Raw genomic sequence first — 90,860 nt, 5'->3', positions numbered from 1 at the left:
GCGGCGCCCCCGCGGGTGCCGGCGGTCCGCGTCCCGGCGGCGGCGGTGGCGGCGGTCGTCCCGGCGGCGGCGGTGGCTTCGGCGGCCGTCCCGGCGGCGGTGGCCGCGGTCGCGGCGGCGGCACGGCCGGTGCGTTCGGCCGTCCGGGCGGTCGTCCCGGGCGTGCCCGCAAGTCCAAGAAGCAGCGGCGCCAGGAGTTCAACGACCTCCAGGCCCCGTCGTTCGGCGGCGTCAAGATCCCGAGCGGCAACGACCAGGTCATCCGCCTGTCCCGCGGCGCTTCGCTGTCCGACTTCGGCGACAAGATCGACGTCAACCCGGCGTCGCTGGTCCAGGTGCTGATGCACCTGGGCGAGATGGTCACCGCGACCCAGTCCCTGCCGGACGAGACCCTGGTGCTGCTGGGCGAGGAGCTCAAGTACCGCATCGAGGTCGTCAGCCCGGAGGACGAGGACCGCGAGCTGCTGGAGTCCTTCTCCATCGAGTTCGGCGAGGACGACGGCACCGAAGAGGACCTGCGTCCCCGTCCGCCCGTGGTCACCGTCATGGGCCACGTCGACCACGGTAAGACCCGACTGCTGGACACCATCCGCAAGACCAACGTCGTGAGCGGCGAGGCCGGCGGTATCACCCAGCACATCGGTGCCTACCAGGTCGCCACCGAGGTGGACGGCGAAGAGCGCAAGATCACCTTCATCGACACCCCCGGTCACGAGGCGTTCACCGCCATGCGTGCCCGCGGTGCGAAGGTCACCGACATCGCGGTCCTGGTGGTCGCGGCCGACGACGGCGTCAAGCCGCAGACGGCCGAGGCCATCGACCACGCCAAGGCGGCCGAGGTGCCGATCGTGGTGGCGGTCAACAAGATCGACGTCGAGGGCGCCGACCCCCAGCGGGTCCGCGCGCAGCTCACCGAGTACGGCCTGGTGGCCGAGGAGTACGGCGGCGACGTCCAGTTCGTGGACATCTCCGCTCTCCGCGGCACCAACATCGACGCCCTGCTCGAGTCGATCGTGCTGACGTCCGACGCGGCCCTGGACCTCCAGGCCAACCCGGACATGGACGCGCAGGGTCTGGCCATCGAGGCCTACCTGGACCGCGGCCGCGGCTCCACGGCCACGGTGCTGGTCCAGCGCGGCACGCTCAACGTCGGCGACTCGATCGTCTGCGGCGACGCCTACGGCCGCGTCCGCGCCATGCTCGACGAGCACGGCCAGAACGTGCAGAGCGCCGAGCCGTCCCGTCCGGTGCAGGTGCTGGGTCTGACCAACGTTCCCAGCGCCGGCGACAGCTTCCTGGTCGTCAAGGACGACCGGGTGGCCCGCCAGATCGCGCAGCAGCGCGAGGCGCGCGAGCGCTTCGCCCAGCAGGCGCGGTCGGCCCGCCGTGTCACCTTCGAGACCTGGCAGGACCACCTCAAGGAGGGCGAGCGCTCCGAGCTGCTCCTGCTCATCAAGGGTGACATGTCCGGTTCGGTCGAGGCGCTCGAGGAGTCGCTGCTCAAGATCGACGCGGGTGGCGAAGAGGTCAACATCCGGGTCATCGGGCGCGGTGTCGGTGCGATCACGCAGAACGACATCAACCTGGCGGCCTCCGCCGACGCCATCATCATCGGCTTCAACGTTCGGCCCGAGGGCAAGAACAGCGAGCTCGCCGACCGCATGGGCGTCGACATCCGCTACTACTCGGTCATCTACCAGGCCATCGACGAGGTCGAAGCCGCCGTCAAGGGTCTCCTCAAGCCCATCTACGAGGAGGTCAAGCTCGGTTCGGCCGAGATCCGCGAGGTCTTCAAGGTGCCCCGGATCGGCAACATCGCCGGTTCGATCGTCCGCGACGGCATCATCCGCCGCAACTCCAAGGCGCGGCTCATCCGCGACGGGGTCGTCATCTCCGAGAACCTCACGGTGGACTCGCTCCGCCGGTTCAAGGACGACGCGACCGAGGTCCGCGAGGGCTTCGAGTGCGGTATCGGTGTCGGCTACAACGACATCCGCATCGAGGACGTCATCGAGACGTACGAGATGCAGGAGAAGCCCCGCGACTAGGAGTCGCGAGGCCTGATCCACCGGGGCCCCGGACACGAGCTGTCCGGGGCCCCGCCTTTGACGGTTCACAACACCACAGGTGATCACTTGTACGTTGGGGCGCTGACCCTGGACGTCCTTCTGGGCGACGTCCACTCGCTCAAACAGAAGCGTTCGGTGGTGCGGCCGGTCATCGCCGAGCTGCGCCGCAAGTTCTCGGTGTCGGTCTCCGAGGTGGGAGAGCACGACCTGTACCGTCGCGCCAAGATCGGCGTCGCGGTGGTCGCCCCCACGGCGGCCCACGCCCGGGAGCAGATGGACACCTGCGAGCGCTTCGTCGCGGGCCGTCCCGAACTGGAGCTGCTGTCCGCCAGGCAGCGGCTCTTCAACGAAGAGGAAGACTGACCATGGTTGACGCCGCACGCGCGCGCAAGATCGCCGACCGCATCCAGCGCATCGTCGCCGAGATGCTGGACCGACGGATCAAGGACCCGCGCCTGGGATTCGTCACCGTGACCGACGCGCGCATCACCGCCGACCTGCGGGACGCCACGGTGTACTACACGGTGTTCGGCAGCGCCGAGGACCGGGCCGCCTCCGCCGCGGCGCTGGAGAGCGCCAAGGGCCTCATCCGCAGCGAGGTGGGCAGGCAGACCGGCATCCGGCACACGCCGAGCCTGACCTTCGTCATCGATGAGGTGCAGGAGAACGCCCAGCACATCGAGGAGCTGCTGGTCAAGGCGCGGCAGTCGGACGCCGAGGTGGCCCAGCGGGCCACCGGCGCCAGCCCGGCGGGCGAGGCCGACCCCTACAAGGCGCCGCGTGAGGCCGAGGACGACGACGAGGACGAGGAGTAGCCCTCCCGTCCCGTGCCGCGGGGAGACCGCGGCCGGAGACGCCGGCCGGGGACCCTCCGGTCCCCGCCGCACGGGCGGCGGCGCTGCGCCGCCGCCCGTTCCCCTTTCCCGACCCCTTCCCGAGGAGACCGATGGCCGAGAGCGGCGTCGTGGTGATCGACAAACCCGCCGACTGGACCTCGCACGACGTGGTCGCCAAGACCCGCGGGCTGGCCCGGACGCGCCGGGTCGGACACGCGGGCACCCTGGACCCGATGGCCACCGGTGTCCTGGTGCTGGGGATCGAGAAGGGCACCAAGCTCCTGGGCCACCTCACCCTGACGGAGAAGGCGTACGACGCCACCCTCCGGCTGGGGCTCACCACCAACACCGACGACGCCGAGGGCGAGCCGGGGGAGCGGGTGGACGCCTCGGGGGTGGCCGACGAGGCCGTCCACGAGGCGGTGCGGGCGCTCACCGGGGAGATCATGCAGGTCCCGCCGCAGGTCAGCGCGATCAAGGTGGACGGCGTGCGGGCCTACAAGTCGGCGCGGAAGGGTCAGGAGGTCGAGCTGAAGGCCCGCCCGGTCACCGTCTCCGCGTTCGAGGTCACCGGCATCCGCCGGGTGTCCGACGAGGCGGGGACGTTCGTGGACGTGGACGCCTCCGTCGTCTGCTCCAGCGGCACCTACATCCGGTCCCTGGCCCGCGACGCGGGCGCCGCCCTGGGCGTCGGCGGCCACCTGACGGCGCTGCGCCGCACCCGGGTGGGCCCCTACGACCTGGCGCAGGCGCGCACCCTGGACCAGCTTGCGGAGGAGTTCACCCAGGTCCCGCTGGCGGAGGCGGTCGCCGCGGCCTTCCCGTCGCGCGCGCTCACCGAGGAGGAGACCCGGCGGGTGCGGCACGGCAACCGGATCGACCCCACCGACCAGGGGCGGGGGCCCATCGGCCTGTTCGCCCCCGACGGCCGGGTGATCGCGCTGGCGGAGAACCGCCGCGACCACATGAAGCCCCTGGTGGTCTTCGAACCCGCCTAGTCCGTGTTCCTTTGAACCTCCGCTGCGCTTCGGCCCGCCCGTCGCCCGCCACCGCCCTCAACGGACGGCCTACGGCCGCGGGCTTTCCTCGAGGACCGCTCCTCCGGCGCCTCCCACCGGGGGCCTCGCGAACCCCCGGCGGCACAGGAGAGCGTTCAAAGAACAGGCATCAGACGGCGGGGACCTCGGCGAGGAAGCCGGCCAGGGCGGCGGTGAGTTCGGCGGGGCGCTCCACCGAGGGCACGTGCCCGGTGTCGGGCAGCTCCAGCAGCCGGGCGCCGGGGATCCCGGCGTGGTAGAGGTCGGCGACCTCCTGGATCTCGCGCACGTCGGACAGGCCCTTGACGACCAGGGCGGGCACGCCGACCTCGGCGAGCCGTCCGTTGGCCGGCGGGTCGATCCACTGCGGCGTGTTGGCCGGGGAGGACCACAGGCGGGCGAACAGCTCGCGCAGCATCAGCAGGCTCAGGTCCCAGGACTCCGGGGGGAGGTCCTCGGGGGAGCGGCCGGGGCCGGCCACCATGAACCGGGCCTGCGCCTGCGCCATCGCGGCCACGTCCGCGGGGTCGGGTTCGGCGTTCCCGGCCCGGTAGCGGGCCAGCCGCTCGGGCGGGACGGCGGGGCCGACGGCGGCGGCCGCCGCGTCCGTGAACGACTGCGGCCACCGGTGGCCGGACATCCCCGGGCAGACCAGGGCCAGGGCGCCGACCCGGTCGGGCGCGGCCAGCGCGGCGTCCACGGCGTGCGCGCCTCCGTACGACGCGCCCACCAGGGCGGCCCGGTCGATGTCCAGGGCGTCCATGAGGTCGAGCAGGTCGCGGTGGTGCTCCACCGGCCCCCCGTGGTCGGCGGAGCCGCCGACCCCGCGCCGGTCGTAGCGCACCACCCGGTGGTCCGCGGCCAGCGCGGCGAACTGGTGGTCCCACATGCGCCGGTCGGCCAAGCCCGCGTGCAGCAGCACCACGGCCGGTCCGTCGCCGGCCTCGTCGTAGGCGAGTCGGGTCGAGCCCGTGTCGATCATCGGCATCCGGGCAGGCTAACGACCCCTTCCGCTCCCTGTCGACCCCCTTCTCCCCACCGCAGAACCCCGGCGCCCCCGCCGCACGGCCCGTCCGGGCACGGGCGCCGCGGGGGGCTCGTGTCGGCGGGCGGGCGGCGGACGTGGCAGGCTTGGGGCGAGGGGGCCGCAGGGCCCTCCGCCTGGCCTCGTGACGAAGGGGAGTCGGACGTGCGGCGATGGGACGGGCCGGAGGGCGTGCCCTCCGGATGGGGGCGGTCCGTGGTGGCCGTCGGTGTCTTCGACGGTGTGCACCGGGGACACCGGGCCCTCCTGGCGACCGCGGTCGAACGGGGCCGGGAGCTGGACCTGCCGGTGGTCGTGGTGACCTTCGACCCGCACCCGGAGGCGGTGCTGCGCGGTGTGACCCCGCCGGTGCTCACGCCGGTGGAGCGGCGGATCGAGCTGCTCGGCGGGTACGGGGCGGACGCCGTGTGCGTCATGCCGTTCACCAAGGACCTTTCGGCGCGCACCCCCGAGGAGTTCGTGCGCGGCCTCCTGGTCGACCGGCTGCACGCCGCGGCCGTGGTGGTGGGCGAGGACTTCCGGTTCGGGCACCGGGCCGCCGGAGACGTGGCCGAGCTGGCCCGCCTGGGCGGGGAGTTCGGCTTCACGGCGGACGGGGTCGCGCTGGTCGCCGACGGGGAGGCCATCACCTCCACCCGGGTGCGCGGCCTGCTGGCCGGCGGCGACGTCGCCGGGGCCGCCGCGCTGCTGGGGCGCCCGCACCGGGTCGAGGGCGAGGTCGTGCACGGCGCCGCGCGCGGCCGCGAGCTGCTGGGCTTCCCCACCGCCAACATGGACCTGCCCCCCCACACCGCCGTCCCGGGCGACGGCGTGTACGCGGGCTGGCTGAGCCGGGTCGAGCCGGTCCCGGGCCGCGAGTCGCGCTGGCCCGCCGCGATCTCGGTGGGCACCAACCCCACCTTCGACGGCGCCGAGCGGACCGTGGAGTCCTACGCCCTGGACCGCGACGACCTGGAGCTGTACGGGGTGCGGATGACCGTGGACTTCACCGAGCGCATCCGCGGCCAGGAGCGGTTCGACCGGCTGGACGACCTCATCGTCGCGATGCGGCGCGACGTCGAGCGCTGCCGCGCCGTCCTGGGGGTCTCCTGAACCGGGGAGACCGCCCCCACGCTGCGTGCACGCCCGCGCCCTCCGTGTTTGCGGTAGGGTGGAGTCGTCCACGTGTGCCCCGCACGAGGTCACGGTAGCGTGACCCGAGGGGGAGCGCGATGTCCTCCCGCCGTCGGCGGGAGCCGCGCGGCACACCCGACGGTGACTGTTCGTACGCGTGGTCACCGCGTCTGACCCCGGTCCCTTCCGGCCGGGTTCGCCCTGCGTACCGAATCATTGAGAAAAGGAACGACGTGTCGATCGACGCCGCCACCAAAGAGAAGATCATCGCCGAGTACGCCACCGGCGAGGGCGACACCGGCTCCCCCGAGGTCCAGGTCGCGCTGCTCACGCACCGCATCACCGAGCTCACCGAGCACCTCAAGGACCACAAGCACGACCACCACAGCCGTCGCGGCCTGCTCCTGATGGTCGGCCGTCGCCGCCGTCTCCTCAAGTACATCGCCAAGCAGGACATCACCCGCTACCGCTCGCTGATCGAGCGCCTGGGCCTGCGCCGCTAGGACGTCGGAGGGAGCGGCTTCGGCCGCTCCCCCTTTCTTAGTAGGGTGTACGTGTCGGCGGTCACCGCCGCACCCGCACGCCAACTGAACAGAGACCACCCGCGCCCATCACTCCCTCGGCCGCAGAGTCGAGGCCGGTCCTCGGTAGTGGCCTCCGGAAGGTCCCGTCACGGGACCCCGTGGGCTTCGATCGATGACCGGCCGTCATCAACTCCGGGGCACGGACGCGGGGAACGAACACACGCGCCGGACCAGCGGGTCCGGTGCATCCCAACGCGAACACGTGTAGTAGGAGGTCGCCCATGGAGGGCGTTTACTCTGCCGAAGCCGTCATCGACAACGGCAAGTTCGGCACCCGTACCATCCGCTTCGAGACCGGTCGCCTGGCCCGCCAGGCCGCCGGTTCGGCGACGGTGTACCTGGACGACGAGACCGTCGTGCTGTCCGCCACCACCGCCTCGAAGCGCCCCAAGGACAACCTCGACTTCTTCCCGCTGACGGTGGACGTCGAGGAGCGCATGTACGCGGCCGGCCGCATCCCCGGCTCGTTCTTCCGGCGCGAGGGCCGTCCCTCCGAGGACGCCATCCTCACCTGCCGCCTGATCGACCGGCCGCTGCGCCCGTCGTTCAAGAAGGGCCTGCGCAACGAGATCCAGATCGTCGAGACGATCCTGGCCCTGCACCCGGACCACCTGTACGACGTCGTGGCCATCAACGCCGCCTCGATGTCCACCCAGATCGCCGGGCTGCCCTTCTCGGGTCCGATCGGCGGCGTGCGCGTCGCCCTGATCGACGGCCAGTGGGTCGGCTTCCCGACGCACTCGGAGCTGGACAACGCCACCTTCGACATGGTGGTCGCCGGCCGCGTCCTGGAGGACGGCGACGTCGCGATCATGATGGTCGAGGCCGAGTCCACGGTCCACACCCTCAAGCTGGTCGCCGAGGGCGCCGTCGGCCCCAACGAGCAGACGGTGGCCGAGGGCCTGGAGGCCGCCAAGCCCTTCATCAAGGTGCTGTGCCGCGCCCAGCAGGCCGTCGCGGACCAGACCAGCCGCGAGGAGGGCGAGTTCCCGATCTTCCTCGACTACGAGGACGACGTGTACTCCGCCGTCGACTCCGCCGTGCGCGAGGACCTGTCCAAGGCGCTGACCATCGCGGACAAGCAGGACCGCGAGGCCGAGCTGGACAAGGTCAAGGCCGCCGCGGCCGAGAAGCTCGCCGAGGACTTCGAGGGCCGCGAGAAGGAGGTCTCGGCCGCCTTCCGCTCGCTCACCAAGAACCTGATGCGCGAGCGCGTCCTGCGCGACAAGGTCCGCATCGACGGCCGCGGCCCCAAGGACATCCGCCCGCTGTCCGCCGAGGTCGGCGTGCTGCCGCGCGTCCACGGCTCGGCGCTCTTCGAGCGCGGTGAGACCCAGATCCTGGGCGTCACCACCCTGAACATGCTGCGCATGGAGCAGACGGTCGACACTCTCAACCCCGAGAAGACCAAGCGCTACATGCACAACTACAACTTCCCGCCCTACTCCACCGGTGAGACCGGCCGGGTGGGCTCGCCCAAGCGGCGCGAGATCGGGCACGGCGCCCTCGCCGAGCGCGCCCTGATCCCGGTCCTGCCCTCGCGCGAGGAGTTCCCGTACGCCATCCGCCAGGTCTCCGAGGCGCTGGGCTCCAACGGCTCCACCTCGATGGGCTCGGTCTGCGCCTCCACCATGGCCCTGCTGTCGGCCGGCGTGCCGCTCAAGGAGATGGTGTCCGGCATCGCCATGGGCCTGATCAGCGAGGGCGACGAGTTCGTCACCCTCACCGACATCCTCGGCGCCGAGGACGCGTTCGGCGACATGGACTTCAAGGTCGCCGGCACCCGTGAGCTCATCACGGCCCTGCAGCTCGACACCAAGCTCGACGGCATCCCCGCCGAGCAGCTGGCGCTCGCGCTCCAGCAGGCCCGCGGCGCGCGCCTGGCGATCCTCGACGTCATGCAGGAGGCCATCGAGCGTCCGGCCGAGATGAGCCCGAACGCTCCGCGCATCCTGACCGTCAAGGTCCCCGTCGACAAGATCGGCGAGGTCATCGGCCCCAAGGGCAAGATGATCAACTCGATCCAGGACGAGACCGGCGCCGAGATCACGATCGAGGACGACGGCACCATCTACATCGGTGCCACCGACGGCCCCTCGGCCGAGGCCGCCCGCGACACGATCAACCAGATCGCCAACCCGACGATGCCCGAGGTCGGCGACCGCTACCTGGGCACCGTCGTCAAGACCACGACGTTCGGCGCGTTCGTGTCGCTGCTGCCCGGCAAGGACGGCCTGCTGCACATCTCGCAGATCCGCAAGCTGCACGGCGGCAAGCGGATCGAGAACCTCGACGACGTGATCAGCATCGGCGAGAAGATCCAGGTCGAGATCCGCGAGATCGACGACCGCGGCAAGCTGTCGCTGGTCCCGGTCGAGGTCGTCGAGGCGGAGGCCGCCCAGGCGGCTCCGGCCGCTCCGGCCGAGGGCGACGCCCCGGCCGAGGCCGAGGACAAGGACGGCGACAACGGCGAGGGCGCCCCGCGCCGGCGCCGCCGCCGCTCGAGCAGCCGCTCCGAGAACACCTGATCCGCTCTGAACACGTGAGGGGGCGGTCGCACCGTGGGTGCGGCCGCCCCCACCGCGTATCCTCGGGCGGTAGGTCCCACGCACACGACGCGAAGAAGAAGGATTCATGAGTTCTGTCCCCATCGCCGCCGAGCAGGAGCCGGGCACGACCGTGACGCTGCTGGAAGCGGACGGCGGCTCCGGCCTGGTGCGCCGGACCGTGCTGCCCGGCGGACTGCGCGTGGTCACCGAGCACATCCCGGGCGGGCGCTCCGCCGCGTTCGGGATCTCGGCGACCACGGGCTCGCGCGACGAGGACGCCGCGCACGCCGGTTCGGCGCACTTCCTGGAGCACCTGCTGTTCAAGGGGACCCGGACCCGGTCGGCGCTGGAGATCTCCGCGCTGCTGGACGGGGTGGGCGCCGACCACAACGCCTACACCACCAAGGAGCACACCTGCTACTACGCGAAGGTGCTCGACCGCGACCTGCCGCTGGCCATCGACGTGGTCGGTGACATGGTCGCCAACTCGGTGCTGGACGAGGGCGAGGTGGAGACCGAGCGCGGCGTGATCCTGGAGGAGATCGCCATGTACGAGGACGAGCCCGCCGACCTGGTGGACGACGTCTACGCGGCGCACTTCTTCGGGGACACCCCGCTGGGGCGGCCGATCCTGGGCACCATCGACACCATCAAGGCGCTGCCCCGGGAGCGGATCGCCGAGCAGTACCGGGACGCCTACGTCCCCTCGGAGCTGATCGTCACGGCGGCCGGGAGCCTGGACCACGACCTGGTGGTGGAGCAGGTCCGGGAGATGTTCGCCGAGCGGCTGGCCGCCGCGGGCGACGCCCGCCCGGCGGGGCCGCGCATCGGCGGCGGCCCGGTCCCCACCTTCGGCGGCCAGGTGGTGCAGTCGCGCGACACCGAGCAGGCGCACATCATCCTGGGGTCGGAGGGCATCATGCGCACCGACCCGCGCTGGCACGCGCTGCGGCTGCTCAGCGCCGCCCTGGGCGGCGGCATGTCCTCGCGCCTGTTCCAGGAGGTGCGCGAGAAGCGCGGCCTGGCCTACGCGGTGCACGCCTACCACACCGGCTACGCCGACACCGGGACCTTCCAGATCTACGCGGGCTGCCTGCCGGAGAAGGCCGACGAGGTCATCGGGGTGTGCCGGGACGAGCTGGCCAAGGTGGCGGCGTCGGGGATCACCGACGAGGAGCTGCGCCGGGCCAAGGGGCAGATCCAGGGCTCCCTGGTGCTGGGCAGCGAGGGCACCAACGCCCGGATGGGCCGCCTGCTGGGGCACGAGCTGAACCACCCGCGCCACTTCTCCATCGACGAGGACCTGGCCCGGTTCGACGCCGTCACCGGCGCCGAGGTCGCAGAGGTCGCCGCCGAGCTGCTGTCGCGCCCGCGGGCGCTCGCGGTCATCGGCCCCTACGACGAGGGCCGCACCTTCTGACCTACCGGCCGGCCGTACGGGCCCGCACCCCGCACCGGGCGGGGCGCGGGCCCGCGGCGCGCCCGGTCAGCCTTCGAGCAGGGTGTCCCCGACGTAGCCGCCCTCGGCACAGCCCGGGGGGACGGCGAACACGGCCGAGCCGACGGCGGTGACCCACTCGTTGAGCAGGTCCAGCTCGTCCAGCCGGCGCTGGATGGGGACGAACTGGCGGACCGGGTCGGCCTGGTAGGAGGCGAACAGCAGCCCCGCCTCCGGGGTCCCGTGGTCGCGCAGGTCGTAGTTGTAGCCGCGCCGGAAGATCCGCTCCTCGGGGTCGTCGGTGCGGGAGCGGCGCACGTGGGCGAAGTCCGCGATCACGGTCAGCCCGGTGGCGTCGGTGGCCGCGAGGTCCACCTCGGCGTGCTCGCCGCCGCCGGTCAGCGGCGCCCCGTCGGCCAGGCGGCGGCCGATGACCGCCTCCCGGGCGGGCCGGTCCAGCTCGTCCCAGGTGTCCAGGTGGGTCTCGATGCGCCGCAGCACCAGCCCGGTGCCCCCGGAGAGCCAGGCCGGTCCGGTCTCCCGCCACACCAGGTGGTCGAAGTCGGCGGTCCCCGGGCGCGGGTTGACCGTCCCGTCCACCTGGCCCATGAGGTTGCGCATGGTGGTGCCGTCGGCCTCGGAGCCGTGGGCGCGCCGGAACCCGCTCTGGGTCCACCGGGGCTCGGTGAAGGCGCGCGCGTCCTTGCCGAGCATCCGCACCGCGTGCGCCACCGTCACCGGGTCGTCGGCGCACACCTGGACGAGCAGGTCGGCCTGGCCCCAGCGCGGGTCCAGGTCGTCGTGGTCGAACTCCGGGAGCGGCCGCAGCCAGTCGGGCACGGCGTCCGGGTCCACCCGCTCCACCAGGCCCGGGCCGAACCCGAACGTGACGGTCAGGCCCGCCGGGACGGTCGCCAGCTCGGGTTCGGTGTCGGCCAGGGCCGGCTCGCCCCGGGTCAGGCGGGCGGCGTCGTCGCTGAGCAGCCGCATCAGCCGGCGCACCCCCTCGGCGTCCACGTCCCGGCCCAGGTCGAAGGCGGTGAACGCGGCGTGCGCCTGCGGCGGGGTCTCCACCCCGGCCTGGCGGGGCCCGTGGAAGGGCACGGTCCGCTCCCCGTTGAGGGGGAGCGCGGCGGCCTGCGGCGCGGTCGGCGCGCCGGCCGCCCAGCGGTGGGCCAGCGCTCCGCCGACCGCTCCCGCGCCGGCCGCCGCGCCGCCCAGGAGCAGGCCGCGTCTGCTGACGGTCCGGTCCATCAGTGGTCCCCGCCGTCCCCGTGGTCCCCTCCGCCGTGGCCGCCGCCCTCGTACTCCTCGTTGGCCCCCGCGTACTCCTTCACCGGGGCGGTGAACTCCGCCGTCGACCCGTCGGCGAACTCCACCGTGACGGTGGCCTCCGTGCCCGCTTCCAGGTCCTCCGTGAGGCCCATCAGCATGATGTGGTCGCCGCCGGGCGCCAGGGTGCGGGTGCCCCGGGGCTCCACGGGGAACCCGCCGTCGATCTCGCGCATGGTGGCTTCGGCGCCCTCGGTGACGACCTCGTGCAGTTCGACCGTCTCCGCCGCCGGGTGCTCGGCCGCCACGATGACGATCTCCGCGTCGGAGCCGTTGGCCACCTCGCCGAACACGGCGGTCATCCCCTCCTCGGCGGTGACGGCCTTGACCCAGGGGTCGGTGATCGAGAAGGCCTCCGCCTGCTCCGCCGCAGGAGAGGGCGGGGCGGACTCCGCGGCCGCGTCCCGGGGCGTGTCGGCCGGGGTCCCCGTGCCGCAGGCGGTGAGGGCGAGGCCGAGCACGGCCGCGATCGGCAGGGCGCGGGCGGTGCGGGTGTACTGCATCGTTCCTCCGATTCGGGGCCGTACCGGAGACGGCCCTTCCGTAATCGGAGTCGTCGTGCGGGGGCGGGCGGTTCCCGCCGGTTCCGGGCGGCGGCGCCCGGGAGGCGCCGCCGCCCGGCTCAGGAGCCCCGTTTGCGCCTGCGGACGGAGATCGTCTTGGGCGCGGCGGCGTTGGCCGCGCCGCGCACCACCACCTCCAGCAGGCCCTCCCCGTAGGAGGCCTCCACGTCGCGTTCGCTGACCCCCTCGGGCAGGGTGATCTCGCGGCGGAAGGTGCCCATGAACCGCTCCGACGAGTAGTAGACGACCGTCCCCTCCTCGTCGCGCCTGCGCTCCCCGCTGATGGTGAGGACCCCGTGGTTGAAGCTGACGGCGACGTCCTCCTCGTACACCCCGGGCACCTCGCAGCGGACGACCAGGTCCTCGCCGCGGGCGAGGATGTCGGTGGGCGGGCTCCAGGCGTCGGCGTAGCCGCGTTCGCGCAGGCCCGTCTGGCTGGTCTCGATCGACGCCATGGCGTCGGAGACACGGTTCATCTCGGTGATCATGTCCACGACCCCGTGGAAGGGGTTGGTGAACTTCTTCGGTGCCATCGCGGGCCCCTTCTGCTAGCGGCCGCCGGGCGGGCGGTAGGACGGCATCTGGTCCTCGGGTTCGTACACGATCTTGGGCCCGTGCCTGCGGGGCTCGTCCTTGAGCGCCTTGGCCAGCCCCCAGCACATGAACAGCAGGATCACCGCGAACGGGAGCCCGGTGACCACCGCCGCCGCCTGGAGCGCGGAGAGGGCGTCGGCCCCGCCCAGGACCAGCAGGACCAGGGTCACGGCGCCCTCGCTGATGGCCCAGAACGCGCGCTGGGCCTTGAGGGGGTTGGGGTCGCCCCCGTTGGTGAGCGTGTCCACGACGAGGGAGCCGGAGTCGGAGGAGGTGATGAAGAAGACCGCCACCACGATGATCAGCAGGACCGAGATGATCACGCCCGCGACCTGGCCCAGGGGCAGCAGCTCGATGAGCCGGAACGCCCGGTCCTCCTCCGCCAGGGCGTTGAGCCCGCCGCCCTCGAACAGGTCGTAGTACAGGCCGGAGCCGCCGAACACCCCGAACCACAGGACCGAGACGATGACCGGTGCGAACAGCGCGCCGATGACGAACTCCCGGATGGTCCGCCCGTAGGAGACGCGGGCCAGGAAGATGCCGACGAACGGCGCCCAGGAGATCCACCAGCCCCAGTAGAAGATGCTCCACGTGGTGGTCCAGCTCGCGGCCTGCTCGTCCATCAGAGAGCTGGGGAAGGACAGGCTCCACGGGACGAGGTTGTCCAGGTACTCGCCCAGGCCCGTGGTGGTGATGCTGATGATCCACAGCTTGGGCCCGAACAGGAAGACGATCAGCATCAGCGCGATCGCCAGCCACAGGTTGATCACCGACAGGCGGCGGATGCCCTTGTCGATCCCGGCCAGGACGCTGAGCAGGGCGATGCCGGTGATGACGATGATGAGCACGGAGTGGACGAGCGAGTTCGACTCGATGCCGAAGACGTGCTGGATGCCGCCGCCGATCTGGAGGGTGCCCAGGCCCAGCGACGTGGCCAGGCCGAAGATCGTGCCGAAGACCGCGAGGATGTCCACGAGGTTGCCGGGCCAGCCGAACGCACGGTCGCCCAGGAGCGGGTAGAGCGCGGAGGCGGGGCGCAGCGGCAGCCCCTTGCGGAACGTGAAGTAGCCGAGCGAGACGCCCAGGGCGATGTAGATCGCCCAGGGGTGGAAGCTCCAGTGGAAGAAGCTCAGGGCCATGGCCTCGCCGGCGGCCTCGACGTGCGGGGCGCCGTCCTCGCCGGGCAGGAACGCGGCCGTCCGGGGCCAGTGCAGGTGGTGGATGGGCTCGGAGACGCCCCAGAACACCAGGCCGATGCCCATGCCCGTCGTGAAGAGCATGGCGAACCAGGCGACGGTCCCGAACTCGGGCCGGGAGTCGTCCGGGCCCAGCCGGATGTTGCCGTACCTGCTGAACATCAGGAACAGGGCCAGGCCGAGGAAGAACGTGGTGGCGAGCACGTACAGCCACCCCAGCCTGGTCCCGATCCAGTCCCGGGTCGCCGTCGCAGCGTCCAGGAGGGGGTCGGTGAACACGATGCCCAGGACCACGAAGGCGAGGATGACGATCCCGGACACCGCGAAGACCGCGGGGTTGGTGTGCTCTCGGATGTAGGTGCGCAGGGTCGAGATGACGACTCCTCCCCAACCTCGGCGGGGGTCCCCGGGTGGAGTGTCGGCCGGGTGCGAAGCCGGATACGGACTGGTCTGTCGGCATCGTAAGAGCGGTTCCGGGGCGGGGCGGTGAGCCGCGCGGGTGCGGAGGGTCGGTGACGGATCACCGCAGAGGTGGACGGATCAGGAGGAAAGGGGTGCTCAGGGCGCTTCGGCGAGCCCGTCCAGGGTGCGGCCGACCCGGCCCAGCCAGTCGACGATGACGGCCAGTTCGTCGTTGGTGTAGCCCTCGTGCAGCGCGGTCATGGCGGCGCGCATCCCGGGGGCGGTCTCGGGCGCCCGGAGTTCGGCGCTCTCGGTGAGGCGCACGGCGACCTTGCGCCGGTCCTCGGGGTGCCGGGTGCGCTCGACCAGGCCGTGGGCCTCCATCCGGTCGATCACGCCGGTGACCGAGCCGGTGGACAGGCACAGACTGGAGGCGATCTCTCCGGGTGTCATCGTGCCCGCGACCCGCAGCAGCGTGTAGCACTGGAAGTCGGTGGGGTTCATCCCGGAGCGGTCGGCCATCCGGTGCAGGAGCTTGATGAGCCGGACGGCGAGCATCTGCCCGTCGTTCTGGAGGGACCGGTAGTGGCCGAACCTCACCGAGGCCTCGTCGGGCCCGGTGGGGGAGGTGGTCGACACGGTGTCCACGGTTCCTCTCTCCCCGGTGTTCGGACTTCGGTCACTCCGAGTCTACGGCCAACGGAACCCCCGGTTCTTCCACGCGGGGGCCGGGGGAACGAAGGCAATAGCTCGGTTGCCGAGATTCATGTTTTCCGAGATAATTGTCCATGACATGACCCGTCCAGGGGAGGCAGACATCGAACCGGTTCTGAACGGTCCCGGCGCACTCCGAATCCACCACGTCCACGGCGACCCGCGGCCGGCACTCGACCAGGTGCTCCGCGACCACCTGCACCGCCGCCTGCTCGGGGCCGAACGGACCGACCCCGAGTTCGCCGCCGGGGCCGCCGCGCAGACCGCGGCCTTCACGCTGGAGGGCGGCAAGCGGCTGCGCTCCTCGCTGGCCTGGTGGGGCTGGCGCGCCGGCGGCGGCCCGGTGTCCGGCCCCGTCGCCCACCACGCCCTGGTCGCCTGCGCGTCCCTGGAACTGCTCCAGACCTGCGCCCTGGTCCACGACGACGTCATGGACGGTTCCGCGACCCGGCGCGGCGCGCCCTGCGTCCACCGGCGGCACGAGGACGAGCACCGCGAGAACGCCTGGTCGGGGGAGGCGAGGCGCTACGGCGAGTCCCTCGCCGTCCTGGTCGGCGACCTCGCCCTGGCCTGGGCCGACGACATGCTCGCCGAGGCCCTGCCCGGGGTGCCCCGCCCGGAGGCGGGCCGCGCGGTCTGGCGGGAGATCCGCACCGAGATGATCGCCGGACAGTTCCTGGACGTGCGCGGACAGGCGAGGGGGTCCCGTTCGGAGTCCCTCGCGCTGCGCATCGACCGGCTCAAGACCGCCTCCTACACCGTGGAGCGCCCGCTGCACCTGGGGGCCGCCATGGCCGGAGCGCCCCCGGCCGTGGCCGAGGCGCTGCGCTCCTACGGGCGGGACGTCGGCGTCGCCTTCCAGCTCGCCGACGACCTGGCCGGCGCCTACGGCGACAGCGGGTCCACGGGCAAACCCGTCGGCGACGACCTCCTGGAGGGCAAGACCACCCTGCTGCTGGCGCTCGGCACCCGCCTGGCGCGAGAGAGCGGCGACACGGCGGGCCTGGACGTGCTGGAGCGGGTCGGGGCGGGGGCCGACCCGGCGGAGGCCGCCGCCGTGCTGGAGAGCCTGGGCGCCCGGGAGCTGGTCGCCGAGCACTGCCGGGGCCTGGCCGCCCGCGGCGTCTCCCACCTGGACGGGATCGACCTGCCCGAACCGGTGCGCGACGTCCTCGCCGGCCTGGCCGCCCGACTGGGGGAGGCCGCGTGAGCCGCCGCACCGCACCCGGCCGGGGCCGGGTCGTCATCGTCGGCGCGGGGCTGTCCGGCCTGGCCTGCGCCCTGCACCTGCTGGGGGCCGGGCGGGAGGTCACGGTCCTGGAGCGCGACACCCATCCGGGGGGCCGGGCGGGCCGCCTGGACCTGGACGGCTTCCGGATGGACACCGGGCCCACCGTGCTGACCATGCCCGAACTCCTGGACGAGGCCCTGGGGGCGGTCGGCGAGACCACCGCCGACCGCCTCGACCTGGTCCCACTGCACCCCGCCTACCGCGCCGGCTTCGCCGACGGCTCCACCATCGACGTCCACACCGACGCCGACGCCATGGCGGCCGAGGTGGCACGGGCGGCCGGCGAGCGCGAGGCCGACGGCTACCTCCGGCTCCGCGACTGGCTCACCCGCCTCTACCGGGCCGAGATGGGCACCTTCATCGACGCGCAGTTCGACTCGCTGCTGGACCTCGCCCGGCCGGACCTGGTGCGGCTGGCCGCCCTGGGCGGGTTCGGGCGGCTCTCCCGGGCGGTGGGGCGGCACGTGCGCGACGAGCGCCTGCGGCGGATCTTCTCCTTCCAGGCCCTGTACGCGGGCGTGGCGCCGGGGCGGGCCCTGGCCGCCTACGCCGTCATCGCCTACATGGACACCGTGGCGGGCGTGTACTTCCCGCGCGGGGGCATGCGCGCCCTCGGCGACGCCCTGGCGGGCGCGGCGGCCAAGGCCGGGGGAGTGCTCCGCTACGGCGACGCCGTGGCCTCCCTGGAACGCTCCGGCGACCGGGTCACCGCCGCCGTCACGGAGTCGGGTGAGCGCTTCCCCTGCGACCAGGTGGTGGTCACCGCCGACCTGCCCGCGGCGTACCGGCTGCTGGGCGGCGCCCCCCGGCGCCGTATCCCGCTCCGCTACTCGCCGTCCGCCGTGGTCCTGCACCTGGGGGTGGACCGCACCTGGGAACGGCTGGGGCACCACACGATCTCCTTCGGCGGCGCCTGGGAGCGCACCTTCGACGAGATCATCCGCGAGGGGCGGGTGATGGGGGACCCGTCCCTGCTGGTCACCCGGCCCACGCACACCGATCCGTCCCTGGCCCCCGCCGGGCACGAGTCCCTGTACGTGCTGGCGCCCGCGCCCAACCTGGCGGCCGGCGGCATCGACTGGGACGCCGAGGGGCCGCGCTACCGCGACCACCTGGTGTCCACCCTGGAGGAGCGCGGCCTCACCGGCCTGGACGCGGCGGTCCGGACCGAGCACCTGGTCACCCCTGCGGACTGGGCCCGGCGGGGGCTGGCGCACGGCACGCCCTTCTCGCTGTCGCACACCTTCGCCCAGACGGGGCCGTTCCGGCCCCGCAACACCGTCCCCGGCCTGGCCAACGTCGCCCTGGCCGGGTGCGGGACCACGCCCGGGGTCGGCCTGCCGACCGTGCTGATCTCGGGGAAGCTCGCCGCCGCCCGCGTGGTGGAGCGAACGGGGGGACGATGAGGACCGCCACCGCAGAACTCGACGCCGCCGGGATCGCCCCGGAGGACCTGCGCCGCGCCTACCTGCGCTGCCGTGAGCTGCACGCCCGCCACGGGCGCACCTACTTCACCGCCACCCGGGTCCTGCCGCCGGACCGGCGGCCCGGGGTGCACGCCCTGTACGGGTTCGCCCGCTGGGTGGACGACATGGTGGACGAGCCCGGGCCCGGTGCCACGCCCGCCGGGCAGGCGGCCCGGCTGGACGCGGTCGACGCCGACCTGGGCCGGGCGCTGGGCGGCGGCGAGCCCGGCGACCCCGTGCTGCGTGCCCTGGCGCACACCGTGCGGAGGTACCGCCTCCCGGCCGCGCACTTCACCGCGTTCATGCGCTCCATGCGCATGGACCTCACCGTGACGGACTACCGCGACCTCGACCACCTGCGCGAGTACATGTACGGGTCGGCGGCGGTCATCGGCCTCCAGGTTCTGCCCGTGCTGGGCACCGTGGTGCCGCGGGAGGAGGCCGAGCGGCCCGCGGCCGCACTGGGCGAGGCCTTCCAGCTCACCAACTTCCTCCGCGACACCGCGGAGGACTTCGACCGGGGGCGCGTGTACCTGCCGGCCGACGTGCTGGCCGACCACGGGGTGGACCGCGACCTGCTGGCGCACTGCGCCCGCACCCGTCGGCCCGACCCGCGCGCCCGCCGGGCGGTCGCCGCCCTGGTCGAGGTCAACCAGGGGTTCTACCGGGAGGCCGAGCCCGGCATCGCCATGCTCGATCCGGTGGCCCGTCCGTGTGTCGCCACGGCGTTCCGGCTCTACCGCGCCATCCTGGACGAGATCGCCGCCGCCGGCCACGACGTGTGGAGCACCCGCCACCGGGTCTCCGAGGCCCGCAAGATCGCTGCGGCGGTGCCCGCCCTGGCCCGGTCGATGCTCGCCCGGACGGTCCCCCGTCCCCGTCCGGTACCCGAAAGGTAGGCCCGACGTGACCCTGCCCGATCCGACCCCCCGCCGCGTCCCGCTGCGGCGCATGCCCGCCACCGCCTGGACCGCGCAGGACCCGACCTGGCGCGAGGGGTCGCCCGGCGTCATCGCCGCCGCCCTCAAACGGGCGCTGGCACGGCCCTCGGGCAACTGGTACGTGCTGGCCGCCTCCCGCGAGGTCCGCGCCGACCGGCCCTTCGGGCGGGTCGTCGGAGGCGTCGAGCTCGTCGCCTGGCGCACCCCCGACGGCACCGCGCACGTCGCCCCGGGGGCCTGCCCGCACCTGGGCGCCCCCCTGTGCCGCGGGGCCGTCGACGACGGGCGCCTCGTGTGCCGCTGGCACGGGCTGTCCCTGGGCGCGGACGGCTTCCCCGGCTGGAGTCCGTACCCGGCCCACGACGACGGGGTGCTGGTGTGGGTGCGCCTGGACCGCGTGGGCGGCGAGGCGCCGCTGGACGCGCCGGTCGTCCCCGAGCGCCCCCCGCTGGAGAAGGCGGTCAGCGCGGTGGAGAGCCTGGCGGGCCGGTGCGAGCCGGAGGACGTGGTGGCCAACCGGCTCGACCCCTGGCACGGGTCGTGGTTCCACCCCTACAGCTTCGTCGGCCTGCGCGTCACCGAGGTGCCCGAGGGGCCCGACCCCGACCCGGACCGGATGGTCGTCGAGGTGGGGTTCAAGGTGGCGGGCCGCTGGGGGGTGCCGGTGCGGGCGGAGTTCCACTGCCCGGAGCCGCGCACCGTGGTCATGCGCATCATCGAGGGCGAGGGCCTGGGCAGCGTGGTCGAGACGCACGCGACGCCGCTGGGCACGGACGCCCGCGGCGTGCCGCGGACCGCGGTCGTCGAGGCGACCGTGGCCGCCTCGGACCGGCCGGGCTTCCTGCTGGCCCGCCGCCTGTCCGCCGTGGTCCGCCCGGCCGTGCGGGCCGCCGCCCGCCGCCTGTGGCGCGACGACCTCGCCTACGCCGAGCGCCGCTACCTCCTCCGCTCCACCGGCCGCTTCCCCGGCTGACCGGGCGAGGCCCCCCGGGAGAGGCGGGCGAGGGCGCGGGCGGGGGCCAGGCGGCCGCGGCGGGGCACGGTCCACAGGGTGTGGCCGGGCAGGCCCCAGCGGGACAGCAGCGCATTGGCGGCGAGCAGGCCGCCGGCGGCCGCGCGCTCCATGAGCGCGACCGGCAGGCCGGTGCGGACGTGGTCGCCCGCCATCACCAGGAACGGGTCCGGGGTGGCCGTCCCCGGCCGGTCGCGGTACGAGCCCGGCGTGAACAGCGGACAGTCCGCGCGCAGCTCGTGCCGGGCGTCCACCACGCCGGCGGAGGCCAGCTCCGGGTACACCGCGACCGCCTGCTCCCACAGGCGTTCGCGCTCGCGGTCGGGGTCGCAGCCCTCGGGCAGGGCGTAGGCGTGCAGCTCCACCACCGAGCCGCCGGTGCGGTCGGCCCACTCCCGTTCCCCGTCCCGGTACCGCTCCAGGACGCTGATGTTGTCCAGCGTCGGGTACCCGGCCGTGCCCAGGAAGGCGGGCCGGTGCGGCCGCACCGGCCGGTCCAGCCAGTACCGCGACACCAGGAACGGCGGTGCCGACTCCAGCCGGGCGATCCGGGACCGCCAGGCGGCGTCCCCCAGGCCGGGCGACGCGGCGACCAGGGAGCGCGTCCCCGGCACGTCCGCGGCCAGCACCACGGCGTCGAACTCCCCGTGCCCGGGCAGCGCGAAGCGCCGCTGCGAGCCCGGCCCGACGCGCTCGACCGGCACGCCCGTGCGCACCTTGGCGTCCAGCCCGGCCAGGTACCGGACCAGCGGCTCCCACAGCGACTCCGGGAACGGCCCGCGCGGCACGTCGAACACCAGGCCCTCGGCCGAGCCCAGGAAGTACAGGTGGAACATCACCGCCAGCTCCGCCGCGGAGAGGCGGTCGGTCGAGGCGAAGAAGCTGCGCGTGAACACCTCGAACGCCAGGTGCCGCGCCGTCGGCGGGAACCGGATCGCCTCCAGCAGGTCCCGCGCGCTCATGTGGTCGAGCCGCTCGTACACCCCCGGAACGTCCACGTCGAGCAGCTGCAGCGCGGCCGGGACGTTGACCCGGGCCAGGTCGAGCGGCGGGAAGCTCGGGCTGGTGGCGGCCAGCACCAGCGCGTTCCACGGCGGGGTCGCGGGCAGGCCGGAGAAGCGGTCGCGCGGCCCGTCGCGGTGGACCAGCGGGTAGTCGGCCAGGGGGACGAGCGCGTCCAGCGCCGGGTCGGCCCGGCGCAGCAGCCCGCGCAGGTTGTAGTACTGGCGGAAGAAGGCGTGGAAACCGCGGTCCATCGCCGCCCGGGAGCCGTCCGCCAGGGTGGTCTCCCAGCCGCGCAGCCGCCCGCCCGGGGACTCCTCGCGCTCGAACACCGTTACCCGCACGCCGCGCTCGGCCAGCCCGCAGGCCGCCGCCAGCCCGGCGATCCCGCCGCCGACCACCGCGGCCTCGGGCGCCTCCGCGGTGCGCGGGCCGGCCGGCGGCGCGGGCGGGACCTCCTCGGCGAGCCGGTCGCGGACGTCCACCGGGCGGCTCACCGGCCCCCCTCCCGCCGCATGCCCGCGAACGTGTGCGTGATGCCGTACTCCCAGCCCGGCATCGGGGCGGAGGCCACCGACACCAGCCCCGCGCGGCGCATCCGCTCCAGCAGCGCCCGGCGGCCGTCGAAATCCAGGACGCTGCGCCACAGGTACCGGAACAGGGTCCCGTCACCCGAGAGCACCCGTCCGGCGGGGATGATCACGCCCCGGCACACGGCCGTCCACACGGCCCGCGCCACCGCCGAGTCGGCCACGGAGTACTCGTGCAGCACCAGCCGGCCGCCCGGGCGCAGCAGGTCCCGCATCACCTCCAGCGCCCGGTCGGGGTCGGGGCAGTTGCGGATCAGGTACGCCCCGAACACCGCGTCCGCCGGCCCGCCCAGGCGGTCGGCCGCCCACTGCGGTGTCAGCTCCTCGACCCGCGCGTGGTGGAACGACACCGTGTCGGGCCAGTCCTTGGCCCGGGCGGCCGCCAGCATCCCCTCCGAGGCGTCCACGCCGACGATCCGGGCCGTGGGCACGGTGTCGAGCAGGGCCGCCGTGGAGGCCCCGGTCCCGCAGCCCAGGTCCAGGATCCGCGGCTCGGGGGAGAGGGCCCCGGGGTCCAGCCTCCGGGCGGAGAGCCGCAGGTGGGCGTGGTAGCCGGGGCTGCCCGCCACGAGTCTGTCGTAGGCGGCCGAGGCGAGGTCGAACCCCTCCGTGACCGCTCCGTCCTGTTTAGCTCGGGTGGTGTCCACACGTCCTCCGGGTGCGCGCTGGCCTGTGTGCGGCATCCCCGGCAGAGTGGGGGCCATGAACGATCATGACGTGGTGATCGTGGGCGGGGGAGCCGCAGGCCTCACCCTGGCCCACCGCCTGTCGGGCGTCAATCACCCCGACGGGGCCCCCGTGCGTGTCGCCCTGGCGGAGCCCCCGCGCGGGCCGCACACCCCGCCCCCGCGCACCTGGTGCTTCTGGGAGCCCGACGGCGGCGAGTGGGACGGCCTGCTGGCCGCCCGGTGGCGGAACCTGACCGTCGTGGGGCCGGACGGCGACGCCCGCACCGCGCCCGCCGACCCCTTCGTGTACAAGATGCTGCGCTCCGCCGACCTGGAGGCCCGGGTGCGGTCCGGCTTCGGGGACCGGGTGGCGGAGGTGCCCCTGCTGGTGGACGCGGTCCGGGACGGGGCCGACCGCGCCGTGGTGGAGGGGGTGATGCCCGACGGCTCCCCGGCCAGGCTGACCGCCCGGTGGGTGTTCGACTCCCGGCCGCCCCGCCCCCTGCCGACGGGCCGCACCCTGCTGCTCCAGCACTTCCGGGGCTGGTTCGTGCGCACCCCCGCCGACGCCTTCGACCCGGAGGCGGCGGTGCTGATGGACTTCACCCCGCCCCAGCCGGAGAACGCGGTGGCCTTCGCCTACGTGCTCCCGCTGTCGGCGCGCGAAGCGCTGGTGGAGTACACCGAGTTCGGGCCCGCGCCGCTCACCGCCGCCGAGTACGACCGCCGCCTGGCAGACCACTGCGCCCGCATGGGCCTGGCGGGGTTCGAGGTCACCGCCGCCGAGCAGGGCGTCATCCCGATGACCGACGCGCCCTTCCGCACCCGGGCCGGGCGGCGGGTCTTCCGGATCGGCGGGGCGGGCGGGGCCACCCGGCCCTCCACCGGCTACACCTTCAGCGGGGTGCTGCGCCAGACCGCCGCCGTGGCCGCGGCCCTGGAACGCGGGGCCGTGCCGGTCCCCCCGGTCCCGCACCGGCGCCGCCACCTGGCCATGGACGCGGTCCTGCTGCGCGCGCTGGCCACCGGTCGCGTGCGCGGCGCGGACTTCTTCACCCGCCTGCTCGCCCCGGACCGGCTCGGCGACGTGCTGGCCTTCCTCGACGGCGGTACCCGGCTGTCCCGCGAACTGGCGCTGGGCCTGCGCACCCCGGTCGTCCCGATGTCCCTGACCGTGCTGGACCAGCTGGGCCACGCGGTGCGCACCGCGCTCAGCCCGGGTCGAGCGCCAGCACCGCCTCCGGCAGGGAGTTCAGATGGCCGCCCCCGGACCGCGCGGTGAGGGAGCGCCAGCCGCCCCCGGCCGTGTACACCCGGACCGCCTGGGGCGACTCGGACGCGGCCAGCACCGTCGCGCGCAGCGCCGCCAGGTCGGACCGCCCGCCCACATGGGACCAGAGCACCACGGCCCGGGGCGCGGTCCGCCGCACGGTCCGCGCCGCGGCGTCCGCCGGCGTGCAGGCGCCCAGGACCCGGTGCGTCAGGCCGCGTTCGCGCAGGGCGGCGGCCAGCGCCTCGACCGGGAGGCTGTGCGTCTCCTCGGGCCCGCAGGCCAGGACCACCGGCCTCTGCCCCGTCCGCGGCGGGCCGCCGGGCGGGGGGACCCGGCGCAGCGCCGAGGACACGCACCACGACAGCAGGTGCTCCACCTCCACGTAGCGGCGGGTGTCCTCCCACTTGCGGCCCATCCCGTACAGCAGCGGCATGACCAGCCCCTCCCAGGCGGCCACCACGCCCTCGGCGCGCAGCGCGCGCTCGACCAGCGCCTCCACGAGCTCGGAGTCCATGCGCACCGCCGCCCGGGCCACCCCCTGGAGGCGGGACGCCCCGCCCGCCGCGAGCGCGTCCCCACGCGCCCCGGAGTCCCGTCCGTCGCGCGGCGCGGGCACGGACCCGGGCCGGGCGGTGACACCGCCCCCGGCCAGCACGCGTTCGGCCGCGACCGCCGGGGCCAGCCCCTCGCCCACCAGCCGGCACAGTTCCCGCAGCCGGTCCACGTCCTCGGGTGTGTAGCGGCGGTGCCCGCCGGGGCTCCGTTCGCGCGGCCCGATCCCGTACCGGTGGTCCCAGCTGCGCAGGGTGGACGGAGCGACCCCCAGCATCCGGGCGGTCGCACCGGGGGTCAGGGTCTCCGCCATGGCATCCCAACCGTTGCGAAAGCGGCGCGACTTGTCGCACCCGTCCTCGCCACCGACTCTAGCTGCAAAGACGTGGAACGGAGGGGACCCATGGACCTGGACACCTCGCACAACGCCGACCGGCGCCTGGCCGCCGTCCACCGGTTCGGAACGGCGTTCATCGGACTCGTTCTGGTGGGATTCGGCGTGACGAGCCTGTTCGTGCGCCTGCCGCTGTTCGACACCCGGGGGGAGGTCGTGGCCGGCCTGTCCACCAACGGGGCGCTGGGCTTCGTCTCGGTGGCGGTCGGATCGCTGCTCGTGGGCGCGGCCGTGGTGGGCGGCACCTACTCGTCGACGGTCTCCACCCTGGTCGGCGCCGGTTTCGTCGCCAGCGGCCTGGTCAACCTGTACCTCATGAGCACCGACTACAACGTCCTCGCGTTCTCCATGCCGAACGTGATCTTCAGCTTCGTGGTCGGCATCCTGATGCTGACCGTGGGCATGTACGGGCGCTTCACCGGCGGCCTGCCCGAGGACAACCCGTACCGGCGCCACCGGGAGCGGCGGCGGAGCCTGCGCCGTGGCACGGCCCCCGCGGGGGCGGCCCGGTGAGCGGGCGCCGGGCACTGGTCACCGGGGCCACCGGGTACATCGGGGGGCGGCTGGTCCCGCAGCTCCTGGACGCCGGGTTCGAGGTGCGCTGCCTGGCCCGCGACCCCGGCAAGCTGCGCGACCACCCCTGGCGGGACCGGGTGGAGGCGGCCCGCGGCGACGTGGTCTCCGGGGAGGGGCTGACCGAAGCGCTGGAGGGGGCCGACGTCGCCTACTACCTGGTCCACTCCATGTCGGGGAGCCGCGACTTCTCCGGCGACGACGCCCGGGGCGCGCGGAACTTCGCCGAGGCGGCGGCCGGGGCCGGCGTCGGGCGCGTCGTCTACCTGGGCGGCCTGGCGCCGGAGGGGGAGGACCTCTCCGCGCACATGGCCTCCCGGGCCGAGGTCGGCCGCATCCTGCTGGACGGCCCGGTGCCGGCCGCGGTGCTGCGGGCCGCCGTGATCATCGGGTCGGGGTCGGCGTCCTTCGAGATGCTGCGGTACCTCACCGAGCGGCTCCCCGTGATGACCACGCCCCGCTGGGTGCGCAGCCGGGTGCAGCCCATCGCGGTGCGCGACGTGCTGCGTCTGCTGGTGGAGGCCGCCGACCTGCCGCCGGAGCAGGACCGCACCTTCGACGTGGGCGGACCCGACGTCCTCACCTACGCGGAGATGATCCAGCGGTTCGCTCGGGCGGCGGGGCTGCGCCCCCGCCTGATTCTGCCGGTCCCGGTGCTCTCGCCGGGGCTGTCGAGCCTGTGGGTCGGGCTGGTCACGCCGGTGCCGCCCGCCATCGCCCGGCCGCTGGTGGAGTCGCTGCGCCATGACGCGGTGTGCGGCGAGGACGACCTGTCCGGCCTGCTCGGCGACCACGTCCGCATCGGGTTCGACCGCGCGGTGGAGCTGGCGATCCGCCGCACCTCCCAGTCCCGCGTGGACACCCGGTGGACGTCGGCCTCCTGGGCGGGGGCCCCGTCCGACCCGCTGCCCACCGACCCCGACTGGGCGGGGGGCAGCCTGTACACCGACGAGCGGGTGCGGGAGGTGGACGCCCCGCCGGAGGCGGTGTGGCGCGTGGTCGAGGGGATCGGCGGCGAACGGGGCTGGTACTCCTGGCCGCTGGCCTGGGCGGCGCGCGGCTGGATCGACCTCGCCGTGGGCGGGGTGGGCCCGCGCCGGGGCCGCCGCGACCCGGGGCGCCTGCGGGTGGGCGACTCGCTGGACTTCTGGCGGGTGGAGGAGATCGTGCCGGGGGAGCTGCTGCGGCTGCGCGCGGAGATGCGCCTGCCCGGTCCGGCGTGGCTGGAGTTCACCGTCGAGCCCGGCCGGGGGCGCACGGTGCTGCGCCAGCGCGCGCTGTTCCGGCCGCGCGGCCTGTTGGGCCACCTGTACTGGGCCGCGGTGACGCCCTTCCACGGGGTGGTGTTCGGCTCGATGTCGCGGAACATGGCGTGTACGGCCCGCAGCGAGGCGCGCGAGCCCGCGGCCGTGTGACCGCCGGGCCCGCCGCCCGCCCCGCACCGTGCCCGGTGCGGGGCGGGCGTGTGTGGAGGGTGCGGGAACGGCCTGTCCGGCGAGGGTGTAGAGTCGCGTCCAAGAAAGGCTCGAAAAGCGAGATACTTGTTTTCCGTGACTTTTGTCGCGGTGGAGGGGAACACCGGTGAACGAGGAGAGGCGACCGCTACGCCGGTCGCGGTGGTGGGTCGGAGCGGCGCTGCTCGTCGTCCTGCTGTGGACCCTGGGCGGCGGGCCGCTGGGCGCCTTCCTGGGCAGGCTCGGCGAGGTGCAGACCAACGACCGGTCCGCCTTCCTGCCGGTGGGGGCGGAGTCCACCGAGGTCGCCCGGATCGCCGAGGACTTCGACCGCGAGGACGCGGTGCCCGCCATCGCCCTGTGGTCCGGGGACGGTGACGTCACCGCAGCGGAGTTGGCGGACATCGCCGCAGTCGGGGAGGAGTTGGCCGAACGGCCGTGGGTCTCCGGCGAGGTGGTCGGCCCCTTCCCCGGAACCGAGGACCCCTCCGTCGCCCAGCTGATCGTGCCGATCGACTCCGGCGAGAAGACCTCCGACGCAGTCGAGGAGCTGCGCGCCGTCCTGGCCGACCACCCCGTCGGCGACCTCACCCCCCAGGTCACCGGTCCGGCGGGCTACGCCGCCGACCTCGCCGCGGCCTTCGGCGGGATCGACTCCACCCTGCTGCTCGTCGCGGTCGCGGCCGTGCTGGTCATCCTCGTCGCCGTCTACCGCTCCCCGCTGCTCCCGGTCCTGGTGATCCTGGCGTCCCTGCTCGCCCTGGGCCTGTCGGGGGCCCTCGTGTACCTGGCCGCCGACGCCGGCCTGGTCAGCCTCAACGGGCAGAGCCAGGGCATCCTGTTCATCCTCGTCGTGGGCGCCTGCACCGACTACGCCCTGCTGCTCGTCGCCCGCTACCGCGAGGAGCTGGCCCTGCACGAACGGGTCCCGACCGCCGTCATGGCCGCCCTGCGCGGCGTCACCGGACCGGTGCTCGCCTCCGCGGGCACCGTCGTCCTGGGCCTGCTCTGCCTGCTCGCCGCCGACCTGGCCTCCACCCGCAGCCTCGGCCCGGTCGTCGCCATCGGCGTCGGCGCGGCCGTCCTCTCGGCGATGACCTTCCTGCCCGCCGCGCTGGCGCTGGCCGGCCGGGCCGCGTTCTGGCCGACCGCGCCGCACCGGCCCACCGCCGAGACCGGCGGCGACACCGACCGCGTCATGGCCGCCCACCCGTTCTGGGGCCGGGTCGCCCGGGCCGTGGCCCGCCGGCCGCGCACGCTGTGGGCGGCCACCACGGTGCTGCTGGCCGCGGCCGCGGTGTTCGCTCCCGCGTTCAGCGCCGAGGGCACCGGCCAGGCAGAGGTGTTCCGCACCGAGGTGGAGGCGGTCACCGCCCAGGAGGTGCTGGACCGGGGCTTCGGCACCGACGCCGCGGCGGCCCCCGCGCTGGTCGTCACGGACGCCGACCATGTGGCCGACGTCGTCGCGGCAGCCGAGGGCTCGCCGTCCGTGGAGTCCGCCGCGCCGGTCACCGAGCCCGGTCCCCCCGGGGCCGGGGCGCCGCCCCTGGAGGAGGACGGGCGCGCCCTGGTCGAGGTGGTCCTCACCGTGGGACCGGAGTCGCCCGAGGCGGTGGACGCCGTGCGCGACCTGCGCGAACACCTGGCCGCGGACGCCCCGGGGGCCGACGCCCTGGTCGGCGGCGTCACCGCCACCGACCTGGACACCCTGGAGACCGCCCAGCGCGACTTCCTCGTGGTGGTGCCGCTGGTCCTGGCCGTGGTCCTGCTCGTGCTGGTCGTCCTGCTGCGCGCGCTGGTCGCCCCGCTGCTGCTCATGGCCGCCAACGTCCTGTCGTTCGCCGCCGCCCTGGGCGTGGGGACCCTGGTCTTCGACCACGTGCTGAAACTGCCGGGAGCCGACCCGGTGGTGCCGCTGTTCGCGTTCGTCTTCCTGGTGGCGCTGGGCATCGACTACAGCATCTTCCTGATGTCGCGGGCCCGGGAGGAGACCCTGGCCCACGGCCACCGCGACGGCGTGCTGCGGGCGCTCACCGTCACCGGCGGGGTCATCACCTCCGCCGGCGTGGTGCTGGCCGCCACCTTCGCGGCGCTGGCCGTCATCCCGCTGCTGTTCCTGCTCCAGCTGGCCTTCCTGGTGGCGTTCGGGGTGCTGGTGGACGCGCTGCTGGTGCGCACCGTGCTGGTGCCCGCCCTGGCACTGGACGTGGGGCCGCGCACCTGGTGGCCGGGGCGGGCCCGCCGCGCCGGGGCCTGAGCCGGCGGGTCACAGGGGGTCGCCCGGCAGGTCCCGGTAGGTGGCGGCCAGCTTGTTGGTGAGCGCGGCCAGCGGCAGCCGCTCCCCGTCGACGGAGGCCACCGGGCGCACCCCCGTGACCGCGTTGGTCACGAACGCCCCGGACATCCGGGCCGCGTCCGCCGCCGACAGCGGCCGGGTGGAGACGGGCACGCCCATGTCCTCGGCGAGCCCGCTCACCAGCCGCGCGGTCACCCCCGGCAGCGCCGGGCCCTGCGGCCACACCAGGCCCTCGCCGTCCAGGAAGCAGATGTTCCAGGTGGGCCCCTCCGACAGCAGCCCGTCCGCCCCGTGGAACAGGGCGTCGTCGTGCCCGTCCAGCTGGGCCGCCCGCCGCTGGCGGATCGGGCCGAACAGGCCGGTGCCCTTCACCTCCGGGGTGTCCCGGGTGTACAGCCGGGTGCCCAGCCGCAGCGGGGGCGGCAGCCGGTCGGGGACGGGGGCGGGGCGGGTGGTGACGAGGATCTGGGGAAAGGTGCGCCCGGCGGGTCTGCCCAGGTCCAGCGCGGGGTCGAAGACGGTCACCCGGATGACGGCGGGGGAGGGGTGCGCGCGGGCGCTGCGCCGCGCGAGCTCGCGCACCCGGGGGATGTCCGGTTCGGTGCCGAACAGCGCCCGGCAGTCCCCGCGCAGCCGGTCCATGTGCAGTTCCAGGCCGCGTACGCGCAGGTCGGCGACGAGCATGGTGGTGAAGTGGCCGTAGCCGTGGAGAGCGAGGGAGCCGAGCTCCCCGGTGGTGGCAGGGCGTCCGTTCAGTTCCATTGCGCGCCCATCATGGCATTTCGGGACCTGTGTCACGTGGCTTTTCCTCCGCCTCGCCCGAAGCGGTGGCGAACCCCCAGGTCAGCGCGATGCCGATCGCCCCGTCAGTCGTCTCCGCCGGCCTCGCGGGCGAGGAACGCGGTGGTCAGCTGCTCCTCCGAGGTGTCCAGGTAGGCCTCCAGTTCGGCGGCGGCGGCCGTGTGGTCGCCGCCGGCGAGCAGGGTGTGGATGCGCCGGTTCCAGTCCAGGTAGGGCGCGTGGAACTCGCGGGGGGCGTCCATCACGTGGAAGACCAGCCGGGTCTCGGCCAGGACCCGGCTCATGAACTCGTCGACCCGTGTACTGCCCGCCAGCCCGGCCAGCGCCTGGTGGAAGTGCATGTTGGCGGTCCCCACCCCCCACCAGTCGCCCGCGTCGCGGGCCGCCTCACCCTCGTCGACGGCCCGTCCCACCGCCGCCACTGCCTCGGGGTCGGGGTCGGCGGCGCGCTGCACGGCGGTCAGCTCCAGGGAGCGCCGCGCTCTGAACAGGTCGCGGACGTCCTCCGTGGTGGGCAGCGTGACGAACACGCCGCGGTGCATCTGGTGCACCACCAGCCGTTCGCGGACCAGCAGCCGGAACGCCTCGCGCAGGGTGTTGCGGGAGACGCCGAGCTCCTCGCACAGCCGCTCCTCGGACAGGCGCCGGCCGGGCGGGTGGTCGCCGTCGATGACGGCCTCGCGCAGCAGCTCGGCGACCCGCTCGGCCTGGCTGGGCAGCGGCAGCAGCCGTCGGGTCGGCCTGCCGACGCGGTCGTCCGTGGCCGTCACAGGAGCTCCTCGCTGGGAAGGGAACGGTGCCCTCCCATTGTCGCCGATGCCGCGGGGTTCCGGTCGGTGCGTTCTCATGTGAACGCTTCATTGGATGATCCTATGAATAATCGGTCGACGAGAGCAGAACGTTACATCCCTGACCAGCGGTCTTTGCGGCAAGGCTCTTTACTGGCCTTGTTGGATTGAAGTATTGTTCAACAATCCAACGGCGTGGAGTGGTCCGCGTCACGTCGTATCTCCAGACCGCATCCCCAGGAGAGACCATGGGCGACACGCCCCCCGCACCCGCCAAGGTGCGTCCCCGCCCCGGACGGATCGCGCTGAGCAGCACCCTGCTCGGCGCGATGTTCCTGATGGCCACCAGCGCCATCGGCCCCGGCTTCATCACCCAGACCACTCAGTTCACGGCGCAGCTCGGCGCCACGTTCGCCTTCGCGATCCTCGTCTCGATCCTCGTGGACATCGCCGTCCAGCTGAACATCTGGCGGGTCGTCGGCGTCGCGAACACGCGCGCCCAGGACCTGGCCAACAAGGTCGTCCCCGGCGCCGGCTACCTGCTGGCCGCCCTCATCGTCTTCGGCGGCCTGGTCTTCAACGTCGGCAACCTCGCCGGCACCGGGCTGGGCCTGAACGCCCTGGCCGGGGTCGACCCCCGGATCGGAGCGGTCATCTCCGCGGTCCTGGCCGTCGTCATCCTGGGCGCCAAGAGGCTGGGCGCTGCCCTGGACCGCGTCCTGGTCGTCCTCGGCGTCGCGATGATCGGCCTCACCCTGTACGTCGCGGTCATCTCCCGGCCCCCGGTCGGCGAGGCCCTGCGCCAGGCCGTCCTGCCCGAGCAGCTGGGCACGGACGTCTTCCTGGCCACGGTCACCATCATCGGCGGCACCGTCGGCGGCTACATCACCTACGCCGGGGTCCACCGCCTCATCGAGGCCGGCCAGGGCGGCCCTGAGAACATCGCCGCCATCTCCCGCACCTCCGTGCTGGGCATCATCGTCACCGGCGTGATGCGGGTGCTGCTCTTCCTCGCCATCCTCGGCGTGGTCTCCGGCGGGGTCGAGATCCTCAACTCCGACAACCCGTCGGCCGAGGCCTTCCTCCAGGCCGCCGGAGAGGCGGGCATGCGCCTGTTCGGCGTGATCATGTGGGCGGCCGCGGTCAGCTCCGTGCTCGGCGCCTCCTACACCTCGATCTCCTTCGTCTCCACCTTCCACCCGGTGCTGGAGAAGCGGCGCGGCCTCCTCGTCACCGCCTTCATCGGGGTCTCGCTGGCCGTCCTGCTGGTCTCCGGCCAGGCCCCGACCACGCTCCTGGTCCTGGCCGGCGCGCTCAACGGCGTCATCCTGCCGGTCGGCCTGGGCATCATGCTCTGGGTCGCCGCGCGCCGCTCCCGGGACCTGCTCGGCGGCTACAGGTACCCCGTGTGGCTCATCGTCATCGGCGCCCTGGCCTGGGCGCTCACCGCCTACATGGCGGTCAACTCCCTCGGCGGCATCGCCGCCCTCTGGCAGTAGAGAGGAGCACCCGTGTCCCGCATCGACCTCAACTCCGACCTCGGCGAGGGCTTCGGCCGCTGGGAGCTCGGCGACGACCGGGCCCTGCTGTCCATCGTCACCAGCGCCAACGTCGCCTGCGGCTTCCACGCCGGCGACCCCTCGGTGCTGCGCCGCACCACCGCGGACGCCGCCGCCGAGAACGTGGCGGTCGGCGCCCACGTCGGCTACCGCGACCTGGCCGGGTTCGGCCGCCGCTTCATCGACGTCCCGCCCGCCGACCTGACCGCCGACGTCCTGTACCAGATGGGCGCGCTGTCGGCCTTCACCCGCCTGGCCGGCGACCGCATCCGCTACGTCAAGCCGCACGGGGCCCTGTACAACACGATCGTCCACCACGAGCAGCAGGCCGCCGCCGTGGTCGAGGCCGTCCGCGCCTTCGACCCCGGCCTGCCCGTGCTCGGCCTGCCCGGATCGCGGTTCCTGGAGCTGGCGGAGAAGGCCGGACTGCCCACCTACCGGGAGGCGTTCGCCGACCGCGCCTACACCCCCGAGGGCACCCTGGTCTCCCGCCGCGAACCCGGCGCCGTCCTGCACGACCCCGAGGAGATCGCCGAGCGCTGCCTGCGCATCGCCCGGCGGGAACCGGTCACCGCGGTCGACGGGAGTGAGATCCTCATCGAGGCCGACTCCCTGTGCGTCCACGGCGACAGCCCCGGGGCGGTCGCCATCGCCCGTGCCGTCGCCGACCGGCTGCGCGCCGAAGGCGTCACCACGGCGCCGTTCGCCCGCTGACCGACCGGGGACCCGACCCCGGCCCGAAGGAGAATCCGTGCGCGTACTGACCTGCGCCGACAGCGGTGTGCTGGTGGAGGTCGCCGACCTGTCCGAGGTGATCGCCCTGGGGGCGGCCCTGGAGGCCGCCCCCGTCCCGGGCGTCGCCGACGTCGTCCCGGCGGCGCGGACCGTGCTGCTGCGGCTCGCCCCCGGGGCCGACCCCGGGGCGGTGGCAGCGGCGGTGCGCCGGGTCCCGCTCGCCCCGGCCGGGGAGCGCGCCGAGGGGGAGACCGTGGTCCTGCCGGTGGTCTACGACGGCGAGGACCTCGCCGACGTCGCCCGGCTGACCGGCCTCACCCCGCGCGGAGTGGTCGAGGCGCACACCGCTGCCACCTGGACCGTGGCGTTCTGCGGCTTCGCCCCCGGGTTCGGCTACCTGGTCTGCGACGACGAGCGCCTGCGCGTCCCGCGCCGCGCCGAGTCCCGCACCCGGGTCCCCGCCGGGTCGGTCGCCCTGGCCGGGGAGTTCACCGGCGTGTACCCGCGCAGCTCCCCGGGCGGCTGGCAGCTGCTCGGCCGCACCGGGGAGAAGATCTGGGACCTGCACCGCGACCCGCCCGGCCTGCTGCGCCCGGGCGTGCGCGTCCGCTTCGAGGAGGTGCGGTGAGCGCTCTGGAGATCGTGGCGACCGGGCCGCTGACCACGGTCCAGGACACCGGGCGGTCCGGCCACGCCGCCCTGGGCGTGGGCCGTTCCGGCGCCGCCGACGCCGCCTCCTACGCCCTGGCCAACCGCATGCTCGCCAACCCGGCCGGGGCCGCCGCCCTGGAGGCCACCCTGGGCGGGCTGCGGGTGCGCGCCCGAGGCCCCGTGACGGTCGCCGTCACCGGGGCCGGGGTGCCGCTGCGGGTGGACGGCCGCGGTGCCGCCATGAACACCGTCCTGCGTCTGGCCGACGGCGCCGAACTCGTGATGGGCGCCCCGGCGCGGGGCCTGCGCACCTACCTGGCCGTCCGCGGCGGCGTGGACGTGCCGCCGGTCCTGGGCTCGCGCAGCACCGACGTGCTGGCCGGGCTCGGCCCCGACCTGCCCGCCCCCGGCGACCTGCTGCCGGTCGGCCCGCCGCCCGCCGGGTTCCCCAACGTCGACCTGGCCCCGGTCCCGCCGGTCGGCGGACCGGAGACGACCCTGCGCGTGGTCCCGGGCCCGCGCGACGACTGGTTCACCGGCGACGCCCTCAAGACCCTGCTCACCTGCTCCTACGAGGTCACCTCGCGCAGCGACCGGGTGGGCGCCCGCCTGTCCGGGCCGGCCCTGGAGCGGTCCCGCGACGGCGAACTGCCCAGCGAGGGCATGGTGCCGGGGTCGCTCCAGGTGCCGCCCACCGGCGAGCCCGTGCTGTTCCTGGCCGACCACCCGGTGACCGGCGGGTATCCGGTGATCGCGGTGGTCCGCGCCGCCGACCTGCCCCTGGCGGCACAGGCCCGGCCCGGGACCGCGATCCGTTTCACGCTCTAGAAGGAGAGACCGCCGATGGACCCGGCCCAGCTGTCCCCGAAGCAGGCCCGCGAGCTGTTCCGCTCCGGGCTGCGCACGCCCACCTCCGGGTTCAGCCCCGGGTACGCGCAGGCCAACCTCATCGCCCTGCCGCGCGAGGCGGCCTTCGACTTCCTGCTGTTCGCCCAGCGCAACCCCAAACCGTGCCCGGTCCTGGACGTGACCGAGCCGGGGCAGGTGTCGGCGTCGGTGTTCGACGGCGACCTGCGCACCGACCTGCCCGCCTACCGCGTGTACCGGCACGGCGAGCTGGTGGAGGAGCGCGCCGACGTCACCGACCTGTGGCGGGACGACCTGGTGGCCTTCCTCATCGGGTGCAGCTTCACGTTCGAGACGCCGCTGCTGGAGGCCGGGATCCCGGTGCGCCACATCGAGGCCGGGACCAACGTCGCGATGTACCGGACGAACCGGGAGTGCCGTCCGGCCGGGCGGTTCCGGGGCCCACTGGTGGTCTCCCTGCGGCCGATCCCCGCGGACCGGGTGGCCGACGCCGTGCGCATCACCTCCCGCTACCCGGCCGTGCACGGTGCGCCGGTGCACGTGGGCGACCCGGCGGCGCTGGGCATCGCCGACCTGTCCCGGCCCGACTACGGCGACCCGGTGGAGGTCCGGGAGGGGGAGGTCCCGGTGTTCTGGGCCTGCGGGGTGACCCCGCAGGCGGCGGTGGCGGCCTCGGCCCCGGAGTTCGCGATCGGGCACGCTCCGGGGCACATGGCCGTCACCGACGTGAGGGACTCCTACTACCAGGTGCCGTGACGCGGCCGGTCAGGAACGCTCCGCCCCGTCCCGGCCGTCGTCCTCGCCGGGGGAGTCCGGGGAGGAGAGCCGGCGGTCGGGGTCCTGGCCGCCGAGCCGCCGGATCCACCCGCCGAGCCGTCCCGGCCCGGACGGCTCCTGCGGCGGAGCCGGGGACGGCGCCTGCGGGGGAGGCGTCTGCGGGGTCCCGGGCCCCTGGGCCTGGGCCTGCCGGTAGCGGCCGCGCTTGCGGGTGTACCCGGACTGGCTGGCGTAGGCGGTCTTGGCGGCCCGCGAGAGGTCGTCCTCCCGGGCCATCCGCGCCATGTCCCGCAGCTCCACGGCCTGCGCGGCCGCGGGGGCGGGGGCCGCGCCGTACGCCCCGCCCGGGGCGGCCGGACCGCCGAGGAAGTCGGGCGCGTCCAGGTCGTCCAGGTCCCGCCCGGCCTGGTCCAGGAGCCGGGCGGCCTCGGCCCGGTCGCCCCGCCGCAGCGCCTCGCTCGCCCGCTTCTTGGCGGTCTGCGCCTTCTGCAGCGCCTCCTCGGTGCGCACCTCCGGGCGCGGGACCCGGTCCGCGGCCTCGTCGCCCGGCACCACGTTCACGCTGACCGGCAGTGTCGCGTTGTAGGTCGTCAGGGTCTCCGGGTCCACGTAGGTGGCCTCCAGCGTGGTCAGGGTGACCGTCCCCAGCGACGACATCCCCGGCACCTCCAGCCGCAGCAGCAGCCGGCGCTCCTCACCGGAGTGGAAGTCGCCCAGCTCCACCATGACCGACCCGTCCGGCAGGCGGTGCGAGGGCATCTCGCCGACCACGTCCACCGCGCGCACGTGCTCGCCCGCGGGGATCCGCAGCGACACCGCCTGCGCGCTCTTGGCCAGCAGGTACTCCGCCTCCTGGGCGATCAGCCCGCCCGCGGTGTCGGGGTCCTCGGCGAACAGGGCGCTGCCGGTGCCGCCCTCGGCCACCGCGCCCAGCAGGGCCTCGTCGTAGCCCAGCCCGTAGCCGAGCGTGGCCACCGTGACCCCGTGCCCGTAGGCGTCGGCGGCCACCTGGCGCAGCAGGTCGTGGTCGGTGACGCCGTTGTTGGCGTGCCCGTCGGAGACGAGCAGCAGGGTCGCCCCCCGCTCCCCGCCCGCCCGGCGGGCCTCCTGGATGCCGCGCAGCAGGCCGCTGGACAGGTCGGTGCCCCCGCCCGCGCGCAGCGCCCCGACCGCTCTCCGGACGGAGGGCTTGTCGGCCAGGGGGCCGCAGGGCACGACCACACGGGCCTGGGTGTCGAACACGACCAGCCCGAAGTCGTCGGAGGGGTCGAGCCGGTCGATCAGCCCCAGGAGCGCCTGCACCGCCCCGTCGAGGCGGCCGCCGTGCATGGAGCCGCTGGTGTCCAGGACGATCTGGAGGGTGGCCCGGGGGCGCTGGGCGTTCTGTTCGCGTTCGGGCGCGACGATGTCGAGCAGGACGGCCACGGCGTCCTCGGTGTCCAGGGGGACGGCGTCGAAGTCGAGCAGGGCGGACAGGTGCATGTGCGGCTCCCGGGGTCGGCTCCCTCCAGGCTAGGCAGCGGCACCGACATCCGCCCCGCTCCCCGTGGCCGGATCGGGCCACCCCGGGACCCGGTCCCGGGGGCCGGGGCTCACCTTGCCCTCAGCCCCATGCGGCGCAGCTCCAGGGCTGCCAGCCGGTCCAGGGCCGCGGTGTCCCCGGAGCGCCAGGCCCCGGCCGGGTCGGGGTGGACCGCGGCCAGCCGGGCCGGGGCCACGGAGGTCAGGGCGCGCAGCGCCAGCAGGCGGGAGCGGGCCTCCGGGGACAGCTTCCCGGTCCGGCGCACCGAGGTGGCCCGGGCGATCCACCGGGCCCGGGCGGGCAGCCAGGTGGTGGCGACCAGCAGGACCGGCACCGCCGCCACCAGCAGGGGCAGCGTGGTGGCCAGCGAGGCGACCGTCTCGCGGAAGGAGTCGCCGGCGGAGGTCAGGGAGGCGCCGGTCTCGCTCATGTTCGTGAAGGGGACGGCCAGGGTCTCCCCGGCCAGCGGCACCTTGGCGGCCTGCTCGGCGGCGCTGTCCATGTGCTCGCTGAACCCCCGGCCGGTGGCGGCCATGAGCTCGCCGGGCCGGTCCAGCGCGCCGATCATGTCGCGCAGTTCGAGCGCGGCCCGGACCCACAGGTAGACCCACGCGACGGCCAGGGCGTCGGAGGCGAGCTGGAACAGGGCGCGGACCGGGCGGTCGGCGTAGAGCTTCACGGGGTCTCCCAGGGGGTCGGGGGAGCCGGACCTCGTGTCCGGACGCTCATCCGTTACCCGCTCCGACGCACCCGCATGCCGCCGGTTCCCGTGCCGGAGGGGGAATCCGGGGCCGCCGTGACCGAAGGGGCCCGATGCGCCCCGCTTCTCCCGCCGCCGACCGCTCCCGCCGCCGCCCCGAGGGCCGGCCCGCAGCCGGGCGGTCACCCGCGCACGGGCGCCCGCCGGTCCAGGAACCCGCGGACGGCCCCGCCCCACTCCCGCGGGGCCTCCGCGGCGATCAGGTGGCCGGAGTCGATCTCCACCGACTCCGCGCCGGGGATGCCCGCGGCCAGCGCGCGGGACAGCTCCGGGGAGACCAGCCGGTCCAGCGCGGTGGTCACGACCAGCGTCGGCACCGCGATGCCGGGGAGGTCGGCGCGCGTGTCCGCCCGGGCCACCAGGTCCACGTGCTCGGGAGTGCCCGCGGGCACGGAACCGGCCGCGGCGCGCACGGCCTCCTCCAGCTCCCCGAGGGAGAGCGCCTCCAGCGCGGGCGCGCCGAAGGCCACGGAGAGGTTGAAGCGGGCCAGTGTGTCCCGGTCCCCGTCCAGCAGGGACCGCCACACGTCGACGTTCAGCCGCGTCCGGTTGTCGATCCGGGCGAACCCGGCCGTCAGGACCAGTCCGGTCACCCGCCCGGGGTGGCGGGCGGCGGCGCGGACCGCGATCGCGGTGCCCAGGGAGTAGCCCAGGATGGTGAACTCCTCGACCCCCTCCTCCACGGCGGCGGCCACCAGCGAGTCGGCCACCGCGTCCAGGTCCAGGGGGCCGGCTGAGCGCGGGGTTCCCCCCGTCCCCGGCAGGTCCGGGGCGACCACGGTGTGCGTGCGGGTCAGGTCCGCCATCAGGGGGCCGAAGTTCGGTTCGATCCCGCCCCCGCCGCCGTGCGCGAGCAGCAGACCCGGACCGGAACCCTTGACGGTGCGTGCGTAGTGTTCGATCATGCGGCGACGGTAGGCCGTGACACCGGTGTGAACGTCAAGTGAGGAGGGTCACCTCGTGCTGATCGGGGAGCTGTCGGAGCGGACCGGAGTGAGCCGTCGGCTGCTGCGCTACTACGAGGAGCAGGGGCTGCTGGACTCCGCGCGCGCGGCCAACGGGTACCGGACCTACGATCCGGACGCGGTGCGCACGGTGCGCGCCGTCCGCGCCCTGCTCGCCATGGGGCTGAGCACGGAGACCATCGCCTCGGTGCTGCCGTGCGTGCGCGACCCCGAGGCCGACCCCGTCGAGCTGGAGCTGTGCCCCGACCTGGTGGCCACCATCCGGGCGGAGGTCGCCGCCCTGGACGCCCGCATCGAGGAGCTGTCCGGGCGGCGCGGCGCCCTCAGCGCCCAGCTGGCCGGCTGCTGAGGGCCGACCGGCGAACGTGCGCCGCCCCGCACCGGGCCTCGTGAGGCCGGTACGGGGCGGGCGGGGAGCCGGTGCGGCACCGGGGTTCCGGGAGGAGTGCGCGCACCGGGCGCGGTCCGTGGGCCGGGAGTGAGCCGGACCGCGCGGGGTCGGTCGGTCAGCCGCGGGTCCCCACCGGGGCGCGGTCCCCGTCCGCGCCCCCGTCGGAGGGCCGGGTGCCGGAGTCGGCGGCCTCCGCGGTCTCGGCGGCCTCGGCGGTGTCCTCGGCCCTTCCAGCCTCGGACTCCTCGCCGGACCGGTCCTCCTTCTTGTCGGAGGATCCGTCGTCGAAGCTCATGAGGGCGTCCATGTCGATGGAGTTCGGGTTGTCGAGCACGTGCTTCAACCGGTCGCGGTCCAGGCCGCCGGTCCAGCGGGCGATGACCAGGGTGCCCACCGCGTTGCCGGTGAGGTTGGTCAGGGCGCGGGCCTCGGACATGAACCGGTCGATGCCGACGATGAGCGCGATCCCGGCCAGCGGGATGACGTCGCCGAACGCGGCCAGCGAGGCGGCCAGGGTCACCAGTCCGGCGCCGCTGACGCCCGCCGCGCCCTTGCTGGACAGCAGCATGAAGAGCAGCAGGCCGATCTGGGTCCACACGGACACGTCCGAGCCGGTGGCCTGGGCGATGAAGATCGCGCCCATGGTCATGTAGATCGCAGTGCCGTCCAGGTTGAACGAGTACCCGGTCGGGATGGTCAGGCCCACCACGGACTTCTTGACGCCCGCGGCCTCCAGCTTGGTCATCATGCGCGGCAGCACGGACTCGCTGGAGGAGGTGCCCAGGACGATCAGGAGCTCGTCGCGGATCAGGCGCAGCAGCTTGAACAGGCCGAACCCGGCCAGGCGGCTGATGATGCCCAGGACCACGATGACGAACAGCACGCAGGTGACGTAGAAGCTGAGCATGAAGTAGGCGAGGCTGGTCAGCACCTGGCCGCCGTACTCGCCGATGGTGAAGGCCATGCCGCCGAAGGCGCCGATGGGGGCGGCGTACATGACGATCTTGATGACGCCGAACATGATGTGCGACATCGTGTCCAGGGCGCGCACGGCGGCCTCGCCGCGCTTGCCGAGCATGGTCAGCGCGCAGGCGACCAGGATGGCCAGGACCAGCACCTGGATGAGCTGGCCGTCGACGAACGCCGAGAAGAACGAATCGGGGATGGTGTGGAGGACGAAGCCGGAGAAGCCCTCGCCGCTCTCCTCCGCCTTGGCGATGGTGTCGGCCGCGTCGGCCTCGTCGAACGACACGTTCAGGCCCACGCCGGGCCGCATGATGTTCACGGTGACCAGGCCGATGGCCAGGGCGAGAATGGTCGTCGCCGTGAAGTAGACCAGGGTCCGCAGGGCCAGTCCGCCCGCCTTGGCGAGGTTGCCCAGGCCGGCGATGCCGACGACGACGGTACAGAAGATGGTCGGGGCGATGACGACCTTGACGAGCTTGATGAACAGGTCGGCGAGCCACCGCATGTCGGCGGCCCAGGTCGGGAAGAGCAGGCCGACGGCGATGCCGAGCGCGATACCGACGAGCACCCAGAAGTACAGCTGGCGGTAGATGGGCTTCTTGCGCGGGGCGGACGCCCGGTCGGCGTCCTTCCCCGCGGTGGCGGCGCGTCCGAAGCTCGGCATGGCCCCCTCCTCCGAAAGTTCTTGTGCGGCTGGTCACAGGAACTTTCACCGAGAGGCGGGCGGCAGTCGAACTTCAAACGGAAACTTAAGATTTACCTGACATTTGTTCACACACCGTGCCCGCTTACGCCGCTCTTATCCACGCATCGTGACCAAGGGTCGAGATCCGTCACGGACCGTGAGTCCGGCTGCGGGCGCCGCGCCGCCACGGGCCGCTGACCAGGGCCGGAACGGCGGTGGTCGCCCGCCGCCCCGGCCCCCTGCTCCGCCGTGCCGGGCTACCGCCAGGCGTCCGCCGCCTTGCGGGCGTAGTCGGCGAACGGTGTGGCGGGGCGGCCCAGGGCGCGCTCCACCCCGTCGGCGGGTTCGGCGTTGCGGCCGTCCAGGATCTCCTCCAGCAGCCCCACCAGTCCGTGCGCCAGCTCCTCGGGGGCGCCCGCCGCCGCCATCGCCGCGACGAACTCCTTCGGCGGCACCTCCAGGAAGCGGACGTCCCTCCCGGAGACCTCGCCCACCACGCGCACCGCCTCGGCGAACGTGACCGCCTCCGGGCCGGTCAGCTCGTAGGTCGCACCCCCGTGCCCGTCCCCGGTCAGGGAGCGTGCGGCGACCAGCGCGACGTCGTCCAGGTCCACGAACGGCTCGGGGACGTCGGGCACCGGCAGCGGGAGGGCGCCCTCCAGCAGCGGGGGCAGGAAGAAGCTCTCCGAGAAGTCCTGGGCGAACACCGAGCAGCGCAGCACGGTCGTGCCGGGGAACGCCGCGCGGACCATGTCCTCGGCTTCCCGCGCCCCCTTCTCGCCCCGCCCGGACAGCAGCGCCATCCGGCGGACCCCGGCCCGTGCGGCGCGTTCGGCGAAGGCCGCCACCGTTCCGGCGGCGCCGGGGAACGCCAGGTCGGGGTGGTAGCAGAGGTAGACGCCGGTGACCCCGTCCAGAGCGGCGTCCCAGGTGGAGGTGTCGTGCCAGTCGAAGCGCGGCTCCCCGGACCGGGAGGCGACCCGGGTCCGGACCCCGGCCTCGGAGAGGAGGGCGTGGACGCGGCGCCCGGTCATTCCGGTGCCGCCGGTGAGGAGGATGTGCTCGGTGCTCGTGTTCTCGTTCATGGTCCGAGTCCACCAGTCCGGAGCCGGACGGAACATGGTCCGGATACCGGAAGGCATAAGAGAACGTCTGGCATAGGCTCGGGTCATGGATCCGCTCTCCCACCTCCTGGACGGACCCCGGGCCCGGGGCGCCTTCACCCTGCGCGTCGTCATGCGCCCCCCGTGGGGCATCCGGCTGCTGGACCGCTCCGCCCTCACCCTGGCCGTGGTCACCTCCGGGGACGTGTGGGTGGACGTCGGCGACGGCGGCGCCCGGGCCACGGCCGGGGACGTGCTCCTCGTGCGCGGGCCCGAGCCCTACACGCTCTCCGACCGGGGCGGGCGCGCCCCCACGATCACCGTCCACCCCGGACAGCGCTGCGTGGCGGCCGACGGCCAGGAGGTGCACCTGAGCATGCTCCACGGCGTCGGGACGTGGGGGAACGACCCCGACGGGCCCGACACCCTGATCGTCGGCGCCTACGAGGACGACAGCGAGGTCGGCCGGCTGGCCCTGTCCGCGCTGCCCCGCCTGGCGGTGCTGCCGGGCGAGCGCGTCGACCCGGCCCTGGTGTCCCTGCTGTCCCGGGAGATCACCAGCGACCGCGTCGCCCAGTCCGGGCTCAACGACCGGCTGCTGGACTGCCTGCTGGTGATGGCCGTCCGCGCCTGGATCGAGGACGCGCCCGACCACGCCCCGAGCTGGCTCAACGCCCGCCACGACCCGGTGGTGGCCCGTGCCCTGGACCTCGTCCACGAACGCCCGGCGGACCCGTGGACCCTCGCGGGCCTGGCCCGCGCCTGCGCCGTCTCGCGCTCCACCCTGGCCGACCGCTTCCAGCGCGCCGTGGGCACCCCGCCCATGACCTACCTGCGCACGTGGCGCCTCACCCTCGCCGGCGACCTCCTCACGGCCCGCCCCGACCTCGGCCTGGAGGCCGTCGCCGCCCGTGTCGGCTACGGCAGCGCCTTCGCCTTCAGCGCCGCCTTCAAGCACCACACCGGACGCAGCCCCTCCCACTACCGCGCCCCGGCCCCCGCCCCCTGACCCGGCCCGGCCCCGGCCGGGCGCGCGGCGGGCCCGCCGGGCTAGGTTGGTGTCCGGGCCCGCCGACCGGGCGGGTCGCACGACCCCATGGGGAGGCGCCTCCGTTGACCGACAGGACCCAGGCCTTCGACCGGCTCACCGACGACTACCGGCGCTTCCGCCCCGGCTATCCCGCGGACATCACCGAACGCCTCCGCGAGCACGTCCTGGCGGGAGGCGGTGAGCCCCGGCTCCTGCTCGACGTCGGCTCCGGAACCGGGATCTCCACCCGGACCCTGCGCCACCTGTTCGGCCCCGGGCCCCGCGTGGTCGGCGTCGAACCCGGGCGGGCCATGCGCGGTGCCGCCGCCGACGAGGCCGACGGCCTGGAGTACGCGGACGGCCGCGCCGAGGCGCTCCCCTTCCCGGACGGGTCGGCCTCCCTGGTCCTGGCGGCCCAGGCCGTGCACTGGTTCGACCGGCCCGCGTTCTACGCCGAGGCCGTTCGCGTCCTGGGCCCCGGCGGCACCGCGGCCGTCCTGCACAACGACCGCGACTGGGAGTCCAGCGACTTCGTCGACGCCTACGAGGGCCTGCTGGAGAAGTACGGCGACGACTACCGGCGCGACTACCGGGTGTTCGACACGGTGGGGGAGATGAACGCCGCGGACGGGCTGGCCGACGCGGTCGGGCACTCCACCGCCTGGATCCGGGAGCTCGACCTGGAGAAGCTGCTGGGCAACGCGCTGTCCTCCAGCAAGGTCGCCTCGGTCGTCCGCGCCCTGGGCGAGGACGCCACCCGCGCGGCCATCACGGCCCTGGCCCGCGAGCACTTCCCGGACGGGCGGATCCGCATCCCCTACGTCACCCGCCTCTTCCTCGCCCGCCGCACCTGAGCCCCCGCCCGGCCCCGTCTTTGCCCCGGCCTGGCATTGGCGGGGGCCGCCTCCGGGAAGGGTTCCGCCGATCGGGCCCGACACCCGGGCCCGGCGACGACGGGAGAACGCACACCCATGTCACAGCTCATCGTCCTCGGCGTGGCCGACCGTGAAACCGCCGAGCGCGCCCTGGACATCGCCGCCGACCTCAACAAGCAGCAGCTGCTCCGGCTGGAGGACGCCGCCTACGCCTACAAGGACGACAAGGGGCGCCCCCGCATCCAGCAGACCGTGAGCACCACCGGTATGGGCGCGGCCGGCGGCGCCCTGTGGGGCACCCTCATCGGCCTGATCTTCCTCAACCCGCTGCTCGGCCTGGCCGTCGGCGCGGCCACCGGCGCCGTGGCGGGCAAGCTCACCGACATCGGCATCGACGACGACATGATCAAGCAGATCGGCACCCACCTGGAGGACGGCCGCGCCGCCGTCTTCCTGCTCGCCGACATCACCACCGCCGACCGCGTCATCGACGCGTTCAAGCCGCTCCGGCCCACGGTCATCCAGACCAACCTGTCCAAGGACGACGAGCACGAGCTCGTCGAGGCCCTGCGCGCCTGATCCGCGGCCTCCGGGGACCCGCCGCCCAGCGGCGGGTCCCCGTGTGTTCCGGGGCCACCGGGGGTGCTCCGGCGCGGGTCAGGAGGGGCGCGAGCGCAGGCGGCGCAGCATCCGGGCGTCGCCGAACCCGACGGCGCGCGCCGCGGCCTCCACGGTCTCGCCCGCGCCGATCAGGTGCTCGGCGTGCTCCAGGCGCAGCCCCTGCTGGTAGCGCAGCGGCGTGAGCCCGGTCGCCGCCGTGAACAGCCGGGTCAGCGTCCGCTCGCTCACCCGCGCCGTCGTCGCCAGCTCCGCCAGCGGCAGCGGTTCGCGGAACCGGGCGTCGATGACGTCCTGCACCCGGTGCACCGCGTCCACCAGGTGCCCCCGGTGCCTCAGCATCACCCCTGCCTGCGGTTCGTCCCCGTTGCGGCGGGCGTAGACCACCATCTCCCGGGCGACCGCCGCGGCCGCCGACGGCCCGTGCCGCACGGTGACCAGGTGCAGGGCCAGGTCGATGCCGCTGGCGATGCCCGCCGAGGTGAGCACGCCGCCGTCGGGCACGTACAGCACGTCGGGCACCACCCGGGCGCGCGGGAACCGGCGGGCCAGCAGGTCCTGGAGGCCGTGGTGGGTGGTGCAGCGCCGCCCGTCCAGCAGCCCGGCCTCGCCCAGGGCGAAGGCGCCCGAGCACACGCTCGCCACCGTCCCGCCCGCGGCGCGGTGGGCGGACAGCGCGTCGGCCTGCCCGTCGGTCAGCACCCGGTGCGGGACCCGGCCGCCCGCCCGCCACCCCGGGACCACCACCAGGCCGTCGGGGGAGGGCGGCGGGACGTCGGTGCCCACCCGCAGGGCCGGGCCCTGCGCGGTGGCCACCTCCTCGTGCGCCGCGCTGTAGCGCACCTCGTACCCCAGGCCCAGGTCGGCCGCGGTGGAGAACACCTGCGCCGGACCGGCCAGGTCCAACAGGTGCACGCCGGGGACGAGGAGAAAGCTGACGAGGGTCACGATCCGGTCAGTCTACGCCGGTCACCTCGGCGACCGTGGCGATCCGCGCGAACCTTCCCGACAGCGCGTACACGGTGCGGGTGACGACGTCCCCGGTGTCCAGCGTCGCCGGGTCGGCGAGGACCTCCGCCAGCGGCCGCCCCGGCCGCGACCCGGGGGCCGGGATCGGCTCGGTGGCGGTGGCGTCCACCACGAAGGTGACGCCGTACCCCAGGTCGGAGGCGGCCCGGGCGGTGGTCTCGCAGCACTGCTCGGTGCGGATGCCGCAGACCGCCACCTCCGTCACCCCCCGATCGTCGAGGATGCCCTGGAGGCCGGTGCCGCCGAACGCGCTGTGCACGGTCTTGTACAGCACCGGCTCGCCCTCCCGGGGGTCGAGCCCGTCCATGGGCTCGACGAACCCGAGCGCGGGGTCGAAGGGGGTGCCGGTCCCCGGCTCGGTGTGCAGGACCCACACCACCAGGTCGCCGCGCCCCCGGGCGTGCGCCACGAGCCGGGCGGCGTCGTCGGCGACGTCGGGGTTGGAGGAGGCCCGCCAGGTCTCCCGCTGTAGGAAGGACTTCTGGGCGTCGACCACAAGGAGTGCTCTCGTCATGGGCCGATCCTCCCGCGCCGCCACCGCGTCCGGACAGGCACGATCGGGGCCGCCACCGGAACGATCCGGTCAGCCGAGGGGCTTCTTGAACCCCAGGTGCGAGGGCGCGTAGCCGAGGCGCTCGTAGAACCGGTGGGCGTCCTCGCGGGCCCGGTCCGAGGTGAGCTGCACCAGTGCCGCGCCCCGGCCGCGGGCCACCCGCTCCACCCACTCCATGAACGCGGTCCCCAGGCCGGTGCCGCGTTCGCCGCCGTGCACCCGGACCGCCTCCACCTGGACCCGCAGCGCGCCCCGCCGGGACAGCCCGGGGACGAACGTCAGCTGGAGGGTGCCCACCACCCGGTCGCCCCGGCGCAGCACCGCCAGGAACTGGTTCGGGTCGGCGTCGATGTCCTCGAACGCCCGCCGGTACACCTCCGGGTCGTCCAAAGCCTCCCGGGAGGCGCCCAGCCGGTCGTCGGCGAGCAGCCGGACGATCGCCGGGACGTCCTCGAACCGGGCGCGGTCCACGGACACCCCCGGCACCAGCTCCTCCGTCGCGATGTCGCGTCCCATATGCACTCCTTCGTCCGGTTTATCGAAGCGTCCCCACCCTGTCACAGGCCCGATGCCGGCCCCGGGCCCGGACCCCGGCGGACGGGCCGCGCCCGGCCGGGCGGCCGGAAGCGGCGCGGCCCGCACGGTGCGGTCGCCGCGGGCCTCGTTTACAGTCGATCCATGGACGCCGAGCGGTTGGCCGACCTGGCCCGTGCCACCGAGAACACCGATCCGCTGGTCGGGCTGGACGCCACCGTGCGCATGCGCCAGGAGATGGAACGGCTCGAAGCGGTCCTGGTGCGCCGGGCCCGCAACCAGGGGGCCACCTGGGAGCGGATCGCCGACGCCCTGGGGGTGTCCAAGCAGGCGGTCCACAAGAAGTACCGGGGCGGTCTCTTCGGCTGACGGCGGCCGGGCCCGTCAGGCCGGCCGCAGGACCGCCGCGGCGAACCTCTCCATCCGTTCGCCGAACCCCTCCCAGTCCCCGAACCACACCGCCACGGCGTCCGCGCCCTCCCGCTCCAGAGCCCGGTACAGGTCCACGGCCCCGTCGAACCCGGCCTCCCCGCCGTCCCACGCGATCCGGGTCTGCGCCCGCACCGGGCGTTCGGTGAGCTCCCGTAGGCGGTCGCGGCGGCGCGCGAACCCGGCGGCGTCCAGGCCCACCCCCTGCCAGGCGTCGCCCAGGGCCGCGGCCCGCGCCAGGGCGGGCTCGGAGGCGCCGCCCACCGTCACCGGCAGGGGCGACGCCGGGCGGGGCTCGAACACCCCCCGGTCGTAGGAGTGGAACCGGCCCCGGAAGGGGCCCGAGCCCTCGAACAGGTGCCGCAGCAGCCGCAGCGTCTCGTCGGTGCGGGCGCCGCGCGTGGCGAAGTCCGCGCCCACCGCGGCGAACTCCTCCCGGGACCAGCCGACCCCCACCCCCAGCACGAACCGCCCGCCGGACAGGGCGTGCAGCGTCGCCGCCTGCTTGGCCAGGGTGAACGGGTCGCGCATCGCCGCCACCAGCACCGACGTGCCCAGCCGCACCCGCTCGGTGCGGGCGGCCAGGTGGGCCAGCGTCACCAGGGGCTCGTACACGCCGCCGAAGGTGGTCCCGTAGGGGGCGGGCGGGAGCAGGTGGTCCGGCAGCCAGAGGGCGTCCGCACCCAGCTCCTCGGCCCGCCGCGCGAGGTCGGCGAGGACCCGCGGCGGCATGTCCGGGGACTCGTCGGGCAGCACCACCTGGAAGCGGGTCGCGGATGTCGTGCCGGGGGCCTGTTCGCTCATGCGCCGACCGTAGACCGTGCCACCGGTGTGAAGGTCAATCCCGGCCGCGGCGTGCCGTCAGCGGCCGCCGGGAAGGGTCACGGTGACGACCACGGCCCGGTGGTCGCTGCCGGTCACCTCCACCACCTCCAGGTCGGCCACCCCCATGCCCGGGTCCACCAGCACGTGGTCGATGGTCACCGGGGGCAGCGTCCGCCCCAGGACCGGCCAGGTCGGGCGGGTGCCCTCGCCCAGCTCGGCCGCCGCGTCCAGGTAGCCCGAGTCCAGGACCTCGCGCAGGGCCGCGTGGTCCAGGGTGGCGTTGAAGTCCCCGGCCAGGATCCGCCGCACGCCCTCCGGCGGGGGAGCGGTCAGCGCCGCCAGCTCCGTCTCCCAGGCCGCGACGTACTCCGCGTTCAGCGGGGGAGGCGTGTGCACCGACACCACCTCCACCGCCCCGCCGTACCGCGCGCCCGGGACCTCCATGGCGGCGACGGGCATGGCGAACCCGTCCGGCCCGTTCAGCGCGCCCGCGTCGGTGAGCGGCAGCGCCGCGTGCACGGTGCTCCCCTCCACCCCGGCACCGGAGTGGTCGACGGTGTACGGCAGCAGGTCGTCGAGCCCGGCGGCGGACAGGTCGGCCAGCACCTCCGGGGTGACCTCCTGGAGGGCCAGCACGTCCACCCCGTGCTCGCGGACCAGGCCGACGATCCCGTCGATCCGGGCCCCGCCGCCCAGGACGTTGAAGGTCGCCACCCGCAGTTCGGGCCCGCCCATGTCGGTCACCGCGAAGAACACGGCCGCGCGCGGCACGACCGCCGCCACGAGCACCGCGGCCGCCACGGACAGGACCGCCAGGGACACCCACCGGCGCAGCACCCCCGCCAGGGCGACGGCCAGGACGGCGGCCCCCGCGGCGTAGGGCGTGTAGGCCATGAGCGGCACCAGCGGGAACCCGCGTTCCAGGCCCAGCCCGCGCATCAGCGCGAAGGCCGCGAACCCCGCCGCCACCAGACCGACCAGCACGGTCACGGGCCGCGACCCGCGCCGCACGCCCACCGGTGTCCGTTCCGCCATGCGTCCTCCTCCGCTCCGCCGTTGCCGGGGGGGGGATCCCCGTACAGGGGGGACGGTTGCGACCGGATGCGAACGCGGGGTTCACCAGGAGCGCCCCGCCGCGGACAGCAGCGACAGCACCCCCTCCAGACAGGAGTTCTCCGGTATCCCCGGCCGCCGCACCAGGAACGCCGTGTTGATCGGCGGGTCCTCCGGCTCCAGCAGCGTCACCAGCCGCCCCGCGTCCAGCTCCCCCTGGCACAGGTAGCGCGGCAGCACGCTGACCCCGGCGCCGCCCGCCACCGTGGCCATCACCGCCCGCAGGTCCGGCACGACCACCGCCGCCTTGCAGGTGAGCCGCACTCCGAACACGTGCCGCCAGTACCGGCGCAGGATCGGCAGGCTCTCGTCGTAGGCCACCAGGGGGACCTCGCACAGGGCCGGCGCCCCCTGCCGGGCGATCCGTTCCGGGCCGATGCGATCCGCCCACAGCGGCGCCCCCACCAGCACGAACTCCTCGTCCGCCAAGGGCTCGGCCACCAGCGAGCGCCCGCGCGGCCGTACCGTGGACACCACCAGGTCGTGCCGTCCCGCTCGCAGCTCCTCCAGCAGGTCGTCGGAGAGGCCGTGGCGCACCCGCAGCCGCAGCCCCTCCGACTCCACCAGCGGGGCTAGGGCGGGCAGCACCAGCACCTGGAGCGCCTCCGCCGGCCCGGCCAGCCGCAGCGGCCGGTGCGGGACCGCCGGACCGCCCCCGGCCACCAGCTCCAGCGCGTCCAGGGGCTCGGCGACCCGCGCCGCCAGTTCGTTGGCCTCCGCGGTCGGCGCGACACCCCGCGGCAGCCGCTCGAACAGGGAGTGCCCCAGCCGGCGCTCCAGGGCCCGTATCTGAGTGGTCACGGTCGGCTGTGACAGGCGCAACGCCTGCGCGGCCGCGGTGAAGGACCCCGACCGGTGCACGGCCAGGAACGTCCGCAGCTGCTGGAGATCCAGCGGGGCGGGACCGGTCTCGACGCGGGCGTCCCCGAGGACCGCCGCGGATCCATTGGAATACCTATGGCTCACTTCGGCGATTTTATTGGTCGATCAATACGTGGAGGTACTAGCGTCGGCCACCGGGCCCACCGCCCATCGCGCGGGGCCCGTACCCGTTCCCGCGGCAGTCCGTTCGAGAGGTGCCACCGTGTCCGTCACCAGCAGGGAAGTCCACCTGGTCGCCCGCCCGGTCGGGGAGCCCGTCCCCGGCGACTTCGCGCTCGTCGAGACCACCCTGCCCGACCCCGGCCCCGGGCAGGTCCTGATCCGCAACGAGTGGATCTCCGTCGACCCGTACATGCGCGGCCGGATGAACGACACCAAGTCCTACGTCGCCCCCTACCGCCTCGGCGAGGCCATGGAGGGCGGCGCGGTCGGCACGGTCATCGCCTCCGGGGACGACTCGGTCCCGGTCGGCACCACCGTGCTGCACTCGCTGGGCTGGCGCGACCACGCGCTGGCGCCCGCCGGGGCGGTCCGGGCCGTGGACGCAGGGGCCGCGCCCGCCCAGGCCTACCTCAACGCGCTGGGCATGATCGGCTTCACCGCCTACGTCGGCCTCACCGAGATCGCCCCCGTCCGCGAGGGGGACGTGGTGTTCGTCTCCGGCGCCGCCGGGGCGGTCGGCTCCCTCGCCGGGCAGATCGCCCGCCGCCTGGGCGCCGCCAAGGTCATCGGCTCGGCCGGGGGCCCGGAGAAGAAGCGCCGCCTGGTCGAGGAGTTCGGCTACGACGCCGCCATCGACTACCGCGAGGGCCGGCTGGAGGAGCAGCTCGCCGAGGCCGCCCCCGACGGGATCGACGTCTACTTCGACAACGTCGGCGGCGACCACCTGCGGGCGGCCATCGCCGCCGCGCGCGACCACGCCCGCTTCGCCCTGTGCGGGGCGATCTCCCAGTACAACGCCACCGAGCCGGTGCCCGGGCCGGACAACCTGTTCCTCGCCGTGGGCAAGCGGCTCACCCTGCGCGGCTTCATCGTCGGCGACCACGCCCGCCTCATGGGCGAGTACGCCCGCCGCGCCGCCGGGTGGCTGGCCGACGGCGACCTTCGCGCGGAGGAGACCGTGGTGGACGGCATCGAGAACGCCGTCACCGCCTTCCTGGACATGATGCGCGGCGCCAACACCGGCAAGATGCTGGTCCGGCTGGCCCCTTAGGGCGTGTTCGGGGGATCATTCCGGGGCGCGGCCGCCGGGCCGCCTCTCGCCGCGCCGCCCGTGCTCGGACGGCCTACCCGGGCCCACCTCGCCAGGCGGCTTGTGAGGGATCGCCCGACGACCGCTCCCGGCACCCGGCGCAAGCGCCGGGCCGCACGAAAGCGTCCACCGAACACGCCCTACTCTGCTCCCGCCCCCCGCGCCACACCTTCCTCATCCTCGTGACCCCGGAAAGGGACCCATGCAGTACGTCACCCTCAACAACGGCCTCCGCATGCCGCAGCTCGGCTTCGGTGTCTGGCAGGTCCCCGACGACCAGGCCCAGGCCTCCGTCGAGACCGCCCTGGAAGTCGGCTACCGCAGCATCGACACCGCCCGCATCTACGACAACGAAGCGGGCACCGGCCGGGCCCTGGCCGCCTCCGGGCTGCCCCGCGAGGAGCTGTTCGTCACCACCAAGCTGTGGAACGACGACCAGGGCGCGGACAAGGCCCTCAAGGCGTTCGACGCCAGCCTGGAGCGGCTGGGGCTGGACTACGTCGACCTGTACCTGATCCACTGGCCGGTCCCGGCCCAGGACGCCTACGTCGACACCTGGAAGGTGCTGGAGCGCATCGCCGCCGAGGGCCGCGCCAAGGCGGTCGGCGTGTCCAACTTCACCGAGAAGACCCTGGCCCGCCTGCTGGAGAACACCGACCTGGTGCCCGCGGTCAACCAGATCGAGCTGCACCCGTACTTCTCGCAGGAGGCCATGCGCGGGCTCAACGCCTCCCACGGCATCCTCACCGAGGCCTGGAGCCCGCTCGGCCAGGGCAAGGGCCTGCTGGAGGAGCCCGTGCTGGCGGAGATCGGGGCGAAGCACGGCAAGACCGCCGCCCAGGTCGTGCTGCGCTGGCACCTGCAGACCGGCAACATCGTGATCCCCAAGTCGGTGACCCCGTCCCGCATCGCGGAGAACTTCGACGTGTTCGATTTCGCACTGGAGGGCGACGACCTGGACAGGATCGGCGCCCTGGACCGCGACGGCCGCATCGGGCCGGACCCGGACGGGTTCAACGCCGTCTGACCCCGGCGTGCGGAGGGCGCTCCCGGCGGGCGGGGGCGCCCTCCGGCGTTCCCCGCGGCGGTGGCCGGTGCCGGTCACCCCCGGGCCGCGCCCTCCCCGCCACCGCCCGTTCTTCGGGGAGGAACGGGTCGAAAGCGCTCGGGAACGGACACATTCCGCGCATCGGAGAAGATCGCGGAACGCCTTCCCGCGGCGGCTCCCGCCCCCGAGGTGGCACGGGGCCGACGGGAGGCGTACAGTCCTCTCTTGGCGCGCCGGGCAGCAGACCGGCGAACAGCACTCTCCCTACGCGAAATCCCAGATCCATGACCGTCGTTCCTTCGCGCACCGCGCGTGTCTACCGCTCCGAGAGCGCCGAGCGTTCGGTACACGCCTGGTGCCACAAAGCCCTCAGCCGCTGGCCCGAACTCGGCCCCCTGCCCCCCGTGGACACCCGCATGGGCAGCACCCAGGCGTTCCGGTCCACCGGCGGCCCCGGGACCCCGGTCCTGATCCTGTCCGGCACCAACTTCAACGCCGCCACCACGGTGCCCGCGGCCCGCGCCCTGTCCGCGGACCGCCCCGTGTACCTGGTGGACCTGCCCGGGCAGCCCGGCCTCAGCTGCGGCGAGCGCGTCGGCAAACCGGGGATCGAGGCGTACGGGGCCTGGTTCGACGAGCTCCTGCCGCAGATCACCGACCGGCCGGTCCTCGTGCTCGGCCACTCCCGGGGCGCCGCCATCGCGCTGGCCTCCACTCCGTCGCCGCTGGTCGCCGGGCTGCTGCTGCTCAACCCGGCCGGGCTGACCGCACCCGGGATGACCTCCGAGTCGATGCGGGCCACCCTGCCGTGGATGCTCCGCCCCACCGAGCAGAACAGCGGCCGCCTCGTCGAGTTCCTCAGCGGGCCGCAGACGCCCTGCGAGGAGCACCGCGAGGAGGCCGAGTGGCTCACCCTGCTCGCGCGCAGCTGCCGCACCGGGTCCACGCCCAGCCCGCTGTACGCGGAGCAGATCCGCGCCTGGTCCGACACGCCCGTCGCGGTCGCCACCGGGTCGCACGACCCCTTCTTCTCGCCGGCGCGCCTGCACGGGCCCGCCCGGCGCTTCCTGGACGCCGAGGTCCACACCATCGAGGGCGCCGGCCACCTGTCCCTGTACGAGAACCCCGAGCAGGTCTGCGGGCTGCTGCGCTCGCTCGACGGCGCCTGACGGCCCCGCGCCGACCGCGGGCGGTCCCCGGGAACGACCCCGGAACCGTCCGCGGCCGTGTCCCGGCCCGCATCGGAGGGCCGGAGCGGCAAGACTCTCCGTGAGGAAACCATCACGGGGAGGCGTATATGCTCGACAGGGCGGCGAAAGCCCTCGGTCTCAGGACCGATCCGGTCATCTTCTTCGGCGCGGTCGCGGCGACGGTCCTATTCGTGGTGTGCGCCATCGCCTTCACCGACACGGTGGACGCGGCCTTCGGCGCCGTGTCCGACTGGATCCTCACCCACCTGGGATGGTTCTACATCCTGGGGGTGACCACCTTCCTGGGCTTCCTCGTCTGGATCGCCCTGAGCAGGTACGGCCGCGTCCGGCTCGGCGGCGACGACAGCCGGCCCGACTACAGCGACCCCGTCTGGTTCTGCATGCTCTTCGCCGCCGGTATCGGCAGCATCCTCATGTTCTGGGGAGTGGCGGAGCCCATCAGCCACTTCGCCGCGCCGCCGCTGCGCGACGTGGAACCGGAGTCGGTGCAGGCGGCGAGCGAGGCCATGGGGTTCACCCTCTACCACTTCGGCCTGCACACCTGGACGATCTTCTGCCTTCCGGGGCTCGCCTTCGCCTACTTCGCGTACCGCAAGGGGCTGCCGTTCCGGGTGAGCTCGATCCTGTACCCGTTCCTGGGAAGGCGCACCTTCGGGCCCCTCGGACGCTTCATCGACGCCTTCGCCGTCCTGGGCACGCTCTTCGGGGTCGCCGTCACCATCGGCCTGGGCACCATGCAGATCAACAGCGGGCTGCACACGCTCTTCGGGGTCCCGGAGAACAGGGCCGTCCAGCTCGTCCTGATCGCCTCCGTGACGACCCTCGCGGTGATCTCCGTGGCCACCGGCCTGGACGTCGGCATCAAGTGGCTGTCCACCGCGAACATCGTGATGGCCGTGGGGCTGCTCGTCTTCGTCTTCCTCGCCGGGGCCAGCCTGTACCTCGTCAAGGGGGTCATCGAGACCACCGGCGTGTACCTGTCGTGGCTGGTCCCGCTCTCCTTCTGGAACGACACCTTCGGCGACACGGGGTGGCAGGGGACGTGGACGGTCTTCTACTGGGCGTGGACGATCACCTGGTCGCCGTTCGTGGGGATCTTCGTCGCCCGCATCTCCCGGGGCCGGACCATCCGGGAGTTCGTCCTGGGGGTCCTGGCCGTGCCCACCGCCTTCAGCATCATCTGGTTCGGAGTCTTCGGCCTGTCCGCGTTCGACATCGAGATGAACCAGGGCGGGGAGCTGGTCCGCAACGTCGTGGTGGAGGAGGACATCCCCGGCGCGCTGTTCGCCTTCCTCGCCCACTACCCCCTGCCGACCCTCGTCTCCGCGGTGAGCATCCTCATCGTGGTCGTCTTCTTCACCACCTCCTCGGACTCCGCCTCGCTCGTGGTCGACATGCTGTGCGCGGGCGGGCCCGGGTCGCCCGTCCGCCAGCGGGTGTTCTGGGGTATCACGGAGGGGGTGGTGGCCGCCACCGTGCTCACCGCGAGCGGGGTGGGCGGGCTGGAGGCCCTGCAGCAGACGATCATCGTCTTCGGGCTGCCGTTCTTCGTCCTCACGTTCTTCATGATGGTCGGCCTGGTGCGCAGCCTGCGCCGGGAGCCGGAGAGCGCCTTCCGCAGGCGCCCGCCGCGCGGCGGGGAGCCCGGGGAGGAGAAGAAGGAGGCCGGAACGGACGGGCCCTAGCCGTACGGGCGGGACGCCGCCGGCTCACTCCGGCCAGAAGAAGTCGTCCAGGACCCGGTACAGCTCCAGCAGCCCCGGGTCGACCAGGTCGCGGCCGTAGGCGTCCAGGAAGGCCTCCGCGTCGCGCGGCCCGAACGACGGGTTGAGGTCGCTCAGCATGCTGCCCGTCATGTCCGCCAGGTCCAGGTGGCGGTCGCCCACGCCCACCCGGCCCAGGTCGATGAGGGACCACCCGCCCTCCCCGTCCACCAGGACGTTGGGCAGGCAGTAGTCGCCGTGCAGCAGGACCGGCCCGGACACCGGGATCCGCTCCAGGCGGTCGGCCAGCCCGGTCAGCACCGCCGCCGCCCCCGACGTGCGCCGCCCGCCGCTCCCGGGGACCCGCGGGGTGTGGCCCTGTGCCCGCCAGCCGCGGTCCACGGCGCCCGACGCCACCCGCTCGCGCGCCTGCTCCAGCAACACGTCCGGGCCCATCGGGAGCGGTAGCCCCGCCACCGGGACGGCGTGCAGGTCGCGCAGAGCCCGGGCCAGCAGGGCGATCAGCTCCGCGCGGTCGTGCCCCGGCTCGTGGGCGCCCCGGCCGGGGAGGTGCTCCATGGTCAGCCAGTACGAGCCCCGCCACCGCCCGGAGTCCAGCAGCCGGGGGACCGGCAGCCGCGTGCCGGCCAGCAGGCGCAGCCGCCGCTCGGTGCCGACCAGCTCGGCCACCAGGTCACGGCGGCCCGCGTCCGCCGACTTGAACACCGCCGTCGGCCGCCCCGCGACGTACAAACGGGCGACCCGGGCCCCGGACAGGCCCACGTCGATCTCCTCGACCCGGTCGGCGGCGACACCCGGCGGCAGTGACATGCCCGGCAGCCTAGCCGGGCGCCCGGCGCCGCCCCACCGGTTTTCCCGCCCGCCGGCCCCGCCTCGCGGCGTCTTACCGCGAATGCGGTCCGCGGGTGTCCGCTCCGCCCGGTGCGGCCCCGGTGGGGGCGGCCCGGCCGGGTGGCCGATGCCGCGTTGTGGCGGGCCGCCGTTGACTCCACGTCCGACCCGGCCGAGCGGCCTGTGGCATTCCCGCCGGTTCTCCTCGACCGCCGGGTCCGTGCAGCGGTGTCCGCTGTGGCCGCCGTCCGCGGGAGCCGCTCCGCGCGGCGCGGTTCCCGACGGGGGTGACGTTGCTCGGGTGCCCCGGCCGGGCGGCCGGTGGCGATTCCGCCGGTTCTCCGCTTTCGCCGGGCGGTGCGGCTAGGGTGTGCGGCCCGGGCGGGGGTCCGCGCCGACGGCGGGCAGGATCACCTCGTCGACGACCCGGGCGAGGTGGTCGCGGTCGGGCGCCCGGCCGTGGTCGATCGAGTACTTGAGGACCATCGCCTCCCCGATGTCGGTGGTCACGTCGGTGACCCGGGCCGGGTCGATCCGGCCCTGCTCGGCGTAGTGCATCAGGACGGTGCGGGTGAACCGCCCGCCCCGGGGGCCGAACACCTCGTGGTCGAACCGCTCGTGCAGCACCGGGTCGCGCAGGGACTCGGCGATCACCGCGAACATCGCCTGCCCCAGGGGGGACGAGCTCAGCTCGGTCAGCATCGCCAGCGAGTCGATGAGGTCCCCGCGCAGGTCGTCGGCGCCCGGGGCGGGCCGCTCCTGCGGGAAGTGGCTGTACATCGCGTCCAGCAGGATGTCCGTGGGCAGGGACCAGCGCCGGTACAGGGAGGTCTTGGCGGTGCCCGCCCGGCGGGCGATCCCCTCCATGGACAGCCCGCCCACGCCGTTGTCCGCCGCCTCCAGGATCGCGGCCTCGTGGATGGCGCCGACGAGCTGTTCGCCGCGCCTGCGTGTACGCCGCGGGGAGGACTCCCCGTCCGATGGCGCGGCCGAATCCTCGTTCCGGTTGTCCACAGGGCTTCCCAACTAAGAAACGATGCCGTATCTTAAAAGCGCGTACTGGCTACGTACCCGTATCTTAGCGTCCGACCTTCCCGGAGTGATCCCTATGCCCCCTCCTCGTACCTACGGCGTCCCGCTGACGGGACGGGCCGTGGCCCCCGACCTCGCCCGCGGCGTGATGCTGCTGATCATCGCCGTCGTGCACGCCCACATCCTGTGGCAGATGACCGCCGGGGACCACTCCGCGGGAGTGGCCGACACCGTGACGACGATGGCGCTGATGCTGTTCGCCGAGGCGCGCGGCTACCCGATGTTCGCCGCCCTGTTCGGATACGGGCTGGCCTGGATCCACCTGCGGCGGACGGCCGAAGGCCGGCCCTGGCCACGCGTGCGCTCCCTGGTGCGCAGACGCGGCCGCTGGATGCTGCTCATCGGGGTGCTGCACACCGCGCTGCTCTTCTTCGGCGACATCATCGCCGTCTACGGCCTCATCGCGCTGTGCTTCGCGGGCCTGCTGCACGTCACCGACCGGAGGCTGCTCTCCCACGCGTTCGGCTGGATGGCGGGCGGCTCCCTGATCTACGCGCTGGGCACCACCCTGCCCGAGGCCACCTCCGCCGACGCCGGCGCGTTCGGCCAGGACTACCTGGCGGACGTGGGGATGCGGCTGATGACCTGGCCGGTGATGACCCCGCTGCTGCTGTTGACCTCGGTGTTCCCGTTCGCGATCGGGGTGTGGGCCGCCAGGCGCCGGGTCATGGAGCGGCCGCAGGAGCACCTGGCGCTGCTGCGCCGGACCGCCGGGATCGGCATCCCGCTCGCCGTTCTGGGCGGGCTTCCCCAGGCGCTGGTGTCCGCCGGCCTGTGGGCGCCGCCGTCGACGGCGGTGGAGGGCCTGGGGGCGTGGCTGCACGTGCTCACGGGATACGCGGGCGGGTTCGGCTACGCGGCGCTCATCGCCCTGGTGGCGGTGCGGTTCGGCGAGCGGCAGGGGCCGGTGGTCCGCGCCCTGGTCGCCACCGGGCAGCGGTCGATGACCTGCTACCTGCTGCAGTCGGTGGCCTGGATGACGCTGTTCATGCCGTACACGCTGAACCTGGGCGCCGAGATGTCCGCCACCGCCTCGGTCCTGGTGGGCGTCGCCGTCTGGGCGACGACCGTGGTCCTGGCGGACCTGATGCGGCGCGCCGGGGTGCGGGGGCCGGCCGAGCGGTTCCTGCGGTGGCGGACCTACGGCCCGGAGCGCGAGCAGCCGACCGGCGACCTCGGGGGTCACGGCGACCGACCATCCGCACAGCCGTCGGTGCGCTGAACCGCCACCGCCTCCCGCATCCGGGGTGAAGGCCGTGTCACCCTCCCGGAGCCCGGGCTCCGGGAGGGTGGGAGCATGGCGGGATGGGACGTTCTGACGACATCTTCCTCAAGGACACGGCGGCGCGGCTGGGCGGGCTGACCGGGGTGCGGGCGGTGGCCCTGGGCGGGTCGCGTGCGCAGGGGACGCACCGGGACGACAGCGACTGGGACCTGGCGGTCTACTACCGCGGGGGGTTCGATCCGCGGGAGCTGCGGGACCTCGGCTGGCCCGGTGAGGTATCGGAGGTCGGCGGCTGGGGAGGGGGTGTGTTCAACGGCGGCGCGTGGCTGCGCATCGACGGCCGCCCGGTGGACGTGCACTACCGGGACCTGGACGTGGTGGAGCGGGAGGTCGAGCGGGCGCAGGCCGGCGACTTCGACGTGGAGCCCCTGCTGTTCCACCTGGCGGGCATTCCCACCTACCTGGTGGTCGCCGAGCTCGCCCTGGGCCGGACCCTCCTGGGCGAACTGCCCCGGCCGGACTACCCGCAGGCCCTGCGCCGGAACGCGCCGCCCCGCTGGCGCGGGGTCGCCGCGGCCACCCTCGGGTACGCCGAGCACAACCACGCCCCGCAGGGGCGGGTGAGCCAGACCGCGGGCCTCATCGCGCAGGCGGCCGCCCAGACGGCGCACGCGGTGCTGGCCGGGCGCGGCGAGTGGACGACCAACGACAAGGCCCTGCTGGCCAGGTCCGGGTTGGAGGAGATCGACCTGGTCATCGCCGGGATGACCGCCGACCCCCAGGACCTGGTGGCGGCCGTCGCCGAGGCCGGACGGGTCTTCGCCACGGTGTGAGCGAAGACCACGGCACGGCGTCCGCGGCGGTGTCCCCTGGTGAGGGGCGACCGGTCGGCCGATGCCGGCCGACCGGAGGCCCCGGCGGCCGCGCCTACAGGGGCGCGTCCCACACCATGTCGACGACCCCGCTGATGGTGGCGTACCCCGCCCGGGCGAAGGCCGCGGCCATGGGGGTGTTCCCCAGGTCCGTGGCGGCCCGCGCGTACGTCTCGCCGCCCTCCTCGACCAGCACCCGGGTGCCCTCGGCCAGCAGGTCGTCGATGTACCCGTTGCCCCGGTGCTCGGGCAGCACCGCGATGTACCCGATGATCGGGTGCTTGGCGTTGCGGGCGGGCAGCACGAACCCGACCGGTTCCCCGTCGGGCCCGGTGGCGATCCGCCACCAGGACCGCGGCGTGGAGTAGCGCCCGAACTCCTGGGCGAACTCGGCCGAGACGACCTCCTCGGGGGTCATGGTCAGCAGCTCGTGCCGGTGGTGGGCGTCCAGGCTGCCCTGCAGCGCCCGCTCCATCAGCTCCCGCATCTCCTGCTCGTCCCGGATGCCCCGGAAACGCAGCCGGTCGCCGGGGCGCGGCGCGGAGCCCCGCAGGTCCCACTGGAAGCGGAGCCGCTCCACGAGCAGGGAGCCGCCGGTCTTCTCCACGGCGGCCATCCGCTCGGCCACGGCCCGCCGCTCGTGCGGGTCGGAGCGCCAGTCGGCGGACACGAACCGCAGGAACTCGGGCGGCACCGTCCCCGGAGGGACGGTGGCGGCCACCGCCGTGCGCAGCAGGTGTTCGAGGACGGCCTCCCGGTCCAGGTCGGCGGCCTCGTCGTCGACGTCGAGGACGTCGGTCAGCAGCGGCTCGTCGCCCTGCTTCGCCGCCCAGAAGGACAGCCGGGCCACCGGGCGGTCGCCGGCCAGGGCCAGCCACATCCATTCGGCGCGGCGGCGGCCGTCGGCCAGGTCCTCGGCGAATTCGTCGTTCAACAGGTACGGGAACCGGTTGAACAGAGACAGTTCTTCGGGTCCGGTGATCGGACGGACGGTCAGGTCGGATACTGCAACAGTCAAGGCGACACCTTCGTGTGTGCGCCCGACCGCCCGGGGGCGGGCCGCGTGAGCCCTATCGGTTCCCCCGGGAGGCCACGAGCGCGATGTGCACGGTGGACATGGCCCGGCCTCCTCTCGTTCTCGGACCCCGGTTCACCGTTCGTACCGGGGCGCGTAATTTCTACCGGTCGCGTGCCGGGGCGCGCAACCGCCTTTCACGCGGCCTCCGCCTCCTCGTCGGTCCGCGCGCCCCGCCGCGCGGTGACCGCCCAGGTCACCGTTCCGGCGACCAGCCCCCAGAACGCCGAGCCGATGCCCAGGAACGTGACCCCCGACGCCGTCGCCAGGAACGTCACCAGCGCGGCCTCCCGCGACCGCTCGTCCGACAGCGCCGACGACAGCGACCCCCCGATCGTTCCGAGCAGGCCGAGCCCGGCGATGGCCGCGATCAGCGCCGGGGGCAGCGCCACCAGCAGCGCCGCGACGGTCGCCCCGAACACGCCGACGACCAGGTAGAAGACGCCCGCCCACACCCCGGCGAGGAACCGCCGCTCCCGGTCGGGGTGGGCCTGGGGGCCCGTGCAGATCGCGGCGGTGATCGCCGCCAGGTTCATGCCGAAGCAGCCGAACGGCGCCAGCACCAGGTTGGTCGCCCCGGTCCACCCGATCAGCGGCGAGACCGGCACCCGGTAGCCGTCGTTGCGCAGCACCGCCACCCCGGGCAGGTTCTGCGACGCCATCGTCACCACGAACAGCGGCACCCCCACGCTCACCAGCACCTGCCAGGAGAACTCGGGGACGACCAGCACCGGGACCGCGAGCCGGGGGACCACCCCCGACAGGTCCAGCGTTCCGCCCAGAGCCGCCACGGCGCCCCCGGCGACCAGCGCGGCGGGCACCGCGTACCGCGGCGCCCAGCGGCGGGCCGCCAGGTACACCGCGAACATCGCGGCCACCACGGCGAGGTCGCCCTCCATGCTCGTGAACAGGCCGATCCCGAACTGCAGCAGCACCCCGGCCAGCAGCCCGGCGGCCAACGGCACGGGGATGCGGTCCATGACCTTCTCGAACCAGCCGGTCACCCCGCTCAGCGTGATCAGCGCGGCCGAGAACACGAACGCGCCGACCGCCTGCGCCAGCGTCACACCGTCCAGGCCCACCGCCAGCAGTGCGGCGCCGGGCGTGGACCAGGCGGTGACCACGGGCGCCCGGTAGCGCAGGGACAGGCCCACGCAGGTGACGGCCATGCCCACGCCCAGGGCGAGCATCCACGACGCGACCTGACCGGAGTCGGCCCCGGCGGCCTCCGCGGCGGTGAACACGATGGCCGCGGAACTCGTCACCCCGACCAGCACGGCGACCAGCCCGGCGGTGACGGCGGGCAGGGGGGTGACGGAACCGGCGAACCGGAGCAGAGTCTTCATGGGGGTCCATCCTGGCGAGTCGGCTCCGACGCACCCGCGGCGGGGTGGCCCCATCACCGGATGACATGCCGCCGCCCGCGGAAAACCGGCTGGCCGCGGACGGTCCCGGATGTGAACATGCCTCCATGAGCACCTTCGACGACCTGGTGGCCGAGGCCGCCGACGCACCCGTGGCCGGGTGGGACTTCTCCTGGCTGGACGGCCGCGCCACCGAGCAGCGCCCCTCCTGGGGCTACCACCGCCTGGTGGCCGAACGCATGGCGCGGGCGAGCGCCGCCCTGGACGTGCAGACCGGGGGAGGGGAGCTCCTGGCGGGTGTTCCGCGCAGGCCGCCGCTGACGGTCGCCACCGAGGGGTGGCCGCCCAACGTCGCCCGGGCCACCCGGCTGCTGCACCCCCTGGGCGCGGTGGTGGTCGCCGCGGCCGACACCGATCCCCTGCCGTTCGGGGACGACGCCTTCGACCTGGTGGTCTCCCGCCACCCGGTGGCCGCCAACTGGCCCGAGATCGCCCGGGTGCTCGCCCCGGGCGGCACCTACCTGTCCCAGGAGGTCGGCCCGGCGAGCGTGTTCGAGGTGGTGGAGTTCTTCCTCGGCCCCCAGCCGGAGGAGGTCCGGGCGAACCGCAGCCCCGACCACGCCGGCCGCGCCGCCGAGGCGGCGGGGCTGGAGGTGGTGGACCTGCGGCTGGAGGAGCTGCACACCGAGTTCTTCGACGTCGGCGCGGTGGTCTACTTCCTGCGCAAGGTCGTGTGGATGGTCCCGGACTTCACGGTGGAGAAGTACCTCGACCGGCTGCGCGCCATGCACGACCACATCGAACGCGAGGGCTCCTTCACCGCCACCACGACCCGCTTCCTCATCGAGGCCCGGGCCCCGCGGAGCCCCTGACCGCGAGCCGTTCGCGCAGCCCCCGCCGCAACCGTGCGGAGGCCCCGCGCAGGGCTCCGAGCGCCGCGACCTCACCCGGGTCCGCCCGGGGGTTCCCGGCGAGGGCGAGCGCGGCGCCGTAGGGCCGGGCACCCGCTGTCAGGGATGCGGCGACGGCCCGCAGGACGGCGCCGAGCACCTCGCCGTCGGCCCCGGGGTGCTCGGCCAACAGGCGCAGCAGACGGTGGTCGTTCCACTCGTCCGACCGGGCGTGTGTCAGCAGCGCCAGTGTGTCCGCCGGTGTGCGCGGGTTCTCCGCGAGGGCCTGCCACACGAACGGGTGGGGCGTGGCCGCCAGGCGGCGCAGCTCGGCGGGATCACGGGAGCCGCGCGCCGCCGCCAGGTGGTCGGCGGGGGAGGTGCCCGCGCGGGGCGGGCACCCGGGGTCGGTCACGCCCCGGCCCCCGTCACCCCTCGTCCTTCGCCGAGACGCGCTGGATCACCTCGAAGCCCCACAGTTCGCTGCCGGTCGCGGCGGGACCGCCGTGCCCGTGCCCGTGGCCGTGCCCGGTGCGGCCCGCGTCGGCGGCGGCCTGGGCGTGCCCCTGCCGGAACTCCCGGCTCTTCAGCCAGTTCTCGAAGTCCTCCTGGGACCGCCACCGGGTGTACACCAGGTACTTGTCGGTGCCCTCCACCGGGCGCAGCAGCTGGAACTCCTCGAACCCGGGCTGCCCCTCCACCAGGCCCGCGCGGTCGGCGAACCGCTCCTCCAGCGTGGCCCCGGCACCCTCCGGGACGGTCAGGACGTTGAACTTGACGACGCTCACGCGGCACCTCCACGGTTGTCGGCGATCTGTACGCCCAACCTACGGCCACCCGCCCCCGCCCCCGCGCCGCCCCCGCCGGTGTACGTTGGCCGACGCCCCTGCACCCCGGACCACCGAGGATCTCCATGGCCTTCCACCGTCCCGGCCGCGCCGGGGACCTGCCCCCGCTGCCCGACCTGTGGGCGCGCGCCGCCCTGCTGGCGGCCCTGTCGCCGGGCACGCGGTACACCGCGGACGAGGACGGAGTCATCCGCTTCGACGACCACGGCGGAAGCCGCTGGGAGCTGGTCCCGGTGGCGGGCGGCCGAGCCGTTCTCACGGGCACGGAACGCTCCTGCGACGAGCACCTCTACATGGGCGTGGACCCGCTGGACGGCGCCCCCGACTGGCTGCCCTGGGCCTGGCTGGCCGACAACGAGGCCGAACGCCCGCCGGGCCTCGCCTACTGGTGGGACGGCGCCGCCTGGGACCGGGCCGCCTACGACGACCGGGTGGAGGACGACGGCCTGTCCCGCCTGCTCGGGGACCTGGCCGACGACGCGGCCGTCCGGGAGAGGATCGCGGCCGGGCTCGAGCTCCCCGCGGGCCCCGCCCCGGAACCGGACGCCCTGGTCGCCGACCTGTCGTCCCGGGCCCGGACCGCCGGAATCACCGGGGAGGTGGTCGAGCGCGCCCTGGCCCTGTACGCCCGTTGCCCCGGGTACCGCGGCGGGCTCGACGCCCCGACGGCCCTGGCCACGGCCGCCCGGCTCGGACTGACCCCCGGGAGCACCCCTCCCGCCCTCCCTGCGGGTTCCGCGGCCCCGGTCCGGACACGCCTGCTGGAGGACTTCGAGGCGATGGTCTCCCTGCGGCTGGGCGACGACCTGCGCCGCTGTGCGGAGATCCCCGGCCGTCCGGCCCCCGGGCCCTCGCCCGCTCTGGACGCCCTGGTCGCCTGGACGCGCGCGAACGCGCCCGGCGGCACCGCCGTCCTCCTCCACGAGCGGATCGGCCGGAACTGGGGCTTCGCCGAAAGCGGCCCCGAGCCCCTGGCCCGGCGCTCGCCGCTCACCGAGCCCATGACCCTGCTCAACGCCCTCTACGAGGCTGAACTCCACCCCGAGCACGGCGGCTGGTGCTTCCTGCGCCTGGAGGTCGCCCCCACCGGGGCCGACGTGCTCCGGGCGTACGACCACTGGCCCTCCTGGTTCCCCGCCGACGGCCGCGGCTGGGAACCCGCGAGTGCGCAGGCGGCGGGGAGCACGTTCTTGCGGGACCGGGAGCGGCGCGCCCCGGCCTGGCGCCACCCCCTCGACGGCCGGCGCCGGAGGCACGACCTGCCCGACGGACTGGAGACCGCCCCGGGCGGGGCCTGGCTCCCCCTGGCCCCCGGGGAGCGCGAGGCGCTGGAGGCGCAGGTCGCCGCCGCCTTCGCCGAGGGGGCCGCGGGCGCCGGCGTCCGGGGGTTCGCGGTGCTGCTGGGCGGACGCGTCGGGGTGCACGCCGTGGCCGGGGGCGCCCACCGGCTCACTGTTCCCGCCCGTGTTTCCGCGCCCCTGGCGCGACTGCGCCGCGGCATGTACGAACCCGGAACAGGCACGTGGTTCCGCGCCGATGTCACCGTGGAGCCGGACGGGACGTACTCCTTCTCCTACGACCGCGACTCCGAGCCGGGCTTCGGGCGCAGGACCCACGACGGGCACTACGTTCTGGACTTCCGCTGCTTCCCCCGCGCCTTCGAGCACATCCCCGACTGGTGGCGGCGACGGCTCGGGTCGTGAGGGGGCCGGTCACCGCCGGAGGGTCCGGCCCTCCGGCGGAGCGTACGGGTCGTGGTTCCGTCCTGTGGCGTTCTCGTGGTCGCCTGCCGCCTCGCGCCCTGCGTCGCAGCCGATTCTCCGGCGTCCCGCTTTCAACCCGCTTACCGTTCTCCGGAGAGGTCGCGCGGTCCCCCGTTGAGGAGGCACGGCGCGGCGCCCCGGGCGGGCGCCCGGCTCACCGCAGGCCGTGTCTGCGGGCGACCATGCCCAGCACCACCGAGCGCGGCATCAGCCGCCGCAGCGCGAACACCAGCGGCGCGTTGCTGCCCACCGCGTACAGCGGCCGCGGCCGGGCGTCCTCGACCGCCCGCAGGATGGTGCGGGACACCGTCTCCGCGGGGATGCCCGCCGCCTCGTTGGCGTTGAGCGCGGCCAGCATGGTGCGGTAGTCGCCGGTGTAGGGGGAGCCCTCGCGCAGGTACTGGGTGCGCCGCTCGCTGATGCCGGTGTTGATGGAACCGGGCTCCACGGTGGCCACCCCGATCCCGTACGGGGAGACCTCGCGGCGCAGCGCGTCCGCGAACCCCTTGATCGCGGCCTTGGACGCCACGTACGAGGACCGGTGCGCCAGCGGGAAGCTGGCCAGCATCGACCCGACCATGACCACCCGCCCGTACCGGCGGGAGCGCATCCCCGGCAGCAGCAGCTGGGTGAGCCGCACCGCACCGAACACGTTGAGGCGGAACAGCCGCTCCAGGGCGTCCATGGGCAGCTCCTCCAGCGGCCCGCTCTGGCTCTCGCCCGCGTTGTTGACCAGCACGTCCACGTCCCCGGCCGCCGCGGCGCAGGCCTCGATGGAGTCCGCGTCGGTCAGGTCCAGCGCCAGGTACTCCACCCCGGCCACGGGGTCGGCGACCGCCTCGGGCCTGCGGCTCGTCCCGTACACGCGGTAGCCGCGCCGGACCAGGTCGGCGGCGACGGCACGGCCGATGCCGGAGGAGGCGCCGGTGACGAGCGCGGTCCGCCGGGTGGTGTTCTGCATTCGGGGGTCCTTCCGGGGGTGGGACGGGGAGGGTGCGCTCGCGCCGCGCTGGGGGAGATGATCGCACGGCCCCCTCCCGCGGGTCACGGCCGCCCGGTGTCCCAGCGGTGCGGGTCGAACATGGAGACCGGCACCGCGGTCGCACCGTCCCGCGCCAGGTCGGCCAGGGCCGTGCCCACGGCTGAGGCGAACTTGTACCCGTGTCCGGAGAACCCCCCGGCGACCACCAGGCCGGGCAGGTCGCGGTGGCCGCCGATGACGAAGTGCTCGTCGGAGGTCATCGTGTACATGCACGCCGCCATGCGCTCGGGCAGCGGTTCGACACCGCGCAGCCCGGCGGTGAGTTCGCCGAGACGGCGGGCGTCGTCCGCGTCGGGGGCGCGCGGACCCGCGTCGGGGTCGACGGGCTCGCCCCACTGGGCCCCGGGACGGCGCGGGGCGCCGGGGGCCTCGGCGTGCACGCCGATCTTCACGGTGCGCCCGTCCAGGCTCGGGAAGCCGTACCAGAGGGTGCCGTCGGGCTCGTCGCGGGCGAAGACCGGGCCCGCGGCGTGCGGCGGGGCGTCCCCGGTGAGCCGGAACCAGCCCAGCACCCGGCGCTCCACCCGGATACCGCCGCCGAGCCCGGCCAGGGAGGGCAGCAGGGTCGGCAGCCACGCCCCGGCGGTCACCACCACCCGCCGGGCGCGGATCTCGGTGTCGCCGACGAACACGCGGGGGCGGTCGGGGTCGGGCTCGATCCGGGTGACGGCGGTGCCGGTCATCACGCGGGCCCCGTGGGCGCGGGCCAGCCGCACCGCGGCCAGGATCGCCGCCTCGGGCAGGACGGCGCCGCCCTCCTCCTCGAAGACGCCCTCCTCACCGGGGCGCACCGCGTGCTGGGGGAAGCGTTCGGCCAGGACGGCGCCGGACAGGTGCTCCACGGCGAGCCCGTGCCGGGCGGCCGCGGCCAGCGAGCCGGCCACCGCCGCGCTGTCGGGGGCGCCCAGCATGAGCGCCCCGGTGCGGTGGACGAGCCGCTCCCCGGAGGCCTCCTCCAGTTCGGCCCAGGCCCGCCAGGCGGCCCGCACGAACGGGACGTACTCCTCGCCCTCCAGGTAGGCGGTGCGGATGATGCGGGACTCGCCGTGGCTGGAGCCGCGGTCGTGGCCGGGGGCGAACCGCTCGATCCCGACGGCGTCGACCCCCTGCCGGGCCAGCCTCCACAGGGTCTGGGCGCCCATCGCTCCCAGACCGACGACGACGGTGTCGGTCTCCACCGGGTTCGCCACGTTCGCCCCTTCCACCTCGGATGGCACCCATCATCCCAGGACCGGACGGAACGGACGCCCGCCCCGGCGAGGAGGCGGGCGTCCTGCGGAGCCGGAGAACGGTCTCCGGGGTGAAAGGGGAAAGGGAAGGGAAGGGGTGCGATCGGGGGTTCGGGAGCGCTCCCAATCGTGCCGTGAGCGGGTTGGTGAAAGGACGGACAATGGCACGCCGCCGGGCCTTCCGCGCCGGTGCCCGGAGGGTTCCGGCGGCGTGCCAGAAAAGTAACCCGCCAATGGTGATATGTAAACACCATATGAACGACTTATTTCAGGAACGCCGTCCCGAATTCCCCGTCGCCGGCTCCGCGTCGGCCGCACCCAGGGGCCGCCAGGCCACCGCCGCCAGCACGCCCACCGCGGCCGCCGCCACCCAGAACGGCGCCAGCAGCCCCAGCGCCTGGGCCAGCACCCCGCCGAGCACCGCGCCCAGCGCCGCCCCGCCCAGATCGGCCCACCGGTACACCCCGGCCGCCCGGCCCAGCAGGCCGTCGGGTGTGACCGACTGCCGCACGGTCACCGCGGCCGTCCCCCACACCACCGCGTGCACGCCGAACAGGGCCATGACCGCCCCGGCCGCCCACGGGCTCGAGACCAGGGCCAGCGCCGCGTAGGTCGCCGCCTCCAGCACCAGCCCCCAGCGCAGCAGGAACGCACGCCCCACCCGGGGCTCCCAGAACCCGTACACCCGCGAGCCCACCACCCCGCCGACCGCGCCGGCCGCGATGAACAGGCCGAACCCGGCCTCCGACAGCCCCAGGTGCTCGCGGGCGTAGAGCACCCAGATCGAGAACGCGCCCACCCCGGTCAGGTTCATGACGAGGATGCAGCCGGTCAGCGTGCGCAGCACGGGGACGCCGCCGACGAACACCAGGCCTTGGAGTGTGTCGGCCCACAGGCCGCCGCCGTTGCGGCGTTCGGGCTCCGGGGCCCGCGGCCGCACCGACAGGCGCAGCACGACCAGCCCGGCCACGGCGTAGGCGAGGGCGTCGAACCCGAACGGCAGCGCCCACAGCACGGCGAACAGCGCCGCGCCCAGCGGCGGCCCCAGCAGCTGGTTGTTGAGCGAGAACGTCAGCGCCAGCCGGGCGTTGGCCCTGCCCAGCAGCTCCTTGGGGACCACCGAGGGGACCAGGGCCCCGTAGGCGGTGTCGGCCAGGGTCTCGCCCACGCCGAGGGCGAACACCGCGGCGTACACCGCCCACAGGTGGGCCCCGCCGGTCAGCACGGCCAGGGCCAGCAGTGCGAGCACCGCGCCCCGGGCCAGGTCGGCGGCGACCAGTACCGACCGCCGGGGGAGCCGGTCGACCAGGGCGCCGGCGAACGGGGAGAACAGCAGGTGCGGTGCGGTCTGCACGGCCGCGGCGCCCGCCACGGCCAGGGGGGAGGGCGCCACGGAGGCGACGAGCAGGGGGCCGGCGGCCAGCAGCGCGCCGTCGCCGAGGTTGGTCAGGGCCGACGCCCACCACAGGAGGGTGAAGTCGCGGCCCAGGGGAGGGCGTCCGGCGCGCGTGCGGCGGAACGGGAACAACGATGACACGGGGACTCCCGGGACACGGAGGGAAGAGGACACGCATGTGACTTCCGCCCGGCCGTGTCCGGGGACACCGGGCACCGCGGACCGCCGGCGCGCCCCGGACGGGGGCGCCGGTCGCGGCCCAGGGGCCGTCAGCGGCGGGTCGGCTCCCCGGCCGCGGCGGTGCGGAGGGCTCGTCGTCCGGAGTGCTCGTTCATGCGGCCCCTTCCCTCGGGATGTCGTCCCGGCACCCTAACCCCGGACGGCGCCCGGCGGCGAGGGAATTTCGGGAGCGCTGTGTTTCGGGGCGGATCCGGTGGGTAACAATCGGCGTGGGAGCGCTCCCCGTCGTGCGGCCACCCGGCCGAGACCGACGGAGACGCAATGAACGAGAACACCGCAACGACCACCGCCCGCCCCCGCCTCCCCCTGGCGGCCCGGGCCCTGACGCTGGCGGCACTGCCCCTGCTCGCCCTCACCGCCACGGCCGCGCCCGCCTCCGCGCACGGTTCCGTGGTCGACCCCGCCTCCCGCAACTACGGCTGCTTCGAGCGCTGGGGCGACGACCACCTCAACCCCGACATGGCGCAGGAAGACCCCATGTGCTGGCAGGCGTGGCAGGACAACCCCAACGCCATGTGGAACTGGAACGGGCTGTACCGCGACAACGTCGGCGGAGACCACCGCGGCCAGGTGCCCGACGGCACCCTGTGCAGCGGCGGCAACACCGAGGGCGGCCGCTACGACTCCCTCGACACGCCCGGCGCCTGGAAGACCACCCCGGTGGAGGACGACTTCACCATCCACCTGTACGACCAGGCGTCGCACGGGGCGGACTACTTCCAGGTGTACGTCACCCGCCAGGGCTTCGACCCGACCACGCAGGCCCCCGGCTGGGACGACCTGGAACTGGTCGAGCAGACCGGCCAGTACCCGCCCGGCAACGACTACCTGATCGACGTCAGCACCTCGGGGTACACCGGCCACCACATCGTCTACACGATCTGGAAGGCCTCCCACCAGGACCAGGTGTACTACCTGTGCAGTGACGTGGACTTCGGCTGATCCCCTCGGCCGGAGCGCCCCCGCCCGGGGCGGGCGGCCCGCCGGGTCCCGGAACACCCGGCGGGCCGCCGTCAGGCGCCCAGGTGGCGCAGGATCGCCAGCACACGGCGGTTGTACCCCGGCGTCGCGGCCAGCCCGAACTTCTCGAAGATCGCGTTGGCGTGCTTCTCCACCGCGCTCACCGAGACGAACAGCCGCTCGGCGATCGCCGGGTTGGTGTGCCCCTGCGCCATCAGCTCCAGCACCGCGCGCTCCCGCTCGGTCAGCCCGCCCCCCTCGCCGCCGGCCAGCAGCTGCCGGACGACCTCGGGGTCGAAGGACGCCCCGCCCGCGCCCACCCGCTCCAGCGCGTCGAGGAAGCCGTCCACCTCCATCACCCGGTCCTTGAGCAGGTAGCCGACCCCGCCGGTGTTCTCGGTGAACAGCCGGGTCGCGTACCGCCGCTCCACGTACTGGGACAGCACCAGCACCCCGATCCCCGGGCGCTCCCGGCGCAGCCGCACCGCCGCCCGCAGGCCCTCGTCGGTGTGCGTCGGCGGCATGCGCACGTCCGCCACGACCACGTCGGGCTCCTCCTCGGCGACCGCCGCGAGCAGTGCCTCGGCGTCCCCGACGGAGGCGATCACCCGGTGGCCCTCGTCCTCCAGCAGCCGCACCAGGCCCTCGCGCAGCAGCGCGGAGTCCTCGGCCACGATCACCCGCACGGCAGCACCGCCGTCACGGTCGTCGGTCCGCCGACCGGGCTGTCCACGGCCAGGCTCCCGTCCAGCGCGCCCACCCGGCCCGCCAGGCCGGACAGCCCCGTCCCCGACGGGTCGGCCCCGCCCGCCCCGTCATCGCTCACCCGGACCACCAACGCGTTCCCCTCACTCTCGACGTGCACGTCCACCCGGGTCGCCCCGGCGTGCTTGACCGTGTTGGTGACCGCCTCGGCCACCACGAAGTAGGCCGCGGTCTCCACCGCCGGCGGGATCTCCGCCGGAACCCGGCAGGACACCCGGATCGGCAGCTCCGACCGGGCGGCCAGCCCGTCCAGCGCAGCGGCGAGCCCGGACTCGGCCAGCACCGCCGGGTACACCCGCCAGGCGACCTCCTTGAGGTCGCGGATCGCGTTGCCCATCTCCCGGTGGGCCTGCTCCACCAGTTCCCGGCCGCGCGCGGAACCGGGGTCGCGCCGGGCCCGGCCCAGGGCCATGCCCACCAGGACCAGCCGCTGCTGGAGGCCGTCGTGCAGGTCGCGCTCGATCCGGCGGCGCTCCCGGTCCACGGCGGTGACCACCCCGGCCCGGGACGCGGTGAGCTCGGCGACCCGCTCCCGGAGCAGGTCCTGGCGGCTGGGACCCAGCAGCCGGCGCGCGAGCCAGCGCTCGGTGCCCACCAGCCCCACGATCCCCTGCACGCTCAAGTACACCAGGGCCAGCCCGAACGGGACGACCGCCACCGGGTTGCCGTCCAGCACCGCCAGGGGGGAGAACGCCAGGTAGACCCCCGACGGCAGGAAGAACCCCAGCACCAGCCCGCCGAACAGCCCCACCGGGCAGCGCACCGCCAGGTACGCCGACACGCGCAGCGGCCCGGGCTCGCCCACGATCTCGATCCCGAACAGGGCGGCCAGGCGCCACCGTTCGACCCGCTCCAACGGCCGCAGCAGCCGGTGCAGCCACCGCCGCCCGGGCCGGGCGGCGGCCAGCGGCAGCAGGACGAGCAGCGGCACCAGCGCCGCGGCCTCCACCACCGCGGACGCCGCGCCCAGGGCGGTGCCCGCCACGGCCCGCGCCCAGACGCGCGCCGACCGGTCCTCGCCGCCCATGGGTCCTCCTCCTCGTCGGTCCTCGCCCCGCGGATGTGCCCGGGGCCCTCCCCGGCGCGGGCACCGGGCCGCAGGGGGTGTCCGCGGAGCACGCCCTAGGACGGTAGCCGCCCCCGGGGCCGCACCGGTACTGCGGGACTCCGCAGTTCGGGCCGCGGCATCCCGTAGAGACCGGGCGGGATCCCCCATGGGAACGGGGGAGCGCGCGGCGTAGCGTTTGCGGAGCCCCGGCCGGGCCGCACCGCACCATCCGAACCGAAGACCCGATCCGAAAGGAGATCCGTGGACTCCGCATCCGTGCGCCGCGCGATCCTGTGGGCGGCCGGGACCCTCCTGTCCGTCTTCGCCATGCAGGCGGCCTGGGACATCGCCCTGCTCGCCTGGCTCTACCCCGTCCTGCTGCTCCGCTCCATCCGCTCGTTCGGCCCCCTCGCCGCGTTCGGCGTCGCCCTGGCCTCCACCGCCGTCTCCACGACGGTCTGGCTGGCCCTGGCCGACCTGCTGTCCCCGCCCTTCCTCCCGATCGCCCTCGTCCTGGCCCTGGTCCACGCCGTCCCCTACACCCTCGACCGGCTCCTGTACCGCCGCGTCGGCCGGTGGGCGAGCGCGGTCTTCCCGGTCGCCGTGGTCACGGTGGAGTTCGCGGTCGCCTCGGTCACGCCCTTCGGCACGATCCAGGGGGTCCTGGGCGCCACCCAGGCCGAGAACACGGCGCTGATCCAGGTGTCCTCACTGACCGGGGTGTACGGGGTGAGCCTCCTGATCGCGTGGACCGCCTCGGCCGCCGCCCTGCTGTGGGAGCGCGGAGCGGCCGACCGGTCCTCCCGGAACGCCTTGGTCGCCGCCGTCTCGGCGGTCGTCCTGGTCACCGCGCTGGGCGGGGTGCGCCTGGTGTTCTCCCCGCTCCCCGACGACACGGTGCGCGTCGCCGGGGTCAGCGCCTCCCAGGCCGCCTGGGAGGAGCTCCGGCCGACCTTCCACGAGTACGACTCCCTGGAGGCCCTGCTCGCCGCCGACCGCGCCGAGATGCGCGAACGCTTCGCCGCCGTCAACGACGACCTGCTCGCCGCCACCGGACGCGAGGCCGAGGCGGGCGCCGAGGTCGTGGTCTGGGCGGAGTCGGCGGCCTTCACCATGGAGTCCGACCGCGACCTGTTGGTGGAGGACATCGCCCGGGTCGCCCGCCGGCACGGCGTGTACGTGAACGCCGGGATGTCGGTCTACACCGAGGAGGCGCCGCACCTGCGCAACCAGATGGTCCTCGTCGACCCCGCCGGGACCGTGCTGTGGACCTATGACAAGAGCCACCCGATTCCGATCCTGGAGCCGTACGAGCCCGGCGACGGCCGGGTGCCCGTGGCGGACACGCCCGCGGGGCGGCTGGCCACGGTCATCTGCTACGACGGGGACTTCCCGGGCACGGTCCGGCAGGCGGGCGCGGCGGGGGCGGACATCCTGCTCGTGGGCGCCAACACCTGGGAGGGGATCAAGGAGATGCACGCGCGCAACGCGGTGTTCCGCGCGGTGGAGAACGGGGTGTCGCTGGTCCGCCAGGCGAGCCGGGGCCGGGCCAACGCGGTGGACCCGCTGGGGCGGACCCTGGCGACGGTGGACTACTACACCACCGATCGGCAGCTCCTGGTGGCCGACGTCCCCCGGGAGGGGGTCCCCACGGTGTACGCGCGCGTGGGGGACGTCTTCGCGTGGCTGTGCGCGGCGGCCCTGCTCGCGCTGGCCGCGGCGGCGGTGCGCGCCCGGTACGGCCCAGGGCCCGCCCGGGCCGCGCGAGGCGGTCCGGAGCGTTCCGGACGGGGATAGCGGGACGCGCCCTGCCCGGCGGGGGTGCCGGGCAGGACGTCGTCAGCCGCCCTCGCCCATGAGGCGGTCACGGGCGGCGTCGGTGACGGCGCCGCCCGGGTCCTCCACGAACCCGCCGACGGCGTCGGCCTGGTCCTGGAAGCCCTGGACGGCCTCGCCCGCCTCGCCGAACGCGGCCTCGCCGTAGCCCTGGGCGGTCTCGGCGGCCCCGCCGAGGACCTCCTCGCCGTAGCCCTGGGCGGCTTCCCCGTAGCCCTGGGCGGTCTCGGCGGCCCCGCCGAGGACCTCCTCCCCGTACCCCTGGGCGGCCTCGCCGTACCCCTGCGCGGTCTCGCCGAGGCCCTGCGCCGCCTCGCCGTAGCCCTGCGCGGTCTCACCGAACCCCTGGGCGGTCTCCCCGTACCCCTGGACGGTGTCCGTGACCCCCTGGACGGCCTCCTCGGCCGCCCCGCCGAACATGCCCTTGAACCACTCCACGACACTGTCGAACATCGACACGCTCCTTCTCGGTTCTCTGACCCTTACCCGGGCGCCCTACCCCCGCACTGTAAGCCACGGGTAAGGGGCACGAGTGCCGTCTGGGCGAAGCGGCAGGCCCTGTGTCCCAAGGGATGGAGCGCGTCGGTGGCGGCGGTCACACGCGCCGTCCCCGCTCCGGGGGGCCGCCGTCCACCGGCAGCGCCCGGGTGAGGGCGTACAGCCCGGCGGCCGCTCCGGGGTCGAAGGCGGGGCCGGACAGGTCCAGCCGGGTGTTCCGGCGGAACGCGGAGACCGGCTCGGCCGGGGGCGCGTCCAGCAGCCGGGCCAGGTCCGCGGCCGCCGCCTCCGGGGATCTCGCCAGGACCCGGGCCAGCGCCCGGGCGAGCAGCCGTTGCGGCGCGGGCAGCGGGTCGGCCATGCCGGTGCGCACGAACCCGGGGTTGTAGAGGACGTACCGGGTGCGCGCCCCCGGGTGGCGGGCGGGGAAGTCCGCCCCCAGCAGGTCGTTGCAGCGCGAACCCTGCATGGCCGCGCGCATCCCGGTGTACCCCCGGGTGAGCTGGAGGTCGTCCCAGTGCACGCGCCCCGGCAGCCCGCCGGGGCCGGCGATGTTGAGGATCACCGGCGCCTCCCCGCGTTCGAGCAGGTCGACCAGCCCGTGGCCGAGCACGGACCGGCTCAGGTAGGCCAGGGCGAAGGTGGACTCCAGGCCGTCGGCGGTCTCCTCGCGGACGGGGCGGAACCGCTGGGCGCCGAAGACGAGCCCGTCGAGCCGGTCGGTGCGCTCGCGTACACCCGCCAGCGCCGCGTTCATCCCGGCGACGGTGCTCAGGTCGGCGCGCAGGAAGTCGACCCGGTCGCCCGCCCCCGCCTCCCGGGCCTGTTCGAGGAGCGCTCGCCCGCCCGCCTCCCCGCTGGCCAGGGCCAGGACCCGGTCCCCGCGGCGGGCCAGCAGCAGGCCCAGGGCCCGGCCCATCCCGTTGGTCCCTCCGGTGATGGCGTACACCCGCATACCGTTTCCCCGTCCGATCAAGTCATCAGTTGATGACAAAGGCTAGGCGGAGCCGGGTATTAAGTCAACGATTGATGACTTATGCTGACACGCATGACCACACGACGGCGCCGCGACAAGGCGGCCACCCGCGCGGCCCTGCTCGACGCCGCGCGCCTGCGTTTCTCCCGGCACGGCTTCGACGGCGTCGGCGTCCGGGAGATCGCCGCGGACGCGGGCGTCGACGCCGCGCTGGTCTTCCGCTACTTCGGCTCCAAGCGCGAGCTCTACGCGCAGGCGATGCGGCCCGAGGTCCCCGACGTACCGCACGGGGGACCGGACCGCCCGGCCGGGGAGATCGCCGCCGACCTGCTGCGCGAGGTGGTCCTGGCCGACCGCGGCCCCGCCGGCGAGCACCCCCTGGTGGCGATGCTCCGTTCCTCCGGCCGGGCCGACGTGCGCGAGCAGCTGCGCGTCCGGATCTGCGACGAGCACCTCGCCGGGTTCGCCGAACGGCTGCCGGGGGACGACGCCGCGCTGCGCGCCGAGATGCTCGGCGCCCTCCTGCTGGGGCTGGGGGTCATGCGCTCGGTCGTGGGGTCCCCGGCGCTGACCGATGCAGGACCCGCGCGGATCGAGGAGCTGTTCTCGGCCATGGCCGCCCCGCTGACACGCGATCAGTGACCCGGTGGCGGCGGGGTGAAGGCCATGGTCAGCGCGACGGCCAGCAGGGCGGTCCCGGCGACCACCCCGTACACGGGCCCGTACCCGGTCAGGGCGGACGCGGCGAGCACGGCGCCGGTCACCGCGATCAGCAGCGAGACGCCCAGCGACTCCGCCACCTGCAGCGCCGAGCTGTTGCCCCCCTGCCCCCCGACCGGCGACAGCGCGAGCACCAGCGAGCTCACCTGCGGGTAGGCCAGGCCCATGCCCGTCCCCATCAGCACGCAGCCGAGCACGGTCGCCCAGAGCGGCAGCACCCCGGTCACCAGGCCCAGCGCCGCCACCGGCCCGCACAGCGCCAGCAGCGCCGCCGTGCGCAGCGAGGCGGGCGAACCGGCCGGAGCACCCGAGCGCCCCTGGATCCAGGCGCCCAGCGCCCAGCCGAACGCCCCGATCGCCACCACCGCGCCCGACGCCACGGGGCTGAAGTCCAGCCGGTGCTGGAGGTACAGCGGCAGGTAGATGTCGGTGGCGGCGTTGGCCGCCCCGAGCACGCCCCGGAAGGCGACCAGCCGGGGGATGCCCGCCCGCGCCCGCAGCGTCCCCGCGGGCAGCAGGCGCGCGGCGGCGACCGCCGCGGCGACCGCGCCCACCGCCGTACCCACCACGAGCCAGGGCATCTGCTGCTGCCCGGCCAGGTGCAGGCCCAGCACCGCGGCGGCCGCGACCACCGCCCACAGGCCCCGGCGGCCCACCGGGGACCCCGCGGTGTCCGGGCGCGGGGCCGAGCGGGTCGCCTTCAGCAGCACCGCCAGCGAGAGCGCGGACCCGGCCAGCACCAGGGCGAACACCAGCCGCCAGTGCATCAGCTCCACCAGCGCGCCGGTGACCAGCGGCCCCACGATCGACGGCAGCAGCCAGGCCGCGGTCAGCAGCCCGAACATGCGCGGGCGCAGGTCCTCGGGGACGAACCGGGCGATGACCACGTACAGCACGACCGAGTCGATGCCGCCGCCCACGCCCTGGAGCAGGCGGCCGAGGACGAAGACCGGCATGCCGGGGGCGGCCGCGCACAGCGCGATGCCCACGAGGAACATCGCCGCGCCCGCGACCAGCGGGCGGCGCACCCCGCGCAGGTCGGCCCAGCGGCCGCCGACGGTCATGCCGATGAGCCCGGTGGTGGCGGTCGCGGCGAACGCCAGCGAGTACCACTGCTCCGCGTGCAGGCTCCGTGCGACGACCGGCATCACGGTGGTGACGGCGAAGGCCTCGAAGGCGATGAAGGTCATCAGCCCGAACACCCCGGCCACCACGGGACGGTGGGGAGGCGCCCACAGCCGCGCCCGTCCGGGCGTCCCGGCCTCGGCGGTCACGCCGCCGCCCCGCGGTCCGCCGCGCTCGTCGTCTCCACGTTCCCCTCCTCGCCGGGCACGGGCGCGCCCGGGAGAATTCCACAACCTCAACCCGGGTCGAGGTCAAGCCGTCCGGGGCTCCCGCCGGCCCCGGGAACGCCGGCGGCGCCCCGCCGCGGAGCGGGGCGCCGCCGGGAGCGGCCCGGTCTCAGGCCAGGGCGTCCGCGATGCGGGGGACCAGGGTGTCCACCGCGTAGGGGATCGACAGCACCGAGTTGTAGGTGATGGCGCCGCGCTGCTCGATGGTGGCCACGACCACGGCGTCCTCGCGCACCACGTCCAGGTCGGCGAAGACCGGCGCGGCCTCGACCACGTCGTAGTCCTCGTCGTCGCTCAGGACCAGCAGCACGTCGCCGTCGAGCCACTCGACGTTCTCGGCGGGCACCTCCACGAAGAAGCTCTCGCCGGTGTCCCGCTCGGTGATCTCCTCGGGGATCCGGAAGCCCAGCGACACCAGGAACTGGCCGCGGGCGTCGCCGGGCAGGTACGCGCCGAACTTCCCGTCGTAGGGCAGCACGACCCCGCCGGTCATCTCCGCGAACTCCGGGTGCTCGGCGCGGACCTCCTCCAGCAGGGCGTCGGTCTCGGCGTTGAGCTGCTCGCCCTTCTCCGGGACGCCCATCGCGGCGGCGATGGACGCGGTGGCGTCCTCGCGCGGGACGGCGTAGGCCGCGGTCCCGGCGGGGCGCGCGAGCACGGGGGCGATCTGCGACAGGTTCTCGTAGGCGGCCTCGTCGAACCCGGAGGAGACGCCGATGATGAGGTCGGGCTCCAGAGCGGCGATCTGCTCGAAGTTGGGCTCGGCCTCCGACTCCAGCAGGGTCGTCTCCGCGTCGCCCACCAGGTCGTCGGTCCAGGGCCCCAGCCCGTTCTCGAAGAACGGGTAGCCGGTGTGGCCGACGGGGACCGCGCCCAGGGCCAGCACGGCGTCGGCGTCGGTGACGCCCAGGGTGACGATGCGCTCGGGCGCCTCGGTGACGGTGGTCTCGCCGAACTCGTGCTCGATGGTGACCGGGAAGGCGCCCGCCTCGGCGGCGACCCCGCCGCCGGAGCCGTCGGTGTCCTGGCCGTCGGAGGCGCCGTCCGCGGCGTTGCCGCAGGCGCTGAGCAGGGCCAGGGCGGCCAGGGCGGCGGCGGACGACAGGGCGCGCGCTCGGGCGCGCGGGTTACTGAGCAGGGGAGACACGGGACTCCGTTCACAAGCAGATAAGGCTCGCCTACCCTAAACCCTGGCCTCTCCCGGGTCCGCGCCGGGGGTGCGGCCGCCGGGGCCGCCCGCCCGGACCAGGGTGTCGCCCGCCGGCGTCCGCGTGTAGAACACCCGCCGCCCCACCCGCCACGACCGCACCAGCCCTGCCGCGCGCAGCACCGACAGGTGCTCCGAAACGGTGGCCGGACTCCACCCGTGCGCACGGGCCAGCACCGTGGTCGTCGAGGGTTCGGCGAGCACCGTCAGCAGGCGCGCGCGGGTCCCGCCCAGCAGCCGGGCCAGGGCGTCCCCGGCCGGCGCCGGGGGCTCGGTCTCCCACAGCCGCCCCACCCCGTGCACGGGGTAGAACAGCGTCGGCTGCCAGGGCTCCTCGGTCTTGGCCACCGTCTCCGGCCACATGAACACGCTGGGCATCAGCACCAGGCCCCGGCCGTCCAGCGTGCGCTCGCCCTGGGCCGGGTCGGGCAGGTGCAGCACCCGTCCCCGCCACCGGGCGTCGGGGGCGACGGCGGCGATCACCTCCCGCAGCCCGCCCTCGGCGACGGTGCGGGCGCGCAGCGACACGTCGGCCTCCAACAGCGCCCGGGCCCGCGGCCAGTGCGGTGCCACCAGCGCCTCCCACGCCCGGCGCACCGCCCGGACGATCCGCTCCAGGGTCGCCTCCGGATCGGCCAGCAGCGGCCCGGTCACCGACTCCGGCAGGGCCCGACGCGGGTCCAGCAGGCACTGCCGCAGCTCCACCGCCACCTGCTCGGGCGGGGTGGTGAGCAGCGCCTCCAGTTCGTCCTCCAGGTCCGCGGACGGCCCCGGCGGGGGAGGGGTCAGGAAGTCGGGCGTGTACCCGGGGCGCGGCGACAGCAGCGGCAGCGGGTCCAGGCCCAGGTCGGTGCCGTTGCGCTCGCGGATCGCCGCGGGCCACAGCCGGCGCAGCGCGCCCCGGTGCGGCTCGCCGAGCAGCCGTACCGCCGCCGTGGTCTCCCACAGCGGGGAGACCGCGAAGCGGCAGCGCAGCAGGTCGTCATGGCTGAACACCAGCCGTCCGGCCACCGGCGCCTCCCGTACGCGTCGTCGTTTCGGCCACCGCCGAATCGTTTGAGGCTACCCCGGGCGGGTCCGAACCTGGGGGCATGACATCCCCGACCGAGCCGCGCGCCGCCGCGCGCACCGGATACCTGCGGGTCCTGGCCGTCCCCGAGTTCCGCGTCCTGTTCCTGGCCGAGGTGCTGGCGATCCTGGGCCAGGTCGCTGCGCAGATGACACTGTCCCTCACCGTGTACACGCGCACCGGCTCGCCGCTGCTGTCGGCGCTGGCCTTCGCCATGGGCTTCCTGCCCCACCTGCTGGGCGCGACCCTGCTGTCGGCGCTCACCGACCGGGTCCCCGCCCGCGGGCTCATGGTCCTGACCCAGGGGGCGACCGCTCTGCTCGTGGTCGGCATGGCGGTGCCGGGGACGCCCATCGCGGTGATGCTGCTGCTGATGTTCGCGATGGGCGCGATCGCCCCGCTCTACCAGGGGACCAAGGCGGCGACGGTGGCCGACGTGCTGCCTCCGGAGGGGTTCGCGCTGGGCCGGTCCCTGCTGCGGATGGCGGCGCAGCTCGCGCAGATCTGCGGGTTCGCGTTCGGCGGTGTGCTGTTCGCGGTACTCTCGCCCACCCCGGCACTGCTCGCGGGCGCGGGGCTGCTGCTGGCGTCCTGCCTGCTGCTGCGCCTCGGACTCCCCGCCTTCGGGCCCCGCCGCTCCCCGGAGGCCGCGCCGTCCTCCCCGGTGGCCGATTCGCTGCGCGGCGTCCGCGAGGTCCTGCGCTCCCCGCGCCTGCGCGTCCTGCTGGCCCTGACCTGGTTCCCACCGGTGCTGGGCGTGGCCGCCGAGGCACTGGCCGCGCCGCTGGCCGACGCCCTGGGCGGCGGGCCCGCCCTGGTCGCGATGCTGCTGTCGGCCACCCCGGTCGGCATGATCGCGGGCACCTTCCTGGCCGGGACCCTGCTGACCGACGCCCAGCGGGTGCGGGCCATCGTCCCGCTCGGGCTGCTCGCCTTCCTGCCGCTGCTCGGCCTGGGCCTGCACCCGGGGCCGGTGGCGCTGCTCGCCCTGCTCATGCTGTCCGGGGCGGGGTACGGATACGCGCTCGGCGTGGACCGGCTGCTGGTGGCGGCGGTCCCCGAGCACGAGCGCGGCCAGGTCATGACGCTCGTGACCGCGGGGCTGATGATCTTCCAGGGGGCGGGGTTCGCACTGGCGGGGGCGCTCGCCGAGTTCCTGTCGCCGAACACGGTGGTGGTGCTCGCCGCCCTGGCCGGCATCGCCGTCGTCCTCGCCGCCGGGACCCGGGCGGGCCGCCCCTGATCCCGCCCGGGGCCGCCCCCGGTACCCGCGGGGCCGGACACGGGCCGGGGCCCGGTGCGCCGCACCGGGCCCCGTTCGCGTCGGCGTGCGGGGACGCGCTCCCTAGGGCACGTGCCGGGGGTTGCTCACACCGCTCTCGCGGTGGGTCCGGTCCAGCGCGGTCGCGTAGTAGGTGCGGCCGCCGCCCTCGGCGGTGAACACCGCCCGGCCGTCGTCGCCGGCGGGCACGGTCCCGAGCAGGGTGCGCGCGTCGGACACGGCGCAGTCGGGGTCGCGGCCGGGCTGCCCCTCCACCGCGTACACCGCGTAGTAGGCGGGGCGCTCGCCCCGGCCCGGGCGGATGGACAGCTCCACCCCGTCGCCCTGCGCACCGCCGACCACCCGCGGCGCCTGCGGCGCCCGGCCGGGCAGGCCCTCGTGCAGGGGCACCAGCGCCGGGTGGCGGTAGTGCTCCTCGCGGACGATCGCCATCGCCTCCGCCGCGTTGGTCTCCAGCGAGTTCGCGCTGAAGTACACGTCGCCCAGCACCCCCGGGTGGTCCCGGTTGAACTCCAGGTGCCGGGACAGCTCCCGCGGGTCCGACCAGGCGCCCGCGTTCCCGACCTTGTAGGCGGCCTGGCCCACGTAGAGGTGCACGTCGGTGCCCGCCACGACCTGCTCCCACCAGGGCACCAGCACCGCGTAGTCCGCGACCGGCAGGCCGATCTCCCAGTAGATCTGCGGGTTGATGTAGTCCACCCACCCCTCGCGGACCCACCGGCGGCTGTCGGCGAAGACGGCGTCGTAGGACTGGAGGCCGTTGGTGGCCGAGCCCTCCGGGTCGGTGGAGGCGTTGCGCCAGATACCGAACGGGCTGATGCCGAACTTCACGTGCGGCTTGGCGGCGTGCACCGCCTCGTCCATCTCCCGAACCATGGTGTCGACGTTGTCGCGCCGCCAGTCGTCGATGTCGTCGTGGTCGCCGCCGTACTCGGCGAAGGTGTCGGCGTCGGGGATCTCCTGGCCGGACACCGGATAGGGGTAGAAGTAGTCGTCGAAGTGCACGCCGTCCATGTCGTAGTTCTCGACGGCGTGCATCATCGCCCCGATCACGAACTCCCGGACCTCCGGGATGCCGGGGTCGTAGTAGAGCCGCCCGCCGTAGGCGAAGGTCCAGTCGGGGTTGCGGCGGGCGGGGTGGTCGGCGCTCAGGCGGTCGGGATCGTCGTGCATGGCCACCCGATAGGGGTTGAACCAGCCGTGGAACTCCAGCCCCCGGGCGTGCGCCTCCGCGACGGCGAACTCCAGGGGGTCGTAGCCGGGGTCCCGGCCCTGGGTCCCGGTGAGCCACTGCGACCAGGGCTCGTGGGGGGAGGGCCAGAAGGCGTCGGCGGTGGGCCGGATCTGCACGAACACCGCGTTCAGGCCGTTGTCGACGGCGCGGTCGTACAGGGCGGTCAGCTCGGCCTGCTGCTGCTCGGGGGTGAGCCCGGTGCGGCTGGGCCAGTCGATGTTGTGCACCCCGGCGATCCACTCGGCGCGCATCTGCCGCTTGGGCTCGGCCTGGGGGTCGGCCCGGCACTCGGCGGATCCGGTGCCGGTCGCGGGCGCGGTCAGCGCGGCGGCGGGGAGCGCGGGCAGCAGGGCGGCGACCAGGGTCGCCGCCAGGAGCGCGCCGCATCGGGGGACGGGGGAGGTGGGTCGGGACGGGTGCGCCAACGTGGCTCCTTCCGGGGGCTCTCCTGCGGGTGGGGCCCGACGGATTCCGGGTCGTGTCCTGGCGACGACGGTACGCGACGATGACCCACCCAGTAGAAAACCTTCATGATTTTCCGGTGTGTCGCAAGAGACCTACGCGTTTTTGGTGCGTGAGTGCCGGATGTTCCGTGTGCGCCCTTCGTGGCGCCCCGCCCGGTCCGCCACACTGGGGTGCATGACCGACCCCCTGCGCGCCACCACTCTGAGCCGGGACGGCGCCGACCTGTACGTCCTCGACAGCGGGGGAGACGGGCCGCCGGTGCTCGTCCTGCACGGGCTGGCGGGGAGCATCCGCGAGTTCGAGCCGACCGCCCGCGCCCTGGCGCCGGACTTCCGGGTGATCCTGGTCGACCAGCGCGGCCACGGCCGCAGCACCCGCCGTCCGGCCGACGTCTCGCGCTCGGCCTTCGTCGCCGACGCCGTCGCGGTCGCCGAACGGGTGGCCCGGGGGCCGGTGCGGCTGGTCGGCCAGTCCATGGGCGCGCACACCGCCCTGCTCACCGCCGCGGCCCGGCCCGACCTCGTCGAGCGGCTGGTGCTGCTGGAGGGCCACCCGGCGGGCGGCGAGGGCCCGGAGGGGGCGGCGCGGATCGGCGCCTTCTTCGCCTCCTGGCCGCTGCCGTTCCCCGACCGGGCGGCGGCCCGCGCCTTCCTCGGTTCGGACGTGCTCTCCCGGGCCTGGGTCGCCGACCTGGCCGAGGGGCCCGACGGGCTGCGCCCCCGGTTCGACGCCGACGTGATGGAGGCGGTCGTCGCCGCCGCCGACGAGCCCCGCTGGGCCGAGTGGGAGGGGGTGGCGGCCCCCACGCTCGCCGTCTTCGCCGACCTGGGCATCTTCTCCGACGCGCAGAAGGACGAGATGATCGCCCGGCGCCCCGCCACCGTCCGCGCCGACCTCGACACCGCCCACGACGCCCACCTGGAGGACCCCGGCGCCTGGTTCTCCCTCCTGCGCGGCTTCCTCTCCGCGCCCTGAGGGGCCCTCCCGGCGCCGGGGCCTGCGGGATGACGAGGCTCACAGGAGGGGAGTGCGCCCCGCGTTGCATGTGCATTCATCGTGATGCATACTTATTGCCATGTCCAAGGTACTCACCTCTCTGCCCGTCGGCGAACGTGTCGGCATCGCCTTCTCCGGGGGGCTCGACACCTCGGTGGCGGTCGCGTGGATGCGCGAGAAGGGCGCTGTCCCGTGCACCTACACCGCCGACATCGGCCAGTACGACGAACCCGACATCGCCTCGGTCCCCGGCCGCGCCCACGACTACGGTGCCGAGATCGCCCGGCTCGTCGACGGACGTGAGGCCCTGGTGGAGGAGGGCCTGGCGGCGCTGGCCTGCGGTGCCTTCCACATCCGCTCCGGCGGCCGCGCCTACTTCAACACCACCCCCCTGGGGCGCGCCGTCACCGGCACCCTGCTGGTGCGCGCCATGCTCGAGGACGGCGTGCAGATCTGGGGCGACGGCTCCACCTACAAGGGCAACGACATCGAGCGGTTCTACCGCTACGGCCTGCTGGCCAACCCCGCCCTGCGCATCTACAAGCCCTGGTTGGACGCCGACTTCGTCAACGAGCTCGGCGGCCGCAAGGAGATGTCCGAGTGGCTCCAGGAGCGGGACCTCCCCTACCGCGACAGCACCGAGAAGGCCTACTCCACCGACGCCAACATCTGGGGCGCCACCCACGAGGCCAAGTCGCTGGAGCACCTGGACACCGGCATCGAGATCGTCGACCCGATCATGGGCGTCCGCTTCTGGGACCCCGCGGTGGAGATCGCCCCCGAGGACGTCACCGTCGGCTTCGAGCAGGGCCGCCCGGTCACCATCAACGGCAAGTCCTTCCCGTCCGCCGTCGACCTGGTCCTGGAGGCCAACGCCATCGGCGGCCGCCACGGCCTGGGCATGTCCGACCAGATCGAGAACCGCATCATCGAGGCCAAGAGCCGCGGCATCTACGAGGCGCCCGGCATGGCCCTGCTGCACGCCGCCTACGAGCGCCTGGTCAACGCGATCCACAACGAGGACACCCTCGCCGCGTACCACACCGAGGGCCGCCGCCTGGGCCGCCTCATGTACGAGGGCCGCTGGCTGGAGCCGCAGGCGCTCATGCTCCGCGAGTCGCTCCAGCGCTGGGTGGGCACCGCCGTCACCGGCGAGGTGACCCTGCGCCTGCGCCGGGGCGAGGACTACTCGATCCTCGACACCACCGGCCCGGCGTTCAGCTACCACCCGGACAAGCTGTCCATGGAGCGCACCGAGGACTCCGCGTTCGGCCCGACCGACCGGATCGGCCAGCTGACCATGCGCAACCTCGACATCGCCGACTCCCGCGCCAAGCTGGAGGAGTACGCCCGGCTCGGCATGGTCGGCACCGGCGAGGCCGCGGTCGTGGGCGCCGCCCAGGCCGCCTCCACCGGCCTCATCGGCGCGATGCCCGAGGGCGGCGCCGAGACGATCGCCTCCCGCGGCCAGGCCCCCGAGGACGAGCTGCTCCTCGACCAGGCCGCCATGGAGTCCGGCACGGACTGACCCCCGCGGCGCGCGGCCCCCGGGCCGCGCGCCGCTCCGGGCCCGGGGCTCAGTCCCGCTGGGCGGGGTGCTCCTGCACCAGGCGCATGGACACGTATTCCTTGATGCCGCTGAACCCGGCGTAGGGGGCCCTGCGCCGCCGGTACTCCCGGAACCCGAGCCGCCGGTAGAGCCCCAGCGCGGCCTCGTTGTTCCCGGCGATGTCCTCCAGCACGTACTCGTCGTATCCGGGCAGGGCGAGCAGGTGCAGCAGGACCGCCTTGGCCGCCCCCCGCCCCCGGTGCCGCAGTGACGAGGCCACGAACCCGATCTCGGCCTTGCCCTCCCGCGGTTCCCGCACGGCCCCCTGGAACTGGCTGCGGAACACCCGGTCGGCGATGGTCCCCCGGACCGCGCCCAGGTGCCGCCGCAGGGTCCTCGCGTCGGGTTCGACGCACTCCTCGTCGTCCACGGTGAGCGAGGCCAGTCCCGCCGGCTCGCCGTCGACCAGGGCTACGTAGAACCGCTCCGGCACCAACATGTGCGCGATGGCGTCGGCCAGGACCTCCGGGTCCTTCGAGAAGGCGGCCAGGTCCGGCCCGAACCCGTCCACGAACACCCGCGCGACCTCCCGCCGGCGCGTCTCGCCCAGCGCGTCGGCGCGCACCACCTCGATCATCCCGGCCCTCTCCGCCCCACCTGTCATCGGTGTCCGTCCTCTCATCGGTGTCCGTCCTCCTCGAGCAGCGGGGCCAGTACCACGGCGGCGCTCGGAACGGCGAACCCGTCGCCCACGGCGGAGCGCATCGTCACCAATCCGCCCAGGGTGGCGAAGAAGCAGGTCGCCAGCTCGTCCGCCGGGCCGCGGCGGAACCCGCCCTCCGCCCGGCCGCGCTCGATGAGCTCCACCGTCGCCCGGAGCAGCGCGGTGTTCCCCTCGACCAGGTCCCGGACCGCGGGCGGTGCCCCCTCCGGTCCGCCGTGTCCGGCGGTCCCGTGGGTGAACGCCTGGTTCATGAGCAGGTAGAAGTCCACGAACTCCGCGTCGCCGGCCAGGTCCCGCAGGAACCCCTCGCAGAAGGCGCGCAGCAGCTCCGCGGGGGAGCCGGGGCCGCGCAGCCGTGCGGCGGTGGCGTTCAGCCCGGCCGCGGCCTCTCCGACCAGGTCGCCGTACAGCTCCTCCTTGGTGGCGAAGTGCCGGTAGACCAGGCCGGTGCTCATGCCCGCCTCGGCCGCGATCCTCCGCATGTTCACCGTCGCGTACCCGTGGCGCGCGAAGAGGCGCATCGCCGTTCCCCGGATCCGCTCGCGTGTGGCGGCCCGCATGGCCTCGTTCTGCTCCGGACTGCGCGGCACGGCCCCTCGTCTCCCCGATTTTTCAATGAACAATTGTTCATTCTATTCGGGGCTCTCCAGAGCGCAAGGGCTCCCCCTCCCGGGACCGGGACCCCCGGCCCGGGCGTACGCTGCGGACATGGACGCGCACGCCGACACCCTGGTCGCCAGGCCGAACGTGCCGGGCGTCGTCGAGGTCTTCCACACCCACATGCTCGGGCACGCCTACCCGATGCACACCCACGACACCTGGGCGCTGCTCATCATCGACTCCGGGCTGGTCCGCTACGACCTGGGACGGCACGAGCACGGCGCCCTGGAGCGCACCGTCACCCTGCTGCCCCCGCACGTCCCGCACAACGGCACCCCCGCCTCGGCGCAGGGGCTGCGCAAACGCGTCGTCTACCTGGAACCCGCCCGGATCGGCGCCGACCTGGTGGGCCGCTCCGTCGACCGCCCCGCCCTGGACGACGCGGTGCTGCGGCGGCGCATCCACGCCCTGCACCGGGCCCTGCTCGAACCCGGCGGGGAACTGGAGGCCGAGAGCCGCCTGGCGTTCGTCACCGAACGCCTGCGCGGCCACCTGCTGGGCGACCCCGAGCCCCCGCCGCCCGTCGACCGCTCGGCGCTGGCCGGGCGGCTGCGCGACCTGCTGGACTCCCGGGTGGTGGAGGGGGTCTCGCTCGACGAGGCCGCCGCCGTCCTGCACGCCCACCCCGCGCACCTGGTACGGGCCTTCGGCCGCAGGTTCGGCCTGCCCCCGCACCGCTACCTGGTGGGGCGCCGGGTGGACCTGGCCCGCCGCCTGATCCTCCAGGGGCGGAGCCCGGCCGCCGCTGCCGCCGCGGCCGGGTTCCACGACCAGGCGCACCTGCACCGGCACTTCACGCGCGTCCTGGGGCTGTCCCCGGGCCGCTTCGCCCGGGCGCTGCGCGCGGACCCGGTCAGCGGTGCATCCGGGCGCCCTTGACGACCTTGTCCACGGCGTTCCTCGGCCCGTACACCGCCATCCCGACCAGGTCCAGGGAGTCACGGGCGACCGCCCGCACCGCCGCCCGGTTGTCCCGGTCGTTGCCGGTGGCGAACAGGTCGGAGGTGAACACGGCGACGGCCAGGCCCCGGGACACGGCCCTCGCGTGGGCCCGGGTGAGGACCTCCTTCTCCCCCTCGAACACCAGCACCGGCTGGCGGAACATGGGGAGGTAAACGGTGCCGTCGCCGTCCTCGTAGGGCTCGCCGACCACGTCGGGCTCACGGGTCCCCAGTCCGCTGACCAGGAACGAGGTCACGTTCAGCCGCTGCCATACGGCGAGGTCCCCGCGCAGGAGTACGGCGATCTTGGTGTCGAAGCGCGCGGGCGCGCCGACGGCCTCGGCGCCGGCGTCCGCGGGTCGTCCGGTGTTCTGCATGACCCCCATGCTCGGGTCCGGCCCGCCCCCCGGTCTTGTACGTTCTTCACCTCTGCCGGCCCGGAGGTGGGGCGGGCCCCACCCCGGGGCCTCGCCCCGGCCCCCGTGACCGGACCCCGCCGGTCCGCTTGCATGGCGTACGGACACATCCGGCAGGGGAGAGGCGGAACGGCGTGCTGAGCCTTCGAGGACTGACCAGGACCTACCGGCGCGGGAGCGTCCCCGTGCCCGCCCTGCGCGGGGTCGACGCGGACTTCGGCCCCGGCGGGTTCACCGCGATCATGGGCCCTTCCGGCTCCGGAAAGAGCACCCTCCTGCACTGCGCCGCCGGGCTGGACCGCCCGGACGGGGGACAGGTGCTGCTCGGCGGCCGCGACCTCGCCCGGATGCCGGAACGCGACCTCACCCGGCTGCGCGCGGGGGCGTTCGGGTTCGTGTTCCAGGACTTCAACCTGCTCCCCTCCCTCACCGCCCGGGAGAACGTCGAGCTCACCGCGCGACTGTCCGGGCGGCCCCCGGACGCCTCCCGCCGCGACGCCCTCGCGGACCTGCTGGACCTGCGCGACCGCCTCGACCACCGGCCCGCGGAGCTGTCCGGCGGCCAGTGCCAGCGGGTGGCGCTGCTCCGCGCCCTGGTGCACCGGCCCGACGTGCTGTTCGCCGACGAGCCCACCGGGGCCCTGGACACCCGCTCCGGCGGCCGGGTCCTGGACGCCCTGCGGCACGCGGTCGACCACGACGGGCGCACCGTCGTCATGGTCACCCACGACCCGGCCGCGGCCGCCCGCGCCGACCGTGTGCTGTTCCTGCGGGACGGCCTCATCGTCGACACCCTCACCGCGCCGACCCCGGCGGCGGTCCTGGACCGGATGGGGGCGCGGTGATCCGCTTCGTGCTGCGCGGGCTGCGGGAGCGGTGGCGCACCCTCGCCCTATCGGTCCTCACCCTGGCGCTGGGCGCCGCGCTGACCACGGCGGCCCTGGTCCTCCAGGCCTCCGCCGAACACGCCGCGGGCACCGTATGGCTGCCCACCGCCGCCCCGGTCGTGGTGGCCGCCGAACCGGCGGACGACCGCCTGGCCGCCACGCCCTCGGCCGAACCCGCCCGCCTGTCCGGGGACGCGGTGGACACCCTGAGTGCTCTGCCGGGGGTGCGCGCGGCCGCCGCCCAGGCGCCCTTCGCCGCCTACGTCATCGCCGACGGCCCGGACGGCGCCGACGATGCGGGCGACGCGGACACCGCGGGAGCCCCGGGCGGGACCGTCCTGGGCGGACAGGCCGACCGGTCCCACGGGTTCGCCTGGGACCCGGGACTGGAAACGGAGAGGGGGCGCGGCCCCGCCCGTGCGGGGGAGGCGGCGGTGGACGCCCGGACCGCCGCCGACGCCGGGATCGGCGTGGGCGACCGGGTGCGCGTCCTCACCGACGGCGGCGTCTCCGAGGCCACCGTCACCGGGGTGGTCGCGGGTCCGCCCGGCGGCCGCGCCGTGTTCTTCGCCGCCACGGCGGGCCCCGGCCCGGAGGAGCCGCGGGTTCCCACCGCGGTGGCCCTGTACCCGGACGACGGCGTGGACGCCGCCGCACTCGCCGCCGCCGTCACCGGACAGGTGCCCGGGGTGCGGGTGCTCACCGGGGCGGACCGGAGCACCGCGTTCACCGTCGACCGGACCGACCGCGAACTGTCCACCGGCATGGGCCGCTTCTTCGGCACCACCGCCGTCCTCACCCTGGCAGTCGCCGCGGTCGTCACCACCGGACTGCTCACCACGGCGATGCGCGCCCGCGGCCGGGAGTTCGCGCTGCTGCGCCTGGCCGGCGCCTCCCCGGGGGCCGTCCGCCGCATCGTGTGGGGGGAGGCGCTGGCCCTGGGCGCCGCGGCCGCCGTGCTCGCACCGCCCCTGGGGCTGCTCGGCGCCGCGGCCCTGACCCGGGCCTTCACCGCGACCGGGGTGCTGCCCGCCGGGTTCGAGACCGTGGTCGGCCCCGGGGCGGTCGCGGCCGGCCCTCTGGTGGCACTGGCCGCGTCCCTGGCGGCGGCGGTGCGCCCGGCCCGCGCCGCCGGGCGCACCGCCCCGATCGAGGCGGTGCGGGAGGCCGCCGCCGAGGACCCGGACCGGGTGCGCGGGCGTGTCGTCTGGGGCGCCCTGTCCCTGACCGCCGCCGCCGTGCTGCTCGGGCTCACCGCCGCCACCGCCGGGACCCGGGAGTCGGTACTGGCGGCGTCCGCGGCCGCGATCGCCCTGGTCCCGGCCGCCGCCCTCCTCGTCCCCGTCGGCCTGGCCCGGGCCCTGCGCCGCCTGCGGCCGCGCGCCGCGGTGCCCTTCCTCGTCGCACGCGAGGCCGCGGCGGCCCCGCGCCGGGTCACCGGTGTGCTGACCCCCCTGCTGGTGACGACCCTGGTCGGACTACTGCTCCTCCTCCAGCCGCCCACCCTGGCCCAGGCCCGCGCCCACTCCTACGGGGACCGCCTGGCCGCCGACCTGGTGGTATCAGGGCCGGTCGGGGTCGGCCTGCCCGCGGGCACGGTCGGGGCGGCCGCCGCCGTCCCGGGGGTCGCCGCGGCGGGCGGGTTCCGCCAGACGGTCGTGATCGGCGAGCGCGTGTCGGCGCCCGCCCACATCGTCACCCCGGAGGCCGTCGGCGACCTCTACCGCCTCGACCCCGAACAGGGGTCGTGGGACCGCTTCGACGACGGCGGTATCGCCCTGAGCGCCGGCCTGGCCGCCGCCGAGGGCTGGGAGGCCGGCGACACCGCCGAACTCCACGGCCCCGACGGGGAACCGGTCCGGGCCCGGGTCGACGTCGTGTACCGGGCCGGCCTGGACTTCCCCGACGTGCTGCTGCCCCGCGCGGCTCTGGCCGAGCGCATGGTCGACCCCCTGGAGAGCGCCGTCCACGTGCGCCTGGAACCCGGCGCAGACCCGGCCGGGACGGCCCGCCTGCTCCGCGAGGCGGTGGCCGACGTGCCCGGGGTCGAGGTCTCCGACCGCGCCGGCCACCTGGCCGACCTGGCGGCGCTCGCCGAGGAGGACGGCTGGATCACCTACCTGATGGTCGCCGTCGTGGCCGGGCTGGCCGGTGTCGGCGCGATCGCCACGCTGGCGGTGTCAGCCTCGGCCCGCGGCCGGGACTTCGCGCTGCTGCGCCTGGCCGGCGCCACCCGCGGCCGGGTGGCGGCGGTGGTCGCGGGCGAGGCGCTGGCGGTGTCGGCCGCGGCCCTGGCGGCGGGGACCGCGGTCGCCCTGGTCAGCCTGGCCGCCATGGCGCACGCGTTCACCGGCGGCTTCGCCCTCCCGGCCGTGCCCCCCGACCGCTACGCCGCCGTCGCCCTGCTGGTCCCGGCCGTGGGCCTGCTCGCGAGCCTGGTCCCCGCCCTGACCGCCCTGCGCGCCCGTCCGCTCCGGGCCGCCGCGGCCTGAGCGCCCGCCGGGGCGGGGCGCCTCTGCCAGAATGCGGGGCAGATGAACGAGCACACGGACTGCCCCCGGTGCGGCGGCGCACCCGCCCCGGACGGCCGCTGCTGGGAGTGCGGCGCCGACCTCTCCGACCTCCTCGGCCACAGCCGGGCCGACGCCGGCGGCGCGGCCGGGTACGGCGAACGCGGCCCCGGCCGCCGGACCAACGCCGACGCCCTGGCCCTGCGCACGGCCGGGGGGTG

The 90,860-nt window shown here is 74.7% G+C and carries 86 protein-coding genes (1 of these 86 only partly in view); 44 read left to right on the top strand and 42 right to left on the bottom strand.

Annotation, left to right across the window (positions count from 1 at the left end; genetic code table 11):
• The 4 genes from infB to truB form a co-directional block, all read left to right on the top strand.
• Window positions 1–2,048: translation initiation factor IF-2 (gene infB, locus ACFVNO_RS21280; RefSeq protein WP_378895040.1), on the top strand; the 2,048-nt coding region annotated here is incomplete at its 5' end.
• Window positions 2,049–2,135: 87 nt separating this feature from the next.
• The gene (locus tag ACFVNO_RS21275) at window positions 2,136–2,432 is read left to right on the top strand and encodes a DUF503 domain-containing protein (RefSeq protein WP_220559399.1); all 297 of its coding nucleotides are present in this window, start codon (window positions 2,136–2,138) and stop codon (window positions 2,430–2,432) included.
• A 2-nt stretch (window positions 2,433–2,434) separates the two neighbouring features.
• A complete protein-coding gene (rbfA, locus tag ACFVNO_RS21270; RefSeq protein ID WP_355262285.1) occupies window positions 2,435–2,884 on the top strand; it encodes a 30S ribosome-binding factor RbfA in 450 nt (149 codons plus the stop codon).
• A 131-nt stretch (window positions 2,885–3,015) separates the two neighbouring features.
• A complete protein-coding gene (gene truB, locus ACFVNO_RS21265) occupies window positions 3,016–3,903 on the top strand; it encodes a tRNA pseudouridine(55) synthase TruB (protein WP_355262282.1) in 888 nt (295 codons plus the stop codon).
• Between the two features lie 169 nt (window positions 3,904–4,072).
• Here the strand turns inward: truB and ACFVNO_RS21260 are convergent, their stop codons facing one another.
• Window positions 4,073–4,930, bottom strand: coding sequence for an alpha/beta fold hydrolase (locus ACFVNO_RS21260; protein ID WP_378895036.1), 858 nt, complete (start codon window positions 4,928–4,930; stop codon window positions 4,073–4,075).
• A gap of 201 nt (window positions 4,931–5,131) precedes the next feature.
• Between ACFVNO_RS21260 and ACFVNO_RS21255 the strand changes: the two genes are divergently transcribed.
• The 4 genes from ACFVNO_RS21255 (at window position 5,132) to ACFVNO_RS21240 (ending at window position 10,653) form a co-directional block, all read left to right on the top strand.
• Window positions 5,132–6,079, top strand: coding sequence for a bifunctional riboflavin kinase/FAD synthetase (locus ACFVNO_RS21255; RefSeq protein WP_378895033.1), 948 nt, complete (start codon window positions 5,132–5,134; stop codon window positions 6,077–6,079).
• A gap of 254 nt (window positions 6,080–6,333) precedes the next feature.
• On the top strand, window positions 6,334–6,603 hold the full coding sequence (gene rpsO, locus ACFVNO_RS21250; RefSeq protein ID WP_220559404.1) for a 30S ribosomal protein S15: 270 nt from the start codon (window positions 6,334–6,336) through the stop codon (window positions 6,601–6,603).
• A 302-nt stretch (window positions 6,604–6,905) separates the two neighbouring features.
• Window positions 6,906–9,212, top strand: coding sequence for a polyribonucleotide nucleotidyltransferase (locus tag ACFVNO_RS21245; RefSeq protein WP_220559405.1), 2,307 nt, complete (start codon window positions 6,906–6,908; stop codon window positions 9,210–9,212).
• A gap of 106 nt (window positions 9,213–9,318) precedes the next feature.
• Complete coding sequence (locus ACFVNO_RS21240) at window positions 9,319–10,653, top strand: pitrilysin family protein (protein ID WP_355262272.1); 1,335 nt, start codon at window positions 9,319–9,321, stop codon at window positions 10,651–10,653.
• A gap of 66 nt (window positions 10,654–10,719) precedes the next feature.
• Here the strand turns inward: ACFVNO_RS21240 and ACFVNO_RS21235 are convergent, their stop codons facing one another.
• The 5 genes from ACFVNO_RS21235 to ACFVNO_RS21215 all read right to left on the bottom strand — a co-directional run bounded on the left by ACFVNO_RS21235 (window position 10,720) and on the right by ACFVNO_RS21215 (window position 15,406).
• Window positions 10,720–11,925, bottom strand: a complete 1,206-nt coding sequence (locus ACFVNO_RS21235; RefSeq protein ID WP_378895028.1) for a Dyp-type peroxidase — start codon at window positions 11,923–11,925, stop codon at window positions 10,720–10,722.
• Window positions 11,925–12,506: a copper chaperone PCu(A)C gene (locus ACFVNO_RS21230; protein ID WP_378895025.1), complete on the bottom strand. Its 582-nt coding sequence runs from the start codon at window positions 12,504–12,506 to the stop codon at window positions 11,925–11,927. Before ACFVNO_RS21230 ends, ACFVNO_RS21235 begins: the two co-directional genes overlap by 1 nt.
• Window positions 12,507–12,625: 119 nt before the next feature.
• Window positions 12,626–13,099, bottom strand: coding sequence for an Hsp20/alpha crystallin family protein (locus tag ACFVNO_RS21225; protein ID WP_355262263.1), 474 nt, complete (start codon window positions 13,097–13,099; stop codon window positions 12,626–12,628).
• 15 nt (window positions 13,100–13,114) lie between these two features.
• Window positions 13,115–14,677, bottom strand: coding sequence for a BCCT family transporter (locus ACFVNO_RS21220; protein WP_355262260.1), 1,563 nt, complete (start codon window positions 14,675–14,677; stop codon window positions 13,115–13,117).
• A gap of 237 nt (window positions 14,678–14,914) precedes the next feature.
• Window positions 14,915–15,406 (bottom strand): MarR family winged helix-turn-helix transcriptional regulator, encoded by a 492-nt coding sequence (locus ACFVNO_RS21215; protein ID WP_378895020.1) that lies wholly within the window; start codon window positions 15,404–15,406, stop codon window positions 14,915–14,917.
• A gap of 145 nt (window positions 15,407–15,551) precedes the next feature.
• On the opposite strand from ACFVNO_RS21215, the gene ACFVNO_RS21210 reads away from it, so the two are divergent.
• Genes ACFVNO_RS21210 through ACFVNO_RS21195 form a run of 4 tightly spaced genes read left to right on the top strand, consistent with a single transcriptional unit; the run spans window position 15,552 to window position 20,143 of the window.
• On the top strand, window positions 15,552–16,682 hold the full coding sequence (locus ACFVNO_RS21210; RefSeq protein WP_355262256.1) for a polyprenyl synthetase family protein: 1,131 nt from the start codon (window positions 15,552–15,554) through the stop codon (window positions 16,680–16,682).
• On the top strand, window positions 16,679–18,169 hold the full coding sequence (crtI, locus tag ACFVNO_RS21205; RefSeq protein ID WP_355262253.1) for a phytoene desaturase family protein: 1,491 nt from the start codon (window positions 16,679–16,681) through the stop codon (window positions 18,167–18,169). The genes ACFVNO_RS21210 and crtI overlap by 4 nt, the downstream gene beginning before the upstream one ends.
• Window positions 18,166–19,128 carry a phytoene/squalene synthase family protein gene (locus ACFVNO_RS21200; RefSeq protein ID WP_355262250.1) on the top strand — a complete coding sequence of 321 codons (963 nt, stop codon included), beginning with the start codon at window positions 18,166–18,168 and terminating at the stop codon, window positions 19,126–19,128. The genes crtI and ACFVNO_RS21200 overlap by 4 nt, the downstream gene beginning before the upstream one ends.
• 7 nt (window positions 19,129–19,135) lie before the next feature.
• Window positions 19,136–20,143, top strand: coding sequence for a DUF5914 domain-containing protein (locus ACFVNO_RS21195; protein ID WP_378895015.1), 1,008 nt, complete (start codon window positions 19,136–19,138; stop codon window positions 20,141–20,143).
• On the opposite strand, the gene ACFVNO_RS21190 is transcribed toward ACFVNO_RS21195, so the two are convergent.
• Together ACFVNO_RS21190 and ACFVNO_RS21185 are read right to left on the bottom strand one after the other, a co-directional pair.
• The gene (locus ACFVNO_RS21190) at window positions 20,107–21,681 is read right to left on the bottom strand and encodes an FAD-dependent oxidoreductase (protein WP_378895012.1); all 1,575 of its coding nucleotides are present in this window, start codon (window positions 21,679–21,681) and stop codon (window positions 20,107–20,109) included. The two genes, ACFVNO_RS21195 and ACFVNO_RS21190, sit on opposite strands and share 37 nt — an antisense overlap.
• Window positions 21,678–22,421, bottom strand: a complete 744-nt coding sequence (locus ACFVNO_RS21185; RefSeq protein ID WP_355262241.1) for a class I SAM-dependent methyltransferase — start codon at window positions 22,419–22,421, stop codon at window positions 21,678–21,680. The genes ACFVNO_RS21190 and ACFVNO_RS21185 overlap by 4 nt, the downstream gene beginning before the upstream one ends.
• A gap of 55 nt (window positions 22,422–22,476) precedes the next feature.
• Here ACFVNO_RS21185 and ACFVNO_RS21180 point away from each other — a divergent pair, with 55 nt between their 5' ends.
• A complete protein-coding gene (locus tag ACFVNO_RS21180; protein ID WP_355262238.1) occupies window positions 22,477–23,724 on the top strand; it encodes a lycopene cyclase family protein in 1,248 nt (415 codons plus the stop codon).
• On the opposite strand, the gene ACFVNO_RS21175 is transcribed toward ACFVNO_RS21180, so the two are convergent.
• Window positions 23,654–24,580: a MerR family transcriptional regulator gene (locus tag ACFVNO_RS21175; protein WP_355262235.1), complete on the bottom strand. Its 927-nt coding sequence runs from the start codon at window positions 24,578–24,580 to the stop codon at window positions 23,654–23,656. The genes ACFVNO_RS21180 and ACFVNO_RS21175 overlap by 71 nt on opposite strands.
• Window positions 24,581–24,670: 90 nt before the next feature.
• Here ACFVNO_RS21175 and ACFVNO_RS21170 point away from each other — a divergent pair, with 90 nt between their 5' ends.
• The 3 genes from ACFVNO_RS21170 to ACFVNO_RS21160 all read left to right on the top strand — a co-directional run bounded on the left by ACFVNO_RS21170 (window position 24,671) and on the right by ACFVNO_RS21160 (window position 28,945).
• Window positions 24,671–25,174: a DUF4383 domain-containing protein gene (locus ACFVNO_RS21170; protein ID WP_378895008.1), complete on the top strand. Its 504-nt coding sequence runs from the start codon at window positions 24,671–24,673 to the stop codon at window positions 25,172–25,174.
• Complete coding sequence (locus ACFVNO_RS21165) at window positions 25,171–26,649, top strand: SDR family oxidoreductase (protein WP_378895006.1); 1,479 nt, start codon at window positions 25,171–25,173, stop codon at window positions 26,647–26,649. The genes ACFVNO_RS21170 and ACFVNO_RS21165 overlap by 4 nt, the downstream gene beginning before the upstream one ends.
• 166 nt (window positions 26,650–26,815) lie before the next feature.
• Complete coding sequence (locus ACFVNO_RS21160; protein WP_378895004.1) at window positions 26,816–28,945, top strand: MMPL family transporter; 2,130 nt, start codon at window positions 26,816–26,818, stop codon at window positions 28,943–28,945.
• A gap of 9 nt (window positions 28,946–28,954) precedes the next feature.
• On the opposite strand, the gene ACFVNO_RS21155 is transcribed toward ACFVNO_RS21160, so the two are convergent.
• Both ACFVNO_RS21155 and ACFVNO_RS21150 read right to left on the bottom strand, forming a co-directional pair.
• Window positions 28,955–29,746, bottom strand: coding sequence for an aminotransferase class IV (locus ACFVNO_RS21155; protein WP_355262224.1), 792 nt, complete (start codon window positions 29,744–29,746; stop codon window positions 28,955–28,957).
• A 104-nt stretch (window positions 29,747–29,850) separates the two neighbouring features.
• Window positions 29,851–30,555: a GntR family transcriptional regulator gene (locus ACFVNO_RS21150; protein ID WP_355262221.1), complete on the bottom strand. Its 705-nt coding sequence runs from the start codon at window positions 30,553–30,555 to the stop codon at window positions 29,851–29,853.
• A gap of 266 nt (window positions 30,556–30,821) precedes the next feature.
• Here ACFVNO_RS21150 and ACFVNO_RS21145 point away from each other — a divergent pair, with 266 nt between their 5' ends.
• The 5 genes from ACFVNO_RS21145 to ACFVNO_RS21125 are packed head-to-tail and all read left to right on the top strand — an operon-like array spanning window position 30,822 to window position 35,141.
• A complete protein-coding gene (locus ACFVNO_RS21145) occupies window positions 30,822–32,072 on the top strand; it encodes an NRAMP family divalent metal transporter (RefSeq protein WP_378895001.1) in 1,251 nt (416 codons plus the stop codon).
• A 12-nt stretch (window positions 32,073–32,084) separates the two neighbouring features.
• Window positions 32,085–32,846, top strand: a complete 762-nt coding sequence (locus tag ACFVNO_RS21140) for a LamB/YcsF family protein (protein WP_378894999.1) — start codon at window positions 32,085–32,087, stop codon at window positions 32,844–32,846.
• A gap of 37 nt (window positions 32,847–32,883) precedes the next feature.
• Window positions 32,884–33,495: an allophanate hydrolase subunit 1 gene (locus tag ACFVNO_RS21135; protein ID WP_220559429.1), complete on the top strand. Its 612-nt coding sequence runs from the start codon at window positions 32,884–32,886 to the stop codon at window positions 33,493–33,495.
• Window positions 33,492–34,346 carry a biotin-dependent carboxyltransferase family protein gene (locus tag ACFVNO_RS21130; RefSeq protein ID WP_378894996.1) on the top strand — a complete coding sequence of 285 codons (855 nt, stop codon included), beginning with the start codon at window positions 33,492–33,494 and terminating at the stop codon, window positions 34,344–34,346. Before ACFVNO_RS21135 ends, ACFVNO_RS21130 begins: the two co-directional genes overlap by 4 nt.
• A gap of 15 nt (window positions 34,347–34,361) precedes the next feature.
• The gene (locus tag ACFVNO_RS21125; RefSeq protein WP_378894993.1) at window positions 34,362–35,141 is read left to right on the top strand and encodes a putative hydro-lyase; all 780 of its coding nucleotides are present in this window, start codon (window positions 34,362–34,364) and stop codon (window positions 35,139–35,141) included.
• A gap of 9 nt (window positions 35,142–35,150) precedes the next feature.
• Here the strand turns inward: ACFVNO_RS21125 and ACFVNO_RS21120 are convergent, their stop codons facing one another.
• The 3 genes from ACFVNO_RS21120 to ACFVNO_RS21110 form a co-directional block, all read right to left on the bottom strand.
• Window positions 35,151–36,644, bottom strand: coding sequence for a VWA domain-containing protein (locus tag ACFVNO_RS21120; RefSeq protein ID WP_378894990.1), 1,494 nt, complete (start codon window positions 36,642–36,644; stop codon window positions 35,151–35,153).
• Between the two features lie 110 nt (window positions 36,645–36,754).
• On the bottom strand, window positions 36,755–37,363 hold the full coding sequence (locus tag ACFVNO_RS21115; protein WP_355262205.1) for a hypothetical protein: 609 nt from the start codon (window positions 37,361–37,363) through the stop codon (window positions 36,755–36,757).
• 203 nt (window positions 37,364–37,566) lie between these two features.
• Window positions 37,567–38,349, bottom strand: a complete 783-nt coding sequence (locus tag ACFVNO_RS21110; protein ID WP_378894987.1) for an alpha/beta fold hydrolase — start codon at window positions 38,347–38,349, stop codon at window positions 37,567–37,569.
• A gap of 55 nt (window positions 38,350–38,404) precedes the next feature.
• Here ACFVNO_RS21110 and ACFVNO_RS21105 point away from each other — a divergent pair, with 55 nt between their 5' ends.
• Complete coding sequence (locus ACFVNO_RS21105; RefSeq protein WP_220559435.1) at window positions 38,405–38,758, top strand: MerR family transcriptional regulator; 354 nt, start codon at window positions 38,405–38,407, stop codon at window positions 38,756–38,758.
• Between the two features lie 157 nt (window positions 38,759–38,915).
• On the opposite strand, the gene dctA is transcribed toward ACFVNO_RS21105, so the two are convergent.
• Both dctA and ACFVNO_RS21095 read right to left on the bottom strand, forming a co-directional pair.
• The gene (dctA, locus tag ACFVNO_RS21100) at window positions 38,916–40,430 is read right to left on the bottom strand and encodes a C4-dicarboxylate transporter DctA (protein WP_378894984.1); all 1,515 of its coding nucleotides are present in this window, start codon (window positions 40,428–40,430) and stop codon (window positions 38,916–38,918) included.
• Window positions 40,431–40,708: 278 nt separating this feature from the next.
• Window positions 40,709–41,536 carry an NmrA family transcriptional regulator gene (locus tag ACFVNO_RS21095; RefSeq protein WP_378894981.1) on the bottom strand — a complete coding sequence of 276 codons (828 nt, stop codon included), beginning with the start codon at window positions 41,534–41,536 and terminating at the stop codon, window positions 40,709–40,711.
• Window positions 41,537–41,621: 85 nt separating this feature from the next.
• On the opposite strand from ACFVNO_RS21095, the gene ACFVNO_RS21090 reads away from it, so the two are divergent.
• The 3 genes from ACFVNO_RS21090 (at window position 41,622) to ACFVNO_RS21080 (ending at window position 44,038) form a co-directional block, all read left to right on the top strand.
• Window positions 41,622–42,563, top strand: a complete 942-nt coding sequence (locus tag ACFVNO_RS21090; protein ID WP_220559439.1) for an AraC family transcriptional regulator — start codon at window positions 41,622–41,624, stop codon at window positions 42,561–42,563.
• A 104-nt stretch (window positions 42,564–42,667) separates the two neighbouring features.
• Window positions 42,668–43,438, top strand: a complete 771-nt coding sequence (locus tag ACFVNO_RS21085) for a class I SAM-dependent methyltransferase (protein ID WP_378894978.1) — start codon at window positions 42,668–42,670, stop codon at window positions 43,436–43,438.
• A 117-nt stretch (window positions 43,439–43,555) separates the two neighbouring features.
• Complete coding sequence (locus ACFVNO_RS21080) at window positions 43,556–44,038, top strand: DUF1269 domain-containing protein (protein ID WP_355262187.1); 483 nt, start codon at window positions 43,556–43,558, stop codon at window positions 44,036–44,038.
• A gap of 78 nt (window positions 44,039–44,116) precedes the next feature.
• On the opposite strand, the gene ACFVNO_RS21075 is transcribed toward ACFVNO_RS21080, so the two are convergent.
• The 3 genes from ACFVNO_RS21075 to ACFVNO_RS21065 form a co-directional block, all read right to left on the bottom strand.
• Entirely contained in the window at window positions 44,117–45,025 is a 909-nt protein-coding gene (locus ACFVNO_RS21075; RefSeq protein ID WP_378894974.1) for a GlxA family transcriptional regulator, read from the bottom strand.
• Between the two features lie 7 nt (window positions 45,026–45,032).
• Window positions 45,033–45,620 (bottom strand): isochorismatase family protein, encoded by a 588-nt coding sequence (locus ACFVNO_RS21070; protein WP_355262181.1) that lies wholly within the window; start codon window positions 45,618–45,620, stop codon window positions 45,033–45,035.
• Window positions 45,621–45,689: 69 nt separating this feature from the next.
• Complete coding sequence (locus tag ACFVNO_RS21065; protein WP_355262178.1) at window positions 45,690–46,175, bottom strand: GNAT family N-acetyltransferase; 486 nt, start codon at window positions 46,173–46,175, stop codon at window positions 45,690–45,692.
• A 162-nt stretch (window positions 46,176–46,337) separates the two neighbouring features.
• On the opposite strand from ACFVNO_RS21065, the gene ACFVNO_RS21060 reads away from it, so the two are divergent.
• Window positions 46,338–46,562, top strand: coding sequence for a helix-turn-helix domain-containing protein (locus ACFVNO_RS21060; RefSeq protein ID WP_220559445.1), 225 nt, complete (start codon window positions 46,338–46,340; stop codon window positions 46,560–46,562).
• A 15-nt stretch (window positions 46,563–46,577) separates the two neighbouring features.
• Here ACFVNO_RS21060 and ACFVNO_RS21055 read toward each other — a convergent pair whose 3' ends face one another.
• From ACFVNO_RS21055 to ACFVNO_RS21045, 3 genes are all read right to left on the bottom strand, one after another.
• On the bottom strand, window positions 46,578–47,426 hold the full coding sequence (locus ACFVNO_RS21055) for a TIGR03619 family F420-dependent LLM class oxidoreductase (RefSeq protein ID WP_355262173.1): 849 nt from the start codon (window positions 47,424–47,426) through the stop codon (window positions 46,578–46,580).
• A 57-nt stretch (window positions 47,427–47,483) separates the two neighbouring features.
• On the bottom strand, window positions 47,484–48,482 hold the full coding sequence (locus ACFVNO_RS21050) for an endonuclease/exonuclease/phosphatase family protein (protein ID WP_378894968.1): 999 nt from the start codon (window positions 48,480–48,482) through the stop codon (window positions 47,484–47,486).
• Window positions 48,483–48,563: 81 nt separating this feature from the next.
• The gene (locus tag ACFVNO_RS21045) at window positions 48,564–49,454 is read right to left on the bottom strand and encodes a LysR family transcriptional regulator (protein ID WP_355262447.1); all 891 of its coding nucleotides are present in this window, start codon (window positions 49,452–49,454) and stop codon (window positions 48,564–48,566) included.
• Window positions 49,455–49,644: 190 nt separating this feature from the next.
• Here ACFVNO_RS21045 and ACFVNO_RS21040 point away from each other — a divergent pair, with 190 nt between their 5' ends.
• The 4 genes from ACFVNO_RS21040 (at window position 49,645) to ACFVNO_RS21025 (ending at window position 54,638) form a co-directional block, all read left to right on the top strand.
• Window positions 49,645–50,655 (top strand): NADP-dependent oxidoreductase, encoded by a 1,011-nt coding sequence (locus ACFVNO_RS21040; protein WP_355262167.1) that lies wholly within the window; start codon window positions 49,645–49,647, stop codon window positions 50,653–50,655.
• Between the two features lie 241 nt (window positions 50,656–50,896).
• Entirely contained in the window at window positions 50,897–51,721 is an 825-nt protein-coding gene (locus ACFVNO_RS21035) for an aldo/keto reductase (protein WP_378894965.1), read from the top strand.
• A gap of 305 nt (window positions 51,722–52,026) precedes the next feature.
• Entirely contained in the window at window positions 52,027–52,911 is an 885-nt protein-coding gene (locus ACFVNO_RS21030; protein ID WP_355262161.1) for an alpha/beta hydrolase, read from the top strand.
• 128 nt (window positions 52,912–53,039) lie between these two features.
• Window positions 53,040–54,638: a BCCT family transporter gene (locus ACFVNO_RS21025; RefSeq protein ID WP_355262158.1), complete on the top strand. Its 1,599-nt coding sequence runs from the start codon at window positions 53,040–53,042 to the stop codon at window positions 54,636–54,638.
• Window positions 54,639–54,662: 24 nt separating this feature from the next.
• Here the strand turns inward: ACFVNO_RS21025 and ACFVNO_RS21020 are convergent, their stop codons facing one another.
• Window positions 54,663–55,487 carry an aminoglycoside 3'-phosphotransferase gene (locus ACFVNO_RS21020; protein ID WP_378894961.1) on the bottom strand — a complete coding sequence of 275 codons (825 nt, stop codon included), beginning with the start codon at window positions 55,485–55,487 and terminating at the stop codon, window positions 54,663–54,665.
• A gap of 384 nt (window positions 55,488–55,871) precedes the next feature.
• Window positions 55,872–56,522, bottom strand: a complete 651-nt coding sequence (locus ACFVNO_RS21015; RefSeq protein ID WP_355262152.1) for a TetR/AcrR family transcriptional regulator — start codon at window positions 56,520–56,522, stop codon at window positions 55,872–55,874.
• Window positions 56,523–56,616: 94 nt separating this feature from the next.
• Here ACFVNO_RS21015 and ACFVNO_RS21010 point away from each other — a divergent pair, with 94 nt between their 5' ends.
• Together ACFVNO_RS21010 and ACFVNO_RS21005 are read left to right on the top strand one after the other, a co-directional pair.
• Window positions 56,617–57,822 carry a DUF418 domain-containing protein gene (locus ACFVNO_RS21010; protein ID WP_355262149.1) on the top strand — a complete coding sequence of 402 codons (1,206 nt, stop codon included), beginning with the start codon at window positions 56,617–56,619 and terminating at the stop codon, window positions 57,820–57,822.
• Window positions 57,823–57,905: 83 nt separating this feature from the next.
• A complete protein-coding gene (locus ACFVNO_RS21005; protein ID WP_378894957.1) occupies window positions 57,906–58,658 on the top strand; it encodes a nucleotidyltransferase domain-containing protein in 753 nt (250 codons plus the stop codon).
• A 94-nt stretch (window positions 58,659–58,752) separates the two neighbouring features.
• Here ACFVNO_RS21005 and ACFVNO_RS21000 read toward each other — a convergent pair whose 3' ends face one another.
• Window positions 58,753–59,715: a GNAT family N-acetyltransferase gene (locus tag ACFVNO_RS21000; protein WP_378894954.1), complete on the bottom strand. Its 963-nt coding sequence runs from the start codon at window positions 59,713–59,715 to the stop codon at window positions 58,753–58,755.
• A 194-nt stretch (window positions 59,716–59,909) separates the two neighbouring features.
• Window positions 59,910–61,118 (bottom strand): benzoate/H(+) symporter BenE family transporter, encoded by a 1,209-nt coding sequence (locus ACFVNO_RS20995; protein WP_378894951.1) that lies wholly within the window; start codon window positions 61,116–61,118, stop codon window positions 59,910–59,912.
• 125 nt (window positions 61,119–61,243) lie between these two features.
• Between ACFVNO_RS20995 and ACFVNO_RS20990 the strand changes: the two genes are divergently transcribed.
• Window positions 61,244–62,008: a methyltransferase domain-containing protein gene (locus tag ACFVNO_RS20990; RefSeq protein WP_355262140.1), complete on the top strand. Its 765-nt coding sequence runs from the start codon at window positions 61,244–61,246 to the stop codon at window positions 62,006–62,008.
• On the opposite strand, the gene ACFVNO_RS20985 is transcribed toward ACFVNO_RS20990, so the two are convergent.
• A complete protein-coding gene (locus ACFVNO_RS20985; protein ID WP_355262137.1) occupies window positions 61,977–62,441 on the bottom strand; it encodes a hypothetical protein in 465 nt (154 codons plus the stop codon). The two genes, ACFVNO_RS20990 and ACFVNO_RS20985, sit on opposite strands and share 32 nt — an antisense overlap.
• Window positions 62,442–62,454: 13 nt before the next feature.
• Complete coding sequence (locus tag ACFVNO_RS20980; RefSeq protein ID WP_378894947.1) at window positions 62,455–62,814, bottom strand: antibiotic biosynthesis monooxygenase family protein; 360 nt, start codon at window positions 62,812–62,814, stop codon at window positions 62,455–62,457.
• 125 nt (window positions 62,815–62,939) lie between these two features.
• On the opposite strand from ACFVNO_RS20980, the gene ACFVNO_RS20975 reads away from it, so the two are divergent.
• On the top strand, window positions 62,940–64,577 hold the full coding sequence (locus tag ACFVNO_RS20975; RefSeq protein WP_378894944.1) for a hypothetical protein: 1,638 nt from the start codon (window positions 62,940–62,942) through the stop codon (window positions 64,575–64,577).
• A 214-nt stretch (window positions 64,578–64,791) separates the two neighbouring features.
• Here ACFVNO_RS20975 and ACFVNO_RS20970 read toward each other — a convergent pair whose 3' ends face one another.
• The 3 genes from ACFVNO_RS20970 to ACFVNO_RS20960 all read right to left on the bottom strand — a co-directional run bounded on the left by ACFVNO_RS20970 (window position 64,792) and on the right by ACFVNO_RS20960 (window position 68,445).
• Window positions 64,792–65,598, bottom strand: a complete 807-nt coding sequence (locus ACFVNO_RS20970) for an SDR family oxidoreductase (RefSeq protein WP_378894941.1) — start codon at window positions 65,596–65,598, stop codon at window positions 64,792–64,794.
• An 83-nt stretch (window positions 65,599–65,681) separates the two neighbouring features.
• Window positions 65,682–66,869, bottom strand: coding sequence for an N-methyl-L-tryptophan oxidase (solA, locus tag ACFVNO_RS20965; protein WP_378894938.1), 1,188 nt, complete (start codon window positions 66,867–66,869; stop codon window positions 65,682–65,684).
• Window positions 66,870–67,176: 307 nt separating this feature from the next.
• Window positions 67,177–68,445, bottom strand: coding sequence for an MFS transporter (locus tag ACFVNO_RS20960; protein WP_378894935.1), 1,269 nt, complete (start codon window positions 68,443–68,445; stop codon window positions 67,177–67,179).
• A 360-nt stretch (window positions 68,446–68,805) separates the two neighbouring features.
• On the opposite strand from ACFVNO_RS20960, the gene ACFVNO_RS20955 reads away from it, so the two are divergent.
• The gene (locus ACFVNO_RS20955; protein ID WP_355262118.1) at window positions 68,806–69,486 is read left to right on the top strand and encodes a lytic polysaccharide monooxygenase auxiliary activity family 9 protein; all 681 of its coding nucleotides are present in this window, start codon (window positions 68,806–68,808) and stop codon (window positions 69,484–69,486) included.
• Window positions 69,487–69,557: 71 nt separating this feature from the next.
• Here ACFVNO_RS20955 and ACFVNO_RS20950 read toward each other — a convergent pair whose 3' ends face one another.
• Together ACFVNO_RS20950 and ACFVNO_RS20945 are read right to left on the bottom strand one after the other, a co-directional pair.
• On the bottom strand, window positions 69,558–70,190 hold the full coding sequence (locus ACFVNO_RS20950) for a response regulator (protein ID WP_378894932.1): 633 nt from the start codon (window positions 70,188–70,190) through the stop codon (window positions 69,558–69,560).
• Complete coding sequence (locus tag ACFVNO_RS20945; protein WP_378894929.1) at window positions 70,181–71,296, bottom strand: sensor histidine kinase; 1,116 nt, start codon at window positions 71,294–71,296, stop codon at window positions 70,181–70,183. Before ACFVNO_RS20945 ends, ACFVNO_RS20950 begins: the two co-directional genes overlap by 10 nt.
• Window positions 71,297–71,578: 282 nt before the next feature.
• On the opposite strand from ACFVNO_RS20945, the gene ACFVNO_RS20940 reads away from it, so the two are divergent.
• Window positions 71,579–73,114, top strand: coding sequence for an apolipoprotein N-acyltransferase (locus ACFVNO_RS20940; protein ID WP_378894926.1), 1,536 nt, complete (start codon window positions 71,579–71,581; stop codon window positions 73,112–73,114).
• A 42-nt stretch (window positions 73,115–73,156) separates the two neighbouring features.
• On the opposite strand, the gene ACFVNO_RS20935 is transcribed toward ACFVNO_RS20940, so the two are convergent.
• Together ACFVNO_RS20935 and ACFVNO_RS20930 are read right to left on the bottom strand one after the other, a co-directional pair.
• Window positions 73,157–73,606, bottom strand: coding sequence for a hypothetical protein (locus ACFVNO_RS20935; protein WP_378894923.1), 450 nt, complete (start codon window positions 73,604–73,606; stop codon window positions 73,157–73,159).
• A gap of 142 nt (window positions 73,607–73,748) precedes the next feature.
• Window positions 73,749–74,627, bottom strand: coding sequence for an SDR family NAD(P)-dependent oxidoreductase (locus ACFVNO_RS20930; protein ID WP_378894920.1), 879 nt, complete (start codon window positions 74,625–74,627; stop codon window positions 73,749–73,751).
• A 72-nt stretch (window positions 74,628–74,699) separates the two neighbouring features.
• Between ACFVNO_RS20930 and ACFVNO_RS20925 the strand changes: the two genes are divergently transcribed.
• The gene (locus tag ACFVNO_RS20925; protein ID WP_355262100.1) at window positions 74,700–75,269 is read left to right on the top strand and encodes a TetR family transcriptional regulator; all 570 of its coding nucleotides are present in this window, start codon (window positions 74,700–74,702) and stop codon (window positions 75,267–75,269) included.
• On the opposite strand, the gene ACFVNO_RS20920 is transcribed toward ACFVNO_RS20925, so the two are convergent.
• From ACFVNO_RS20920 to ACFVNO_RS20910, 3 genes are all read right to left on the bottom strand, one after another.
• The gene (locus tag ACFVNO_RS20920) at window positions 75,263–76,621 is read right to left on the bottom strand and encodes an MFS transporter (RefSeq protein WP_378894916.1); all 1,359 of its coding nucleotides are present in this window, start codon (window positions 76,619–76,621) and stop codon (window positions 75,263–75,265) included. The genes ACFVNO_RS20925 and ACFVNO_RS20920 overlap by 7 nt on opposite strands.
• 187 nt (window positions 76,622–76,808) lie before the next feature.
• Window positions 76,809–77,846: an iron-siderophore ABC transporter substrate-binding protein gene (locus tag ACFVNO_RS20915; protein WP_378894913.1), complete on the bottom strand. Its 1,038-nt coding sequence runs from the start codon at window positions 77,844–77,846 to the stop codon at window positions 76,809–76,811.
• 36 nt (window positions 77,847–77,882) lie between these two features.
• Window positions 77,883–78,917 carry a DUF5937 family protein gene (locus ACFVNO_RS20910; RefSeq protein WP_378894910.1) on the bottom strand — a complete coding sequence of 345 codons (1,035 nt, stop codon included), beginning with the start codon at window positions 78,915–78,917 and terminating at the stop codon, window positions 77,883–77,885.
• A gap of 80 nt (window positions 78,918–78,997) precedes the next feature.
• Here ACFVNO_RS20910 and ACFVNO_RS20905 point away from each other — a divergent pair, with 80 nt between their 5' ends.
• Window positions 78,998–80,218 (top strand): MFS transporter, encoded by a 1,221-nt coding sequence (locus tag ACFVNO_RS20905; RefSeq protein ID WP_378894907.1) that lies wholly within the window; start codon window positions 78,998–79,000, stop codon window positions 80,216–80,218.
• Window positions 80,219–80,320: 102 nt separating this feature from the next.
• Here the strand turns inward: ACFVNO_RS20905 and ACFVNO_RS20900 are convergent, their stop codons facing one another.
• On the bottom strand, window positions 80,321–81,916 hold the full coding sequence (locus ACFVNO_RS20900) for a family 10 glycosylhydrolase (RefSeq protein WP_355262088.1): 1,596 nt from the start codon (window positions 81,914–81,916) through the stop codon (window positions 80,321–80,323).
• A gap of 214 nt (window positions 81,917–82,130) precedes the next feature.
• Between ACFVNO_RS20900 and ACFVNO_RS20895 the strand changes: the two genes are divergently transcribed.
• Both ACFVNO_RS20895 and argG read left to right on the top strand, forming a co-directional pair.
• Window positions 82,131–82,931, top strand: coding sequence for an alpha/beta fold hydrolase (locus ACFVNO_RS20895; protein WP_378894904.1), 801 nt, complete (start codon window positions 82,131–82,133; stop codon window positions 82,929–82,931).
• A gap of 100 nt (window positions 82,932–83,031) precedes the next feature.
• Window positions 83,032–84,480, top strand: a complete 1,449-nt coding sequence (gene argG / locus ACFVNO_RS20890) for an argininosuccinate synthase (protein ID WP_355262082.1) — start codon at window positions 83,032–83,034, stop codon at window positions 84,478–84,480.
• A gap of 49 nt (window positions 84,481–84,529) precedes the next feature.
• Here the strand turns inward: argG and ACFVNO_RS20885 are convergent, their stop codons facing one another.
• Window positions 84,530–85,165, bottom strand: coding sequence for a GNAT family N-acetyltransferase (locus ACFVNO_RS20885; RefSeq protein WP_220559476.1), 636 nt, complete (start codon window positions 85,163–85,165; stop codon window positions 84,530–84,532).
• A 14-nt stretch (window positions 85,166–85,179) separates the two neighbouring features.
• Complete coding sequence (locus ACFVNO_RS20880) at window positions 85,180–85,815, bottom strand: TetR/AcrR family transcriptional regulator (RefSeq protein WP_255646369.1); 636 nt, start codon at window positions 85,813–85,815, stop codon at window positions 85,180–85,182.
• 118 nt (window positions 85,816–85,933) lie between these two features.
• Here ACFVNO_RS20880 and ACFVNO_RS20875 point away from each other — a divergent pair, with 118 nt between their 5' ends.
• Window positions 85,934–86,764, top strand: coding sequence for an AraC family transcriptional regulator (locus ACFVNO_RS20875; RefSeq protein WP_220559477.1), 831 nt, complete (start codon window positions 85,934–85,936; stop codon window positions 86,762–86,764).
• On the opposite strand, the gene ACFVNO_RS20870 is transcribed toward ACFVNO_RS20875, so the two are convergent.
• Complete coding sequence (locus tag ACFVNO_RS20870) at window positions 86,739–87,203, bottom strand: DUF2000 domain-containing protein (RefSeq protein WP_220559478.1); 465 nt, start codon at window positions 87,201–87,203, stop codon at window positions 86,739–86,741. The genes ACFVNO_RS20875 and ACFVNO_RS20870 overlap by 26 nt on opposite strands.
• Window positions 87,204–87,376: 173 nt before the next feature.
• On the opposite strand from ACFVNO_RS20870, the gene ACFVNO_RS20865 reads away from it, so the two are divergent.
• The 3 genes in view from ACFVNO_RS20865 to ACFVNO_RS20855 are tightly spaced (at most 42 nt apart) and all read left to right on the top strand, a layout consistent with a single transcriptional unit that may run on beyond the window.
• On the top strand, window positions 87,377–88,087 hold the full coding sequence (locus ACFVNO_RS20865; protein WP_355262074.1) for an ABC transporter ATP-binding protein: 711 nt from the start codon (window positions 87,377–87,379) through the stop codon (window positions 88,085–88,087).
• Window positions 88,084–90,621, top strand: coding sequence for an ABC transporter permease (locus tag ACFVNO_RS20860; RefSeq protein ID WP_378894897.1), 2,538 nt, complete (start codon window positions 88,084–88,086; stop codon window positions 90,619–90,621). The genes ACFVNO_RS20865 and ACFVNO_RS20860 overlap by 4 nt, the downstream gene beginning before the upstream one ends.
• 42 nt (window positions 90,622–90,663) lie before the next feature.
• Window positions 90,664–90,860 carry the 5' portion of a protein phosphatase 2C domain-containing protein gene (locus ACFVNO_RS20855; RefSeq protein ID WP_355262068.1) on the top strand. It continues 643 nt past the right edge of the window, so 197 of the gene's 840 nt are visible here — the first part of the coding sequence; it begins with the start codon at window positions 90,664–90,666; its stop codon lies beyond the right edge, outside the window.

The organism is Nocardiopsis sp. NPDC057823, from assembly GCF_042797335.1.
GTDB classification, from domain to species: domain Bacteria; phylum Actinomycetota; class Actinomycetes; order Streptosporangiales; family Streptosporangiaceae; genus Nocardiopsis; species Nocardiopsis changdeensis.
This window is presented reverse-complemented; position numbering and strand designations above follow the sequence as displayed.

Coding starts and splice junctions, on each gene's coding strand:
- rbfA (WP_355262285.1), top strand. CDS start 2,435: ATGGTTGACGCCGCACGCGCGCGCAAGATCGCCGACCGCATCCAGCGC.
- truB (WP_355262282.1), top strand. CDS start 3,016: ATGGCCGAGAGCGGCGTCGTGGTGATCGACAAACCCGCCGACTGGACC.
- ACFVNO_RS21260 (WP_378895036.1), bottom strand. CDS start 4,930: ATGCCGATGATCGACACGGGCTCGACCCGACTCGCCTACGACGAGGCC.
- ACFVNO_RS21245 (WP_220559405.1), top strand. CDS start 6,906: ATGGAGGGCGTTTACTCTGCCGAAGCCGTCATCGACAACGGCAAGTTC.
- ACFVNO_RS21240 (WP_355262272.1), top strand. CDS start 9,319: ATGAGTTCTGTCCCCATCGCCGCCGAGCAGGAGCCGGGCACGACCGTG.
- ACFVNO_RS21235 (WP_378895028.1), bottom strand. CDS start 11,925: ATGGACCGGACCGTCAGCAGACGCGGCCTGCTCCTGGGCGGCGCGGCG.
- ACFVNO_RS21230 (WP_378895025.1), bottom strand. CDS start 12,506: ATGCAGTACACCCGCACCGCCCGCGCCCTGCCGATCGCGGCCGTGCTC.
- ACFVNO_RS21225 (WP_355262263.1), bottom strand. CDS start 13,099: ATGGCACCGAAGAAGTTCACCAACCCCTTCCACGGGGTCGTGGACATG.
- ACFVNO_RS21210 (WP_355262256.1), top strand. CDS start 15,552: ATGACCCGTCCAGGGGAGGCAGACATCGAACCGGTTCTGAACGGTCCC.
- ACFVNO_RS21200 (WP_355262250.1), top strand. CDS start 18,166: ATGAGGACCGCCACCGCAGAACTCGACGCCGCCGGGATCGCCCCGGAG.
- ACFVNO_RS21180 (WP_355262238.1), top strand. CDS start 22,477: ATGAACGATCATGACGTGGTGATCGTGGGCGGGGGAGCCGCAGGCCTC.
- ACFVNO_RS21175 (WP_355262235.1), bottom strand. CDS start 24,580: ATGGCGGAGACCCTGACCCCCGGTGCGACCGCCCGGATGCTGGGGGTC.
- ACFVNO_RS21170 (WP_378895008.1), top strand. CDS start 24,671: ATGGACCTGGACACCTCGCACAACGCCGACCGGCGCCTGGCCGCCGTC.
- ACFVNO_RS21155 (WP_355262224.1), bottom strand. CDS start 29,746: ATGGAACTGAACGGACGCCCTGCCACCACCGGGGAGCTCGGCTCCCTC.
- ACFVNO_RS21145 (WP_378895001.1), top strand. CDS start 30,822: ATGGGCGACACGCCCCCCGCACCCGCCAAGGTGCGTCCCCGCCCCGGA.
- ACFVNO_RS21125 (WP_378894993.1), top strand. CDS start 34,362: ATGGACCCGGCCCAGCTGTCCCCGAAGCAGGCCCGCGAGCTGTTCCGC.
- ACFVNO_RS21120 (WP_378894990.1), bottom strand. CDS start 36,644: ATGCACCTGTCCGCCCTGCTCGACTTCGACGCCGTCCCCCTGGACACC.
- ACFVNO_RS21110 (WP_378894987.1), bottom strand. CDS start 38,349: ATGATCGAACACTACGCACGCACCGTCAAGGGTTCCGGTCCGGGTCTG.
- dctA (WP_378894984.1), bottom strand. CDS start 40,430: ATGCCGAGCTTCGGACGCGCCGCCACCGCGGGGAAGGACGCCGACCGG.
- ACFVNO_RS21095 (WP_378894981.1), bottom strand. CDS start 41,536: ATGAACGAGAACACGAGCACCGAGCACATCCTCCTCACCGGCGGCACC.
- ACFVNO_RS21090 (WP_220559439.1), top strand. CDS start 41,622: ATGGATCCGCTCTCCCACCTCCTGGACGGACCCCGGGCCCGGGGCGCC.
- ACFVNO_RS21080 (WP_355262187.1), top strand. CDS start 43,556: ATGTCACAGCTCATCGTCCTCGGCGTGGCCGACCGTGAAACCGCCGAG.
- ACFVNO_RS21070 (WP_355262181.1), bottom strand. CDS start 45,620: ATGACGAGAGCACTCCTTGTGGTCGACGCCCAGAAGTCCTTCCTACAG.
- ACFVNO_RS21065 (WP_355262178.1), bottom strand. CDS start 46,175: ATGGGACGCGACATCGCGACGGAGGAGCTGGTGCCGGGGGTGTCCGTG.
- ACFVNO_RS21060 (WP_220559445.1), top strand. CDS start 46,338: ATGGACGCCGAGCGGTTGGCCGACCTGGCCCGTGCCACCGAGAACACC.
- ACFVNO_RS21055 (WP_355262173.1), bottom strand. CDS start 47,426: ATGAGCGAACAGGCCCCCGGCACGACATCCGCGACCCGCTTCCAGGTG.
- ACFVNO_RS21050 (WP_378894968.1), bottom strand. CDS start 48,482: ATGGCGGAACGGACACCGGTGGGCGTGCGGCGCGGGTCGCGGCCCGTG.
- ACFVNO_RS21035 (WP_378894965.1), top strand. CDS start 50,897: ATGCAGTACGTCACCCTCAACAACGGCCTCCGCATGCCGCAGCTCGGC.
- ACFVNO_RS21030 (WP_355262161.1), top strand. CDS start 52,027: ATGACCGTCGTTCCTTCGCGCACCGCGCGTGTCTACCGCTCCGAGAGC.
- ACFVNO_RS21025 (WP_355262158.1), top strand. CDS start 53,040: ATGCTCGACAGGGCGGCGAAAGCCCTCGGTCTCAGGACCGATCCGGTC.
- ACFVNO_RS21020 (WP_378894961.1), bottom strand. CDS start 55,487: ATGTCACTGCCGCCGGGTGTCGCCGCCGACCGGGTCGAGGAGATCGAC.
- ACFVNO_RS21010 (WP_355262149.1), top strand. CDS start 56,617: ATGCCCCCTCCTCGTACCTACGGCGTCCCGCTGACGGGACGGGCCGTG.
- ACFVNO_RS21005 (WP_378894957.1), top strand. CDS start 57,906: ATGGGACGTTCTGACGACATCTTCCTCAAGGACACGGCGGCGCGGCTG.
- ACFVNO_RS20995 (WP_378894951.1), bottom strand. CDS start 61,118: ATGAAGACTCTGCTCCGGTTCGCCGGTTCCGTCACCCCCCTGCCCGCC.
- ACFVNO_RS20990 (WP_355262140.1), top strand. CDS start 61,244: ATGAGCACCTTCGACGACCTGGTGGCCGAGGCCGCCGACGCACCCGTG.
- ACFVNO_RS20975 (WP_378894944.1), top strand. CDS start 62,940: ATGGCCTTCCACCGTCCCGGCCGCGCCGGGGACCTGCCCCCGCTGCCC.
- ACFVNO_RS20970 (WP_378894941.1), bottom strand. CDS start 65,598: ATGCAGAACACCACCCGGCGGACCGCGCTCGTCACCGGCGCCTCCTCC.
- ACFVNO_RS20955 (WP_355262118.1), top strand. CDS start 68,806: ATGAACGAGAACACCGCAACGACCACCGCCCGCCCCCGCCTCCCCCTG.
- ACFVNO_RS20945 (WP_378894929.1), bottom strand. CDS start 71,296: ATGGGCGGCGAGGACCGGTCGGCGCGCGTCTGGGCGCGGGCCGTGGCG.
- ACFVNO_RS20935 (WP_378894923.1), bottom strand. CDS start 73,606: ATGTTCGACAGTGTCGTGGAGTGGTTCAAGGGCATGTTCGGCGGGGCG.
- ACFVNO_RS20925 (WP_355262100.1), top strand. CDS start 74,700: ATGACCACACGACGGCGCCGCGACAAGGCGGCCACCCGCGCGGCCCTG.
- ACFVNO_RS20905 (WP_378894907.1), top strand. CDS start 78,998: ATGACATCCCCGACCGAGCCGCGCGCCGCCGCGCGCACCGGATACCTG.
- ACFVNO_RS20895 (WP_378894904.1), top strand. CDS start 82,131: ATGACCGACCCCCTGCGCGCCACCACTCTGAGCCGGGACGGCGCCGAC.
- argG (WP_355262082.1), top strand. CDS start 83,032: ATGTCCAAGGTACTCACCTCTCTGCCCGTCGGCGAACGTGTCGGCATC.
- ACFVNO_RS20885 (WP_220559476.1), bottom strand. CDS start 85,165: ATGACAGGTGGGGCGGAGAGGGCCGGGATGATCGAGGTGGTGCGCGCC.
- ACFVNO_RS20875 (WP_220559477.1), top strand. CDS start 85,934: ATGGACGCGCACGCCGACACCCTGGTCGCCAGGCCGAACGTGCCGGGC.
- ACFVNO_RS20870 (WP_220559478.1), bottom strand. CDS start 87,203: ATGCAGAACACCGGACGACCCGCGGACGCCGGCGCCGAGGCCGTCGGC.